Consider the following 115,343-nt stretch of genomic DNA (forward strand, 5'->3'; position numbering starts at 1 on the left):
TTGACCATCCGTGGCCCGTGCGCTGATCGCGGAGACCTCAGCCGGTGACGGGAGGTTCGATCAGGCGGCGGCGTCCGGTGCTAATCTCGCCGGGAACAACGGCAGACAGGATCTGCTCGTTACTCGTGTGAGAGCCCCGCGTGATGTGGGGCTTTTGCAGTTTCCTGGGGAAGCGATGCCGCAAAGGCTGATTCCGGCGGCCCCGTTCATCGGGCCCAGCCGCGACGGAACCGCGATGATCGAAGCCTTCGCGCACTTTAATCTGCGCGCTCAGGACGTCTTGATCTTCCATGTCACACCTCTGCGTCGCTCGACTCTCGAGCGGGCACGGAGACCACCGAGGAACGGAGGACCCCGCCATGAGCAGCAACCCAGAGACGGACCTGCTGATCGGCGGACCGGTCAGCGACGACGAGCAGCGCGTGTACTCCGCCTGGGCGGAGCGGATCGAAGCCGGACGGTACGAGCCCGCCGCTGACGGCGAGGTCTTCGAGGGAGCAGCAGCGGCCGAGAGGGTCCCCCGCGTGCTGTCGTCGTACGGGCCGTGAAACCTCCTCGTCCTGTCGGACCCCTAGGAGGCGAGCTCCTCCACCGCTACGCTCACGACATCCGGGACGGACTCGAGACGGGGTTTCCGATGAGAAGCACGCGGATCGCGCTGGGCATCGCCGGCGTGGTGCTCGCGGCAGGCGTGGTCGCGGCGACGACGACGAGCGTCTCCGCCATGAAAGCCGGCGAAGACGCCGCACGCCGCCCCGAGCAGATCGCCCACCACGACGCCGCGGGCGGCGAGCCCACGATCTCCCCGGAGGAGGCCCTCGCGGAGCGGGTGGCGGACTTCCCCGCTCTGCAGCCGTACGACACGACCGAGCCCCTGGTGCCCGTCTCCGAGCTCGTCGGCTCCCTGCGAGCGGGCAGCGACGACGGCGCCGAGAAGATCCCCGTCTTCGCCGCCGCCCTGGCCTACGGAGATCTGCACAGGATCGCTCCGGGCCTGGGCTCCGACCTGCAGATCGCCGCGGACCGCCCGGTCTGGGTCCTGACGGTGCACGACACCGTCCAGAACTACGGCGCGATCTCCGGCACGGTGGCGAAGACCTGGGACGTGTACACGGTCGTCGTCGACGGCCCCTCGGGCGACACGATCGAGTCCGGGACCGGCCTGGACATCGAAGCGCTCGGCGTCGAGGGGGCGTACGTCGACTAGCCGCCCGGACGATCTCGACGCACTGCTCCCGCGCCCCGCTACCCCTTCGCCTGGAAGTACACGTCCACGAAGTAGTTCGTGGAGTTGTACGACGACGACGGCATGACCCCGCCGGATCCGTAGCGGTAGACGCCGTTGTCGCCGGAGGCCGAGGTCAGCGCGCCGTTCGTGACCGGCGACGCCAGCCCGGCTCCCGTGGCGGCGTAGTAGCCCGCGGGCGCGAGGTACGACACCGTGTAGCGCGCGCCCGGCACGAGCTCGACCGGCGAGGCGAACGCGGCGCTCTGCCAGCCGGTCGCGGTCTCGCCGGTGAAGGTCACCTGCGCGATCCGCGTGCCGGAGGCGTCCCACAGCGAGCCGACGTGGGTGCCGGTGTTGCGGGAGCCCTTGTAGAAGGCGATGCCGGTGGCGCTGCCCGCCGTCGACGCGGTGAAGGACATCCCGACCTCGACCGAGGACGAGTCCTCAGCGGAGGCGGTCGCGGGGGTCGCATCCGCGAAGAGGCGCGTGCCCGACGGGGTGGTCGGCGTCGGGGTCGGAGTGGGCGTGGGCGTCGCCGACGGCGTGAACGAGACGTCGACCAGGTAGTTCGTGGTCGAGCGCTGCCCCGCGAAGCCGCCGGAGTAGGTGTACGCGCCGGAGTCGCTCGCGGTGACGAGCGGGCCGCGCGTGGATCCGGAGCCGAAGCCGTTGATCGTGGCCGAGTAGTTGCCGGTGGTCGTCGTGTAGGCGGCGACGTAGTCGGTGCCGCCGGTCACGGCCACCGGAGTGGCGAACGTCACCTGCTGCCAGCCGGCCGTGCTCTCGGCGGTGAAGGTCGCCCGGCCGATCTCGGCGCCGGTGTCGGCGTTCGAGAGCGTGCCGACGTGGGTACCGGTGTTGCCGGGGCCCTTGTAGAAGCGGAGCGACGTGATCGTGCCGTCGACCAGCGGGGCGAAGCGCGTGCCCAGGGTGACGGGCGTGCCCTCGGCGACCTGCGCGATGCCCGGGGTCGTCGAGTCGTCGAAGAGCCGGCAGGGGCAGGCTCCCGCGACGGTGTCCGGCGCCTGGGTGGTGAAGGTCCAGCTGCCGCCGGCGGTGACGGTGCCGCCGCCGGTCGCGGTGCCGGCGAGCGTCGCGGTGTACCCGGTCGACGCGGCGAGCGGGGCGGTGGGCGTGAACACGGCGGTGCGGGTGGTGGCGTTGTAGGCGGTGCTGCCCGCGACGCCCGCGCCGGCGGCGGTCTTCAGGGTCATCACGACGGTGCTCGCCGTCACCGCCTTCGAGAAGACGGCCGCGACCTTCGTCGACGGTGCGACGCTCGAGGAGCCGGCCAGCGGGGTCTGCGACCCGACGCTCAGCGGCGTGGCGTCGACCGTGCTGTAGACGGCGTCGACGAAGTAGTTGTTCGCGCGGTAGCTGTCGGTCGGGAAGCCGCCGGTGGTGCTGTAGACCCCGGCGGGCGTCGCTCCGAAGCCGCCGGCGACCGTCAGCGGGGCGGCGGCGTAGCCGGTGCTCGACCAGAACCAGTCGGCGGACGAGTAGTGGCCGGTCGTGGTCGTGTACGAGACGACGTAGGTGGTGCCGGCGGTGACGGCGACGGGCGCGCCGAACGTGGCGGTCTGCCAGCCGCTCGCCGACTCGTTCGCGAAGGCGACGGTGGCCAGCTGCCGGCCGTCGACGCTCCAGAGGGTGCCGGTGTGCGGGCCGGTGTTGGCCGCGCTCTTGTAGAAGCGCACGCCCTGGATGAAGCCGTTGGCGCTCGGGGTGAAGCGCAGGCCGAGGGTGGCCGGATCGACGTCGCCGGAGTCGGCGGTCTTCGGCACCTCGGCGCCGAACACGGTGGCCGTGCCGGTGATGGTGACGGCGCGGCTCGTGACGGCGCCGATGTTGGCGCTGTCGTCGACGGCGCGCACCCGGATCGAGACGGTGCCGGCGCCGTGCTGGACGTAGCTGTACGACCAGGACGTCGTGCCTGTCGCCGGGTGCCAGGTGGCGCCGTCGGTCGAGACCTCGACGCCGGCGACCTTGCCCGAGGCGTCGGTCGCGGTGCCCGAGACCGAGACCGTGCTGCCGTTGGCCTTGCTGGTGGCGCCCGAGGGGTTCGAGACCGCGACGGTCGGGCCCGCGGTGTCGGTGCTCTTCGTCGCGGCGACCAGGCCGCTCATCAGCGTGGTGGGCTGCACGCCCATGTCGGCGAAGAGGTTCACCTGCGCCTGCTGCATCCGGACGTCCGCGGCGGCACCGTTGCCGTCGTGCTGCTGGTCGAGGCCCCAGGTCCACTGCACGGAGCCTGCCGAGAAGACGAGCGCGCCGCTCGCCGCCTTGTACAGGGTGAGGTTGTGCCGGGTGGTGCCCGCGGCGACGGTGGTGCCGAAGTCCTGCAGGTACTCGGGGACGGCGCCGGTCGTCGTCGAGAGGCGGATCAGGCCGGGCGGCCGGGCGCCGTTGTCGACGTCCTCGTTGGACTCGTAGCCGATGGTGTGCGGGGCGAGCGCGGCGCTGCTCCCGGTGGCGAGGCCGGTGAGCGAGGTGTTGCGCCAGAGCCGCAGCTTCCCCTCCGCGGCGCTGACGGTCACCGGCAGATCCGAGTAGTTCACCATGTAGAGCGTGCCCGCGAGGCTGTTCTCGGGCCGGCCGCCGCCGTTCGCCACCGAGGCGAAGCGCGGGTCGCGCCAGGTGCCGGTGGACTCGGGCGACGGGTCGGTCTTGGCGTTCGCCCAGGTCTCCTTGTAGGTGACGACGGTCCGGTAGTCCTTGCCGCCCGCGGTCGGCGAGGGCTCGTAGCGGGTGCGCCAGTAGTTCTCGTTGCCGGAGAGGAACTGCAGGTTCACGCCGGCGTCGCGCGCGGCGGTGACGTTCGCGCGCTGGGCGCCGGACCAGTACTCGTCGTGGCCGACGGAGAGGAAGGTGCGGTGCTGCTTCAGCGCCGAGCCGAAGCGGTCGGTGTCGACGCCGCTGAAGTAGCTGACGTCGTAGCCGTTGCGCTCGAGGAAGCGCACCAGCGGGAACTCGTTGGCGAAGTAGAAGTCGCGGCCCTGGTTGTCGCCGCGGGTGGTGACGGGCCGGTTGTAGCTGAGCTTGTAGGCGCGGCCGTTGGCGCCGCCGCTGTAGAAGTTCGAGCCGCCGTAGGTGTTGTAGGCCTGCCAGGTGGGGTCGGAGGTCTGGAAGAGCACGGCCGAGGTGCTGGCGGTGTCGCGCACGACGAAGGTGATCTGGCTCCGGCCGCCCGTGTCGGCGCGGGTGAGCAGGGCGACGTAGACGCCCGAGACGGCGGTGCTCGGCACGTCCCAGCCCGCCGAGACGGCCCAGGTGCCGCAGTCGTAGAGCTCGGTGGTGACGTCGGAGAGGCACTCGGGCTGGATCTGCGGGAGGGCCGCGCTCGGGGTCACCGAGGTGATCAGGCGGGCGCCCTTCCCGGCGTACCAGCCGGTGCGGTACACGTCGATGGAGTAGGCCGCGGCGTCGGTGTCGATCTTGAAGTCGATCCGCTGGCCGACGTTGACGCTGATGTCGGTGGAGTAGCCCTGGATCGACGGGTCGCCGGCTCCGGTGATGTCCCAGACCGACGGGTCGGTACCGGGCTTCGCGTTCTCGCAGACGATGGCGTTCTGCCCCGGCGCGCAGGCGGTGTCGGCGCTCGCGGTCGGCACGACGAGACCGACCACGACGAGGGCTGCGGCGGCGGCGATCGCGAGGAGCGACGCGCGGAGGCGGCCTCGGCGGGTCGGCGGGAGGAGCCGCGGCGTCAGCGGGGTGCGCGGCGCAAGGGAGGTGCGCGGCGTCAGGGGGGTGCGCGGAGCGGGGGCGGGGTCCATCGGGGACGCCTTTCGGGGGTCGTTCCCGCGTCGGGTACGCGGGAGCCGGCGACGGGGCGCGTCCGGGGACGCGCCGAGCCCGGGTCCGCGAAGGTCCTGCAGCTCCCCCGCCAGGATCGGGGAAGAGGGGGACGCCGGGCGGGTGGACCGGGAATGCCGAGCAGAACGACGGTACCGGAAGCAGAACGCGCCAGGGGGTCGATTCGGCAACGATTCGTGGTAATGCGCTGTGCGGCTCCGGACTTCCGATGCCGACGTGACCGGGGCGGGGACGTTCCAGGCCGCTCGTCGCTGATCCGACGCCGGATCGTTACCGAGAGAGCGCTCTCTCAGGACGTACTCTGGGCAGGCGCAGCTGGGGGGCTACTCCCCCTCGTCGCTCCATCACTCAACGAGGAGGAACCATGCGGTCATCCCTGCACCGTCGTCTCACCCTTCCGGTCGCCGTACTCGCGGCCGCCGGGATCGCCCTCGCGGGCTGCTCCAGCAGCAGCGACCCCAACGACCCGAACGCCGGCGGCGGCGCGAGCTCCGGCGGCGCCGCGGGCGACGGCTCCGTCACCGTCTACGGCACCATCAACGGCGACGAGGCGACCCTGCTCGAGCAGTCCTGGGCGGACTGGGAGAAGGAGTCCGGCATCGACATCAAGTACACCGGCGACAAGGGCTTCGAGCAGCAGATCGGCATCAAGGTGCAGGGCGGTGACGTCCCGGATCTCGCGATCTTCCCGCAGCCGGGACTCCTCGCCGACACCGTCGCCTCGGGCAAGGTGAAGGAGCTGCCCGAGGGCGCCCTCGCGAACGTGAAGCAGAACTGGTCCGAGGACTGGCAGAAGTACGGCCAGGTCGACGGCACCCAGTACGGCGCGCCGCTGATGGCGAGCGTGAAGGGCTACGTCTGGTACTCGCCGGCGAAGTTCAAGGAGTGGGGCGTCTCGGTCCCGACGACCTGGGACGAGATGGAGGCGCTGGGGAAGACCATCGCCGAGAAGTCCGGCGGACCGTCCTGGTGTGCGGGCTTCGCCTCCGACGCCGCGTCGGGCTGGCCGGGCACGGACTGGATCGAGGATGCGGTGCTGCGCGAGTCCGGTCCGGACGTCTACGACTCGTGGGTCGCGGGCGACACCCCGTTCACCGACCCGAAGATCAAGGCCGCGTTCGACTCGGTCGGCTCGATCCTGCTCGACCCGACGCTCGTGAACGCGGGCTACGGCGACGTGTCCTCGATCAACTCGACCGCCTTCGGTGACGTCGCGCAGAACATGGCCAACGGCACCTGCGCGCTGACCCACCAGGCGTCCTTCTTCGAGGGCTTCCTCACCGGAGCCGACGCGACCGTGGCCGAGGACGGCGACGTCTGGGCGTTCCTCACCCCGCCGATCAACGCGGACGACGACCAGGCCGTCACCGGCGGCGGCGAGTTCGTCGCCGCCTTCGCGGACGACGCGGACACCGCGAAGGTGCAGGAGTACCTGGCGAGCGCCGACTGGGCGAACAGCCGCGTGAAGCTCGGCGGCGTCATCTCGGCGAACACCGGCCTCGACCCGGCGAACGCGAGCAGCGACCTGCTGCGCAGCTCCATCTCGATCCTGCAGGACCCGGGCACCACGTTCCGCTTCGACGCCTCCGACCTGATGCCCAAGGCCGTCGGCTCCGACAGCTTCTTCAAGGGCATGGTCGACTGGATCGACGGCTCGAGCACCGACCAGGTCCTCGACACCATCCAGGCGGGTTACACGTCGTAGGGCGCTCATGCCGGTCGCGCGTGCAGAGCACATGCTGATCGAGTAGCCCTCGCAGGGGGCGTATCGAGCGGAGGAGGCACCTTCGGCGCCAGCGCGGGGCGGGGAAGAAACCGACGTTCATGCGGTGGTGGGTCTCGATACGCCCCTGCGGGGCTACTCGACCAGCATGTCTGCGGGCGTCTCTTCCAAGTAGATCCACCGTCACCAGCAGGGTGGGTCTCGATACGCCGCCTGCGGCGGCTACTCGACCAGCATGGAACGACACAGATCGAGCCGCCCGCCCAGCTCACGCTGATCGAGCAGCCCGCGGAGAACATGCTGATCGAGTAGCCCGCGCAGCGGGCGTATCGAGATCCACCGCCTCCAGCAGGGTGGGTCTCGATACGCCGCCTCCGGCGGCTACTCGACCAGCATGAACGGCGCCGCCCCTGGCGGCTACTCGACCACCAGGGAAGGTGTCGCGTAGCCCGCGCAGCGGGGCCTCAGCAGGTGGCCGCCGGGTAAGGGGCTCTCGTCGTGGACGTCGCGGGGGCGCCGCCGACCGTGGCGGTGCTGGTCACCGTCGCCGTTCCGGCCGGCATGCTCGTCGCGCGGACGGTGAAGGCGGCGCTGGCACTCGAGCCGGGCGCGACCTTCGGGAACGACTTCGTGCCGTGGCTGGTCGCGACCTGCAGGTCGGCCGGAACCGTCGCGTCGTTGCGGGCGCTGACGGTCAGCACGACCTTGCCGGCGACGCAGCGGCTCGACGCGGTGACGGTCGTCGGCAGCGCGGGCGCGAGCGACACCGTGGTGGGCGTGCCGATGGCGACGGGCGCGATGGTGACCTTGTCGATGTTCGGGGCGTACGCCGTGGCATTGCCCAGGACGATCGGCGCGGTGTCCGTGGTCAGCGTCAGGGGGACGGTGCGCTCCCAGAAGCTGTTCCACGAGATCGTGTAGCGGAAGTAGGCGCTGCCGACGGTGCCGGCGACCCCCTTCTCCGTCACGTCGATCCGGCGGTCGACGACCTGCGGGTTGTAGTCGTGGCGGCCGCTGAGCTCGGCGTTGGAGTAGGTCACCGAGAGGTCGTAGGCGCCGGCGGTGTCGAAGCCCGCGGCCCGCGCGATCTCGAGGGTGTTGGCCGCGCCGTTGCCGACGAAGCCCACGTACTGCCCGCCCGACACGTTGGAGCCGGTGCTCGCGGCGAGCGAGGCGTTCGCCGCCGCACCCGTCTTCGTCGCGTTCTCGGCCTCGATCGTCGTCGCCGCGGAGTCGGAATCGGCGGCGCGGGTCGTCGTCACGGTGCTGAGCAGCACGCCGGCGGCGGAGCGCAGCTCGATCTCGTTGATGCCCTCGACGAGGTGCAGTCGGGTGGTCGAGGACCAGAGTCCGGCCGATCCGGCGCTGACGGTGCTGACCGTGCGGCCGTTCACGGACACGTCGATGCTCGACGCTCCACTCGTGCGGTAGTCGAGCGCGACGTCGTAGTAGCCGGTCTTCCACGCGTTCGCGTAGACGTCGGCGCGCTGCTGGCCGGCGATGCTCGCGAAGCCGCGCGCGCCCGCCGTGTCGTAGACGACCTTCGCGCCGCCCGCGTAGCGCAGGGTCGAGGCCGGGTAGACGGTCTTCTCGCCGTCGGTGACGTCGGTGAGGAGGAATTTGTCGAGGGTGATGTCGGCGTTCGGGAGCAAGGTCGTGCCGTTCTCGCTGGCGCGCAGCGAGAGGGTGTGCTGGCCGGCGGTCAGCTCGACGGTCACCTCGGCGCTGCCGCGGTACTGCCACTTCTGCGTGTTCGTCAGGGCGAGGTCGGCGGTGTACTGCACGAGCCGGTTCTTCGCGCCGTCGACGAAGAGGGCGTGGCGCCCGGGGACGCCGGGCGTCGATCCGATCACCTGGAAGCGGTAGCTGCCGGTGCGCGGGACGGTGACGGTCCAGTCGGCCTTCGAGGAGGCGTTGTTGAACGATCCGACGTCCCGCCCGCCGGAGGCGAGGAACTTCCAGCCGCCGCCGTCGGTCGGGTTCTGCGTGTAGGCCTGGGCGCCGGTGAGCGCCGTGTTCTCGGCCTCGATGCTGGTCTGCCAGCTCGCGGTGGTGCTGACGACGCGGTCCTGGGCGGGAGTGATGACCACCTGGTAGGCCGCGTAGCGGTCGTAGCTCGGGATCGCCAGATCGAGCGAGCCGGCGGCGAGGGCCGCTCCGTCGACGGCGGCGATCACGCGCGGCGTGCCGTGCACGCCCTGGGCGCCGGAGAGGGTCGCCTCGCGGACCTCGACGTCCACGGTCGAGCCGAAGACGGCCGGGTCGAGCCCGTCGAGATCGAGGGCGACGTTCTGCGCGCCCGAGCCGCCGTAGAGGACGGTCGCGCGCTTGTTCACCGGGTCGACCGCGCCGATGCCCTGCAGGGTGTCGGCGGTGTTCAGCTTCGGGGGCGTGACCGCGACGGTCTTCGAGCCGTCGAGGTCGCCGTACCACTTGAACATCCACCAGCCGGCGTTCGCCGCGTTGGGGCGGGCGCTGTTGTCGGAGAGGTTGCCGGCGTAGTTCCAGTAGGCGACCTGCGCGTCGACCTTCTCGTCCTCGAACATCGCGAGCCACTGGATCAGCTGGCCGGGCGTGCCCATGTCGCGCAGCATCCCGTACTCGGTGATGTTGATCGGGATGTCGGCGATCCCGCGGGCGTCCTCGAGGGCGCGGTAGTCCTCCAGGTGCGAGCGGAAGGTGGCGAGATTGTCGATGCCGAGCTCGTGCCAGATCATCACCTGCGGGAGGGTGCCGGTGGACTTCGCGTAGTCGAGGAAGTCCGCGGTGCGATCGGCGTGATAGGAGGCGTCGCCGGGTCCGCCGACGCGCGCGGTGCCCAGGCCGTGGCGGGCGTAGACCTTCTGGATGACGTCGTACGAGGCCTTCCAGTCGGCGAGGAAGGTGTCCTTCAGCGCACCCCAGTCGTTGTACCAGTTGCCGCCGTCCGGCTCGTTGAACGGGATGTGCACGTAGTCCTGCGGGCGATCCGACTTCGTGGCGACCGCCTCGGTGACGAACTCGACGATCTCGAGGTAGTCCCACACTCCGTTCGGCGTGTTCGTGTACGCGCCGGTCGCCTGGTCGTAGGTGCGGGTGTCGCCCGGGCGCTGACCGCCGTTGTAGGCCCAGTCGGGGTAGTAGTCCTGCGTGTAGATGTACATGTCCTCGCCGTGCTTGGCGAAGAAGCCGTCCTCGACCTTGAGGGCGTCGCCGCTCGGGTGCTGGGTGCCGAACGGCGCCTTCTGCGAGGTGTTGGTGATGTGCGCTCCGTCGATGAGCGCCTGCGTGGGCGCTCCTTCGTCGCCGAAGCCGTAGAGGGTGCCGGTGGCACCGCCGCGGAAATCGCCGGTGGACCGCGAGAAGTCCACGGCGAGGGTCTCGGAGCTGCCCGCCGCGCTCGCGGGGGCGGCGACCGCGACGAGGCCGAGTCCGCTGAGGGCGACGCCGATCGCGGCGGCGCAGGCCAGTGCTCTGGAGGCTTTCATCATCGAATGCTCTTCCTGTGGGAGGGGACGGCGAGGCGCCGCTGCCAGCACGATAGCGATTTCAGACCCGGCGGGCCAGAGAATCCTGAAATCGGTATCGCGATTCCGTCGTCCTCAGCGATAACGGTTTCATCTCGCCCTTGCGCTCAACTGAAATCGGTATCAGTATCAGTCGAGCTTCCACCGGGAGCGAGCCCTTCCCACTCCACGACGACGAGGAGCCCCTGTGCCGAACGACCTGACCTGGGGAGACCCCGAGGCCCTGCAGCTGACGTTCGCCTGCGACGCCGATGCTCCGTTCCGGCTGGTCGCGCTGACGGCCCGCGGTGTCGCGCTCCGGGCGACGCACGTCGCTCCGTTCTTCGAGATCACCACCGTCGCCGCCGGTCACGCCCCGGCGAGCAGCCGGCTGACCCACTCGCAGCTCGGCACCGCACTGCGCTACGTCTCGCACCGCGAGAGCGTCGTCGACGGCCTCGACGTGCTGGAGGTCACGGCTGAGGCGCCGGGACTGGTCGCGACCGCCGTGCTCCGGAGGGTGCCCGGCGTCGCCGCCGTCACCTCCGAGGTCGTCGTCCGCGCGGTCGAGCGGCAGGTGCTGCGCTCAGTCGTCTCCTGGAGCTGCGACCCGGGCGCCACCGTGAATGACGCGGCGGTGTCCGGCAAGGAGTCCTTCGCCCGCTGGTCGCTGCTGCGCGGCCGGAACGACTGGCTCGGCGAGGGCCGCTGGAGCAGCACGCCGCTGCGCGAAGCCGGCCTGGTCACCCTCCGCGAGGACATCACCGGGCACGACCCGCGCGGCGCGGTCGGCGCGGTCTCGACCGGCAGCTGGTCCACCGGAGAGCAGCTCCCGGTCGCCGGCCTCCACGCCCCCGACGCCGCCCTCCTCTGGCAGATCGAGCACAACGGCGCCTGGCGCTGGGAGGTCGGCGAGGACATCGACGGCGGCTCGATCGCCCTCTCCGGCCCGACGGACCTCGACCACGGCTGGCTCTGCGTGCTCGAGCCCGGCGAGGAGTTCCGCTCCGTCCCCGTCACGGTCGCCGTCGGCGCCGACACGACGGCCGCCGCGGACGCGCTCACCCTCAGCCGCCGGGCCCGGCGCCGCGCGCACCCGGACAACGCGGGGATGCCCGTCGTCTTCAACGACTACATGAACACCCTCGACGGCGACCCGACCACCGCGAAGCTGCTGCCGCTCATCGACGCGGCGGGCGCGGCGGGCGCCGAGATCTTCTGCATCGACGCCGGCTGGTACGACGACAGCGGGGTCGCCGGCGGCTGGTGGAGCAGCGTCGGCGCCTGGCAGCCCTCCACGGTCCGCTTCCCGGACGGCCTCTGCGAGGTGATCGAGCGGATCCGCGCCCGCGGTCTGGTGCCGGGGCTGTGGCTGGAGCCCGAGGTCATCGGCGTGGACAGCCCCCTCGCCGGCGAGCTGCCGGACGACGCGTTCCTGCAGCGCGCCGGCGCCCGGATCGAGGAGCACGAGCGGTTCCACCTCGACCTGCGCCACCCCGCGGCGCGCGCGCACCTCGACGCGACCGTCGACCGCCTGATCGCCGACTTCGGCATCGGCTTCTTCAAGCTCGACTACAACGTCGACGCCGGCCCCGGCACCGACCGCGGCGCCGACTCGATCGGCGCGGGCCTGCTCGGCCACAACCGTGCCTACCTCGCCTGGCTCGACGGCGTGCTCGACCGGCACCCGACCCTGGTGATCGAGAGCTGCTCCTCGGGCGCGATGCGGCAGGACTGGGCCGTGATGTCCCGCCTGCAGATGCAGTCGACCTCCGACCAGCAGGACTTCCGCCGCTACCCGCCGATCGCGGCCGCCGCGCCGATGATGCTCCTGCCGGAGCAGGCCGCCAGCTGGGCGTACCCGCAGGCCGACATGGACGACGAGGAGATCGCGTTCTGCCTGGTCACCGGGCTCCTCGGCCGGTTCTACCTCTCGGGCTACCTCAACCGGATGTCCGACCCGCAGCTCGCCCTGGTGCATGAGGCGGTCGCCGCGGCGAAGCGACTCCGCGGGCCGATCGCGGCGTCCCTCCCGCGCTGGCCGCTCGGGCTGCCGGGCTGGACGGACGACGCGGTCGCCCTGGCGCTGCGGACCGAGGACGAGCACCTGGTCTCGGTCTGGCGCCGCAGCGGCAGCGACGACGTCGTGCTGCACGTCCCGGACCTGCGCGGTCAGGACGTCGACGTCTCGGTCGTGTTCCCGGTCGCGCTGACGGCCTGGCCCGTCGAGTGGGAGCCCAGCACTGCCCGCCTCATCGTCCGGCCCACCGGCTCCGGTCCCTCCGCCCGCACCTTCCGCCTGTCCCTCCGCACCACCTGACCCCTGCCGGATCCACCCGTCCCGGCACACCCTCTCCCCTCACAGAAAGCTCGAGTATTTCGATGAAGAAGTCACTCCTCAGCGCGGCCGTCCTCACGGCGGCCTCCGCCCTGCTCCTCGCCGGCTGCAGCGACCCCGGGGCCGGCGGCGGCACCGCGGGCGGCGACGCCGCACCCGCCTCCTGGCCCGCCCAGGACGCCGACCTGTCCGGCACCGACCTCACCATCTGGGCCGCGCAGAACTCCAACACCGTCCCGGAGTCGGTCATCGAGGGCTTCGAGGAGCTCACCGGCGCCAGCGTCGACGTCGAGACCATCCCGGACCCCTACGAGCAGGGCGTGCAGACCAAGGTCGCCACCGGCGACAAGCCCGACCTCGCCTTCTGGCAGCCCACCGCCTCGCAGCTCACCGCGCTCAACGCCTCGACGAACCTGCAGAGCCTCGACGGAGCGCCCTGGCTCGAGGACGTCGACCCCTCGCTGAAGGACATCACCGGCCTGCTCGACGACACCCGCTACGCCGCGCTGGTGACCACGCCCGCGGTCGAGGGCGTCTACTACAACAAGAAGGTCTTCGAGGCGAACGGCATCACGGAGACACCGACCGACTGGGACTCGTTCCTCGCGACCGCCCGCCAGCTCAAGACCGCCGGCGAGACGCCGTTCTTCGAGATGGGCGCCGACCGCTGGGCCACTCAGTGGTGGGTGCAGGTGCAGCTCGCCGACGCCGCGAAGGACGGCCTCTGGGACCGCGTGAACTCGGGCGAGGAGAAGTTCACCGACCCGACGATCCAGGGCACGATCGACACCTACAAGGGTCTGATCGACGAGGGCCTGTTCAACGAGGACATCAAGACCGCGACCTTCGAGGACCAGGGCGCTGCCCTGCTCGCCGGCAACGCGGCGATGGTCGTCCAGGTCAACTCGTTCTTCGGCCAGCTGCAGTCGCTGTCCGACACCGCGACGCTGAACGACACCATCGGCTTCTTCCCGATCTCGCCCTCGGGCAACGTCGGCACCTTCATCCCGGACCAGTCGAACGCGCTCGTCGCCTTCGCGACCGGAGACGAGAAGAAGGAGGCGGCCTCGCGCCAGTTCCTCTCCTACTGGCTCGGCGACGGCTACTCGGACTTCGTCACCGCGCAGGACACCATCTCGCTCCAGCCCTCGGTCACCACGCCCGACACCGTGCCCACCGCGCTCGTCTCGGTCAGCGACTCCGTCGGCGACTCGGTCGGCTCGATGCAGGCCCAGGCCATCGCGAACCCCGACCTGTACATCTACCTCGCCGACATGATCCAGGGCACCAAGACCCCGGAGCAGGTCGCGCAGGCGACGCAGGACCAGTTCGCGCAGCTCGCGAAGGCGCAGGGCGCCACCGGCTTCTAGCCGCTCGACACCGGGGCCCGGCTACGACGGCGGGCCCCGGACCCTCCCGCGCACGACCCCCTCTCTCGAAAGGCAGTGCCCCGCGTGTCCACCACCCGAGCCGCCGCGCCACCCCGGGTCCTCGCCCGCGCCGTGAAGACCGGCGGCATGCCGAGCGGACGCCGCTCCGACCACCCGCTGGTCTTCCTCGTGCCGGCCCTCCTGGTCCTGATCGTCTTCTTCTTCGTGCCGACGGTGTTCAACTTCGTCTACGCCTTCACCGACTGGTCCAGCTTCAAGGCCGCCATCGGCTTCGTCGGCGTCGCGAACTTCGTCGACCTCTTCCAGAGCGGCACGCTGATCCAGGCGCTGCGGGTGACGCTGGTCTACGCGGTGCTCGTCGCGGTCTTCCAGAACGTCTTCGGCCTGATCCTCGCGCTGCTGTTGGAGAAGGACACCCGGGTCAACCGCTTCGCCCGGGTGATGTTCTTCATCCCGGTGATCATGTCCGCCCTCGCGGTCGGCTACGTCTTCCAGGCGCTGCTCAAGCCCGACGGCGCGCTGAACGGGATCCTCTCCTTCGTCTCCGGGCAGCCGGTCTCGATCGCCTGGCTCGGCGACACCACCTGGACGATCGTCGTCGTCGCCCTGATCCACTCCTGGAAGTGGATGGGCCTGTCGATGCTCATCTACCTGGCCGGGCTCAAGACGATCTCCGGCGACGTGCTCGAGGCCGCGCGCTTGGACGGCTCCTCCTGGCGGCAGACCTTCCGCGACATCCGCTTCCCGCTGATCGCGCCGGCGCTGACCTTCAACGTCGCCACCGCGCTGCTGGGCTCGATGAACGGCTTCGACATCGTCCAGGCCACCACCGAGGGCGGCCCCGGCGGCACGACCGAGCTGCTCAACATCTTCATCTTCCGCACCTTCGGCCAGGGCCTGTTCGCGCAGGCGACGACGATGAGCCTGATCCTCTTCGTCACCGTCGCCGTCCTCGCCTTCCCCGTCATCCGCACCCTGCGCCGTCGAGAGGACGTCCTGTGAGCACCGTCATCGAGCGACCGGTCACGTCCACTCCCGCCGCCCCGGAGTCGCGGGTCCGCCGCTCCCGCCGCCCGCTGCTGCAGCCGATCGCCGCCCTCGCCAGCGTCGCCCTGCTGCTCGGCGTGCCGTTCTGGCTGATCGTCAGCACCGCGGGCAAGACCCAGGCGGAGGCGCTGAACCCCAACCTCGCCGCCCCCTCGCAGTGGCAGCTGCTCGAGAACTTCGCGACCGTCTTCACCGACGGCCGCATGGTCCCCGCGTTCCTCGGCAGCGTCCTCGTGATGGTGCCCTCGGTGCTCGGTGTGCTCGTGCTCGGCTCGATGGCCGCCTGGATCCTCGGCCGCCGCACCGGTCGCGGGATGGCCGTCGTCTACGCGCTCGCCATCAGCGGCATCGTCCTGCCGCCCGCGGTCGTCACCGTGGTGCTGCTGCTGCGCCAGCTCGGCCTCGCCGGCACCGCCGTCGGCATGGTCGGCGTGTACATGGGGATGTACCTCTCGACCGTGATCTTCTTCGTCACCGGCTTCGTCCGCACCATTCCGGCGGAGCTGGAGGAGGCGGCCCGCGTCGACGGCGCGCGGCCGATCCGGGTGTTCTTCACGATCATCCTGCCGCTGCTGATGCCGGTGCTCGCGACCGCGACGATCCTGATCTGCCTCTACATCTGGAACGACGTCTTCTACGCGCTCTTCGTGGTCGGCGGCCGCCTCGACACCCTGCCGCTGAACCTCTACCAGGTCGCCAGCGCCGGGCTCTACCTGCAGAACTGGCACCTGATCTTCTCCTATATCATCCTGATGAGCCTGCCCCTGCTCCTGGTGTTCGTCTTCGCGCAGCGCAAGATCATCTCCGGCATCACGAGCGGCGCGGTGAAGTGACCACCGCCGGAGCCCGCGGCACCGAGCCGGTCGCCCTCGCTCCGTCGTGGCTCGCCGGGCACTTGCAGGACGGTCGAGGACGGAAGCGGGACGGCGTGACGCGCGACAGGTCGACGAGGGCCCCGGTCATCGCCGACGTCGCCCGCCTCGCCGGCGTCTCGGTCCCGACCGTGTCGCGGGTGCTGACCGGCGCCGCGCGGGTCGCCCCCGACAAGCGCGAGCGGGTGCTCGCCGCCATCGCGGAGCTCAACTACCGGCCCAGCGCCGTCGCCCGGAACCTCGTCACCCGGCGCTCGCGCACCATCGCCGTCGTCGCCGGCAACACCTCGCAGTACGGCTACGCCGAGGCGATCCGCGGCATCGAGGAGGAGGCGCGCGCCGGCGGCTGGACCGTCACCATCACCGTCGTCGAGTCGGCCGACCCGGAGCACGTCGAGCGGGCGCTCTCCTCGGTGCTCGACCAGAGCCCCGACGGGATCGTCGTCCTCAAGTTCGATCCGCCCGGCGTGGCCGTGCTCGCGGCGATCCCGGAGACCGTGCCGGTCGTCGCGCTCTCGGGGGTCCGCGGGCGGCGGCCGCAGGCGGTGCTCGACGAGCTCCGCGCAGCCCAGGCGCTGACGGAGCACCTGCTCGAGCTGGGGCACGCGACGGTGCACCACATCCGCATCCCGCCGTCGCGGCGCGAGGACGGCCGCACGACCGGCTGGCGCCGCGCGCTGAAGGCCGCGGGAGTGGCCACCGCGCCGACCCCGCTCGAGGCGACCTGGGAGCCGGAGTCCGGGCGACTGCTCGCCGCTCGGCTGGTCGAGGACCCCAGCGTCACCGCCGTCTTCTGCGGCAACGACGAGATCGCCATGGGAGTGATCAAGGGCATCACCGAGGCCGGGCTGCGCGTCCCCGAGGACATCAGCGTCGTCGGCTTCGACGACCACCCGCTCGCCCGGATGTGGACGCCCGCCCTGACGACGGTCCGCCAGGACTTCGCCGGCCTCGGCCGCCGCGGCTTCGGCCTGCTCCTGCCCGCGATGGAGGGCCGCACGGGCGCCGCCTTCTCCTCCGAGCTCCCGGAGCTCGTCCTCCGCGAGAGCGCCGCGGCCCCGCGGGCGCGCGCCTGACCGCCGGCTGCTCGAGGACGAGGCACGCCTCCCGGAGGGGTGGGTCTCGATACGCCGCCTGCGGCGGCTACTCGACCAGCATGCACAGCACGCGGACTCCCCTTCCATGCTGACCGGACGGCCCGCGCAGCGGCCCCCACATGCTGATCGAGTAGCCCGCGCAGCGGGCGTATCGAGATCCAACGTCCCCCGGAGCCCGGGTCTCGATACGCCGCCTCCGGCGGCTACTCGACCAGCATGCTCTGCACGCGGGCTCCTCTTTCATGCTGATCGAGTAGCCCGCGCAGCGGGCGTATCGAGATCCACCGTCGCCGGACACGTCGAGCGCCTTGCTCCTGCCGCAGCGTCATGTGGTCTGCTCGAAGCACGTCCCGACCCGACCCGGAAGGCCCGCCATGCTCTCGTTCCCGACCCCGCCCCGTGAGGTCCTGATCGGCGACGCCGCGGCGTTCGTCGGCATCACGCCCCGGACGATCCGGCACTACCACCAGATCGGCCTGCTCCCCGAGCGCGAGCGGGGCGGCGACGGGCGTCGCCGGTACGGGCACGCGGAGATCGTCCGGCTGCTCTGGATCCGCCGCACGGCCGACGCCGGGATCGCCCTCGACGACATCCGCGACGCCTTCGCCGGCGCCGAGCCGGTGGCCGCGGACGACGAGGACGAGGTCGCCGCCGTCCTCGCCCGGCTGGAGGAGACCCTCGCCGCGCAGGAGGCCGAGCTGCAGCGGCAGCGGGCGTCGGTGCAGCGCATGCGCACGCTCGGCAGCCGGCTGGGCCTGCTCGACGACCTCGTCTCCGGCCGCCTGGAGGGCGCGCCCGAGGGCTCGCTGCGCCAGGACGATCTGGACGTCCTGCTGGTCACCGAGCGGGTGTTCGGCCCGCTCGGCGCCGCGATCCAGGCGGGCCGCTTCGCCGCGCTCGCTGCGCATCCCGAGCTGCGCGCCGCGTCCGACCGGGTCGACGCCGCCGAGGAGGCCCTGGACGATTCCGTCGCCGTCGACGACCCCCGCGTCGCGCAGGTGGCGGCCGAGCGGCACGCCTTCGAGACGGAGCTGCTGCGCGTCTGCGTCGAGTCCGGTCAGCTGGAGGAGGACGACGCTCTCGCCGACGCCTGGGACGAGCGGCACCTGCCCGAGGACGCCGAGGCGCCCGCCCCCGCGGCCGATGCGCGCGCCCGGAGCGCGGCGGACGTCATCCGGAGCCTGCCCTACGACTTCTCCCCCGCCCGCGTGCGCTGCATGGAGCTGGCCGTGCAGCTCGGCGTGGAGGAGCCGCCGGCGTCCTGACCGCCCGGGTCAGCCCGCGCGGATGCGGTCGGCGAGCTCCCGCGCGTCCTCGTCGCCGGGGAGGATCTGCACCGAGTCGCCCTCGATCGCCTGCATCACGGCCACGGCCGAGACGACCACGTCGCCGGCCCGCAGCAGCAGGCGCGCGTCCGGGCCGGCGTCCGCCGCCTCCGCCGTCGCGTCCTGGAAGAGCTCGGCGCCGTCCTCGTCGAAGCGCACGTCGACGGTCTGCGCGTCGCCGGTGCCGGACACCTGGACCGAGGCGACACCCGCCCGGGTGAACGCCGCCGGGTCGACGAGCACGTCCTGGCCGCCGACCGCCGTGCACTGCGGATCCGCGCCCGCCTCGCAGACCGCGGACACGGCGAGGTCGAGCCCGCCGCCGGACCCCTCCGGCTCGGGATCCGCGGGCGAGGCGCAGCCGGAGAGCGCGAGCAGAAGGATCCCGACGGCTCCTGCGATGGTGTGCTGACGCCCCACGATGCCCCCCTCGGGTCTCGGAGCGCGCCACGATACCGAACGCTCGCGGGCACCGCACCCGCCGGCCTCATCGACCCCCTGCCGATCGAGCAGCCCCTTCTTGCCGATCGAGCAGCCCGCATCGCGGGCGTATCGAGATCCACCGTCCCCAGCACGCCGGGTCTCGATACGCCGACTGCGGCGTCTACTCGACCAGCATGAGGCGGGCGCGCGAGTGGACCCGGACCGGGCTCCGGCCTGGGCGCAGCGCCCGACGCGCGTCCACTCGCGCGAGCCGGCCCCGCCGAGTGGACGCCTACAGGGGCCTGCTCGGGACTCGAGGCCCGTCGCGGGTCCACTCGAGGATTCGTGCTGATCGAGGAGGCCGCAGACCGGGCGCATCGGGTTCAGGAGGGTGGGTCTCGATACGCCGCCTGCGGCGGCTACTCGACCAGCATGAAAGACACGCCGTCTGCGGGGGCTACTCGACCAGCAGGGAAAGGCTCGTCGCCGGGGGCGGCTAGTCGACCACCATGATCACTCGAAGAGCGAGAGGGTGAGGGTGGAGCTGTAGTCGCCCGCGTCGACGGTGGTCGGGGTCTTGAGGGTCAGGGCCGCGTTGGCGGTCCAGGAGCCCTCCTCGGCGACGCCGGCGGAGTCGTTGGTGATGGCGAGCAGTTCCTGGTCGACGAGGCCGACGCCGTCGGGGCCGCCGTCGAGGGCGGTGTCGACGACGTCGCCCTCGGCGACGAGGCCGGAGTCGCCGCCGTCGATCAGGTTCGGCGCCCAGCCGAGGTTCTCCGCGCCGATGGTGTCGCCGGTCGACGAGGTGAAGTCGCTGGCGGTTCCGAGGACGTACCAGCCGGCGCCGGCCGGGATGTCGGCGGCGTCGCGGGTGTCGGTGACGGTGACGGTGGGCAGGGTGCCGGTGAACTGGCGGACGACGCTGTTCGAGCCGTTCTCGGTCAGGGCGGTGGAGTCGCTCGCGACGGTCATCGAGAGCGAGCCGGGCGTGGTGAGCGGCGCGATCTGCACGTTGACGTCGACGTCGTCGGCGCCCTGCTGCTCGTCGGCGAACGCGGTGCCGGCGACGCCGAGCAGGAGCAGGCCTCCGGCGATGCCGGCGGTTCCGCGGGTGAGAAGGGGACGGATCCGTGTGGGGCGGGTGGTCATGGCGGGGGTTCTCCGTTCTCCGGCCGGCCTCGTCGCCGACTCGTCGTCGCGCGTCCCGCCCCTCCCATTCGATCATTATCGATCATCGAAGGAAGAGCGTTCCGCGCTGCCGAGCAGACTATCCCGTGGTCGCTCCGAGTGGAAAGACCCTGCTCGCGAGCCGCTTCGAGCCGTTGCGCCCGCGAAACCGCTCGGATACGGTGACCACAGCGAGCGCTCTCCTCATGTTCTGAAATGATCGGAGTTGGCGGATCGCTCATCCCATTCGACTCGACGACGAGGCGCACTCATGCTCAACCGCTCTCCCCGGCACGCTCGAGGCTCGCAGCCCGAGCCCCCCTCGCACAGCAGGCCGCACCGCAGGAAGGAGGGGAGGGGACGGACCCTCGTCGCGGCGACCGCGCTCGGCGCCCTGCTCGCCGCGGGGCTCGCCCAGGTGCCGGCCGCCCAGGCCGCACCCTCCGACGTCCAGGCCGTGACGATCACGGCGGCCGACGTCGCCGCCGCGGCGGAGAGCGTCAACGCCCTGACCTTCAAGGGCTTCGGCATCCTCTCCGCGAACTCGACCAGCGCGCTGCTGCTCGACTACAAGTCGCAGCACCCCGAGAAGTACTGGGAGCTGATCGAGACGCTCTTCGGCGGCGAGCACCCGATCATGACCACCATCAAGATCGAGATGGGCAACGACCGCAACACCTCGACCGGGCCGAACGTCGCGACGATGCGCTCGCGCGACGAGTACCCGAACGTGCAGCGCGAGCCCGGCTTCCAGCTGGCGGCGGACGCGCAGAAGGTCGCCGAGGGCGACGTGCACGTCAGCATCCTGCGCTGGAGCCGCCCCACCTGGGTGACCAGCGACGAGGACCAGTACATCTGGTTCAAGAACACCGTCCTGGCGGCGGAGCGCGAGTACGGGATCATGGTCGACTCGATCAACCCGGACACCAACGAGACCACGAGCCCGAACGCCGCGCTCTACAAGAAGTTCTCCACCTGGCTCCGCACCGACAGCAAGGGCTACGAGGGCGCGAGCGCGCAGGACCCGAGCAACGGCTTCGCCTCGGCGGACGAGGGCGAGCGCTACCGCGCGATCCGCACGGTCGCGGCGGACACGGTCGGCACTCCCCCGACCTCCTTCGGCGACCAGCTGAACTCGACCACCGACCCGTCGCTCCGCGACGCCGTCGACGTCGTCGGCTTCCACTACGCCACCTCGGACGACGCGAACGGGAACCTGAAGAGGTTCGCGCAGACCTACGACAAGGAGATCTGGAACTCCGAGGGCCAGGCGACCTTCTCCAACTCCGCCGACCGCCCGAACAACACGAACCCCGACGGCCAGGGCGGCACCGGGACCGAGTTCGGCGGCACCAACAGCGCGCTCGAGATGAGCAACTGGGTCACCTCCGGCTTCGCGAAGTCGCTGCGGACCCTGAACATCTTCCAGCCCGCGATCGGCTCCTTCTACGACGGCTTCCAGTACTCCTCGAAGGAGCTCGTCAGCGCCCGCGACCCGTGGTCGGGCTGGCTCTACTACGACGGCGGCCTGGCCGCGGTCGAGCAGTACACGCAGTTCGCGCAGCTCGGCTGGGAGAACGAGGACAACACCGCGGGCGTCTGGCGCGGCATCCCGCAGGCCTCCGGCAGCGCGCTCGGCGGCGGCAATCCGCCCAGCGGCGCCTCGACCGGCGCGGTGTCGTACACGACGCTCGCCGCGCCGGACGGCTCGGACTTCTCGACCGTGATCGTCAACGACAGTCCGTTCGAGAAGACCTACGCGCTCTCTGCGGAGGACCTCGACCTGGGCGACGACCGCACGATGGAGGTCTGGGAGACCCGCGCGGCCGACGCCGGCGAGGCCTACGACGCGAACTACGTCGTGCCCGTGTCGGAGCTGTCCGCCGTGGACGGCGTGTACACGGTGACCGTGAAGCCCTGGTCGACGGCGACCGCCACCACGCTCGACCACGCGGCGAGCGCCGGCGGTGTCCTCACTCCGCGTGAGGGCTACGGCTCGACCCTGCCGACCTCGCCCGAGTACACCGACGCCGACGGCGGCCGCGACGTGCTCGACACCGACGCGAGCGGCGACGCCAACGGCGTCACCACCGACTCCGTCCTCTACGCGGACGACTTCGACTACGCCGAGGCGGCGGACATCCGCTCCTACGACCCGGCGACCGGGGCGCTGAGCGACTCCGGCGAGTCGTTCCTCGACAGCCGCGGCGCGAAGGCGAAGCCCGCCGGCACCCCCGCGGTGCAGCCGGAGGACGACGGCGCGATCCCGCGCTACACGAACGACACCAACGGCGCCTTCGAGTCCGTGGCGACCGGCGACGCCGCGCGCGACCGCGTGCTGCGCCAGCAGGTCGGCCCGGGCATGAACGGCTCCGCCTGGAACGGCGGCGATCCGAAGACGACGATCGGCGACTACCGCTGGGCGAACTACCGCGCCTCGGTCGACGTGCTCTTCGAGAACGGCGGCACCCCGTACGCGACCCTCGGCGCCCGCGAGCAGGGCGGGACGCCCAACGGGCAGAACGTCTCCGCGGCCGAGCTGCGGGTCGACGCGACGGGCGCCTGGAGCCTGCTGCGCTACGGCACCTCCGTCGCGTCCGGCACCGCCTCCGCCACCCCCGGCACGGCGTTCCGCACCGGCACCGGAGTGTGGAACCGGATCGCCGTGCAGGTGGCGGGCGACAAGTACACCGCCTACCTCAACGGAGTGCAGGTCGCCGCGTACACCGACCCGGCGCCGCAGGCCGCGGGACGCGTGCAGCTCGGCTCGGCCTTCACCTTCACGCAGTTCGACGACCTCGTCGTCGAGCAGGTGCCCGGCTTCACTCCCTACTACTCCACCGTCGTCGACGGCATGCACCAGACCAGCTGGAGCGACGGCTCGACGCCGATCCTCGAGTTCGACGAGCAGTGGACGCACGTCAACGGCCAGGGCATGTTCGAGTGGCAGCGCACGGCGTCGAAGAGCACCGGCAAGGGCGCGGCGCTGAGCTACTCCTTCACCGGGACCGGACTCGACGTCCTCGGCAGCAACACCGGGGCCGCGACGCTGAACGTCACGGTGGACGGCGTCCGGGTGGCGACGAACGCGCCGACCTGGGCGGCGGGCAGCGAGCGCACGGCGTTCCAGCTCCGCGGTCTCGCGGACGGCGCGCACACGGTGGTGCTGGAGACGGCGAACGACGGCGTCCTGAACGTGGATGCGGTCGGCGTGGTCGTCGCGAACGCGGACTCGTCCGCGGTCGACACCACCGCCCTCGCGGCGGCGCTGGCGACGGCCGAGCGCTTCGTCGAGGCGGAGTGGAGCGCCTCCTCCTGGGCTCCGTTCGCGAGCGTCGTGGGTTCCGCCCGATCGGCGCTGGCCGACCCGGCCGGCTACGGCCTCGACGCGGAGGGGGCCGCCGCTCTGGTGGCGCGCCTCAGCCGGACCGCCGCGGAGCTCGTGCCCGAGGGCGTGAGCACCGACGTCCGCGACCTCGGCCTGATCGCCGGGACCACCTCCGCCGGACTGCCGAAGACCCTGACCCTCGAGGGCGCCGACCGCGCCGTGACCTGGGACGCGGGAGCGGCGCAGGCCCTCGCCGGGACGGCCGAGCTCGGCACGGTGCGGCTGACCGGCCGGACCACCGAGAAGGTCGCCTCGACCGGAGTGTTCCAGCGCTTCTCGGTGCCGCTGCTCGTCACTCCCGCCGACCTGCGCTACTTCGTCGACTCGGGTTCGAGCGGCTCGGCGGCCGGATCCGCCTACGCGGCCGTGAAGGCGAGCCAGCCGGGCGTCCTCAACGACGCCGCCGACCGGAAGTGGGACGGGGTGTCCGCGGGGAGCACGTGGGGCTACTCGACCACGTCGACCGGCGCGGTCGTCCCGGGCAACCCCGCGGACTGGAGCTCCTCGTACGTGCCGGCCGACTTCGGCAAGCCCGTCGTGACGCACCTGACGCTGCCCGCCGGGACCTACGACGTCGTCGCCGTGCAGGCGCCGCGGGCCGGATTGACCACCAACGTCGTCTCGACCGTCACCGCGGCCGGCACGACGAAGCGCGCCACCGCGGTCTCGACCGGGGCGGCCACGCCGGTGCGCCAGCAGGTGACCCTCGCGGCGCCGGGCGTCGTCGACGTGTCCTTCGGGACCGACGGGACGAGCGGCTACAACGCGCGGCTCGCGCTGGTCTACGTCCAGAGCGTGACCCGCGACCTCGGCTACCAGGGCGCGCTCACCGCGAGTGCCGCCCTGCCGACCACTGTGACGGTCGACGGCGCCTCCGTCGGCATCACCTGGGACGCGGACTCCGCGGCGCAGACCCGCACCGACTACGCGCCGGTCACCCTGCGCGGGACGCTCGCGAACGGCGCGAAGGTGACCGCGCGCTACGAGATCGTGCCGGAGGGGCTCGTCTACTACATCGACTCCGGCACCGCGGCGACCTCCTCGCCGCAGTACGGCGCGGTGCAGGCGGCCGTCCCGTCGCTGCTCAACGCCGTGTCGGACCGGGCCTCGACCGCCGCCGACCAGTGGGGCTTCGCGCCGGAGGGCATGAAGGTGAAGACCGGGACGGACCTGAACGACAAGTTCTCGACCGGTCTCTACCAGGACACGACGCAGCTGATCTACCGGCTGCCGCTGGCCGCCGGGACGTACACGCTGACGGGCGGGTTCACCGAGTGGTGGAACCTCAGCCGGACGATGAACCACACGGTCTCGGCCGGGGGCGTGGAGCTGGCCAAGGGCAACATCCCGCTGTCGGGCACGAGCACGCCGCTGACCGGGGCGCTGACCTTCACCCTCGCTGCGCCGACCACGGTGGAGTACCGGGTGACGAACGAGGGCGCGGGCGGCGAGAAGCCGGTGATCTCGTGGCTCGGAGTCGCGGCGGTCGCCCCCGCCGCCCCGGCGCTGCCGGACCTGGACGTGACGGTGCAGAGCCGGTGCGTCGCGGGCAAGGTGCAGCTGGGCGTCACCGCGGTCAACACGGCCGACGTGCCGGTGGGGATCACGATGACGACGGCCTACGGCGAGAAGGCGTTCACCGCCGTCGCGCCCGGGAAGAGCGCGTTCCACTCCTTCACCACCCGGGCCAAGACGGTGCCGGCCGACGCGGTCGACCTGACCGTGACGGGCACCGTCGACGGCGAGGACGTGGCGCGCGAGCAGAGCGAGGAGTACCCGGCCGCGAGCTGCTGAGGATCGGTGCGGGAGCCGGCGCCGCCTTCGTGAGGAGGGCGGCGCCGGCTCCAGCGTGTGCGGGGGCTGGAGCCTGGAGTGAGCCTGTGCGAGTTCTCAGTGTCCACTCCACGGAGCTCGGGCGGGCGGCGGTCGCGCCTACGGTCGAGCACGAGCACGACGGCGTGCGGCACTCCCCCTCGAGATCCGCTCCGACCGGAAGGCACGCCATGACCACCACGCTGGACCGCCCGACCACCTCCTCCTCGGCCCGCCGCGGCGCGCTGCCGGGGGCCTCCGCCGGACTGCTCGTCCTCCGCCTCGCGCTGGGCGCCGTGTTCCTCGCGCACGGCTGGCAGAAGATCGCCGTCGACGGCCTCGCCGCGACGACCGAGGGCTTCGGAGCGATGGGGATCCCGTTCGCGGCCGTCCTCGCCCCGGTCGCCGCCTTCACCGAGCTGCTCGGCGGCGCCGCGATCATCGTCGGCCTGCTGACCCGGATCGCCGCCGCCGGCCTCGCGATCACGGCGGTCGTCGCGCTCGTCGTCGTCCACCTGCCGAGCGGCTTCTTCGCCGCTACCGGCGGCATCGAGTTCGTCCTGGTGCTGGCCGCCGGAGCGGTGGCGCTCGTGCTGACCGGCCCCGGCCGCCTCTCGCTCGACGCGCTGCTGCGCCGCCGCCGCTGACCCCGGATCTGCTCGGGAGAGATGCCCGCAGAATGCTGGTCGAGTAGCCCCGCAGGGGCGTATCGAGACCCACCACCGCTGGCACGGTGGTCTGCAGGCTCTCGTCTCGGACCGGGTGGATCTCGATACGCCCGCTGCGCGGGCTACTCGATCAGCATGGGGGGCGCAGTCCGCGGCCAGGGTGCCTGGCCGACCGCCTCATGCCGGTCGCGCAGCCCGCAGGGCACTCCCTGCTGGTCGCGCAAGCCGCTGGTCGATTCATGCTGGTCGAGTAGCCGCCTCCGGCGGCGTATCGAGACCCACCATCACCGAGACATCCGGGAACGAGCCTCCTCCCCAACCCCCGATCCGCCTGCCCTCTCCCCCGATCGGCCCTTGCCCCCGCTTCGATGTCGGTGGTCACTGGTTCAATATACGTATGGCAGAAGATGAGAATGCAGCAGCACTTGCGGAGGTGCGCAACTGCTTCGACGACTCCGCGGCCGCCGAGCGCGCCGCCTCCCCGACGCGCCTGAGGGCGGCCGAGCGGATGCACCGCGGCTACCGCGTCGCGCTCACCGTCCCGGAATCGTTCGCCCGCGGCGCGTCCCGGAGCGAGACCCGCGATCTCGTCGAGCGCTCGATCCGAGCCGAGCTCGCGGTAACGCTCGGCGTGTCCGAGCGGGAGGTCTGCCGACGGCTCGAGACCGCGGAGATGCTGATGGAGCACCTTCCCCTCACCCGCGCCCTGCTCCGCGACGCGCGGATCCTCTGGGAGGCCGGCGAGGCCGTCTGCAGAGCGGCGAGCAGCCTCCCCGAGGCCTCTCGCGCGGCACTCGACGAGCGCGCCGCCGACGCCGCCCTCACGATGACGACGACCCAGCTGCGCCGAGCTCTCAGTCGCTGGCGCGAGGAGCTGCACGAGCAGCCCCTCGCCGAGCGCCACGCCCGCGCCTGCCAGGACCGCGCGGTCTGGGTCACCCCGGACGTCGACGGAATGGCGACCCTCTGCGTCCACGCTCCCGCACCGGCGGTGACGGGCGCCTACGACCGGCCGCGCCGCATCGCCCGCACCCTTCGCGACGACGGCGACCCGCGCACACTCCAGCAGCTCAGCGCCGATGCGGCGGTCGATCTGCTCTGCGACGGCGACATCGCCGGCACCAAGCCGAACGCCGAGCACCGGCCGGACCCGACCTTCGTCCCCGGTGTCCGCGCGGAGGTACGACTGACGCTCGCGGCGTCGACCGCCGTGGGTCTCGACGACGCGCCCGCGGACCTCGACGGCTACGGACCCGTGCCCGCCGACGTCGCCCGCGAGCTGATCCGCACGGCGGCGTCTTTCACCCGGGTCCTGACCGATCCGGACACCGGCGCCGTCACCTCCGTCGGCCGAACTTGGCGCGTCCCACCGCCGCAGATGCGCCTGCACCTGCAGCTCCGCGATCAGACCTGCCGCTTCCCCGGCTGCACTCGGACTGCATCGAGGGCCGAGGCGGACCACTCGATCGAGTGGCGCAACGGCGGGGAGACCTCGCTCGAGAACCTCGTCGTGCTCTGCACGTCCCACCACCACGTCCGGCACGGAGAGCAGTGGAGCTACGACCGGATCGATGACGACGGGACGCTCGAGTGGACGAGCCCGACCGGGCGGCGGATCAGCAACCGGCCACCACCTCTGCCCGGGCGGCCGCCGAATCCTCCGCCGGGGCCTCGCTTCGACACTGTTCCCGCACCGTTCTGACGGTGGTGGATCTCGATACGCCCGCGAAGCGGGCTACTCGATCAGCATGGAGTGGGTGCACAGCGCGTCGGCGTGCCCCGACCCATGCTGGTCGAGTAGCGCGCAGCGCGTATCGAGACCCACCGTGACCAGGCATGCCCCCGAAGCTCTGACGCGCGTGGATCTCGATACGCCCGCGAGGCGGGCTACTCGATCAGCATGCAGTGCGCGCAGTCACATCGGCGTGCGCCACGGACATGCTGGTCGAGGAGCGCGCAGCGCGTATCGAGACGCGGCGGTCAGGGGCGGGCGGCGGCGAGGAGGGCGCCGAGGCGGGCGAGCTGGGCCGGGTCCTCGAGGGCGGAGCCGACGGCGGCGACGCGGACGCCGGCGTCGAGGAAGTCGGAGACGTTGGCGGCGTCGAGGCCGCCGGTCGCGACGAAGCGGATGCCGGGGAAGGGGCCGCGGATGTGCTTGAACCAGCCGGCGCCGAGCCAGGTGGCGGGGAAGGCCTTCAGCCAGGTGAGGCCGAGCGAGGCGGCGAGCTGCACCTCCGACGGCGTCGCGACTCCGGGCAGCAGCGGGAGGTCGACGGCGCCGGCCGCGGCGAGGATGCGCTGGTCGAGGCCCGGCGAGACGAGGTAGCCGGCGCCGGCCTCGCGGGCGAGCGCGACCTGCTCGGGGCGGACGATCGTGCCCGCTCCGACGGTCTTGCCGCGCTCGGCGCCCAGGCGCGCGACCTCGCGGAGGGCGACCTCGTCCTCCGCGGTCTGCAGCGGCACCTCGACCGAGTCGATGCCGAGGTCCCAGGCGGTCGTCGCGAGGGCGATCGAGCGCTCCACGCCCATGCCGCGCAGGATCGCCATCAGCGGGGCGCCTGCGAAGACCTCGTCGAAGGGGCTCGCGGTCGGGCTTGCAGTCGGGGTGGTCGCGGGGGTGGTGGTGAACACAGTCATCGTCGTGCCGTTCTCTCGTCGAGGGAGTCGCCCGCCACGGCGAGGGTGAGGGCGGCGCGGTCGTGGCCGCGGCGCAGGCGTGCTCCGGGGTCGGCGCCCTGGAGCAGGGCGGCCAGGTAGCCGCCGGCGAAGGCGTCGCCCGCGCCGACCGCATCGAGCACCTCCACCTCGTGCGAGGGCTCGAAGACCCCGCCGGCAGCGTCGGCATCGGCGCAGAACGCCGTCGCGCCGATGTGGCCGTCCTTGACGACCAGCTCGGCGACGTCCGGGAACAGCGCCCGGACGTCCTCGGCGGTGCGGGTGCCCCACAGGGTCTCCGCCTCGTCGCGGCCGACGAAGACCACGTCGGCCAGCCGGACCAGCTCGGCGAGGACCGGCGCCGCCCGATCGACGCTCCAGAGCGCGGCGCGGTAGTTGACGTCGAGGCTCACCGGAATGCCGAACTCGCGGGCGCGGAGGGCCGCGCGACGGAGGAACCGGTCGGCCGGCTCCGAGAGCGCCGCGGTGATCCCGGACAGGTGCAGCAGCGCCACGTCGTCGAACGGGGCGGCATCGGCGTCGGCGGTGTCGAGGTACGCGGCGGCCGATCCCGCTCGGTAGTAGGAGACTCCGCGGCCGGGGTCCTTCACGTAGACGCCGGTGGGATGACCGGGGTCGCGGACGACGCGCGAGACGTCGATCCGCCGCGCCGCGAGCTGCCGGAGCACCCGCTCGCCGAGCGCGTCGGCACCGAGCCGGCTGTGCCAGCGCACGGGGACGCCGAGCGCCGCCGCGTGCGCGAGCACGTTCGACTCCGCACCGCCCGCGTCCACCAGGAAGTCGTCCGCGTCGGCGACGGAGCCGCCGCAGGGCACCAGCACGGCCATGGTCTCCCCCATGGCCAGCAGCACGCCGCCGACAGCGGATCCGGACGTCACGCCAGGTCCTTCACCGGCGCCGCATCCATGTCGTCGAACGCCTGGTTCTCGCCCGCCATCGCCCAGACGAAGGAGTACGCGGCGGTGCCGACGCCGGAGTGCAGCGACCAGCTCGGCGAGAGGATCGCCTGGCGGTCGGCCACGACGAGGTGCCGGGTCTCCTGGCGCTCCCCGAGCAGGTGGATCACGCGCGCGTCCTCGGGCAGGTCGAAGTAGAGGTAGCACTCGGTGCGGCGGTCGTGGGTGTGCGCGGGCATGGTGTTCCACATCGAGCCCTCGTGCAGGGTCGTCACGCCCATCACGATCTGGCAGCTGCGCACGCCGTTCTCGTGGATGTACTGGTTGAGCGTGCGGCGGTTGCTCGTCGCCTGCTCGCCGAGCTCGCGGACGGTGCCCTCGCCGGGCGCGACGAGCGCCGAGGGGTAGCTCGTGTGCGCGGGGGCGGAGAAGAGGTAGAACTGCGCGCCGGAGTCAGTCGAGCCGGCGTCGGCGTCCTCGAACGCCACCGCCTCGATCCCGCGCCCCAGGTACAGGCACGCGCCCGGCACCAGCGTGTACGTCTCGCCGTCCGCGGTCACCGTGCCGGTGCCGCCGACGTTGACGATCCCGAGCTCGCGGTGCTCGAGGAACGTCTCGCTGCGGATCTCCTCGTAGCCGGTCAGCTCGAGCCGCTGTCCCGCGGGGACGGCGCCGCCGAGCACGATGCGGTCGTGGTGCGTGTAGACCAGCGTGATCTGGCCGGCGACGAACACCTCCGGGACGAGGTACTCCCGGCGCAGGTCCTCGGTGCTCATGCCGGGGATCTGCGAGGGGTTGGTGGCGTAGCGCTGCTCCATGGGGAGACTCCTGTCGGGTCGGTTCTGGTCGGGTGGGTTCGGGGAGCCGGTCGGCGTCAGCGCACGAGCCAGCCGCCGTCGACGGGGAGGATCGTCCCCGTGACGTAGGCGGCGGCGTCCGACGCGAGGAACACGAAGGCGCCCTGCAGGTCGGCGGGCGTGCCCCAGCGGCCGGCCGGGATGCGCGCGACGATCGACGCCTCGCGGGCCTCGTCGGCGCGGATCTCCGCGGTGTTGTCGGTGGCGAGGTAGCCGGGCGCGATCGCGTTGACGGTCACCCCGGAGGCGGCCCACTCGTTGGCGAACGCCTTGGTCAGCCCCGCGACCGCGTGCTTCGACGCGGTGTAGCCGGGCACGGTGATCCCGCCCTGGAAGGACAGCATCGAGGCGACGGTGATGATCCGCCCCGAGCCCTGCGCGATCATCCGCCGGCCGGCCGCCTGGGTGAGGTGGAAGACCGAGTCGAGGTTCACCTTCAGCACCTCGTCCCAGTCGGCGGCGCTGTGCTCGGCCGCGGGGGTGCGCTTGATCGTGCCGGCGTTGTTGACCAGCACGTCGATCCGGCCGAGCTCGGCGACGACCTCGTCGATCGCGGAGTGCAGCTCCTCGGACGTCGCGGTCGCGAAGTCGCGGCGGATCAGGTGCGCCCGGCGGCCCAGCCCGCGGATCAGCTCGGCGGTCTCGCTCGCGTCGCCCCGGTCGATCAGCGCGATGTCGGCGCCGGCCCCGGCGAGCGCCAGCGCGGCGCCGCGGCCGATGCCCCGGCTGGTCCCGGTGACGGCGGCGACCCGGCCGTCGAGCCGGAAGGCGTCGAGGGTGAAGGCGTCGGCGGTCATGGTCGTCCCTTTCGGAAGGTCGTGGTGAGGGAGCCGATGCCGTCGACGCGGATCGTCACCGCGTCGCCGTCGGCCAGCGGGCGGTGCGCCGCGAGCGCCTCCGGCAGCTTCTGCGGGCTGCCGGTGGCGATCACGTCGCCCGGCTCGAGGGTCATCCCCTCGCTGAGGTGGTGGACGAGCGCCGCCATGCTGAAGACCAGGTCGGCGGTGCTCTGCGAGACGGTGACGACGCCGTCGCGGACCACCTCGACGCGGAGGTCGCCGGTGTCCGCGATCTCGTCCGGCGTCACGAGCCACGGGCCCAGCGGGGCGAAGCCGTCGGAGCACTTGCCGAGCGTCCACTGGCTGGAGCGGCCCTGCCACGTGCGCTCGGAGACGTCGTTGATCACGGTGTACCCGGCGATGTGGCCGGCCGCCTCGTCGAGCGGGATGTCCCGCCCGCCGCGGCCGATCACGAGCGCGATCTCGCCCTCGTAGTCGACGTCGGTCGCCGTCAGCGGCAGGGTCACCGGGTCGCCGGGGGCGCCGAGGGTGTTCGGCGTCTTGACGAACACGTCGGGGGTCGTCGGCACCGGCCGGTCCTCGCCGCCGGCGGGCACGTGCCCGCGGTAGTTGTAGCCGATGCAGAGGATCTTCCCCGGCACGACCGGCGGCAGGAGGCGGAGCGAGTCCAGCGGCACGGTCGCAGTGCCGACCGCCCGGGCCGCGGTCAGCAGCGCGCGGTCGGCGAGCAGCTCCGTGACGGTCGCGGCACCCAGGTCGAGGACCCGGTCGCCGTCACCGTCGCCGTCGAGCACGACCCCGGTCCGAGCGCCCTCGGCGCTCTCGAATCGGACGAGTCTCACCAGTAGGGCCGCCATTCCGGTCGCGAGACGCGCATCAGCGCCTCCAGGTAGAAGTAGTCGCCCCAGAGCGTGCCCTCGTCGACGCCCACGTTCTTCGGCAGGTCGTAGACGCTGTGCAGCAGGACGGTGTCCGCGGCCTCGGGGCTCTCGGGAGCGCACTCCCGGATCAGCGCCGCGAGGATCCGGTGCGCGGCGTCGCGCCAGCGCACGGCGCACTCGGCGTCGGTCTCGACCAGCGCCAGCTCGAGCAGTCCGCAGACCGCGATCGCCGCCGCCGAGCTGTCCCGGGGCGCGTCGCTGCCCTCCGCGTAGACGAGGTCCCAGTAGGGCACGAGGTCGCCCGGCAGGTGCGCGAGGAAGTACTCGGCGCAGGCCCGCGACGCCTCGAGCAGCGCGTCGTCGCCGAGCACGCGGAAGCCCATCGCGAAGCCGTAGACGCCCCAGGCCTGCCCGCGTGCCCAGCAGGAGTCGTCGAACGCGCCCTGCTCGGTGCCGCCGCGCAGCGGCTCGCCGGTCTCGGCGTCCCAGTAGAAGGTGTGGAAGGTCGACGAGTCGGGGCGGAGGATGTTCACCCGCAGCGCCTCGATGTGGCGCGCGACGGCCTCGGCGTAGCGCGGGTCGCCGGTCTGCTCGCCGGCCCAGGTCAGCAGCGGCATGTTCATCAGCGAGTCGATGATCGTGCGGCCGCGCTGCTTCGGGTCGCGGAGGTCGCCCCAGGCCTGGACGATGCCGGCCGTCGGCAGGAACCGCGTCATCAGGTGCTCGGCGGCCTCGAGCGCCGCGGTGCGGCCGAGCTCGTCGCCGAGGAGCCGGAAGGGCGCGACGCAGGAGAGCGTGTAGAGGAAGCCGAGGTCGTGGGTCTCCAGGTCCTCGCCCTCCCGCACGCGGCGGGCGAAGTCCTGCAGGTGGCCGCGGGCGGCGTCGAGGAAGACGTCCTCGCCGGTCGCCTCCCAGGCGATCCACTGCATGCCCGGCCAGAAGCTCGTCGTCCAGCCGCGGTTGGCGCCGGCCGCGAAGCCCTGTGCCGCGGGGCGGATCGGGTAGCGGCCGTCCGTGGTGGTGTCGTCGGGATACGCGGAGCCGAAGGCCCCGATCATCCGGCGGACGACCTCGAGGGCGTCCGCCACGGCCTGCTCGGTGGTCGTCCTCCCCGTGGTGGGTGGAGTGGTCGTCATGGGGAGAGTCCTTCGTGGGAGGTCAGGCCGCGACCGGCTGGTCGGCGGCGAGCGCGGGGCGGAGGGTGAACCGGGCGTTCGCCCAGACCAGGTAGAGGGCGGGAGCGGCCGAGACGCCGAGGGCGAGCGCGGGCGAGGCGGTGAAGAGGTACGCCTGGAACGCGAGCACCAGCAGCGAGACCACCGACAGGTGCCAGCGGCGGGCGGCGAGGAACACCGCCGCCTTCACGGCCTGCCGGAGCGTCGATCCACTCGCCTCCGCGAGGGCGACGAGCGCCACCGGCACGCAGCCGACCACGAGCAGGGCGATGACCGCGAGGAACGGGATGACGACCACGCCGATCTGCGTCGGCGCGAGGAACCGCACGTCGACGAGCACCAGCACGACGACCGCGGTGGCGGCGGTCAGCAACCACACGGGGCGGCGCCAGCTCGCGCGCCACGCCCGCCAGAACGTCCGCACGACCGCGGTCTCGCCGCGCGAGTGCGCCGCGAAGACCGCGGCGGCGCCCATCAGGGCCGGCGCGCAGAGCGGTAGCGCCACCGCGAGGAGCGGCCAGGAGAGCACCGGATCCGTCGTCACCAGCAGCAGCACGAGCGGCAGGCAGGCGACCAGGAGCAGCACGTTCGTCACCAGGATCAGGTAGGCGACACCGAAGAGCGAGGCGTAGAGGCCGTTCGGGATGCGGCGCACGATCAGCCCTTCAGTCCGCTGGTCGCGATGCCCTCGACGAAGTACTTCTGGCCGAGGAGGAAGATCACGGCGATCGGGACCACCGAGATGACCAGGCCCGCGAACAGCAGCGCGTAGTTGGCGTCGTAGAGGGTGCTGACGAAGCTCTGCAGTCCCAGCTGGATCGTCCACAGGTCCGGGTTCCGCAGGTAGATCAGCGGCCCGAGGTAGTCGTTCCAGGTGGCGACGAAGGTCAGCAGCGTGAGGCTCGCGATCGCGGGGATCGACAGCGGCACCATGATCCGCGCCCAGATGCCGTACTCGCTCAGGCCGTCGATCCGCGCGGCCTCGGAGAGCTCCTCCGGGATCGTCTCGTAGAACTGCTTCATCAGGAACACGCCGAAGGCGCCGAAGGCCTGGATCAGGATGATCGCCCAGAGGGTGTTCGAGACCTTGAGGTTCGACAGCAGGATGAACTGCGGGATCATGTACGACTGCCACGGCACCGCGATCGTGCCGATGTAGACCAGGAACAGCACGTCGCGGCCGGGGAAGCGCATCCGCGAGAAGCCGTAGGCCGCGAACGAGCCGGTGACCACCTGCAGGATCGTGACGACGACCGCGAGCAGCAGCGTGTTCCGGATCCAGGTGAGCATGCCCGACTGGGTCCAGATCTGGACGTAGTTGCTCCAGACCCAGGTCTCCGGGAACCACTTCACCGGCACCGAGAAGACCTCGTTCGGCGTCTTCACCGAGCTCGTGATCATCCAGAAGAACGGCAGCAGCAGCGCCGCCGCGGCGATGATCATCACCGCGTAGCCGAGGACGCGGCCCGCCCTGCGCGCCGGGGAGCGGCCGGCCTCCTTGCGGCGCGGCGGCAGCGGCTCGTTCACGCCGACGACGGTGGGAGCGCCGTCGGGGATGAGAAGTCCGGTCATCGGGACTCGCTCCTTCGGTTGAGGAAGAACTGGGCCAGCGTCACGAGGATGCAGAGCAGGAAGAGCACGACCGAGACCGCCGACGCGTAGCCGAACTGGTTCTCCTGGAAGCCCTTCTGGTAGATGAACTGCGAGAGCACGAGGGTCGCCTGGCCCGGGCCGCCCTGCGTCATCACGAGGATCAGGTCGAAGATCTTGAACGAGTTGATGGTGAGCATCACCGTCACGAAGAAGGTGGTCGGCCGCAGGCACGGGATCGTCACGTTGACGAAGCGCTGCCAGACCGAGGCGCCGTCGACGCGGGCGGCCTCGTGCAGCTCGCGCGGCACGGTCTGCAGCCCGGCGAGGAACAGGATCATGTAGTAGCCCATGTCCCGCCAGGTGCTGATGATCACGACCGCGGGCATCGCCCACTCGGACGAGGTCAGCCAGCCGGGCGGGTCGGAGATGCCGATCAGGCCGAGCAGCTGGTTGATCGGGCCGTACTCCGGGCTGAAGAGCAGGTTCCAGACCACGGCGATCGCGACGATCGAGGTGATGTAGGGGAAGAACGCGGCCGTGCGGAAGAACGCGACGCCGCGGAGCTTGTTGTTGAGCAGCAGCGCGAGCCCGAGCGAGACGACGAGTGTCAGCGGGATGTGCAGCGCGGCGTAGTAGAGCGTGTTCAGCAGCGCGATGCGGAAGCTCGCGTCGCCGATCAGGCGCTGGAAGTTCGCGATGCCGACCCAGTTCGCCTGACCGAAGACGTTCCAGTCGGTCATCGACATGTAGAAGAGGGTGATCACCGGCACGAGCGTGAGCGCGGCGAAGCCCAGGAAGTTCGGGAGGATGAAGGTCCAGCCGATCAGCATGTTCCGGACGGCGTACGCGGAGCGTCGTCGTCGGGGCGGCAGGGGCGACGGCGTCGGCGGAGTCGACGGGCCGGCGTCCGCGGCGGCGAGGGTCGTCATGAGACCTCCAGGGTCCGAGGGGGAAGAAGAGGGGGGGGGGGGGGGGGCCGCGCGGGGGGGGCCCCCCCACCGCGGGGAGTCAGTTCGTGCCGACTTCGTTCTTCACGCGGTCCTCGGCGGTCTTCACGGCGTCGTCGAGGCTCGTCGAGCCCGACATGACGGCGGTGTGCAGGTCGAGGAGCACGTTCTGGACGGCGGCCGTCTTGGCCGAGGTCGGGTTCTCCGGCTTCGTGTCGTGCGACGACCAGGCGAACTTCGAGACCTCGTCGGTCGGCGCGCTGTCGACCGCGAAGTAGGTCTCGGCGACCGCGTCGCTGGTCAGGGCCGGGGTGATGCCGAGGGAGGCGACGACCTCCGCGCCCTCCTCGCTCGACGCGAACTCGAGGAACTCCTTGGCCGCGGCCTGCTTGCCCGAGTCGATGCCGGCGTTGATGCCGAAGCCGGTCGGGTCGCCGAAGGTCACGGGGGTCTGGTCCATGCCGGTCGTCGACTCGTCGAACTGCGGGATCGGTGCGAAGCCCCAGTCGAAGGTGTCCGAGTCGCCGGACGCCTGCTGGGCGATCAGCGACGCGACGAACCACGTGCCCATCGGCATCATCGCGGCGTTCTGCTTGCCGAACTCGGCCTGGTAGGTGAGCTTGTTCGCGACGATCGTGTTGTACTCCGCCTGCGCACCCGCGTCCTGGAGCGCGAGGGCGCGCTCGTAGTAGGGCTCGAGGTAGCCGTAATCGGCGTCGAGGATGTCGATGTCCGGGGTCTGCGCGCTCGCGAAGCCCTGCACCGTCGACTGCCAGCTGTGCTCGTAGGTGCCGGCGGCGCTGCTGCCGGCCGCGGCGAGCGCGGTGGTCAGCTGCTCGGCGGTGGCCTCGTAGTCGTCCCAGGTCCAGGAGCCGTCGGGGTAGGCGACGCCGGCCTGGTCGAAGAGGGCCTTGTTGTAGAAGAGGACCCAGGAGTCCTGGCGGTAGGGCGCCGCCCACTGCTTGTCGTCGACCTGGTAGGCCTCCACGCCGCCGAGGTCGTCGGGCAGCTCGATGTCGGAGACGTCGAGGAGCTGGCCGCCGGCCTGGTAGGTGACGACGTTCTTGACGTTCTTCTGCGTGACGATGTCCGGACCGCTGCCGGCCGCGAGGTCCGCGGTCATCAGGGTGTCGTAGTTGGTCGCGTCGTACTCCTTGACCTCGATGGTGACGTCGGGGTCCTTCTCGTGGAACGCGTCGGCGAGCGCCTGGAACTCCGGCGTCGTGCTCAGGCTCCAGCCGGAGAGGCTGAGCGTGATCGGGCCGTCGGCCGCGGGCGCGTCACCGCCGCCCCCCGCCGAGCAGGCGGTGAGGGACAGGGCGGCGACCAGGGCCACTCCGGCTGCGGCGAATCTTCTCTTCATGCGTGCTGCTCCTTTGCATCTGCGTCCGGGACTCCACCTCGGGTCCTCGGGTACCGGAGCTGCCGAGCGGCGCGTCCGGAATCTGGGAGTCGGTGCTCGGTGACGAGGCCGTCGGGCCAGGTCGCCGTCACGGACAGGGCGTCGCCGTCGAGGGCGATATCGACGGCGGCGACGTCGACGGCGGCGGGGCCCGCGACGGGGGCCTCCGAGCCGGCTGCTTCGTCACCGGTGAGGCCGACCAGCGCGACGACGAGCGCGTCGACCTCCGCCGGGAGGGTGAGCGTCGGCACGCCGACCGCGGGGCCGAGCGGGCTCGCGCCGTCGCGGGCGACGACCTCGGGGGCGGCGCCGGGGGTGAGGGAGGTCAGGGTGCTCGTGAGGACCCCGGCGGTCGCTCGAGCCGTCGCGCCGTCCGCGGTCGCGTCGATCCGCTCGCCGGCGATCGCCCAGCCGCCGATGCGCAAGGCGACCTCCTCCGGCCGCACGCCCTCGGCGAGCTCGTCGATCCGGACGAGGCGCAGCTCCCACGGACCGCGGACCAGCGAGTGCGCGCTGATCCGGCCGGCGGCGCGGACGGCTCCGCGCAGGCCCTCGCCGTGGCGGTGGCTGCTGCGCTCCGGGGTGATCCAGTGCGCGTCCCAGCTCGAGCCGGCGACGCCGACCCGGCCGTCCGCGTCCAGGCGGACCTCGGTCAGCATCATGCCGGTGCGGTGGGTCGCGTCGCCCACAGCGTCGACCAGCGCGACGCTCTGCTCGAGCGCCTCCGTCCAGCCGCGCTCGTCGAGCAGCGGCGCAGTGGCGGTGGAGTAGCCCAGGCGGGCGTAGAGCGGGGAGTCGCCGGTCGTCGCGCCGGGCAGCGCCTTGTCGGTGCCGTGGTTGACGACGCGGACGATGCCGTCGGCCTGCGTGCCCGAGACGATCCAGCCGGGCGAGACGATCGCGCGGAGGTCGTCGCCCTGCTCGATCGGGAGCGGCTCGGAAGCCGCGGACCAGACCGGGTGCTCGGCCGGGAGCAGGATGCCGAGCATGCCCTTGACCGCCCAGTACGGCGAGCCGGGGCCGGAGTAGGACTGCGCGAGCTCGCGCCACGGGTCGTGCCAGCCCATCGAGAGCAGGCCGTCCTCACCGGGCGCGCCGTTCTCGGCGAAGTGTCCGACGATCGCGCTCGCGGCGCGGCGGAGCCGGCCCGGGGCGTGCGAGGGCACCTCGGCGATCACGCCGGCCCAGAACGGCGCGGCGGCGGCGAAGCGGTAGATCAGGCTGCGGCCCTGCAGCAGCGGCGAGCCGTCGCCGCCGACCAGCGCGAGGGCGTCGTCGAGGTAGCGGTCGAGCCGGGCGACGTCGGCGGCGGCCCGCGGGGCGGCCAGCTCGGCCGCGCCGGACATCCGCGCCCAGAGCACCGGGTACACGTGCAGGGCCCAGCCGACGTAGTGGTCGTAGGCGCGCTCCGCGCCGTCGGCGAGCCAGCCGTCCTCGCGGACGAAGGAGTCGTGCCGGGCGAGGTCCGCGGCGACGTCCTGCGCGGACCACGGGCCGCCGACCGAGCGGAGGAAGGTCTCGACGACCAGGCGGAACCAGACCCAGTTGGTCTGCGGGTAGCTGTCGTCGCCGACGACGGGGGCGAGGTAGTCGACGACGCGCTGCTGGGTCCGCGCGTCGAGGCGGTCCCAGATCCACGGCCGCGTGAGGTCGAGCACCAGCGCGATCGACGCCGCCTCGACCTTGGCCTGGGCGTGCTCGTCGATCCGGACCCAGCGGTCCTCCGCGTCGGGGTCGACGCCGGTCTCGACGCCGCGGCGGTAGAAGTCGATCAGCTCGTCGACACCCTCGCCGCGCGCTCCGGCGATGCGGAAGCCGGCGAGCAGGAAGGTGCGGGCGAAGCCCTCGAGGCCGTCGACCGCGCGGCCGTAGCCGCCCTCGGCGCCGGGGAGGGTGATCCGGCCGTGGCCGGCGCTGGCGTGGGGGGCCACCGCGGCGAGGAGCGCGTCCGCGACGGCGAGCCAGTGCTCGCGCGTCCAGTCGGCGCGGAGGTTCCCCTCGTCCACGGCGGTTCTCCTTTGAATCGTGATGTCCACGCTCTCTCCCACGTGACGTGAGCGGCACTGAACAGAACAGGACTATACATACGGAAATCGATCACCTCAATGTTTTGGTTGAAGCAAAATGATTGATTATGATCAGTTGCATGCCCCAGCACCCCGCCCCGGCACTGTCGCCGGGCGTGATCGAGTCCTTCCGCGGCCCGCTCGCGGCCGCGTTCTCGCCCGACCGTCCGCTCTCGGCGCGCGGGGTGCTCCTCTCCCCCGAGCAGTCGCTGCCGGTGCCGACCGCCGCCGACCGGGACGCCTGGGCCGCGGCCGATGCTCCGACCCTCGCCGCGGTCGCCGAGCGCGCCGCCGCCGATCTGCTCGCGCCGTGGCCGCAGCCGCTCGCGAGCCAGGCCGTGCGCGTGCACCGCGACGGGAACCGGGACGGCTGGGAGCAGCGGGCGTTCGAGCGGCAGCGTCGGCTGAGCCGCGCGGTGCTGCTGGCCGCGAGCACGAGCGGCGGCACATCAGACGGCTCAGCAGACTTCTGGCTCGATCAGGTCGCCGACGGCGTGCAGCTGCTCTGCGAGCAGAGCTCCTGGTGCTGGCCGGCCCACGACGACGCGCTGCGCCGCCACGGCTCGGTGCTCGCGGACGTCGCCGAACCCTTCCTCGACCTCGGCGCCGGCGAGGTCGCCGGCCAGCTCGCCTGGCTCGACCACGTCCTCGGCGAGCGCCTCGACGACCGCTATCCCGGGCTGCGCCGCAGGATCCGCCGCGAGACCCGCGAGCGCGTGCTCGCTCCGTTCCTCGCCCGCGACGACTGGCACTGGCTGGGCCTGGACGGCGACGTGCACAACTGGAATCCCTGGATCACCGGCAACGTGCTGGTCGCCGCGTTGCGCCTGCTCGACGCGCCGGGCGAGGAGGACGAGCGCGCCGCCGTCGTCACCCGCGCCGTCGCCGCCCTGGACCGCTACGTCGCCGTGCTCCCCGAGGACGGCGCGATCGACGAGGGCTACGCCTACTGGTGGAACGGTGCCTGCCGCGCCCTCGAGGCGCTCGACGTCCTCGCGCACGCGACCGGCGGCGCCTGGGACGCCTCGGCCGTGCCCGCCCTGCGCGCGACCGTCGCCTTCCCGCACCGCTCGCACCTCGGCGGCGACTGGTACGTCGCGCACGCCGACGGCCAAGCGCTGCAGTCGCGCGACCAGCCCTGGCACGCGGTGCACCGGGCCGGCCGCCGGGTCGGCGACACCGCCGCGATGGCGCACGCCGCCGCGCAGCGCTCCCCCGGCGAGCCCGCCGCCTCCGAGAAGGAGGGGCTCGGCCGCCTGCTGCGCGGAGCGACCGACCCGCTCTGGACCGCGGCGCCCGCCGCCCGGCCGCCCCTCCCCCGCGAGGTCTGGCTCGAGTCCGTCCAGGTGCTCCTGGCCCGCACGACCGCAGGGTCGGCCGAGGGCCTGACCCTCGTCGCCAAGGGCGGCCACAACGCGGAGCACCACAACCACAACGACGTCGGCGCGTTCCAGGTGGCGAGCGACGGCGTGCCCGTCGTCGTCGACGCCGGCCGCCCCACCTACACCGCCGCCACCTTCGGCCCGGAGCGCTACGGCATCTGGACGATGCGCAGCGAGTGGCACAACCTGCCCGTCGTCCGCGGGCTCGGGCAGCCGCCCGGGCGGGAGGCGGCCGCGGCGGACGTCTCGGTCGCGCTGAGCGACGCGTCCGCCGCGTTCTCCGCGGAGCTCGCCGCCGCCTACCCCGGGACGGGCCTGCGCTCCTGGCGCCGCACCGTCTCCCTCGACCGCCCGTCCGCAAGGGTCGTGCTCGAGGACCGCTGGGACCTCGCCCCGTGGGACGATCAGGACGATGAGCCCGGCACCGCGATCCGACTGCTCCTCGCGGGAGACGTCGTGACCGAGCGCGGAGCCGCCCGGGTCCGCCCGCTCGGCGGCGCTCGGCCGCTCCGGATCGCCTGGGATCCGTCCTGCGAGCACCGCACCGTCGTCCGGGAGCTGGACGATCCGATGCTCACGAGCGTTTGGGGCGAGCGGCTGACGCTGCTGGAGATCGACGCCACCGCGCGCAGGGAGCTGCGGATCGCGATAGACCTGGACCCACCGATCGGAGAGCAACGATGAGCGACCAGACCCAGTCCCCACCCCTCGCTGCCGAGCGACGGGCGCACATCCTCGCGGCCCTCGACGTCGACGGCGCCGTCCGCATCTCCCAGCTCACCGAGGCGCTCGGCGTGGCGACGGTCACGCTCCGCCGCGACCTGGTGCAGATGGAGCGCGAGGGCCTGCTGAGCCGCGTGCACGGCGGCGCGGTCGTCCTCTCCGGCTCGGCCGGTCACACGGCGCCCGCCCCGGAGCCGGAGGAGGTCAAGCTCGGCTCGATCGCCGTCCTGGTCCCCTCGCTCAACTACTACTGGCCCGGCGTGCTGCACGCGATGGAGGCGACCGGCCGCAGCCTCGGCTACGACGTCGTCCTGCGCGGCGCCTCCTACGAGCTGCAGGACGAGCGCCCCGTGCTCGAGCGCCTGCTGCGCTCCGGCGACGTGCGCGGGCTGATCGTCGCCCCCAACACCGACACGGAGCACTCGGGCGACGTCCTCCGCTGGCTCGCCGACTGCGGTGTCCCGTCGGTCCTGGTCGAGCGCGACGCGGTCCTCGAGCCCGAGGGCACGCCCGCCGAGTCGGTCACCACCGACCACGCGCTCGGCGCCGTGCTCGCCGCCCGGCACCTCGCCGAGCTCGGCCACCGCAAGGTCGGCCTGATCCTGTCGCGGAACTCGCCCACCTCGCGCAAGATCGCCGCGGGCTGGCTCTCGGCCTGCGAGGCGCTCGGCCTCACCCCCGCCGACCACTTCGAGGAGACGCTGCCCGACCGCGGCAGCGCCGACTTCTCCGAGGTGGTCAACGCGGCCCTGGAGACGGCCCTCGAGACCGGCGTCACCGCGCTGCTCGTCCACTCCGACCCGGAGGCGATGGCCTTCGTCGACCTCGCGCTCAACCGCGGCATCTCGGTGCCCGGCGACCTCTCGGTGATCGCCTACGACGACGAGGTCGCCCAGCTGTTCACGCCCGCGCTGACCGCGGTGAGTCCGCCGCGCGCCGGCGTCGGTGAGGCCGCGGTCCGACTGCTCGTCCAGCGGATCGAGGACCCGGAGCGGCCGGTGCACCGCGTGCAGCTCAACCCGAGCCTGATCGTCCGGGCCTCGACGGCGGCGCCCGGGCGCCCGGCGGACGGGCAGCCGGACGGCGCGCGGTGATCGACCGCCACGAGCACTCGCCGTGGTCGTTCTGGGCGGAGGCCTCGCCGGAGCAGCGGTCCCGCCAGCTCGAGCTGCAGCGCGAGCTCCTGGCTGCGCACCCCGGCTGGACGATCGGCGTCGACTGCTTCGTCGCGGAGTCGGCCGCGGTCGACCCCGAGCACCTCGTGCTGGGCGACCGCTCGTACCTCGCCGCCGGCGCGTACCTGACGGGCGACGTCGAGATCGGCGCCGACTGCTCGCTCAACCCCTACACGGTGGTGCGCGGGAGCGTCGTCCTCGGCTCGGCCGTCCGGGTCGGCGCGCACACGTCGATCCTCGGCTTCAACCACTCGATGACGCCCGGCACCGAGGTGTTCCGCCAGCCGCTGAGCTCGCGCGGCATCCGCATCGGCGACGACGTCTGGATCGGCTCGCACGTGGTCGTGCTCGACGGCGTGACGGTGGGCGACCACGCGGTGCTCGCCGCCGGCGCGGTCGTGACGAAGGACGTGGCGGCCGGTGCGGTCGTCGGCGGCAACCCTGCGCGGCGGCTGCGCTGGCGGGTCGCGCCCGTCACCGCGGAGGTCGCGGACGCCGCGCGCCTGGCGGACCGGGCGCGCGAGGAGATCGAGGGGATCCTGCGCGGTGCGCTCGTCGACGGCGGGCCGGCGCCTCAGGACGGACCTGCACTCCACGACGGACCTGCACTCCACGACGGGCCCGCCTTCCGCGACCGGCCGGGCGCCGCCCCGACCGACCGCGCGCTCGGCGACGCGGTCGAGCTCGCCGACCTCCTGCTCGGCTCGCCTCCTCCCGGCGTCGATCCCGCCGCGGTCATCGCGCGGCTCCGCGGGCTGCCGGTCCCGGGGGCCGACCTGTGGACCGATCCGGAGGCCGCGTACCGCGTGCTGAGCGCGGGCTACGCGCTCGACCTGCTCGGGTCGGAGTTCGCCCGGCCGCTGACCGCCGTGACCGAGGAGACCCCGGAGGGCCTCGTCGCGCGGCTCGACGGGCGGCGCTGGCGCGACGACCCGTGGAACGCCGGCCACCACGTCGACGCGCTCGGCACCGCGCTGCACTGGACGCGCCGCCGCGGCGATCCCGTCCCGGTCGGCCTCGAGGAGGCGCTCTACGGCTGGCTGCTCACCCGCGCCGATCCCCGCAGCGGCATGTGGGGCGAGGCGTCGGCCGACCGCGGACTGCTCCTGCTCGTGAACGGCGCGTACCGCGCGACCCGCGGCACCTTCGTGCAGGACGGCCGCCCGCTCCCCTACCCGGACGCCGTCCGCGACACCGTCCTCCGGCACGCCCGCGACGACCGCTGGTTCCGGCCCGAGCGCGTCGACGCCTGCGCCGCCCTCGACCTCGTCCACCCGCTCTGGCTCACCCGCGGCAGCACCTACCGCGCCGCCGAGGTGGAACCGCTGGCGCGGACCCTGCTCGCGGACGTCCTCGGCCGGTGGCGCCCCGGCCGCGGCTTCGCCTTCCGCCTGCACGCCGACGACGCCGGCCTCCAGGGCACCGAGATGTGGCTCGCCGTCCTCTGGTACCTCGCCGACCTCCTCGGCGCCTCCGACGCCCTCGGCTACCGCCCCCGAGGCGTCCACCGCCCGGAGCCGGCCCCGCCCCGCCCCATGCTGATCGAGTAGCCCGCGCAGCGGGCGTATCGAGATCCCCCACCCCCAGCACGCCGGGTCTCGATACGCCGCCTCCGGCGCCTACTCGACCAGCATGGGTCGGCCCACGAGTGGACCCGAATCGGGGCCCGACACAGGGCCACACCCCGATACGCGTCCCCTCGCGCGCCTCACCGCCTCCGACTGGACGCGCACCGGGGCCTGCTCGGGGCGCGAGGCCCCTCACGGGTCCGTTCGAGGACTCCTGCTGATCGAGTAGCCCGCGCAGCGGGCGTATCGAGATCCCCCCTGACCAGCACGCCGACTCCCAGCGCGCCGCCTCCGGCGGCCGCGCTCCACCCGCGCCGCTCAGGGGATCAGCCGCCGGTCGCGGAGGTCCTGGAAGAGGCGCAGGAACATCGCCTCGGTGTCGATGTACTCGTGGAAGCCCGCCCGCCGGGACTTCGAGCTGTCGGCGATGACGTCGTAGTCCCAGCCGAAGACGAAGTCGCCGAACCGCCAGGACGACACGTCCTCGTACGGGGTGGGCACGAGGCCGTGGCGCTCGATCATCGCCTGCCACAGCGCGCCCTTGTCGGCCATCACCTCGGTGAGGCTCATCGGCAGCGGCGGGGCGACCTCGAGGTCGAAGAAGGCGGCGATCCTCGGCCACATCGACGACCAGCGGAACAGATCGCCGTTGGTGATGTTGTAGGCCTGATCGCGGCTGCCGGGGTCGGTCGCCGCCCAGACGGTGGCCTTCGCGAGGAGATCCGCGTCGGTCATCTCGATCAGGCTCGTGTACGCGCCGGGCGCTCCGGGGAAGCGCAGCGGGATCCCGAGCTCCCGGCTCATCGAGGCGTACACCGCGATCACCATCGCGAGGTTCATCGGGTTGCCGAGGCCGACGCCGGCGACCACCGAGGGACGCAGCGCGGACCACGACCACCGGGCGCCCGCCCGCCGCCGCTCGAGGAACCGCTGCTGATCGACGTTGAACTCCGGCGGCATGTGCGGCGGGTCGTCCTCCCGCGCGGGCGTGGCGAACGGGCCGAGGTGCGCGCCGTAGACCTTGTAGCCCTGCATGAGCGAGATGTGCTCGAGACCCGGGGCGACGGGCTCGATCGCGTCGACGACGTGGGTGAGCATCGCCAGGTTCGGCGCGACGAGCTCCGCCCAGGTCGCCGGTCCTGGTACGCGGCGTAGAAGACGTGCGTGACCGCCGCCTCCTCCGCGAGGGCCGCGGCCGTCGCCTCCCGGTCGAGCAGGTCGACCGCGATCTGCCGGACGCGGGCGGTGTCCGCACCGCCGCGCCGCGAGACGCCGACGACGTCCCAGCCGCCCTCCTGCTCGAGATGCCGGATCAGGTTCCCCCCGATCACCCCTCGCGCTCCGACCACCAGTGCTGTCCTGTTCATGCGGCTCTCTCCTCACATCGCGTTTTCACGATGCCCTGTCTAGCAGACATCGGGATATCGCGATGTGACGATAAGCTGGGGCCATGACGGAGCTGAGCGACGAGGAACTGGTGACGGCCTTCAAGGCGCTCGGGCATCCGACGCGTCTGGCGATCCTCGGCTGGCTGAAGGAGCCCGCGTCCTTCCCCGCGCAGGACCGGCCCGCCGAGGAGGTCGGCGTATGCCTCAAGCACATCCAGGCCCGCGCCGAGGTGTCGCAGTCCACGGCGTCGCAGTTCATGGCGACCCTGCAGCGCGCGGGCCTGGTCACCTGCACCCGGATCGGCCCGTGGTCGCACTACCGGCGCAACGAGGAGACCCTCGCCGCCCTCGGCCTGGCCGTGCTCGACGGCGTTCAGACCCCCTGAGGCCGCTCCGGCCGCGTCGCCAGGGCGGCGGCGGCCGCCACGCCGACGGTGTCGACCGGCTCCCGGCCGAGGAGTGCGGCCAGGTCGCCGCTCGGCTCCCCGAGGAAGCCGTGGCGCACCGCCGAGTGGATCGACATCAGCATCGCGGGCTGGAACGGCTTCAGTCCCGCTGCCCCGTACGACGCCCGGCGCTCCGCGAGATCGAGGTCGTCGAGCGGGACGCCCAGCCGCTCCGCCACGTCGCCCGCCGTGATCGCCGGTCCGACCAGGTCGTAGGCGCGGCCCTCGTGCTCCCCCGGCGCCGCGGCCACCGTCGCGGCGACGTCCGCCAGGTCCTCGCGGGCGACGGCGGCCAGCGCTCCCTCGCCGAACGCCGAGACGAGCCGCCGCCCGGACCAGGTGAGGAGGGAGCCGAAGAGGTCGGCGTAGAGGCCGTTGCGGAGGACCGTCCAGCGGACGGCTCCGCGGGCGAGACGGCGCTCGGTCCAGCGGTGCGCGAGGGCGAAGGCGAGGTGGTCGCCGGCCGCGGTGACGCTCGTGTAGACGACGTGCCCGACGCCGTCGCGCTCCGCCGCGGCGAGCGCCGTCTCGTGCCGCGCGACGACGACGTCGTCCTCCGCCTCCCCCGCCGACACGAGGACGAGGGTGTCCACGCCCGCGAAGGAGACGGTCGACGGATCGTCGAGGTCGATCCTCCGCAGGCCCGGCCGCTCCTGGCGGCTGCTGCCGATCGCGGGGACGCCGCGCCGGAGGAGGGTCTCGAGGATCGCGGAGCCGAGCTGCCCGGTCGCGCCGGTGACGAGGATCACGGTCTCACCTTTCGTGGTTCTTCGGGATGACTACGCTCTGATCGTGCTGCGCCCCGTCAGCCCCGACAAGGAGGCACTCTCGTGTCACTCACGCACACCGGAGTAACCGCGGACCTCGAGCCCTGCGGTCGGGAGGATCATCCCGACTGCGGCATCAGGGACGTCCTGACGCGGGTCGGCGACACCTGGTCGGTGCTCGTGATCGTCGAGCTCGCGAGCGGCGACCGGCGGTTCCGCGAGCTCCAGCGCGCGATCGACGGGATCTCGCAGCGCATGCTGACGCTGACCCTGCGCCGCCTCGAGCGCGACGGCCTGGTCGAGCGGACCGTCTTCCCGACCGTGCCGGCCCAGGTCTCCTATGCCCTCACCGCCTCCGGCAGCAGCCTCACCCACCTCGTGAAGGCCCTCGCCGACTGGTCGCTCGAGCAGCGGCCGGCGATCGCCGCGGCCCGCGACCGCTACGACGAGCGGAACCCGGGCCACGCCATCCGCTGACGCCCGGCCCGGGGAGGAGAATGGCCCGGTGGACATGCGGACCGTCGAGGTGCTGAAGGCGCTGGGCAACCCCACCCGCCTGCAGATCATGGAGTGGCTGCGGACGCCCGAGGCCTCCTTCAGCGAGTACGAGCCCATCGCCGACCGCGCGGAGTTCGGCGTGTGCGTCACCCATCTCGCCGCGAAGACCGGCCTCGCGCAGTCCACCATCTCCTCCTACATGGGGTCGCTGGAGCGCGCCGGCCTCGTGCGCTCGACGCGGGTGGGGAAGTACACGCACTACCGCCGGAACGCTGCGGACGTCGACGACCTTCTGCACCGCCTCGAGGACACCCTCTAGCGCTCGGGACGTAGCGACGTTTCGAGGATCGTCGATACGATGGCGGCATGAGCACCTCGTCGACGGCCGCCCCGGTGCGCCGCGCCCTCCTCGTCCAGGCCCATCCGGAACCGGGCTCGTTCTCCTCCGCCCAGGCCGACGCGGTGGCCGAGCAGCTGCGCGCGGACGGGATCGAGGTGCGACGGATCGACCTCTACGCGGACGGCTGGGACCCCGTCCTGCACCGCGACCAGTTCGCGAGCGCGGCCGGACACTTCAAGCCGCAGGCCGAGCAGAGCGCCGCCGTCGCCGCGGGCACGCTCGGAGACCCGGTGCAGTCGCACCTCGACGCACTGCGGGAGGCTGACCTCCTGGTGCTCTCGTTCCCGCTCTGGTGGTTCTCGATGCCGGCGATCCTCAAGGGCTGGATCGACCGGGTCTTCGTGATGGGCGCCGCGTTCGGCGGCGAGCACGGCGTCTTCGCCGAGGGCGGGCTGCGCGGACGGCGGGCCGTCCTGCTCCTGACCACCGGCGGCGGGGAGCCGGCGTTCGCGCCCGGCGCGGCCGACGGCTACGGCGAGCTGGACGTCTTCCTCGCGCACATCCACCGCGGCATGCTCGAGTTCGTCGGCTACGAGGTCCTGCCGCCCGTCGTCACCTACGCACCCGCCCGCCTCGACGCCGACGAGCGCGCGGAGGCACTGCGGAGCGCCCGCGCCCGGATCGCGGACCCCTTCATGCTGATCGAGTAGCCCGCATCGCGGGGCCTCATGCCGATCCAGCAGCCCGCATCGCGGGCCCCTTTCATGCTGATCGAGTAGCCCGCGCAGCGGGCGTATCGAGATCCACCGTCTCCAGCACGCCGGGTCTCGATACGCCGCCGGAGGCGGCTACTCGACCAGCATGGAAGGCACCGCCGGAGGAGCCTGCTCGACCAGCATGCGGGGCACCGCCTGAGGCTGCTACTCCGCAGGCGTCGTGGGCAGCAGCTCGGCCACCAGCGCCTGCACGCGGGCGCGGATGTCGTCGCGGATCGGGCGGACCTCCTCGAGGGGGCGGCCCTTCGGGTCGGCGAGGTCCCAGTCCTCGTAGCGCTTGCCGGGGAAGACCGGGCAGACGTCGCCGCAGCCCATCGTGATCACGACGTCCGAGGCCTGCACCTGCTCGGTCGTCATCAGCTGCGGCACGGCCCGCGAGATGTCGATGCCCTCCTCCGCCATCGCCGCGACCGCGACCGGGTTGATGCTCTCGCCCGGCTCGGAGCCGCCGGAGCGCACCTGCACGGCACCGCCCGAGAGCTCGCGCAGGTAGCCGGCGGCCATCTGCGAGCGGCCGGCGTTGTGGATGCAGACGAAGAGGACGGTCGGGGCGGTCATACGGCCGAATCTACCGACAGAGTCCACCGCGAGCACGCCCCTCGGGCGCCGCCGTGGACCAGCGCCCGCCCGCGCTTCTGGAGTCGCGGGCGCCCGCCCGCTCGACGCACACTGGCCGGGCCCTCTCCCGCGACTACCCCTCGGACGGATCACCGTGCTCACCGGACTCAGCGCCTTCCCGCTCACCCCGCTCCGCGACGACGCCGTCGACGAGCCGGCCTTCGCCGCCCTCGTCGAGCGCCTCGCCGCGGCCGGTGTCGACTCGATCGGGGCGCTCGGCTCGACCGGCTCCGCCGCCTACCTCGACCGCGAGGAGCGGCGCCGGATCGCCTCGCTCGCCGTGCGGCACGCGGGCCAGGTGCCGGTCGTCGTCGGGATCAGCGCACTGCGGACCTCGCAGGTGCTCGCCCTCGCGGAGGACGCGCAGGAGGCGGGCGCCGCGGCGGTGCTCCTCGCTCCGGTCAGCTACCAGCCGCTGACGGACGACGACGTCCTCGGCCTCTACGAGGACGTCACCGCGCAGCTCTCCGTGCCGCTGGTCGTCTACGACAACCCCGGCACCACGCACGTCACGATGACCGACGAGCTGTACGGCGCGATCGCCCGGCTGCCCCGCGTCGCCTCGATCAAGATCCCCGGCGTCCCCGCCGATCCGGCCGCCGCGGCCGACCGGGTGGCCGCGATCCGAGCGCAGGTGCCCGCGGGCGTCACGATCGGCGTCTCCGGCGACGCGTCCGCCGCCCGCGGCCTGCTCGCCGGCTGCGACGCCTGGTACTCGGTGATCGGCGGCACGCTCCCCGGCCCCGCGCTGACGATCGCGCGCGCCGCGCAGTCCGGCGACCGCGCCGCCGCCGAGGCCGAGTCCTCCCGGCTGCAGCCGCTCTGGGACCTCTTCGCCGAGCACGGCGGCAGCTACCGGGTGATCGCCGCGATCGCCGAGCAGCTCGGCCTCGCCGCCCCGGACTGCCTGCCCCGCCCCATCCGCGGCCTCGACGCACCGGCGCGTTCCCGGGTCGCCGAGGTCGTCGCCGCCCTCGACCTCGGCACCCCCACCGGCTGAGCTCACGGCGCGTCCACCGACCCCGGCGCGTCCAGCACCACCCGCCCGTCCAGCTCGAGCCGGTCGAGGAACGCGTCGTCGTGGCTGACGACGAGCAGTCCGCCGCGCCAGGCCCGCAGCACCTCGACCAGGTGGTCGGCCGTCGCCAGATCGAGGTCGTTCGTCGGCTCGTCGAGCACGAGCAGCTGCGGCACCGGACGCGCGAGGATCACGCCGGCGAGCGCCACCCGGAAGCGCTCCCCGCCCGAGAGGGTCGACGCGGGCCGGTCGACGATCGCGCCGCGCAGCAGCAGCCGCGCGAGGGCGTCGCGCAGGGCCGGGATCGGCAGGTCCGGCGCGGCCCGGGCGACGTGCTCGAGCACGGTGCGGTCGTCGTCGAGCATGTCCTCGCGGTGCTGGGCGAGGTAGCCGATGCGGTCGGTGAGCGCCCGCGCGTCCGTGCCGGGCACGGGATGCGGGCGGTCCGGCTCCGCGCCGACGAGCCGCTCGAGCAGCAGCGTCTTCCCGGTGCCGTTGGCGCCGATCAGGCCGAGGCGCTCGGGGCCCCGGAGCACCGTGGTCCGGCCGCGGACGGTCAGCTCGGCGAGCCGCCGGGTCGCGGGCACAACCGGGTCGGGCAGGTCGAGCCGCACCGCGTCGTCGTCGCGGCGCCGCCCGGACGCCTCGTCGACCCGGTCCTTCGCGCGCGCCTCGGCCTCGGCATGACCGGAGCGGAGTCGTCCCGCGGTCCCCTCCGCGCGGCCGCGGCGGAAGTCGGAGGCGCCCTTCGGCATCGACCGCCCCGACTTCTCGCCCGCCTTCGCGCGGCGGGCGATCGTGGTCTGCGCCTCGATCCGCTGGCGCTTCTCGGCGCGCAGCACCTGCTCGGCGACGCGGACGTCGCGCTCGACGGCCGCGCGCTCGACGGCGAGCCGCTCCTCGAAGTCGGAGAACGTGCCCGCCGAGGTGCGCAGCTCGCCGTCGCGCAGCTCCGCGATCTCGTCGACGTGCTCGAGCAGCTCCCGGTCGTGGCTGACGACGACGAGGGTGCCGCGCCAGCCGTCGACGAGCGCGAGCAGCAGCTGCCGGGAGCGGCGGTCCAGGTCGTTCGTGGGCTCGTCGAGGACCGCGATCGGCCGGCCGCGCAGCGCCACCCCTGTCACGGCCGCGAGGACCGCCTGCCCGCCGGAGAGCATCGAGACGGGGCGGAGCAGATCGGCGGCGTCGAGGTCGAGTCCGGCAGTGCCCAGCGCGGCGACGGCCCGGGCCTCGATGTCCCAGTCGTCGGCGAGCGCCTCGAACCGGTCCGCCCCGGCGTCGCCGGCCAGGATCGCGTGCAGTGCGTCGAGCCGGCCGCGGATCCCGAGCAGATCGGCGACGGTGTCGTCGGCGCCGCGCGGCAGGCGCTGCGGCAGCAGGTCGACCGCGCCGGTCGCGGTGACGGTCCCTCCCGTCGGCACGAGGTCGCCGGCGACGAGCCGCACGAGCGTGGACTTGCCGGCGCCGTTCGCTCCGACGAGGGCGGTGCGGCCGCGGCCGAACGCGGCGGTCACGTGGTCGAGGACGACCGAGCCGTCCGGCCAGGCGAACGAGCAGTCGGTGAGGACGAGGGACGGAGGGGTCGGTGAAGAGAAGGGCACGGTGCTCCCGGTGGTCGCGTCGGCGCACGACGACCACCGCCCTCCGCCGGGGCGGGAGCGCGCGTCCGCCCGGTTCAGCGGGCGGGAGCAGGGGTCGTCAGTGCGAGGGCAGCTGCTGCGTCGTGGACGCAGTACCGGTGCTGATGCGCACGAGACCGTCTTTCCTGCGGGGAGCCCCCGTGTCCGCGAGCCGATCGGCCGGCCGGTGAGGTGGCCGCCCCGACGTCGCGGCTCGCGACGAGGTACGCGACGACGGTACGCGCGGAGCGGGGGCGGCCGCAAGGGCGGGGTGTCTCTTCGCTACTGCACCAGCGCCAGCAGCGCGCGGATGTCGGCGGCGAGCAGGTCCGGCTCCTCGTGCGGCGCGAAGTGGCCGCCGCGGGGCATCGGCGTGTACCGGACGACGTCGTAGCTGCGCTCGGCCCAGCTGCGCGGCGGGTGCGTGAGGTCGAAGGGGAAGACGGCGAGCGCGGTCGGCACCTCGACCCGGCCGACCCGCGCCGTCCGCCCGGTCGCGTACTCCCAGTAGGGCCGGAGCGACGTGGCGATCGAGTCGGTGAACCAGTAGAGCGAGGCGAGGGTGAGCAGGTAGTCGTCGTCGAAGCGGGTCGCGAGGTCACCGCTGCAGTCGCTCCAGGCCCGGTGCTTCTCCAGGATCCAGGCGAGCAGGCCGACCGGCGAGTCCGACAGCGCGGGCGCGAGGGTGAGCGGCCGGGTCTGCTGCTGGTGCTCGTAGGCGCCCTCGTCCGCGAACCAGGTGCGCTGCTCCTCGAGGTGCTCGCGCTCCTCGGCGGTGAGCGAGTCGTCCTCGACGTGCTGCGGCGAGGCGACGGCGAGCAGATGGATCCCCGCCACCGCCTCCGGGTGGCTCTCGGCCAGCCGCGAGGTGATGCCCGCCCCCAGGTCGCCGCCGTGCGCGGCGTAGCGGGTGAACCCGAGCTCCTCGGTCATCAGCCGGTGCCAGAGCTCGTGCGTCTGCTCGTCCAGCCCCGGCCGCTGCGGCGAGAACGGGAAGCCCGGAAGCGCGGGCACGACGACGGTGGCCGCCTCCGCCGGGTCGCCGCCGAACCGCGACGGCGAGGCGAGCCGCTCGGCGAGCGCCACCAGCTCGAGCGCGGTGCTGGGCCAGCCGTTCGTCAGGACGATCGGCAGGCGGCCGGGCGTCTCGGCCTCGAAGCGGAGATAGGCCATCGGCGTCCCGTCGAGGTCGGCCTGCGCCCACGGCAGCTCGCGCATCCGCCGCTCCTGTCCCGGCCAGTCGAACTCCTCCGCCCAGCGCCGGGCCAGCCGCCGCAGCTCGGCCTGGTCGGTCCCCGCCGACCAGCCCTCGACCGGCCACTCCGGCGACCAGCGGGTCCGGCGGACGCGCTCGCGGAGCTCGGCCCACTCCTCGGCGGAGACAGCGGGAACCGGAGAGTCGGAGCGAGACCAGGTCATCGCTCGACCGTAGCGGCGGTGGCCGACATCAGAACAGGTCGGGGCTCTCCTGCTCCCGCGCCGTCGACGACTCGACGTCGGCGACCTCGTGGCGCAGCGACGCGGTGACGTCGCGGGCGCCGGCGACGGACTCGACCCGCACCGTCACGCGCTCGACGGGGACGACGGTCCGGGTGAGGGCGATCCGCTCCTCGTGCAGGACCACGACGATCGGCTCCTGCGGGGCCGCCGCGATCGCGTCGGGCAGCGGCGGGCCGTCGGCGATCGGCTCGCGGGTGACGCGCAGCTCCTCGCGGCGGACCTCGACCGTGATCGTGCGCTGCTCGGTCACGACGACCCGCCTGACCCGGACGCGCTCGGTGGCGTGCCTGCGCGTGCCGACGAGGAGGCGCTCCTCGTGCAGGACCACCTCGGCGGTCGGCGCCGGCTCGGACGCGGTCGGCTCGGTCGGTGTCGGCTCGGTCGGTGTCGGCTCGGTCGACGTCGGCTCGGTCGAGGTCGGCTCGGTCGAGGTCGGCTCGGTCGGTGTCGCGCTCATGCGGTCCCCTCGATCTGCTGCGGACGCGGCCGGCCCTGCTCGGAGCGAGCGGAGCCGGCCGCGGGTGGTGCGGGTGGTGCGGTCGTGCGCCTAGCGGGGGCGGCGCGCGGTGGTCGCCGGGGCGGCCTGCTTCGCCTGGTCGGCGGCGCGCTTCGCCTGCTCGGTGACGGACGGGGCGTTCTGCGCCTCCTGCTGGATCTTCGGCGCCTCCTCCTCGGCCTTCGTGAGGATCGCCTCCCAGCGCTGCTGCATCGGCTTGATCAGGCCGCCGCCCGCGCCGACGATGATCACGCCCGCGATGATCGCGAGGACGGCGATGAGGATCGGCGTGGTGACCGTCGTCGCGACCTCGATCTGGTTCAGGGCCGCGGTGACCCCGAGGAAGAGGATGAACACCGCGACGATGTTGCCGAGGGCCTTGCCGTAGGAGAGGCCGCCCAGGGTGTTCTGGATCAGGCCCTTGGCACCCGCGGCGATCGCGGCGGCGAGGACGACGATGATGATCGCCACGATGATCTTCGGCAGGAAGCCGATGATGCCCTGCAGCAGGTCGCTGACCGGGTTGGGGCCGAAGACCCCGAAGGCGAACTGCAGGACGAAGAGCACGAGCGTGTAGTAGATGATCTTCGACACGATGTCGGAGGCGTCCAGCGTCGAGTTCGCGAGCGCCTTCTTGATGCCGCCGCGCTCGACGGCGCGGTCGAAGCCGACCTTGGTGAGCAGGCGCGAGAGGCCCTTCTCGATGAGCTTGGCGACGATCAGGCCGACGATGAGGATGAGCAGGAACAGCAGCGCGAGCGGGACGAACGCGATGACCGCGGCCAGTCCGTTCTGCAGAGCGGCGGGGAGATCCATGGGGAGCCTTTCGGGCACGGTCCGGAGCAGGACAGGTGAGGGTGGTGCATGGGGTCGTGCGGAGTGGAGCGGGTGCGGCGGCCGGTGGGCGGTGCTGCTCGCCGGCCGCCGCGGGGATCGCTAGGAGCGCGCGTCGCGGTCCGCGACGGTCTCCTCGGCGGAGGTGCGGGTGCCGGTGCGGACGGCCTCGGGCTCGACGAGCTCGATCTCCTCGTGCGAGACGTCCGCGTCGACGGTGCGCTGCTCAGTGACGGTCTCGGTGCCGAGCGACACGCGCTCGACGGGGACCGTCTCCTTCGCGGTGACGACGCGCTCCTCGGTGAGGATCACCTCGTGCTCCTCCTCGCTGAGGTCGGGACCGGCGAGCGCGTCGCCGGCGTTCGCCTCGGTGATCGGCTCGCGGGTGAGGGTGACCTCGTCGTGGCTGACCGGGACCGTCTTCGAGACCTGCTCGGTGACGATGTGCTTGCGCAGGCGGGCGCGGCCGGCCTCGACCCGCTCGGTGCCGACGCGCAGGCGCTCCTCGGAGCGGGTCATCGCGTCGTCGGTCGTCGGGCCCGAGGTGTCGTGGCCCTCGGTGCCGCGGTCGCGGTCGGCGGCGCTGTCGGCAGTGCGGTCGACGCCGCTGTCCGTGCCGGCGCCGCGGTCGGCGTCCTGGTCGTAGAGGGGCGCCTCGGTCGGCGCCGCATCGGTGCCGCCGAGCCCGTAGTACGAGTAGAGGGCCTGCTCCTCGTCGGCGGAGAGCTGTCCGTCGTCCTCGATGCGCGGGGCGTCCTTGACGAAGGCCTTCTCGTAGCCGACGCGGAGGACGCCGCCCTCGTAGCTCGCGTCCGCGAGGGGCGCGAACGACTCCGAGGAGCCGAACAGGCCGGTGCGGACGGTGACCCAGGTCGGGGTCTGCGTGCTGTCCTCGACGTAGACCTGGCCGACGGTGCCGATCTTGGCGTCGTCGCTGCCGTGCACGTCGGCGCCGATCAGGCTGTCGATGCTGCTGCTGTCGATCATGGTGCTCTCTCTTCTCTCCCGGGACGGTGCCGCGGGGTCGCTGGTGCGGGGCGGAGGCGAAACGGGGCGCGGCCACCGGCGCAGCGGGTTCTGCGGGGTGGTGCGCGCTCCTCGGGGAGGCGGACCGGCGCGGGGATCGCAGGGAGCACGGTCCGGCAGCGGCACACTTACAGCGTAAGCCTGGTCGGAGCTTACGGTGTAAGCGTTGTTACGGTGGAGGTGCTTGCCTTCGCGGCACCGCACCTGGTATCCGGGCGGGCGGGCACTGCAGGAAGGCGCGGTGCATGACCGACAGCGAGAAGCCGAAGCGGAGCGGCTCCCCCGCCCGCAAGCTCAGCCGGGACCTCATCGTGGAGACCGCGCTCGCGATGATCGACCGCACCGGCCCCGAGGCGCTCTCCATGCGCACCCTCGCGCAGGAGCTGGGCGTCGAGGCGATGTCGCTCTACCGCTACGTGCACGGCAAGGAGGACCTCCTCGAGGGCGTCATCGCGCTGCTGATGCGCGAGCTCACCGTGCGGCTGGACGAGGCCGAGAGCCGGCACTGGCAGGAGTTCCTGCAGACGGCCGCCCACGAGGTCCGGCGCATCGCGACCGACCACCCGAGGGCCTTCCCGCTGGTCGCGACCCGGCACCCCGCGGCCCCCTGGCTCCGGCCGCCGCTGCGCAGCATCGAGGCCGTGAACACCTTCCTCCGCTCGCTGACCGGCAGCGGGCTCACCGACGCGCAGGCCGTCGGCGCCTACCGCTCGTTCAGCAGCTTCCTGCTCGGCCAGCTGCTGCTGCAGGCCGTGGTGCAGGGCGCCGAGACCTCGCCGACCGACCTCCCGCTCGACGAGGGCGACGCGACGATCCCGCAGGGCGACGGGAACGTCTCCCTCGACGTCGCGCCCGAGGTGAGGCGGCTCCGCGGCCTGCTCAGCGAGGACCACAGCGACGAGGAGTTCGAGATCTCCCTCGAGGTGCTCCTCGACCGGCTCGACCGGGAGCTCTCGCAGTAGCCCTCGCTGCTCCGCGGGGCGCGGCGACCCCCAAAGACCCGTTTGACGGTTCGTAAGGCCGGGCGTGACGATGGCCGCATGTCCACTCTCGAGGAGCTGCGCGCCACCGCCCACCCGATCCGGCTCCGGCTGCTGTCCCTGGTGACCGGCGCCGCGGCGAGCGCCGCCGAGGCCGCGCGCGAGCTGGGCCTCTCGCAGGCGACCGCGAGCTACCACTTCCGCGTGCTCGAGCGGGCCGGGCTGGTGCGGGTGGTCGAGACGGTGCGGCTGCGCGGCGGCGAGGCGAAGCGCTACCGGCACGAGTCCTCCGGACGGCCGTTCGACGTGACCGCGACCGTCGAGGCCGGGCCGGCGGAGGACCGGCAGCTGTACCTGGAGGCGCTGATCGAGGAGCTGCGGCGGCGGTCCGCGGCCCGCGCCGACGGCCCGCAGCTCTCGACGGACGCCGAGCTCTGGGTCGACCAGGAGACCTGGCGGCGGGTCGTCCGGCACGTCGGCGAGGCGTCGGCTCTGCTGCACGCGGCGGCCCGGCCGCCCCGGAGCCCGGGCACGGTGCCGGTGTCGATGACGACCGCGCTGTTCCCGCTGCGGCGGCCGTGACCCCGCCGCCCGGGAGCCGGGCACGCGGCCCCCTCGCGCACCGCCCGTTCCGCCGGCTGCTCGCCGCCCGGACGACCGCCGTGCTCGGCAACGCCGTCGCGCCGATCGCCCTCGCCTTCGCGGTCCTCGACCTGACCGGCTCGGCGACCGACCTCGGCCTGGTCGTCGCCGCGCGCTCGCTCGCCAACGTCGCCGTGCTGCTGCTCGGCGGGGTCCTCGCCGACCGGCTGCCGCGCTCCGTGATCCTGGTCGGCACCTCGCTCGCCGCCGCCGGCACCCAGGCGGTCGTCGCCGCCCTGGTGATCAGCGGGACCGCGAGCATCCCCGCCCTCGTCGTGCTCGGCGTGCTGAACGGCGCCGTCGCGGCGGTGAGCCTGCCTGCCGCGTCTGCCCTCGTCCCGGAGACGGTCCCCGTGGGCGAGCTGCGCCCCGCGAACGCGCTGCTCCGCCTCGGTCTCACCGCCGGGACGATCGTGGGCGCGTCGGGCGGGGCGGCCGTCGTCGCGCTCGTCGGACCGGGGTGGGGGCTCGCGATCGATGCGGCCGGGTTCGCGCTCGCCGCTCTCCTCTACTCCGGGCTGCGGCTGCCCGCCTCGACCCGCGCGGTCGCCGGCGGCTCGGTGCTCGCCGACCTCCGCGAGGGCTGGCGGAAGTTCTCCGGCCGGCGCTGGGTCTGGATCGTCGTGGCCCAGTTCACGGTGCTGAACGCGGCCTTCGTCGGCGCGACCACGGTGCTCGGGCCGGTGATCGCCGACGAGTCCTTCGGCCGCGCGGCCTGGGGGCTGGTGATCGCCGCCCAGACCGTCGGCCTGGCGATCGGCGCCGTCATCGCGCTGCGCTGGCGACCGCGGCGGGCGCTGGCCATCGGCGTCGCCCTGATGGCGGTCACCGCCGTCCCGGTCGCGGTCCTCGGCGTCGTCCCCGCGCTCCCCGCCCTGATCGTCGCCTTCGCGCTCGGCGGCGTCGCGCTGGAGGTGTTCGCCATCGCCTGGGACCAGTCGCTGCAGACCCACGTGCCGCGCGAGGCGCTCGCCCGGGTCTACTCCTACGACATGGTCGGCTCGTTCCTCGCTGTTCCGCTCGGCGAGGCGCTCGTCGGGCCGCTCGCGGACCTCGTCGGCACGCGGGCCGTTCTGCTCGGCTGCGCGGCGGTGATCGTCGCGGCGTCGCTGCTCGCCTTCGCCAGCAGGAGCGTCCGCGGCGTGGGCAGCGCGCCGGCGGGCACAATGGCGGGCATGGACCCCGAGAACAGCCCGGCCGCGACCGAGACCAGCCCGCCCGACGCCGCCCCGGCCGCGACCGGCCGCTACGCGCACGGCCACCACGAGAGCGTCCTGCGCTCGCACCGCTGGCGCACCGTCGAGAACTCCGCGGCCTACCTGCTGCCGCACCTCGCGCCCGGCGTCTCGATCCTCGACGTGGGCTGCGGCCCGGGGACGATCACGGTCGACCTCGCCGAGCGGGTCGCCCCCGGCCGGGTGCTCGGGGTGGACGCCTCGGCCGAGGTGATCGCGCAGGCCGCGGCCCTCGACTCCGCGGCGGAGTTCGAGGTGGCGGACGCCTACGCGCTGCCGTTCGCGGACGACTCCTTCGACGTCGTGCACGCGCACCAGGTCCTGCAGCACCTCACCCGTCCGGTCGACGCGCTGCGCGAGTGGGGCCGGGTCGGCCGCCTCGTCGCCGCGCGCGACGTCGACTACGCCGGCGTGCTGATCCACCCGTTCACGGAGGGCCTGCAGGCCTGGGCCGCGCTCTACCAGCGGGTGCACCGCGCCTCGGCCGGCGAGCCCGACGCGGGCCGGCGCCTCAAGGCCTGGGCGCGGGAGGCCGGCTTCGAGAGCGTCGAGGTCACCGCCTCGCTCTGGGTGTTCGAGAACGCGGAGGACCGCGCCTGGTGGGGCGGCATGTGGGCGGACCGGGCGGTCTCCTCCTCCTTCGCCACCGTCGCCCTCGAGCGCGGCCTCGCCACGCAGGCCGAGCTCGAGGCGATCAGCGACGCCTGGCGCGCCTGGTCCCGCGACGAGGACGGCTGGCTCTCGATGCCCCACGGCGAGCTCCTCGCGCGCTGAGCGTCGCCGCGGCAGAGGTGCCTTCAGCGTCTGGACTCGTCCGACGTCTTCCGCGGCGCTACGAGCTGGCTCATCCGCTGCGGGGTGATCTGGAGCACTCGTGCCGCCTCCGCTTGCGTCAGCCGGTGATCGGCGAGCAGGGACCGGGCGGCCTCCCGGCGGAGGCGTGCGCTGCGGGCCATCGACGCCCGCCCTTCGCGCTCCGCCGACTCGGCCTCGGAGAGCAGCACGGACACCTCGGCCGGCAGTTCGATCACGACGTCGACCCCGCCGTCCCAGCTCTCGAGATCCAGCCAGAGCGCGGCGACGTCGCGCACGTCCTCGTCGAGATCCTTGAGTGAGCGCGACTGTCCCATCGCGACGATCTCCGCTCCAGTCGGACCGGCGCTCGTCAGCGCGGGGATCGTGAACACCCACCAGCGGCCCTCCCGGTGTGCGTGGGCAGCGATCGTCTCCTCGGTCATGCCGACCGACCTCCTCGTTCTCGTGTCATCGCCAGCTCGGCGGCGTCGCGGGGAAGACGGCGACGATCTGCCGGACCACTCCCGCCGACACCTCGCCGTGCGCTGGAATGCTGATCCGGCCCTTCCCGTCCGGGTCTCCCCACCATTCGTGGGACCCCTTCGCATCGCGGAGCCGTTCCCAGCCCTGCGAGCGGAGGAACTTCGCCACGTCGCGATACTTCTGCGGCTTGGTCATGGAATCTACCCCCGCTTGTCAACGGCATCAAGTGGCGCTGAATTCGATGGCACGACTTCGCACCTCGGATCGGCGCTCTCGGGAGAGAATCCTGACGACGGGAGAGAGGTACCGGCTCATCTGGCGCAGAACGTCGCGCTGCTGGATGAACGGGGAGGCAGAGGGATGACGTTCGCGCTGCTCGTGTGCTGAACCGTTCCGCTGCCGGCGGACACGGCTACGGAGCGGAGCGGTGATCCGGTTCAGTGGGGGCATGCGCAGAGTCCTGATCCTGGGTGGCAGCGGATGGCTGGGGCGCCGGCTCGCGGAGCGGGCGGTCGCGGCGGGGGACGAGGTCACCTGCGTGGCCCGCGGCGAGGCGGGAGCGGTTCCGGGCGGCGCGCGGCATCTGCGCGTCGACCGGCGCGACCCGGGCGCCTACGACGGTCTGCGCGGCGAGTGGGACGAGGTCGTCGAGCTCGCCCACGCTCCCGAGCTCGTCGGGCCGGCCCTCGACCGCCTCGCGCCGGCCGCCGCGCACTGGACTCTGGTCTCCTCCGTCTCCGTGTACGCCGACGTGGAGCGGCCCGACGCCGACGAGTCCGCCGCCCTGGTCGAGCCGGCCGACCCCGGGCAGTACGCGGACGCGAAGGTCCTGGCCGAGCGCGCCGCCGCCGACGCCCTCGGCGGCCGGCTGCTGATCGCGCGCCCCGGCCTGATCGCCGGGCCCGGCGACCCGAGCGACCGGCTGGGCTACTGGCCGGCCCGCCTCGCCCGCGGCGGGACGGTCCTGACGCCCGAGACGGACGGCCGGTTCGCGCAGGCGATCGACGTCGACGACCTCGCCGACTGGCTGCACGCGGCGGGCTCGGCGGGAGTGACCGGAGCCGTCGACGCCGTCGGCCCGGCCGTGCCCCTGGGCGACCTCCTCGCGACCGCCGCCGAGCTCGCCGCCTTCCGCGGCGACGTCGTGCCCGCCGACGACGAGACCCTGCTCGCGCACGGCGTCGGCTACTGGGCCGGCCCGCGGTCGCTCCCGCTGTGGCTGCCCGCCGAGGCGGTCGGCTTCAGCCGGCGCAGCACCGCCTCGTACTTCCGCGCCGGCGGCCGCCACCGTCCGCCCGTGGAGACGCTGCGCCGCGTCCTCGACGACGAGCGCGCCCGCGGACTGGACCGGCCCCGCCGGTCCGGCCTGGAGCCTCGGGACGAGCGGACCGTCCTCGACGCACTGCGCTGACCGGCGCCCTCGGCGAGCCCGCCCACGCGCCGCCGCCGCACAACATCAGCTGAGACGGGTGGGCCTCGCCCCACAGAGGAGGCTTCCCCTTCTCAGCTGATGTTCTGCGCGAGTCCGCCCCGCTCCGCCCCCTCGTTCGCCGACACCCGTCGGTGAAGAGCCGCGGATCGGCGCCGATCGGGCGCCGCGAGCGCCTTCTGTTACGGCGAGCGTCGGCCGCCGTCGCGCCCGCCCGCCGCACCGCGCCATCATCATCAGCACACCGACGCGGACAACGTCTCCGAGCACCCCGCGCCCCCTCTCCCACCCCGCACCGGGCGCTCTCCTGCGCGCCCGCGCACCCTCCCGGAAGGACCGACGCCATGATCCGCCTCGAGCAGCTCACCAAGGTCTACGGGCAGGGCGCCGACGCCGTGACCGTGCTCGACCGCCTCGACTTCTCGGTCGGCACCGGCGAGATCTACGCCGTCGTCGGGCCGAGCGGCGCCGGCAAGAGCACCCTCGCCGCCTGCGTCAACCTGCTCGAGCGGTCCACCTCCGGCACCGTCGTCGTCAACGGCGACGCCCTCTCGCAGCTGTCCGAGGCGGAGCTGCGGGTCGCCCGCCGCCGCATCGGCACCGTCTTCCAGTCCGACGGCCTCTTCAGCCGCCGGACCGCGGAGCAGAACGTCGCCCTCCCGCTCGACTACCTGGGCGTCACCGCAGCCGAGACGAAGCGCCGCGTCGCCGAGCTGCTCGAGCGCGTGGGCCTCGGCGACCGCGCCCGGTACTACCCGCACCAGCTCTCCGGCGGCCAGCGCCAGCGGGTCGGCATCGCCCGCGCCCTCGCCCTGCGCCCCTCCGTCCTGCTCTCCGACGAGGCGACCTCCGGACTCGACCCCGCCTCGACCACCGCGATCACGACGCTCCTCAAGGAGCTGCGCGACGACCTCGGCCTGTCGATCCTCTTCATCACCCACGAGATGGAGACGGTGCGTCAGGTCGCGGACTCCGTCGCGCGCCTCGATCACGGCCGCATCGTGGAGTCGGGGCGCCTCGTCGACCTGCTGCGCGACGCGTCCTCGCCGCTCGGCCTCGCGCTCAACCCGGTGCGCCCCTCAGTGCTGCCGGGCGCGGGGCTCGACGAGTGGGTCGTCGGCTACGCCCGCGACGGAGTGCCGGCCGACTGGGTGACGCGGCTGTCCGACGCGGTCGGGCCGGTCGCGCTGCTCGGCGCGGCGATCGAGACGGTCGACGGACGCGCCGTCGGGCACGCGACGATCGGCCTCGGGCCGGTCGAGGAGCGCCGGCTCGCGCACGCCGCCGACGCTCTCGGGCTGTCGGTGCGGCGGGGCGCGGTCCGGTCGGACGCCCTCGTCGAGGAGGCGGCGGCATGAGCGCGCTCGTCTCCTCGGCGGCCCTCGGTGCGCTGCACCTCGACACTGTGCACGCCCTCGGTGCGCTGCACCTCGACAACAAGGTCCCCCTCACCGACATCCCCGCGCTCGTGCTGCCCGCGCTCGGCGAGACGCTGATCATGGTCGGCATCGTGATGCTGATCGTCGTGCTCGTCGGCGTCCCTCTCGGCGCCGCCGTGCACAACCTCGCTCCGGGCGGTCTGTTCGAGAACCGCGCCGCGCACCAGATCCTCAGCTGGATCATCAGCATCGGCCGGTCGCTGCCGTTCCTCATCCTGATGGCCTCGATCATGCCGTTCACCCGGCTGATCACCGGCACCAACATCGGCATCGCGGCGGCCGTCGTGCCGATGTCGATCGCCGGCATCGCCTTCTTCACCCGCATCGTCGAGAACGCGCTGCGCAGCGTGCCGCTCGCGCTGACCCGGGTGGCCCGCGCCTCCGGAGCGTCGCGGCTGCAGGTGATCCGCTCGGCGCAGCTCAGCGAGGCGGTGCCGCAGATCCTCGGCGGCCTCACCATCAACACCATCGCGATGATCGAGTACTCCGCCATCGCCGGCACGATCGGCGCGGGCGGCATCGGCTACGTCGCCGTCACCTACGGCTACCAGCGCTTCGACACCACCGTGATGCTCGCGACCATCGTCATCCTCGTCGCGACCGTCGCCGTCGTGCAGCTCACCGGCGACGCACTGGTCCGCGCGACCACGCCGAGCGCCTCCCGGTCCCGGCGCACTCCGCGCGTCGCGGTCACCGTCTAGCCGCATCTCCCCCCCCCCGATCCCGCCCCGGGCCCTCCGCCCGGGCGTCCCTCCCGCGCGCCGCCGTCCGGCCGCGACCGCTCGAAAGGCACTGCCATGTCCACTGAGAACCCCCGACCCGAGAAGTCCCTTCCTGAGAATCCCGGCACCGAGAATTCCGGCCCCGAGGACCTCGGCTTCGAGCTGAAGAAGAAGCGCCGCTGGCCCTGGATCGCCGGTGCCGCCGTCGTCGTGGTCGGCGTCGGCGCGCTCGTCGCCGTGCCGCTGCTGTCGCCCGCCGTCTCGGCGAACGAGCAGGAGGGCGCGACCCTCTACGTCGCGACCGCCGAGGGCAACGCGTCGGAGCAGGCGCTCGTGAACTTCGTGGCGGAGGAGGTGGCGCCGCGCTACGGCATCACGGTCGCCTTCAAGGGCCTCTCGGACAGCAACACGATCAACCGCGCCGTCAGCGAGGGCGAGGTCGCCGCGACGGTCTACCAGCACAAGCTCTGGCTCGGCCAGGTGCTCGAGGCCAACCCCGACTTCGAGGAGGAGGCGGCCACGCCCGTCTTCCGCTGGGGCTTCGGCCTCTGGAGCGACAAGTACGGCGACGTCTTCGAGATCCCCGACGGCGGCACGATCTCGCTCTACTCCGACCCGGCGAACGAGGCCCAGGGCCTCTGGCTGCTGCAGTCGGCCGGCCTGATCACGCTGAAGGAGGGCACGGAGCCCGGCACCGCGACCCAGGACGACATCGCCTCGAACCCGAAGAACCTGCAGTTCACGCTGCTCGACTTCGCCGCCCAGTCCCGCGCCCTGCCCGACCTCGACGCGGCCGTCGGCTACACCGAGTACTACCTCGCCGCCGACATCCCGATCGAGAAGCAGATCTTCGCGCCCCAGGCCCCCGACGACTTCGCCGGTCAGCTCACCATCGGCTCGAAGTACAGGGACACCGCCAACATCGAGAAGCTCGTCGCCGCCTTCCAGGACCCGGCCGTGCAGGAGTTCCTCGCCACCGACGAGACGGTGAAGGGCATCCTGCTGCCGATCGAGGGCTGACCGGGCGGATCCGCGAGGGGGTGCGGCCGCGGTCCTCCGCACGACATCAGCTGAGAGCCGGTCTCATCGCTGAGGGGAGATGAGACCGTCGCCCAGCTGATGTTCTGCGCGAGCCCCGCGCCGCCGCCCCTGCCGCCTCCGCGCCTTCGGCACGTGGAACCACCCCCGGCACGCCGAAACCTGCAGATCCCGCGAGCCGGAGCAGGAATCGCGAGCCGAAGGTCGACCCACCGGCCACACCCCGAACCTCCGGCACGCGAAACCACCTCCGGCACGCTCGAAACCGCAGATCCCGCGAGCCCGAGTCGAAACCACGAGCCGACGGTCGCCCGACGGCCACTCCGGCACGTCCGGCACGCGAATCCACCTTCGGCACGCCAGAACCGGCTGATCCTGCGAGCCCGAGCCGGATCCACGAGCCGGACGCGACTCCCCGGGCAACCGACCGCCCGATACCGCCGCCGCGGGAACACGGAGGCCGCCGCCCGCGTTGGCTCTCTCATGACCGTTCCCCTCTCGATCCTCGACCTCGCCCCCATCGCGCCCGGAGAGACCGCGCGCGACAGCTTCGCCGCCTCCGTCGCTCTGGCGCAGCAGGCCGAGCGGAGCGGATACCGGCGGGTCTGGTACGCCGAGCACCACAACATGGCCTCGATCGCGTCGAGCGCCACCTCGGTGCTGATCGCTCACGTCGCCTCGCAGACCTCGACCATCCGCCTCGGCTCCGGCGGCGTCATGCTGCCCAACCACTCCCCGCTGACCATCGCGGAGCAGTTCGGCACCCTCGAGACCCTGCACCCGGGCCGCATCGATCTCGGCCTCGGCCGCGCCCCCGGCAGCGACCAGGCCACCTTCCGCGCCCTGCGCCGCGAGCACGACTCCTCGGAGCGCTTCCCGCAGGACGTCCTCGAGCTGCAGGGCTTCCTCGCCGGCGAGTCCCGCATCCCCGGCGTCAGCGCGACGCCCGGCGCCGGCACCCGCGTCCCCCTCTACATCCTCGGCTCGTCGCTCTTCGGCGCCCAGCTGGCCGCCGCCCTCGGCCTGCCGTACGCCTTCGCCTCGCACTTCGCGCCGGACGCGCTGCACCAGGCCGTCGCCGAGTACCGCCGCGGCTTCCGCCCCTCGGAGCAGCTCGACGCCCCCTACGTGATCGCCGGAGTGAACGCCATCGCCGCCGACAGCGAGGAGGACGCCCAGGAGCAGTTCGCGCAGATGAAGCGCGCGCGCCTGATGATGCTCCTGCGCCAGAGCGGCCAGATCCCCGTCGACCAGCAGTTCTCCGAGGAGGAGCTCGACCACCTGCTGACCGCCCCCGTCGGCGCGCACGTCGCGAGCATGACCCACTACACCGGCGTCGGCACCGGCGAGCAGGTCGCCGACTACGTGGCCGAGTTCGCGCGCTCGGCGGAGGCCGACGAGGTCATCGTCGCCCACGCCTCGCTCGCGACGCCCGCCCGCCTGCGCTCGGTCGCGCTGCTCGCGGCGCACTCGCTCGTCGCCGCGTAGCCCGCGGAGGTCCTGCCGACCCGCGTCCGATCTGCAGGCGATCCTGCCGACTACGCGCTGACGCCCACCCGGCAGCCGCTCCCGATGCCGGATCGCCTGCACACAGACCGCCACCCACCCGACGAGCAGCCCCTAGGTCCGATCTGCAGGTGATCCCGCCCACAACGCGCTGACGCCCACCCGGCAGCCGCTCCCGGTACAAGATCACCTGCACAACGGACCACAGCGCGCACGGCGGGCGGGACCCGGTCCGATCTGCAGGTGATCGCGCGTGGAACGTGTTGAAGCCCGCTCGGCACGCGCGCCCCGTGCCGGATCGCCTGCACAGCGGACGTCACCCTGCACAGCGGACGTCACGCCTGCACAACGGACGTCACCCTGCACAGCGGACCGGCGGCCGTCGAATCGGCGCCACGCGGAATGACCGTGCCCCGCCGGAGGTTGCACGGGTGGGCTCCGACACGCCCGATGGAGGCTCCCGTGCAGATCGTGGACTGGCTGTTCGACGCGCAGATCGTGATCGGCGACCAGACGGTGCTCTGGCGCGAGGTCATCGGCAACGTCTTCGGCCTGCTGAGCGCCCTCGGCGGCATGCGGCGCAAGGTCTGGGCGTGGCCCGTCGGCCTCGTCGGCAACGCGCTGCTCTTCACCGTCTTCATGGGCGCGCTGTTCGACACCCCGAACCCGGTGAACCTGCTCGGCCAGGCCGGCCGCCAGATCATGTTCATCATCGTCAGCATCTACGGCTGGTACCGCTGGACGCACCGCCCCAGCGACGCGACGACGCTGATCTCGCCGCGCTGGGCCTCCTGGCGCACGCGCGGGCTGCTGGTGCTCGGCATGGTCGGCGGCACCGCGATCCTCACCCCGGTCTTCCGCGCGCTCGGCTCCTACGAGCCGGTCTGGAGCGACGCCTGGATCTTCGTCGGCTCGCTGCTCGCCACCTACGGCATGGCCAAGGGCTGGGTCGAGTTCTGGCTGATCTGGGTCGCCGTCGACATCGTCGGCGTCCCGCTGCTCTTCTCGGCCGGCTACTACGCCTCCGGCCTGATGTACGTCTTCTACGGCGCGTTCACCCTGCTCGGCTTCTTCGTCTGGATGAAGGAGGGGCGCCGCCCCTCGGCCGCCCCGGTCACCGTCGGCTGACCCGCCGCCTCGCCGCCGCGATCCGTCACGAACGGCCGCCCGACTCGCGGCGGATACCGCCGTTCCTGACGGATCGATGGCGCCCGGCGTCGCGAATCCAAGACGGAGGGAGTTGGATCGACGGATGAGGACGACGATGACTCCCCCGACCGCCTTCGTCCTCGCCGCGCTGTGGGCGGCCCTCGCCGCCTGGGGCGCCGCGATCGGCAGCACCCCCTTCCTGATCGGCGGCCTCGTCATGGCCGTCGCCTTCGCCGCGCTCGGCGTCGTCCTGCGCCGCCGGGCCCGCCGCTGACCGCGGAAGCACATGCTGGTCGAGTAGCCGCGGAACGCGGCGTATCGAGACCCGCCGTTCTCACCAGGGCGGGTCTGCAGACTCACCTGCTGACGGCGTCGGATCTCGATACGCCCGCTCCGCGGGCTACTCGATCAACATGGGAGGGCCGCTCGGTCAGCAGGCGAGCGACCGCGCTCAGCCATGCTGGTCGAGTAGCCGCGGAACGCGGCGTATCGAGACCCACACCGTTCGGACGGCGGATCTCGATACGCCCGCTCCGCCGGCTGCTCGATCAGCATGCGGCCGCGAGCACCGCATCAGTGGCCGCGCGCGATCCACGCCTCGCGGTCGGGCTTCTCGGTGCCGATCGTCGTCGTCGGGCCGTGCCCCGTGCGGACGACCGTGTCGTCCGGCAGGGTCAGCAGCCGATCGGTGATCGAGTCGATGATGGTCGGGAAGGAGCTGTAGGAGCGGCCGGTCGCGCCCGGTCCGCCCTGGAAGAGCGTGTCGCCGGTGAAGACCGTGCCCAGCTCGGCGGCGACGAAGCAGACGGCGCCGGGCGTGTGCCCCGGCGTGTGCCGCACCTCCAGCTCGGTGCCGCCGACGCTGATCCGCTGGCCGTCCTCGAGCACGCCACTGGGCGCGGAGTCGGGGTAGTACGCGTCCCAGAGCACGCGGTCGCCCTCGTGCAGCAGCACCGGCACGTCGACGGACTCCAGCAGCGCGGCAACCGCGTCGATGTGGTCGGTGTGCGCGTGCGTGAGCAGCACCGCGCGCAGCGTGCGGTCGCCGACGGCCGCGAGGATGGCCTCCGCGTCGTGGGCCGCGTCGATGACGACGCACTCGGAGTCGTCGCCGACGATCCAGACGTTGTTGTCCACGTCCCAGGTCCCGCCGTCGAGGGCGAAGGTGCCACTGGTGACGAGGTGGTCGATGCGGGCGCCCATCAGAGCACCACCACCGAGCGGAGCACGTCGCCGCCGGCCATCGTGGTGAAGGCCTGCTCGATGTCGCGGATGCCGATCCGCTCGGTCACGAACTCGTCCAGCGGCAGCCGGCCCTGCAGGTACAGGTCGGTCAGCATCGGGAAGTCGCGCTCGGGCAGGCAGTCGCCGTACCAGCTCGACTTGAGCGAGCCGCCGCGGCCGAAGACGTCGAGCAGCGGGATCTCGAGGGTCATCTCGGGCGTGGGCACGCCGACCAGCACGACGGTGCCGGCCAGGTCGCGGGCGTAGAACGCCTGGCGCCAGGTCTCGGGGCGGCCGACGGCGTCGATCACGACGTCGGCGCCGAAGCCGTCGGTCAGCGCCTGCACGGCGGCGACCACTCCGGCCTCGTCGAGTCCGCTGGAGTCGATCGCGTGGGTGGCGCCGAGCTCCTCGGCCTTGATCAGCTTCTTCGGGTCGCGGTCGATCGCGATGATCGTGCTCGCGCCGGCCAGCTTCGCGCCGACGACCGCCGCGGTGCCGACTCCGCCGCAGCCGATGACGGCCACGGAGTCGCCGCGGGTGACGTTGCCGGTGTTCATCGCGGCACCGAGGCCCGCCATGATGCCGCAGCCGAGCAGGCCGACGGCGGCGGGGTCGGCGTCCGGGTCGACCTTCGTGCACTGCTTGGCGTGCACGAGCGTCTTCTCGGCGAAGGCGCCGATGCCCAGCGCGGGGCTGAGCTCGGTGCCGTCCGTGAGGGTCATCTTCTGCGTCGCGTTGAAGGTGTTGAAGCAGTACCAGGGCTCCGCGCGGACGCAGGCGCGGCACTCGCCGCAGACGGCCCGCCAGTTGAGCACGACGAAGTCGCCGACCGCGACGTGGGTGACGCCCTCGCCGATCGCGCTGACCCGCCCCGCGGCCTCGTGGCCGAGCAGGAACGGGAAGTCGTCGCTGATCCCGCCCTCGCGGTAGTGGTAGTCGGTGTGGCAGACACCGCAGGTCTCGATGTCGACGACGGCCTCGCCGGGTCCGGGATCGGGGACGACGATGTCGACGAGCTCGACGGGAGCCCCCTTCGACCGGGCGATGACGCCGCTCACAGTGGTGGGCATGGGGGCTCCTTCGGGCGGGGGCGGGTGGTGCGGGGATCCGCTCCACAGTACCGAGCGGCGCCTGCGCGGGGGCCGTCGGCGGGGTGCGGGCGGACGCGCGGATCCGGCGCCGACGTCCCACCTCCAAAAGTTGTCGTACTCGACCGCCCGGTACGACAACTCCTGCGCAGTGGATCGCGCGGATATCATTAGTAATCGATGTAAGGGTTGACGAAGCCGCACGGAGGGCTCAGGGTGACCGTGCGGGCGCTCACCGACGAGGGTCCGCGGAGAGGACCACCATGACTCGACGGGGAGTCACCACCCGCGCATCCCGCGCCCGCCGCAGCCCGCTGCGCCGCACCCTCCTGGCCGCCGCCCTCGGGGCCGCGCTGCTCGCACCGCTGGTCACGCCGTCGCCCGACGCGGCGCAGGCGTTCCCGGCGACGTCGAAGGCCGCCGTCCTGCAGTACCTGCAGTCGATCACCGGGACGAGCATCGTCTCGGGCCAGCACAACAAGGAGCCGGCGAGCTCCCCCGCGCAGTACACGCAGCAGGTGAAGGACATCACCGGGCAGTACCCGGGCCTGTGGGGCGGCGATCTGTTCTTCACCGCCGCCGACGCCGCGAACCGCCAGCGCGTCGTCGACCAGGCGAAGACGGAGTGGGCCAACGGCTCGCTGGTCACCCTCGCCTGGCACGCGTGCCCGCCGACCGGGCCGAGCACCTGCGCGTTCGACGGCGGCGTGAAGAGCCGCATCAGCGATGCGCAGTTCCAGCAGATCGTCACCGGCGGCACGGCGCTCAACACGACCTGGAAGCAGCGGATGAGCGAGGTCGTCCCGTACCTGCGGCAGCTGAAGGACGCCGGCGTTCCCGTGCTGTTCCGGCCGTTCCACGAGATGAACGAGACCTGGAACTGGTGGGGCGGCCGCTCCGGCGCGAACGGCGGCGCGAAGATCTACCAGCAGATGCGCGACTACTTCGACTCGCAGGGCCTGACCAACCTGATCTGGGTCTGGAACGTGCAGGACAACCCCGCGGGCGGCTGGGCGGGCTACTACCCGGGCGCGGACTACGTCGACGTCGTGTCGCTGGACGTCTGGTACAAGGGCTTCCCGAGCTCCGGCGACTACCAGCAGCTGCAGTCGATCGCCGGCTCGAAGCCGATCGCGATCGCCGAGATGGGGAAGGTGCCGGACGCGTCGCTGCTGCAGAGCCAGACGCGCTGGTCGTACTTCATGATCTGGTCGGAGCAGCTGCGCGGCAGCAACACGAACGCCGCCATCCAGAGCGCCTACTTCCACCCCCGCGTCCTCAACCAGGGCGAGCTGACGCTCCCCTGACCCTGCGGCTTCGGCGATCCGTCAGGAACGGCCGCCTCCCGCGCGAAGCGGGAGCCGTCCGTGACGGATCGCCGGGGCCGGGGCCGGGGCCGGGGCCGGGGCCGGGGCCGGGGCCGGGAGTAGGGTCCTGCGCATGAGTGCTGCGGACGAGAGCGGGCCGTTCTTCCACGGGACGAAGGCGGATCTGCGGGTCGGCGATCGGCTGGTGGCGGGGCGGCGCTCGAACTACCGGCCCGAGGTCGTGATGAACCACGTGTACTTCACGGCGCTGCCGGACGGCGCGGGGCTCGCGGCCGAGCTCGCGCCCGGCGACGCGGAGCCACGGGTCTACGAGGTGGAGCCGACCGGGCCGTTCGAGGACGACCCGAACGTGACGGACAAGAAGTTCCCGGGGAATCCGACGCGCTCGTACCGCAGCGTCGAGCCGCTCCGCGTCGTCCGCGAGGTGCACGACTGGACGCGGCTGACTCCGGAGGCGCTGCAGGCCTGGCGCACGCGCCTCGCCGAGCTCCGCGACGACCCGCGCGGCGAGATCCTGAACTGAGCGGCCCGCTCCGCGGTCGCCAGGGACCGCGGCGCGGGCCGACCGGTCGGTGCATTCATGCTGGTCGAGTAGCCGGCCGGAGGCCGGCGTATCGAGACCCACCCCCGTCAGCAGATGGGTCTGCAGACCATGGTCCTGACAACGGTGGATCTCGATACGCCCGCTCCGCGTGCTACTCGATCAGCATGAGTGGCCCGCTCCACGGGCTACTCGATCAGCATGAGGGGCCCGCGGCGCGGGATCGGCAGTCAGCAAGCACCCCGGCGCGGGCCGACCGGTCGGGCGGGCGTTCATGCTGGTCGAGTAGCCGGCCGAAGGCCGGCGTATCGAGACCCACCCCGTCAGCAGGTGGGTCTGCAGGCGCTGGTCCTGACGCCCGTGGATCTCGATACGCCCGCTCCGCGGGCTACTCGATCAGCATGAGGGGCCCGCGGTGCGGGCTGCTCGGTCAGCAGGTCGGCGGCAGCTCCGCGGCTGCTCGATCAGCGGGGGCGCGGGCCGTCAGGACGCCGCCGTCATGCGGGCGTAGCGGCCGCCGGCGGCCAGCAGCTCCTCGTGGGTGCCCTGCTCGAGGATGCGGCCGGCGTCGAGGACGACGATGCGGTCGGCCGAGCGGACGGTGCTCAGGCGGTGCGCGACGATCAGGGTCGTCCGGCCGGCGCGCAGCCGCTCGAGGGCGCCGCGCACCTCGGCCTCGGCGCGCGGGTCGAGGGCGGCGGTCGCCTCGTCGAGGATCAGCAGCCGCGGGTCGCGGATCAGCGCGCGGGCGATGGCGAGCCGCTGGCGCTGGCCGCCGGAGAGCTGCGCGCCGCGCTCGCCGACCGTCGTGTCCCAGCCGTCGGGGAGCTCCAGGACGAAGCCGGCGTTCGCCGCCCGCAGCGCCGCCTCGAGCCGGTCGTCGCCCGACTCCCCGGGGGCGGGCTCCGCGACGCCGTAGAGGATGTTGTCGCGGATGCTCCCGCGGAACAGCACCGACTCCTGCGGCACCACCGAGACGAAGCGCCGCACCGTGCGCATGTCGAGGGTCGCGATGTCGCGGCCGTCGAGCAGGACCCGGCCCGCCGAGGGGCGCAGGAAGCCGAGCGCGAGCCGGGTCAGCGTCGACTTCCCCGAGCCGGAGGCGCCGACGAGCGCCACCGTCTCGCCGGCGGCGACGTGCAGGCTCACGTCCAAGAGCACCGGCCGCTCGCCGTAGGAGAAGGAGACGTCCTCGAAGGCGAGGCTCCCCTCCAGCGCGTCGACGACGGCGCGGCCCTCGTTCCACTCCACGTCGGGGTCGGTGAGGACGCCGGCGATGGAGCGCTGCGAGGCGAGGCCGCGGGTGATCAGGGGCGCGGTCTGGAAGGCGCCGGTGATCGCCCCGGTCAGCAGGGCGAAGTACGAGCTGAGCAGCACCACCTCGCCGACGGTGATCGGGAGGGCGCCGGTCGCGCTCGCCCACGCCGCGGCGAAGAGCGAGCCCAGGGTGATCACCTGGTAGCTGCTCCAAGACAGCGCGCCGAAGCGCCCGTTCAGCCGGTCGAGCCGGGTGCCCGCCCGCTCGACCCGGTGCGCGGCCTCGACGACCCGCCGCACGGAGACCTGCTCCAGTCCGTGCGCACGGGTGACCTCCTGGAGCGAGGACATCTCGCCGACGGCCGAGGACATGGTCTCGACGTCGAGGCGGAAGGTCTCGTTGCTCGCGGCGGTGCGCGAGCGCAGCCAGAGGATCAGCCCGGCGGCGAGCGGCAGGGTCAGCGCCAGCACGGGCAGGAACTGGGGCACCCGCACCGCCGTCGCGACGCCGGCGCCGACGAGGATCACCAGCGCGTTGAGCAGCGGGCCGAACGCCTGCTGCAGCATCAGCTCCAGGTTCTCCACGTCGCGCACGATCTTGGTCTGGACCACCGACGCGCTGCCGCGGGAGTGGTAGCCGAACGACAGCAGCTGCAGCCGCACCGCCAGCGCCTCGCGCAGCCGGGCGCCCATCGAGCGCACGGAGGAGGAGAACAGCCGCACGAAGACGCCGTTCGCGGCGATGTTGACGACGATCGTCGCTGCGCCCGCGGCGGCGGGAGCGAGGAGCGCCTCGGGCGGGTCGCCGGCGACCAGGGCGTCGACGACGGCCGCGGTCACGAGCGGGAGGATCCACAGCGGGCTGTCCTTGACCGCGAACGCGAGCGCGGCGACGACCAGGCGGCCGCGCGAGGGGCGGAGGGCCGAGCGGAGCGGGTGCTCGGCGTCGATCGCCGGTGCGGCGGTCACCGGGAGCCGGGCCGGGAGTGCGTGCGGGCGGATCTCGAGACGCCGGCTGCGCCGGCTGCTCGATCAGCATGAAGTGGGCGCTCATCGGCGGCATGGAGCGGGCGCTCAGCGGCAGCCGTCTCTGCGGGGGTGGATCTCGAGACGCCGGCTGCGCCGGCTACTCGATCAGCATGGAGCTCGCTGGCGTGCGCTGCATGCTGGTCGAGTAGGCCGCCGGAGGCGGGCGTATCGAGACCCTCACCCCCGCCCGGCGCCGACCCGTCGAGACCCGCCCGCTCAGCGGAGCCGCCGAGCAGGCCCGGCAGGTGCACCAGGGCCGCCGCGCCGATCAGCGGGCCGGCGCCGCCGAGGCCGGAGGCGCGGATCGACAGGCCGCGGGCGTAGTCGAAGACCGCGCGCTCGCAGGCCGCCTCGCGCACCAGGTCGAGGTACGACGCCGTGACCGCCGAGAAGCCGCCGCCGACGGCGAAGTCGCGGACGTCGAGCAGCGTCGCCACGTCGGCGATCGCCGTGCCGACCGCCGCCGCCGAGCGCGCCACCGCGGCGAGCGCCGCCGGATCGCCGGCCGCGGCCGCCCGCGCCAGGTCCTCGCCGGTCGTCCCCGCGAAGCCGCGGCGCCGCGCCCAGGCGACGCTGCTGGGTCCGGAGGCGATGCTCTCCAGCGTCCCGTCGCTCCCCTCCTCCGGGTCCGCGTCGCCGACGTGGATCTGCCCGATGTGCCCGGCGTTCCCGGAGCGGCCCGCGACCGCGCGGCCGTCGAGCACGACGCCGCCGCCGACTCCCGTCGACACCACCAGGCTCACCGAGGACGCGGCGCCGCGGTTGGCGCCCACCCAGTGCTCGGCGAGCGCGATGCAGGTGCCGTCGAGCCGCAGGGCGACAGGCCGGCCGGGCAGCAGCCGCTCGACGACCGCGCGCAGGGCGAACCCGTGCAGCAGCGGCAGGTTCTTCGGCCGGATGCGCCCCTCGGCGAGGTCGAGCGGGCCGGCGGATCCGACCCCCGCGCCGACGACCGAGCCCGCACCCGCAGCGGCGAGCGCCTCCACGACGCACCCCTCCACGGCCGCGCCGAACTCCGCCGGGGTCAGCGCCGGCCCGGTCGGCCGCCGGCTGCGCGAGCCCGGCACGAGCACTCCGTCGGCGCGCACGAGCGCCGCCTCGATCTTGGTGCCGCCGACGTCGACGGCGAGCGCGAGCTGCGGGGTCATCTCTTCCTCCGGAAGGGTGTGGGCGATGCGGGTCGTGGGCGGCGCGGGTCGCGAACGGCGCGGAGGAGCCGACCGGGAGGCGTGCGCCGGTCCCGGTCGGCTCCGTCGATCACCGCGGAGCGCGCCGCGGAGAGCGGCTCGTCAGCCCCAGTCGGCGACGAGCTGGTTGGCGGTGCGCAGCACGCTCGGCGAGACGAGCGCGGCAGGATCGAGCCCGTCCCCGCTCACCCGGAACGTCACCGACTCCCCCGGCAGCAGCGTGACCAGCTGGTCGTCGACGACCGCGGCCGGGTCGACCTTGTCGACGAGCAGCGTCAGGTCGCGCACGAGGTTCTCCGCGGTGACGGTCACCTCCGCCCCGCCGTCGACGGCGCGCACGGAGGTCGTCAGCCGCGCCGCCTCGAGCGCCGACTCCCGGTACTCCGCGAAGAACCAGAACGCGCGCTCCCCCGCGAGCTCGGCGACGAGCAGCTCGCCCGCGACGTCGTCCGCGGCACCCACTCCGACCGGCACGGTGACCACCGACCGCGCGTCCAGCGACACCGCCTGCCGCTCCTCCGCGAGCACCGTGCCGTCGAAGCGCACCCGGTGCACGACCACCTCGCCCGCCCACTCCTGAGCACTGTCGTTCACCGCGACGACCGCGAGCCCCTCGCCGCGCGGCTGCACGGTCAGCAGCCGGTCCGCGTAGACGTGCTTGAGCGCGTAGAGCAGCGGCTTCGCCGTCCCGTCGCCGTCGACCGCCGCCCACGAGGTGACGGGCCAGCAGTCGTTCAGCTGCCAGACCACCGAGCCCATGCAGCGCGGGCTCTCGGAGCGCTGGTGCTCGATCGCCAGGGTGACGGCGAGCGCCTGGTTGAGCGACATCGCCCAGTGCCAGTCCTCGGTGTCGTCGGGCAGCGGGAGGTGCGCGACCAGTCCGTCGGTCAGCTTGTCGTTGCCGTCGGTCGCCTTCTGGTGGTGGATCATCCCGGGCGACTCGGGGGTCAGCGGCGAGTCCGAGATCGAGCGCTGGATCGTCGACCAGGAGGCCGGGCCCTGCCAGCCGAACTCCGCGACGAAGCGGGCGTGCACGTCGCGGTAGGCGGGGTAGTCGACCCGGTTCCACAGCTCCCACAGGTGCACGGAGCCGTGGTCGACGTCGTTCGCGAAGATCGCGGTGTCGCCGGACCAGGGACTGCCCGGCGTGTAGGAGCGCTCGGGGTCGAGCTCGGCGACCAGGCGCGGCAGCAGGTCGAGGTAGTAGCCCAGGCCCCAGGTGCGGCCCTGCAGGCGCTTCTCCCAGCCCCACTCCTCGTAGCCCCAGATGTTCTCGTTGTTGCCGTTCCAGAGCGCGAGGCTCGGGTGCGGCATGATCCGCGTCACGTTGTCGCGGACCTCCGCCTCGACCTCGCTCCAGAGCGGCTCCTCCTCGGCGTAGGAGGCGCAGGCGAAGAGGAAGTCCTGCCAGACGAGGATCCCGCGCTCGTCGCAGAGCTCGTAGAAGTCGTCCGACTCGAAGTAGCCGCCGCCCCAGATCCGCAGCAGGTTCATGTTCGCGAACTCGGCCTGGTCCATCCGGCGGGCGAGGCGGGCGCGGTCGACGCGGGTGATGAAGGCGTCGTCGGGGATCCAGTTGGCGCCGCGGATCCAGACCGGCTCGCCGTTGACGACGAAGCGGAACGAGGTGCCCTCCTCGTCGCGGTCCAGCTGCACCTCGATCGTGCGGAAGCCGATCCGCAGCGTCCGGCCGTCGACGACGGCGCCGCCGACGCTCGCCTCGACGTCGAGCAGCGACAGCGGCTGCTCACCGAAGCCGCGCGGCCACCACAGGGCCGCATCCTCCACGGAGAGCTCGAGCACCGCCGAGCGCTCGCCGGCCGGCACGGTGACGGAGGCGGTCACGCCGTCGACGCTCGCCGTCAGCTCCACCTCGTCCTCCGTCGTCCGCTCCAGGTCGACGTGCACGGCGACCCGGCCGGTCGTCCCGTCGACCGTCACGACCGGGCGGACCGCGGCGAGCCGCACCTCGCTCCAGGCGTGCAGCGAGACCGGCTTCCACAGCCCGACCGAGGCCGCGTCGAGGCCCCAGTCCCAGCCGAAGTTGCAGGCCGCCTTCCGCAGCGCGTTGAAGGGGTGCGAGTAGGTGTGCGGGCGGTAGCCGATCTCGAGGCTGGCCCGGTCGGCCTCCGCGACCGGCGAGGCGAAGCGGACGACGAGCGCGTTGTCGCCCTCCACCAGCAGCCCGTCGACAGCGAAGCGGTACGTGCGGTGCTGGTTGCGGGTGCTCGCGACGACGGTCCCGTTCAATGTGATCGTCGCGACCGTGTCCAGGCCCTCGAAGACCAGCTCGTGCCGGTCGTGCCCGTCGGGCGACCAGGCGAAGACCGACGCGTACTCCCAGTCGGTCTCGCCGATCCAGGTGACCTTCTTCTCGTTCTGGTCGAGATACGGGTCGGGGATGAGGCCGGCGGCGAGGAGGTCGGTGTGCACGAGTCCGGGGACGGTCGCCGGGACCGTCGCGCCCGCGATCTCCGCGGGGATCGGGCCGCGGAGCGCGCGCACGCTCCAGCCGTCGTGCAGGGGGCGGAGGATGGCCGAGAGTCGCTCGGTGCTGAGGTGGGTCACTTGGTGGCTCCTGAGGTCAGTCCGTTGTAGATGAAGCGCTGGAGGAAGAGGAAGGCGATGAGCGTCGGGACGATGACGAGGATCGTGCCGGCGGCGATGACCTCCCACTGTGCTCCGAAGGGGCCCATGAAGCGGAAGAGCGAGGTCGAGATGACCCCGAGATCCTGCGAGGGCATGTAGAGGAAGGGGATGTAGAACTCGTTGTAGACCGCGATCCCCTTGATGATCACGACCGTGGCGATCGCCGGCTTCAGCAGCGGCAGCACGATCCGCCAGTAGACGGTGAAGCGGCTGGCGCCGTCGAGCATCGCCGCCTCGTCGAGCGAGACCGGGATCGACTGCATGAACTGCAGGAAGATGTAGATCGCGACGATGTCGGTGCCGGTGAAGAGCAGGATCGCCGACCAGCGGGTGTTGAAGAGGTCGAGGGCGTTGATCACCTGGAAGGTCGCCACCTGGGTCGTCACCGACGGCACGAGGGTCGCCAGGAGGAACAGCCCCGTCACGAGCCGGCGCCCGCGGAAGCGGAAGCGGTCGATCGCGTAGGCGGCCATGGTGCCGATCAGGATCGTGCCCGCCACCGACACCAGCAGGATGATGCCGGTGTTGAGGAACCCGGTCACCATCCCGCCCTGGCTGAAGGCGATCGCGAAGTTCTCGAAGTTGAACCAGTTGCTCGGCGGGACCAGCGGACCGGTGCTGCGGTACTCCGTCGACGTCTTGAAGGCGAGCATGAAGATCGTCACGATCGGCACCAGCGCGAACAGGCAGGCGACGATCAGCGAGGTGTACTTGCCGATCGCACCGAGCATCGAGCCGCGCCGGGGCCGGCGGGAGCCTCGCGGGGCGGGAGTCACGGGCAGGCCGGTGACGGCCTCCGTGCGGGGCTGCGTGGTGGTCATTCCTGGCCCGCCTTCTCGTCGGGGAACACGCGGCGCTGCACCGCGGTGATGATCAGCACGATCGCGAGCAGGACGACGGCCATCGCCGAGGCGAGGCCGACCTTCGAGTAGCGGAACGCGGTGTCGACGGTCTGGATCACGAAGGTCTCCGACCCGTTGGCCCCGCCGGTCATGATGTACGGCATCTCGAACGCCGACAGGGCGCCCGCGATCGCGAGGATGAAGGACAGCCCGAGGATCCGCCGGATGCTCGGCACGATGATGTAGCGGAACTTGTCGAACGACGTCGCGCCGTCGATGTCCGCGGCCTCGTACTGCTCCTCCGGCACCGACTGGATCGCGCCGAGGAACAGCACGAAGTTCAGCCCCATGTAGCGCCAGACCGAGGTCGCCGCGAGCGAGACGTTGACGACCGACGGGTCGCCGAGCCACTGCGGGGTGTCCTGCACGCCGAAGGCGCCGAGCACCGCGTCCAACGTGCCGTCGGGGCGGAAGAAGTAGAGGAACATCAGCCCGATCGCGACCCCGTTGATCAGGTACGGGAAGAAGATGACGCCCTTGAAGAAGTTGCGGAACCGGGTCTGGAAGCTCAGCAGCGTCGCGAAGAACAGCGCGAGCCCGAGCTGCGCGACCGCGCCGGCCAGGTAGAAGAGGCTGACGAAGAAGACCTGGAAGATCTCGGGCCGGGTGAAGATCTCGACGTAGTTCTCCAGGCCGACGAACGTCTTGTCCGGGTCGAGGCCGTCCCAGTCGGTGACGCTGTACCAGAACATGTTCGCGACCGGGATGTAGGTCAGGACGACGAGGAACGCCAGCGGCACGGCGAGGAACAGCCAGGGCGTGCTGCGGCGCCCGGTCAGCCGCTGGCGGCGGCCGGAGGGCCTGTCGCCGCGACGGCCGCCGCCGGCCCGCTTGCTCGCTCCGACCTCGAGGGGCGGAGCGTCGGTGATCGCCATGTCGATCCTTTCGGCATCCCGGGGAATGCGGTCGTGAGGGGGTGGGGAGGGGGGCGACCCGCGAGTGGCGGGTCGCCCCCGAGGGGCGGCTGCTACTCCGCGACGTCCGCGCGGGCCGCGGCCCAGCGCGAGTTGAGGTCGTCGAAGAGCGACTGCTTGTCGCCGTCGCCGGCGCCGCGGGCCGCGTCGATCAGCTTCTGGCGGTAGGAGTTGCCGAAGAGGTCGATCTCGGCCTCGTTGGCGATGTCGTTGATGACGGCCTCCTTGCCGACCGGGTCCGGAGCGAGCTCGAGGTAGGTCACGCCGAGCGCGTCGAAGTCGGCGAGGGTGTCGGGCGCCGGGTCCGAGATCACCGGGCTGATCGCGCCCTGGCTGGCGGCGAAGCCGGAGTCCTCGGTGAACCAGTCGATCCAGGCCCGGGCGGTCGCCTTGTTGTCGGAGTTCTTGTTGATCGCGAGGAACTTGTCCGAGGCGGTCACCGAGGTGAACGCGCCGTCCTGCGCCCACGGCATCGGCCAGAAGCCGATGGTGTCGCGCGGCTTGCCGGCCTTCTCGGCGGCGTCCTGCATCTGCGAGACGGCCCAGGAGCCGAGGACCATCGAGCCGATCTCGCCCTGGGCGAGGAGGTCCTTCGACTCCTCCCAGTTCGTGGTGGTCGGGTCGTCCTCGCTGAGGCCGGCGGCGACCGTGTCGTAGAGCAGACCGTCGATGTTGTACTGGTCGTTGCCCTCGGTCCAGGGCGCGTCGTCGGCGATCATCTCGGTGCGGACGTCCTCGCCCTGCACCGTGCCGAGGTTGCCCTCGATGGTCGCGAGCGGCCAGCCGTCCTTGTAGTTCGTGTAATAGGGAGTGACGCCGGTCGCCTTGATCGCCTCGAGGTCGGCCAGGTACTCCTCCTCCGTCTGCGGCGGGTCGGTGACACCGGCCGCGGTCCAGACGTCGCGGTTGAAGACGTAGCCCATCGCGGAGCCGAAGGTCGAGATGCCGTAGGCGGTGCCGTCGAACGAGCCCTCGTTGGTGAAGCGGTACTTCTCGGACAGCTCGTCGGTCGAGCCGAGCGGCTCGAAGTAGTCCGCGTAGTCGTCCTTCGTGACGTTCGAGCTCGGGATGAGCAGCACGTCGCCGTAATCCTTCGAGTTCAGGCGGATCTTGGTGTCGCCCTCGTAGTCGGTGAGCGCCTCGAACTTCACGGTGGTGCCGGGGTACTGCTCCTCGAAGGTGGAGGCGTAGTCGGCGAACGTGGTGTCGACCAGGTCGGTGCGGTTGGTCAGCACGGTGATCTCGCCGGCGGGCTCGCCGGAGTCGTTGCTCGCGCCGGCGGAGCAGCCGGACAGCACGAGCGAGGCCGAGGCGGCGACGGCGGCGAGGCCGATCAGCGTGCTGCGGCGGGCGGGCGTCGGGCGGCGGGTGGTGGGTCGGTGCACTGGGTCTCTCCTCGGTGGGCCGTCGCCGCCTTCGGCGACGGGAGGTGGTGAGTGGTGAAGGGAACGGATGGAGGGTGCGGGGGGTGCTGCGGCTCGCGGCTAGTGGCGGCCGAGCCACCACTGCCAGAGGTTCGGCAGGTACTTCTTCACCAGCGACTCGAGCCACGAGGGCACGGAGGGCGCGGGGGTCGGAGTGGGCGACGGGGTCGCGGTGGGCGGGGTGGTGGGCGTGGCCGTCGGTGTCGGGGTGGGGGTCGCGGTCGGCGTGGCCGTCGGCGTCGCGGTCGGGGTCGCGGTGGGCGAGGCCGTCGGCGTCGCGGTCGGCGTCGGCGTCGCGGTGGGCGGAGCGGTCGGAGTGGGCGTGGGCGTCGGCGTGCTCGGCTCCGCCACGACGGTCTCCACGTCGTCGAGCACCAGCGAGCCCGCGCCCGAGCCGTTCACGTACAGCGCGTACTGCGTGACCGAGGTGAGGTCGAGGTCGGCCTGCGGCGCCCAGGCGGGCGGCGCGAACTCCTCGAACGGGATCTCGATCCGCTGCACGCCGTCGGCGGACGGGGTGACCGTCGCCTCCCAGTACGCGCCGTTCGCGACGAACTGCACCGCGAGCGGCACCGCCCGGTCGGCGTCGACCGTGAGCGACAGGCCGGAGTAGCCCCACCAGTTCTGCGCGGCCGCGAAGGTCCGCACCGTGCCGGCGTAACCGGCCGTGCCGGTGTCGTAGTCGAAGCGAGCGGCGCTCGTGTCGTTCACGGGGCTCGGCACCAGCGTCGGCGTGAGGGACCCGCCGCCGGTGTTCCGGACGTAGGCGGCCTGCAGCGCGGCGTCGTCGGCGTAGCCGTCGAAGTCCTCGATCACGACCGGCTCGGTCGGCAGCGCCGCCGTGCTGAAGGTGCGCGTCGCCGACGCCGTGGCGCCGAGCCCGTTCACCGCGGAGACCTGCCAGTAGTACGTCGTCTCCGGATCGAGCTCCACCGGGGGCCGGTAGCTCGTGGCCGAGAGCCCGGTGGCGGAGACCAGCGGATCCGCGAGGTCGCTCGAGGTGGAGAGGACGAAGCGGTAGTACGCGGCGTCCGCGGCCGGCTCCCAGGAGAAGGTCGGCGTCGCGGTGACGTCCGCCGTGCCGTCCACGGGCGCGCCGAGCGCGGGGGCCGCGGGCAGGCCGAACGGCGCGGCGTTCGGCGAGTACAGGCTGACCGCGCCGATCTGCGGCGTCCAGACCTCGCCCGCGCCCTGCGGCCAGGAGATCCGGAGCCGGTTCACGCCGGTCAGGTCGCGGACCGAGTAGGTGTACTCGCGCCAGTTCCCGGCGCCGCCGCGCGTCTCGACGGCGAGCGGCGTCCAGGTCGCGCCGTCCGCCGATCCCTCGACCGTGAGCGGGACGACCGGCTGGTCGGGCCAGTACCAGGCGGTGATGTCGGCGCCGCTGATGTCGTCGAAGGCGTACTCGAGGCTCGCCGGGTCGGCGCTGTCGCGCTTGACCCGGGAGGCGTCGCCGCCGAAGAGCCCGGGATTGCCGGTGTCGAAGGAGAGGCTGCCGGAGTGGGCCGCCGTCCGGGAGAAGTCGTCCAGCGGATCGACGAGCGCGACCTGCGCGGCGGCGCTCGTGATCATCGCCCGCTGCAGCACGCCGGTGCTCCAGCTCACCCGCACCCGGTCGCCGGAGAGGCCGGTCGCGGCGACGACGCTCGCGCCGTCGCGCTCGGTGGTCGTGGTGGCGGCGTCGGTCCAGGTCCGCCCGTCGCTGCTCGTCGCCACGGTGATCGCGGACGGGTCCGAGACGACGAACTCCGCCGCGCCGATCCCGTCGCGCTGCCAGGTGACGCTCGCGGCGCCGGTCGCCCGGACGACGCCGCCCGCGGGAGTCGGCGCGATCTCCGCGTTCTCGTGGCCGGCGGTCAGCAGCCAGCTCTGCAGCGGGTCCACCAGCACGGCACCGCCGGCGGCGGCGGCGACCGCGTCGGAGGCGGGACCGCGCTGGTCGTCGTCGCCCACCGGGACGACGCGGTAGCGCGCGCCGGCCGGGGAGTCGTAGTCGGTGACGGGCGAGGCCGAGGCCGAGACGGCTCCGTCCGTCACGTCGCTCCACTCGCCGCCGGTCGAGCGCTGCACCAGGTAGCCGGTGGCGCCCGCGGTGCCGCGCCAGGAGACCTCGTTGATCCCGTAGTCCTGCTCGATCGCGGTGATCAGCGGGGCGCCGAGCGCGAGCTCGCCGGGCGTGCTGCCCGTGGCGGTGCCGTACTGCTCGATCGCGTCGACGCTCTCCTTCTCGCGCGGGGTCTCGCCCCGGTAGTGCAGGGTGAAGCCGTCGTCGTGCGGCACGAAGCCGCCGCGGTCGTTGTTGCCGAACAGCGACCAGAAGAAGGTCCCCGAGACGTTCGGGTCGGCCGCGGCCGCGCCAAGCAGGTCCTCGCTCGCGGCCGTCGAGGCGTACTCGCCGGCGATGTAGACCTTGTCCGCGCCGGCGACCGTCGCGGCGTCGGCCGACACACGCTCGGCGGTCGGCGGGTAGTAGTGCACGTCGACGATGTCGAGGTCGGGCGCCGCGAGGGTGTCCGGGTCGATGTCGAAGCGGCGGCCGGCGGCGACGAGCTGCTCGGGCGCCTGCTCCTTGATGTGGGCGACCTGCGCGTCGATCCAGTCGAGGGTCATCCCCTCGAGCTCGTTGCCCAGCTCCCAGGCCATGATCGTCGGGTCGTCGACGAAGCGCGTCCCGGTGATCGTGTTGGTGTGGCCGAGGATCACGTCGACGTAGTCCTGGTACGCGGCGATCGCGGCCGGGTCGGAGTAGAAGTCGTCCGACTCCAGCCCGAGCGGGGTCGTGAAGTCGCGGTGACCGCCGTGGTAGTACGCCCACTCGTCGGTGAGGGGCAGCACCAGGCGGATGCCGAGGGTGCCCGCGTAGGCGACGGCGAAGTCGATGGTGCGGAACGCCTCCTCGTTGTACTCGCCGAGGCGCGGCATCAGGGCCAGCGGGTCCTCGTCGTTCTGCCCGGTCGAGGTCATCATGTGCGAGCGGACGACGGTGACGCCCATCTGCGCGGCGGTGTCGAGGGCGTCCTTGATCCGGAAGTAGGTGGGGTAGTCGACGCCGCCGACGTTCTCGTCGAGGCCGAGCCAGTAGATGTTGGTGCCGCTCGCGCGGAACCGCTCGCCGTCGAGGGTCAGGGCGCTGCCGTCGCGCTGCACGAAGGCGGTGTTCTCGCTCGTCCAGTCGACGGCGGTCGCCGCTGCCGAGGCGGTCGGCGCCGAGGCCGGCGCGAGGACGACCAGCGAGCCGGCCGTGACGGCCAGCAGCGCGGCTCCGGCGAGGGAGCGGCGCAGGGGGACCCGCGAGAACGCGGAGGGGGTGCGGTGGGCACGTGTCATGGGTTAGCCAGGCTCCTTCGACCGGTGACGTGTCTCGGCGCCGCAGCTGATCGGGAGTCGATCACCGCGGCGACGTGCCCAGAGTCGCTGATGCTCCTGCCCCGCGTCAAGTACAAAGATTAATAATTTATGTAAAGATCGGGCATGGCGAAACAGCGTCGACGCGACCGTCCCGGGGGCTCAGGCTCCGCGGGGCCCGGGCTGCGCGGGTGCGCTCGTCGTGCCGCGCGCCACCACCACGACCGGCGGGCTGGCGATCGATCCGCTCGCCGACTCGGCGATCTCGCTCAGCAGCTCCTGGCCGGTCAGCATGCCGATCACCTGCACGTCGTGCGAGACCGCCGAGAGCGGCGGCTCGCTCAGCTGGCACTGCGCGGAGTCGTCCCAGGCCAGCAGCGACATCGCCCCCGGCACGTCGAGCCCGAGCTCCCGCGCCGCGTCGAGCGCGCCGATCGCCATCAGGTCGCTGTCCAGGATCACCGCGGTCGCCCGCTCCGGCTCCTCCGTCAGCGAGCGCAGCGCCCGCCCGCCGGACTCGCGCGAGTAGTCGCCCGAGCGCTCGACCGCCTCGATCCCCCGGTCGGCGCACTCCTTGAGGAAGCACTCGCGCCGGATCCGGGTGTGCAGCAGCTCCTCCGGACCGCCGACGTGCGCGATCCGCTCGTGGCCGAGGTCGGCGAGGAACTGCACGGCGTCGCGCATCGCGTCGTCGTCGTTCGTCCAGACCGCGCGCAGCTCGCGCGCCGCGGAGGGCGGGCCGACGATCACCGCGGGCAGCCCGAGCTCGCGCACCAGCGCCGGCCGCGGGTCGTCCACCTCCAGGTCGACGAGCACGACGCCGTCGACCTCGCCGTCGCGGGCCCAGCGCCGGTAGGTCTCGATCTCCGCGTCGCGGTCGGGCAGCACGTTCAGCAGCACCGAGTGCCCGGCCGGGCGGACCGCGTGCTCCACCCCCGCGATGAACTCGTGGAAGTACGGCTCGGCGCCCATGATCTCGGTGGCGCGGACGAGGGCGAGCCCGAGGGGCCGCGGCGGTCTCGGATCGGTCATGGCGGCTCTCTCTCGGACGGGCGGTACCAGCGTAGGCGCGGGCGCGGGCCGCGGCGCCCGGTCCCGTACGCTGGCGGTCGAGCGGTGAGGAGCAGGCATGGCGCGTCGTGAGGCGACCCCCGCGGCCCCGGGCAGCCGCGCCCTCGTCGTCGACCTGATCCGCTCCTCCGGACCGATCAGCCGCGTCGAGCTCACCTCGGCGACCGGCCTGACCCAGCCGTCGATCTCGCTGATCGTGCGCAAGCTGCTGACCGACGGCATCGTCCGCGAGACCGGATCCACGGCCAGCGGCGGCAAGCCGCGGCAGATGCTCGAGATCAACACCCGGGCGCGGATCGGCGTCGGTGTCCAGCTCGGCTTCGAATCGATCACCTTCGTGGCGACCGACGCCGGCGGCGGAGTGCTCGCGCGCCAGCAGATCCGCGGGGCGGCGCTCGCGGCCCCGGAGGAGGTCACGCGGCGGATCGTCGACGGCTACGCCGCGTTCGTCCGCGGCACCGGCCTCGACCGCCGCACCATCGCCGGCGTCGCGGTCGTCGCGCCCGGGCCGATCGACCAGGCCGCCGGCCGGATCCTCGGCCCGCCCACCCTGCAGGGCTGGCGCGACTTCCCCCTGCGCGAGGAGCTCGGTGCCGGCTTCGGCATCCCGATCCTGCTCGACAACGACGCGGCGGCCGCCGCCATCGGCGAGTTCTGGAGCCGCGGCGTCTCGCGGCACGAGACCTTCGGCAGCATCTACGTCGGCACCGGGATCGGCGCCGGCATCGTGCTCGACGGCGCGCTCTTCCGCGGAGCCAGCTCCAACGCCGCCGAGATCGGCCACATCACCATCGCCCCGGGCGGCCGCGAGTGCTTCTGCGGCAACATCGGCTGCCTCGAGCGCTACGCCGCGCCTTCCGTCGTCGTCGAGGACGCGAGCGTCGACCGGGCCGCCTTCGCCGACCTCGACCTCACCTTCGAGGTGGAGCAGAACGCCCGCGACTTCGACGTGCTGAGCCTCGCCGCGATCAACGGCCACCCCGCCGCGGAGGCGCTGCTGCAGCGATCCGCCGGGCACCTCGCCGACGGCGCCGTCACCCTCGCCAACCTGTTCGACCTCGACGCGCTCGTCCTCACCGGCCCCGGAGTCGCGATCGCCGGCTCGATCTATACGCGGGCGCTGCGCTCCCGGCTCGAGGGCCGCCGGTTCGCCCGCCGCGCGCACCCGATCAGCGTCGAGCTGTCGGCGAATCCGCGCGACGCCGCGGCGATCGGCGCCTCCTCCCTCGTGCTGCAGAGCACGCTCTCGCCCGGCCACGGGCCCGTGCTGCACCAGCCCGCATGACCGAGGTCGTGACTCCGGGGGGCATCGTGCGCGGCCGGGTGCTGGAGACGCCGGACGGCGCGGTGCACGCCTTCCTCGGCGTGCCGTACCTGCGGGTGGCCGAGCGCTTCCGGCCCGGCGCGGCGGTGGAGCCGTGGACGGGGGTGCGCCCGGCGATCTCGCGCGGGCCTGTCGCGCCGCAGCCGTTCGCCGACGCGCCCGTCTCCGAGCGGGACTCCCTGCACCTGAACATCTGGACGCCCGATCCCGCCGCCCGCGACCTGCCCGTGCTCGTCTGGGTGCACGGCGGCCTGCACCTCGTCGGATCGAACGCGGAGCCGCTCTCCGACGGCGCGCGCCTCGCCGCCGCGGGCCGCAGGGTCGTCGTCTCCGTCAACCACCGCCTCGGCGCCCTCGGCTTCCTGACGCTCGAGCACCTGCTCGGCGCGGAGTACGCCGACTCCGCGAACCTCGCCTTGCTGGACGTCATCGCCGCGCTCCGCTGGCTGCGCTCGGGCATCGCCGCGTTCGGCGGGGACGCGTCGCGGGTGACCCTCGCCGGGCAGTCCGCGGGAGCGGTGCTCGTCTCGGCGCTGCTCGCCGCGCCCGCTGCCGCCGGGCTCTTCCAGCGGGCCGTGCTGCAGAGCGGCAACCCGGAGCGGATCGGCACGCGGGCCTTCGGCGAGGGCGTCACCGCTGAGCTGCTCGCGCTCCTGGGCCTGGCGGACGACCCGTCGCGGCTGCTCGCGCTGCCGTGGGAGGACGTGGTCGCCGCCCAGCAGCGGCTGATCGAGCGCCGCTCGGCCGGCCACCCGAACCCGGCGCCCGCCTTCCGGCCGAGCCTCGACGGCCGCGTGCTGCCCGCGGCGCCGGTGGACGCGGTCGCCGCCGGGGCGTCCTCGACGGTGGATCTGATCGTCGGCACGAACGTGAACGAGGGCTCCGGCTTCGTCGATCCCGGCGGCCCGGACCCGTCCCCGGAGCTCCTCGAGCGCGAGCTGACGCTGCTCCTGCCGCACTGGCCCGCGTCGCGCGGCAGCCGGACGGAGGCGTTCGCCGCAGCCCTCCGCGCCGACCTCGGCCGCGAGGTGTCCGGTGCCGAGCTCCTCGAGGCCTGCCTCACCGAGACGATCTACCGGCAGCCCAGCCAGCGCCTCCTCGACGCCCGCGCCGGCGCCACCGGCTCGACCCGCGCCTACCTCTTCACCTGGGAGCAGCCCGCCTCCGCCGGACCGCGCCGCGCCGGCCACTCCCTCGAGCTGCCGTTCCTCTTCCGCCACCTCGACGACTCGGACGTCGCCCGCACCGAGGTCGGCGACACCGCCCCCACGTCCCTCCGCGACACCCTCACCCGCCACTGGTCCGCCTTCGCCGCCACCGGCGCCCCGGGCCCCGACTGGCCCGAGTACGGCGCCACCCGCGCGACCCTCCTCCTCGCGGAGCCGCCCCGCGTCACCCACGCCCCCCGCGACGCCGTCCGCCGCCTGGCCGCGTCGTCCTGTCCGCCGACCCCCTGACCTCGCCCGCCGGACCCCCTCCCTCTCCGAAAGTTGTCGTACCCGAGCACCCACTACGACAACTTCTGCGCACCCGAGGCGTCCGCCTGCCGCTACTCCACTGTGTCGATCACGTCGATCCGCCAGCGGCCGTCGAAGACCAGGCCGATCCGCACGCGGTGGATCAGGTCCTTCTCCTCGGTGCTGCGGAACGTCTCCTTGCCGTTGGCGAGGACGCGGATGCCCGTCGTGTCCAGGAGCGCCCCGACGACGGCGTCGGAGCTCGAGTACGACAGCAGCTCGACCTCGGAGACGACCATGCTCCCGACCTGCCTCACCTTGCCCCGCGAGTACCAGCGAGCATCCGAGTCGAGGCCCGGAAGCCCCTTCTCGGTCACCGCCTCCACCAGCTCCTCCGGAATGCTCGGCGTGTAGCCCCGCTGGGCCCATTCGTCGTAGGCGTTCACGAAGGCCCACACGGCCTCGACCGGTCCGACATCCTCGACACACACAGCTCCGTCCCTCCTCTTCTCCTCCTCGACGAGGAGACGTGACGAGGGTGCCGGAATCGCCGCACGAGCTGCCGACCCAGGCGCGGAATCCTCGCCGAGGGCTCCGAGCAGAGATCACCTCGTGAGCGGGGAACTCCATGCTGACCAGGAAAGGCCACCTCGTCAGTGCGGGGAACTCCATGCTGATCGAGTAGCCCGCACAGCGGGCGTATCGAGATCCACCACCGTCAGAAGGACGAGTCTGCAGACCCGCCCTTCTGGTGACGGTGGGTCTCGATACGCCGCTGCGCGGCTACTCGACCAGCATGAGGCGGGCGGCTGACGGAAGGGCGACGTAGCCTCCGGCTGCTCCCCCTCTCATGTTGATCGAGTAGCCCTCGCAGAGGGCGTATCGAGATCCACCCGCGCCAGAAGAGGAGTCCGAGATCGCCGCCGACGCCCTCGCGACCACGCGCAGCCCGCTCACCGACCGCGAGCTCGACGTCCTGAGCGCCGGCTCCCGCGGCGAGACCACCGGCGAGATCGGCAGGGCGCTGCACCTCTCCGCGGGCACCGTGCGCAACCACGTCTCGTCGATCCTGCGCAAGCTCGACGTCGACACCCGCCAGCGCGCCGTCATCGAGGCCCGCGAGAACGGCTGGATCTGACGCCTGAGCCCGGCACTACCCCGTCCGATCTGCAGGCGATCCGCCCCTCCCGCCTCCCGCCCTCGCGCCGGTGAGCGGCTTCCGCGCCGAATCACCTGCACAACGCGCGGGCACCTGCACGACGGAGGAGCACCTGCACACCGGCCCGGCACCCTTCCGGAGGGGTTCTGTCCGATGTGCAGGCGATCACACCGGCACGAGACGCACGGGCGCGGCGGAAACCGCGTTCCCGCGCGGATCGCCTGCAGATCGAACCGGCACCGCCGGGCTCAGAGCGCGATGACCACGCTCTTCAGCTCGCAGAACGAGCGCAGCGCCTCCTCGCCCAGGTCGCGCCCCATCCCGGACTCCCCCACGCCGCCGAACGACAGCGCCGGGTCGAACAGGTTGTACGTGTTGACCCACACCGTCCCCGCGCGCAGTCGCCGCCCCATCCGGTGCGCCCGCGCCAGGTCGTTCGTCCACACGCCGGCGGCGAGGCCGTAGGTCTGGTCGTTGGCGAGGGACACCGCCTCGTCCTCGTCCTCGAACGGGATGATGCCGACGACCGGTCCGAAGATCTCCTCGCGCGCGATGGTCATCGTGTTCGTGACGCCCGTGAACAGCGTCGGCTCGACGTAGTAGCCCGGCCGGTCCGGCACGCCGCCGCCCACCGCGACGACCGCGCCCTCCGCCTCGCCCTGCGCGATGTAGCCGAGCACCTGCTGCCGCTGCTCCTCCGACACGAGCGGCCCGACGGTCACGCCGCCGGCCAGCCCGTCGCCGAGCGCGACCCTCCGCACCGCCGCGGTCAGCCGCTCCGTCGTCTCCTCGAGGATCGAGCGCTGCACCAGCAGCCGGCTGCCCGCCGTGCACATCTGGCCGGAGTGGCCGAACGACGCCCGCATCGCGGTCAGCACGACGGCGTCCAGGTCCGCGTCCTCGAACACGATGTTCGGGCTCTTGCCGCCCAGTTCCAGAGTCAAGCGGGTGAAGTCCTCGCTCGCGGCGCGCATCACCTTGCGGCCGACCTCGGTGCTGCCGGTGAAGGAGACCTTGCTGACCAGCGGGTGCTCGGTGAGCGCCGCGCCGACCCGGCCGTCGCCGGTCAGCACGTTGACGACTCCCGCGGGGACGCCCGCCTCCTCGCAGAGGGCCGCGAGGCGCAGCATCGTCAGCGGAGTCTGCTCCGCCGGCTTCACGACCACGGTGCAGCCCGCGGCGAGCGCCGGCGCCAGCTTGAAGCTCGCCGTCATGATCGGGAAGTTCCACGGCAGGATCAGCGCCGCGACTCCGACCGGCTCGAGCGTCGTGTAGACGTGGTGCTGCGCGTCGACGGGCACGACGGTGCCGGTCAGCCGCGAGGGGGCGCCGGCGTAGTAGCGGAAGACGCGGGCCGAGGTCGCGGTGTCGGCGCGCGAGCGCTCGATCGGCTTGCCGTTGTCGCGGGTCTCGAGCACCGCGAGCTCCTCGAGGCGCTCCTCGATCAGGTCGGCGATGCGGTTCAGGATGCGGCTGCGGTCGTGCGGGCTCATCCCGCTCCAGCGCGCGTCGTCGTGCGCGCGGCGGGCGGCGGTGACGGCCGCCTCGATCTCGGCGGGGCCGGCCTGCGGGACGCGGGTGAGCAGCTCCTCCGTGGCGGGATCGACGACGTCGAGCAGCTCCGCGCCCTCGGGAGCGAGCCACGCGCCGTCGACGAGGTAGGGCTCGATCGGCGCGAGCGGGGCGAGGGTGTCTCTCATGGGGTCTGCGTCTCTCTCATCGGGGGCCGGGGTCGGGGCCGGAGTCGTCGGGGCCGAGGGGGCGGGGCGGTCGGTCAGGGCCGGTCGGTCACGGCCGGTCGAGCAGCCGGGCGGGCTCCTCGACGCTCATCCGCCGCAGCACGTCGTCCTCGACGCCGAGCGCGCGGAGCCCCGGCAGGACGCGCGCGCCGAGGTGGTCGAAGCCGTGCCCGCCGAAGCGGCGCAGCTGGCCCTTCGTCCAGGTGCTGTGGCCGAGCACCCAGCGGATGCCGGGGTCGGTGCCGAGCAGCTCCAGCAGCGCGTCCAGGCGCTGCGGGTCGCTCGCGTTGCGGATCCGGCCGACGTGCGCGCCCTCGTTGCCGAAGCAGAGCTCCAGCACGGCGCCCGCCGCACCGAGGTCGCGGAGGTAGGGCAGGTCGAGGAACTCGTCGACCGTGCTGAACACGACGCGGGAGGGATCCACTCCCTCGGCGACGACGTGCGCGAGCACCTCGAGCCCGTTGCGGGCGTCCGCGGCGAGCCGCACGGTGATCGCCGAGCCGGTCGCGGCGGCCGCGCGGGCCGCGGCGGTGAGGCTGATCCGCTCCTGCTCGCCCTCGGGAGTCGCGAAGGCGCCGGTCGTGCCCATCAGGCCGAGCAGTCCGGCGCGGTAGGTCGTGCCGGGGATCGCCTCCGTCAGCGCCCGGGTGAAGAGTTCGGTGCGTCCGTCGAGGTCGAGCGCGAGGTACCACTCGGGCAGCAGGCGCGGGAGGTAGGCGCCGTAGCCGGCGACGATCGCGACGCCCGCCTGGCCGGACAGGGCGGGCAGGCGCGCATGGTCGGGTCCGAAGCCGAGCGAGCTGAGGTCGACGGCCGCAGTGAGACCGGCCGACGCTCCCATGCGGAGTTCGTCGGCGAGCAGCTCGACGTCGTCGAGGCGGAGGTTGTCGGCCAGCGCGAGCTGGCTCCAGCGCAGGGCGGCCGCGAGCTCGGCGGTGACCGGGGCGTCGGGATCGAGAGCCTCGACGCCGGGCCGCTGCAGCGCGCTCGCGTCGGTCAGCAGATGCTCGTGCATCGACACGACGCCGAGCTCCGCCGCCTCGATCGGGCCGAGGACCGTCTGGATGGCCATGCGCCGCCTCTCGCGCGACACGCTGCCGCTGGATCCAATATAGAGCCGGATGGATCCAGAAGCGACGTGTCGGTACTCTCCCAGCCTCGCGATCGCGCTACCTGAGTAGAATCGCAGACAGCAAGGGGAGTACTCCCGACTGCGGTGAGCCCGTCATGACGGATGCGAAGGAGCGTCCCGGGCCATCGGCTCCGCCACCACCTCCGAGAGGTCGCGGCCGGAGCGGAGGAGACCTTGGTCCCTCATCGACCGACCCTCTTGGAGCACCCCCGTGCAGATCACACCCGTCATCTGGCTGATCACCATCGCCGTGACGATCGCCTTCTTCGTCTACGAGTTCTTCGCGCACGTGCGGAAGCCGCACGAGCCGACCATCGGCGAGTCCGCCCGCTGGTCGGCCTTCTACATCGGCCTCGCGCTGCTGTTCGGCGTCGGGATCGGCTTCGTCGCCGACTGGCGCTACGGCGGCGAGTACTTCGCCGGCTATCTCACCGAGAAGGCGCTGTCGCTCGACAACCTCTTCCTCTTCCTCATCATCATGACCGGGTTCGCGGTGCCGAAGATCTACCAGCAGAAGGTGCTGATGATCGGCATCGTCATCGCGCTGATCATGCGCGGCGGCTTCATCGCGGTCGGCGCGGCCCTGATCGAGAACTTCTCCTGGGTGTTCTACCTCTTCGGCGCCCTGCTCTTCGTGCTGGCCTACCAGCAGATCAAGGGCGACCACGGCGACCCCTCGAACAACGCCTTCATGCGCCTGGTGCGCCGCGTCCTCCCCGTCACCGACGAGTACCACGGCGACAAGCTGACGGTGAAGAAGGACGGCCGCCGCTTCGTCACCCCGATGCTGCTGACCATCGTCGCCATCGGCTTCATCGACCTCGTCTTCGCGCTCGACTCGATCCCCGCCATCTACGGCCTGACCAACGAGGCCTACATCGTCTTCACCGCGAACGCCTTCGCGCTGATGGGCCTGCGCCAGCTGTTCTTCCTGATCGGCGGACTGCTCGAGCGCCTCGTCTACCTCAGCCAGGGCCTTGCCGTCATCCTCGGCTTCATCGCCGTGAAGCTCGTCTTCCACGCCCTGCACGTCAACGAGTTCCCCTTCATCAACGGCGGCGAGCCGCTGCTCTGGGTCCCCGAGATCCCGATCTGGTTCTCGCTCACCTTCATCGGCTCGACGATCGCCGTCGCCACGATCGCCAGCCTCCTGAAGACCCGCGGCGACCGCTCCAAGTCCGACCGCGCCACCGTCCAGGACGCCCCCCTGGAGACCCCGGCCGACGTCCCCTCCCGCCGCGAGCACTGACCCCCTCCGCGAGATGCCACTTGTGCACCCGACACGCCGTCAAAGGCGTGCACAAGTGGCATCTCGCAGCAGCGCGCCGCGCCGATCGAGCAGCGCCCCCTCTTTGCTGATCGAGTAGCCCGCGCAGCGGGCGTATCGAGATCCCCCACCTTCAGCAGACAGGTCTGCAGACCCGCCCTCCCGGGGACGCCGGGTCTCGATACGCCCCTCCGGGGCTACTCGACCAGCATGAATCGCGAACTCCCGGGGCTTGCACGCTCGCGCGTTCGAGGACGCTCCCTCCGGCGGCGAGATGCCACTTGTGCCCGCGACACGCCGTGAAAGGCGTGCACAAGTGGCATCTCGCGAGAGGCGCGTCAGAGGGTGGGCGTCCAGATGCGCATCGTGGAGGGGCCGCGGTTCGCCCAGCGGTAGTAGGGGTGGAACTCCGCGGTGAAGCGCTCGCCGAGCTCCGCCGGCACGGAGTAGGGCCACGCGGACGCCGGGGCGTCGCGGCACACGAGCGCCACCCGGGCGCCGTCGCCGACAGCGACCGGCGAGACCTCGGCGTCCACCGCCACGTGCTCCGTGTCGAGGCCGTCCGGCAGCTCGAGCGACTCCAGCGCCAGCACGAACGGCCCGCGCTCCACCGCGACCTGCCCGCGCACCGCGTCGATCCGCGGGTGCGGCGTCACGAAGCGCGCCGGCATCGGCAGCGACAGCCGCACCACGTCGCCGGCCGCGAACGCCCGCCGCACCGTCACCGTCGACAGCCCCGCGTCCACCGCCTGCCCGTCCAGCAGCGCCGTCCCGCGCGCGAACGGCGGGATCCGCAGCGTCAGCGCGAACTCCGCGTCCGCGAGGACCCGCACCGCGATCTCGCCGTCCTCCGGATACGCGGTCTCCACCTCGAGCGACACGTCGCCCGTCGTCACCCGGTACGCCCCGTACTGGTGCAGCTGCACCCCGTCGTCCGTCGCGGTCGCGAAGCTCAGCTCGACGCTCGCGAGGGTCCGCGCCGTGTTCGTCGGACAGCAGGACACCCAGAACCACGGCGCCCGCAGGCTCGACTGCGCCCGGTCGGTCTCGACGCTCTCGTCCGGCGCCACCCCGTCCACCCGCTGCTGCAGCGTGTTCGTGTAGAAGAAGGCGCGCCCGTCCTCGCGAGTCGCGGGCAGCACGGCGTTCAGCAGCGTCCGCTCCATCAGATCCGCATAGACCGCGTCGTCCGAGCGCAGCAGCAGCCGCCACGACAGCATGTTCGACGCGATCGCCGCGCAGGTCTCGGCGTAGGCGCGGTCCGGCGGCAGCTCGAAGTCGGCGCCGAACGCCTCGTCCTGGTGGTGCGAGCCCATCCCGCCGGTCAGATAGGTCCGGCGCGCGACCGTCGCCGCCCACTGCCTCCCCACCGCGGCCTCGAGCTCCGCGTCGCCCGTCTCCACGGCGACGTCGAGCGCCCCCGCGGAGAGGTACAGCGCCCGCACCGCGTGCCCGCGCAGCACCTCGGCCGAGCGCACCGGCACGTCGTCCTGGAAGTACTCCGGCCCGAAGGCGATCGGACCGAGCGTCCCAGTGCCCCGCCGCTCGACGAACAGCCGCGCCTGCTCCAGGTACCGACCGTCGCCGGTGGCCCGCGCCAGCTCGGCGAGCGCCGGCTCGATCTCGGGATGCCCGCAGACCGCGACGCGCCCCTCCGCCCCGAACACCTCGATCACGTGATCGGCGAGACGCCGCGCGACGGCCGGCAGCAGGTCGTCGTACCCGGTGCGCAGCCGCGCCACGGCGGCCTGGATCAGGTGGCCGAAGCAGTACAGCTCGTGGCCCCACTCCAGATCGGAGTAGCGCGCGCGCTGCCCCGGCCGGCCGAAGCTCGTGTGCAGGTAGCCGTCCTCGTCCTGGGCCCCCGCGACCCGCAGCACCAGCGCCTCGTACTGCGCAGCGAGCGCCGGATCGTCGGAGCGGCCCAGCTCCCACGCCATCGCCTCGAGCAGCTTGTAGACCTCCGAGTCGACGAACTCGATGCCCGCGTGGAGGTCGCCGCCGGCCGCCGAGGAGATCGCGCCGTTCGCCGCGCGGTCGAAGTTGCCGGCCCAGCCGACCCGCTCGATCCAGCTCAGGCAGTGGCCGATCACGGCGTCCGCGCCGAGCCGCTGGTAGTGCTGCCAGAAGCCGCCGGTCAGCCGGATCTCGTCCTGGCGCAGCGGCCGGAGCGCGCCCGCAGTCGGGGCGACGGGGCCGCCGAGGGCGACGGTGGTGGTCAGGGTCACGAGGATCTCCTAGGAGGAAGAGGGTCAGTCCTTGACGGCACCGGCGGTGACACCCGCCGAGACGTACCGCTGGGCGACGACGAGGAGGAGGGCGGCCGGGAGCGAGGCGACCACGGCGGTCGCCATGATCGAGTTCCACTCCTGGTTGTTGTTGCCGATGTACTTGTAGATGCCGAGCGTGATCGGCTGGAGCTTCCCGCCGCTGTCGAGGGTCGACGCGAAGATGAAGTCCGACCAGGCCCAGAGGAACGCGAAGAGCGACACCGTGACGACGGAGTTGCGGCTGATCGGCATGATCACCGAGGTGAAGGTGCGCCAGGCGCTCGCGCCGTCCATCCGCGCGGCCTGGGTCAGCTCGTCGGGGATGCCGGACATGAACGCGGTGAAGATCAGCACGCCGAACGGCACCGCGATGGTCGAGTCGGCCACGATCAGCCCGGGGATCGAGTTCAGCAGCCCGAGGTTGAGGTAGATGGCGTAGAAGCCCATCGCCATGATGATCGCCGGGATCATCTGCGCGATCAGGAGGACGAAGGAGAGCCCCTGCCCGCCGCGCGGCCGCAGCTTCGCGAGCGAGTACGCGGCCGGAGCGGCGATCGCCACGGTCAGCAGCACCGTGCCGAGCCCGACGATCAGGCTGGTGCCGAGGTACGGCAGCTGCTCGCTCAGCACGGCCTGGTAGCCCGAGAAGGTGGGCGCGAACGGGAACCAGTCCGGCGGATCCTTCCGCATCGATCCGGTCTGCGTCAGTGAGACGTTGATCATCCAGTAGACCGGGAACAGCATGATCGCGGTGAGCAGCACGCCCACGAGGGTGAGCCACCAGGGGCGCCGGGCGCTCATGCGTCGGCCTGCTTCCGCTGGACGCGGATGTAGATCAGGCCGAAGACCAGGGCGAGGATGATCAGGAGGTTGCCGACCGCCGCCGCGGGGCCGAAGTCGGGCAGCATCGAGCCGAAGCCGAGCTGGTAGGTCCAGGTCGCCAGGGTCGTCGACGAGTCCGCCGGACCGCCCTTGGTCATGATCCAGATGATGTCGAACACCTTCAGCGTGTAGACGAGGCCGAGCAGGATCGTGATCGCCGACACCGGGCGCAGCAGCGGCAGCGTGATCCGCCAGAACTGCTGGGCGCCGGTCGCGCCGTCGAGCGAGGCCGCCTCGTAGAGGTCCTGCGGGATGTTCTGCAGCCCGGAGTAGAGGATCACCAGGTTGAACGGGATGCCGATCCAGATGTTGGCGATCAGCACCGCGATCAGCGAGGTCGACGGCGAGGTCAGCCAGTTGATCTGCCCGATCCCGAACGACTCGAGGAACGCGTTGACGATCCCGGAGTCGCTGTTCAGCATCCACGACCAGGTCGACGCCGAGACGATCAGCGGCAGCAGCCACGGCACGAGGAACAGCGCCCGGAGCGTGCTCGCGAGCGGGAAGCGCCGGTAGAAGAAGACCGCGAGCGCCAGCCCCAGCGTGAACTGGAAGATCAGCGAGACTCCCGTGAACACCGCGGTGTGCAGCAGCGCGGGGCCGAAGGTCGGGTCGCGGAAGACCTGCACGTAGTTGTCGAACCAGACGAACGGGGCGTTGCCCTGGACGAAGGAGCGGACCGTGTAGTCCTTCAGGCTCAGCTCGAGGTTGCGGTAGAGCGGGAAGGCGTAGAACACGAGCAGGTAGACGACGAGCGGGGCGAGGAACGCCCACGCCGCGAGCTGCCCGCCCGGCCGCCGCCGCCTGGGCGCCGGGGCCGCGACGGCCGCGACCCCGGGCTCGGCCTCGCGGCGCAGCAGCCGCCCCGTCTCAGTGGCCGTCGTCATCGTTCCTCCCGAATGCTGGTCGAGCAGCCCCGCAGCGCGCCCCGCATGCTGGTCGAGTAGCCCCGCAGGGGCGTATCGAGACCCACCACCGCAAGAACCTCCGGCCCGCAGACCACCCCTCCGACGCCGGCAGATCCCGAGACGCCCGCAGAGCGGACTGCTCGATCGGCAAGGGGCTCCACACCGCTCATCACTGCGTCGCGGACTCGGCCGCCGACTGCGCCGCCTTCAGCGCGTCGGCCGGCGACTGCGAGCCGCTCAGCGCGGTCTGCACCGCGGACCAGAGCTGCTCGGAGATCTTCGGGTACTTCGTCCCGAGGTCGTCCGAGGTGCGGCCCTTCGCGGCCTGGACGGCCTCGACCCAGGGCTCGAGGTCGGCGTTCCCGGCGACCTGCGCCTCCTGCGCGGCGGCCGTCGGGGCGATGTACGACAGCGTGTCATCGGTCGTCACCAGGTTGTCCGTCGAGGTGAGGCACTCGGCGATCGCGGTCGACGTCTCGTAGCGCGCCTCGTCCTTCTGCACGGGCAGGGTGAGGAACTCGCCGCCGGTCGGCGCGGGGGCCGAGCCGCCGTCCTTCGCGGGGATGGTGAGGATGCCGTAGTCGATGCCGGAGGCCTTGGCGTTCGCGAGCTGCCAGGTGCCGTTCTCGCCGAAGGCGTACTCGCCGGTCTCGAACTCCTGCCAGCTGGTGGTCTGGGTGTTGCCGATCACGGAGTTGGGCGCGTAGCCCTTCTCCAGCCAGTCGGTCCAGAGCGAGACCGCGTCCACGGCGGCGTCCGAGTCGAGCTCGGTCAGCTCGGCGCCGGAGCCCCAGAACCAGGGCAGGAACTGGAAGGTGCCCTCCTCGGTGCCGATGCCCGAGAACGTGATGCCCTTGCCGCCCGAGGCGGTGACCTTCTCGAGCGCGGCGGTGAGGCTCGCCCAGTCGGTGATCGAGGAGACGTCGACGCCGGCCGTGGCCAGCACGGTCTTGTTGTAGTACAGCGCCAGCGTGTTCGCGCCGATCGGGACGCCGAAGGTGTCGCCGCCGACCTCGCCCGCGGCCAGGATGTTGGCGTCGATGTCGCCGGTCTCGAGGCCGTTCTCGGCGGTGGTGGTCAGGATGCCCGACTCGGCGAGCGTGGAGACGACCGGGTTGTCGACGAGCAGGATGTCCGGCGAGCTGCCCTGCTGCCCGGCGAGGAGCGCCTTGTTGGTCAGGTCGGTGGTGTCGTAGCCGGTCCGCTCGACGGTGACGCCGGCCTCGGTGCCGCACGAGTCGATGAGCTGCGCCCAGTCGGACGACTCGTCGAACTGGGGGTACGGGTCCCAGAAGGTGTAGGTGCCGCCGGCGGCGGAGGAGTCGCCTCCCGAGCCTCCCGCGCAGCCGGTCAGTGCTGCGGCTGCGGTCCCGAGCAGGACGGCGGCGGCGAGGCCCCGAGTGTGCTTCCTCTTCATCGCGGATGTTCCCTTCGTCGTTGACGGGTGGTGCTGGCCGGTCTCGGCGACCGCCGGACCGAAACTACTTTCTGCGGGTTCAAAGTAGACAGGGCGGGAAGGTCGAGTCAAGAGTTGTCGCGTTTTCGGTGTTTTCGGTTCGCGGGATCCTGTGCGAGGATCGTCCAGGGCGCACCGGCGTCCCGCGGAAGGAGGACGTCATCGCGCCGCGCAAGCCCACGGGCACCATCACGCTGACCGACGTCGCCCGCGAGGCCGGCGTCTCGATCGCCACCGCGTCGAAGGCACTGAACGGCCGCGACCAGGTCCGCGCCGAGACCCGCCAGAAGGTGCTCGACGCCGCCGCCGCGCTCTCCTTCACCCCGAACCCGTTCGCGCAGGCCCTCAACTCGCGCCGCACCGGCACGATCGGGATGCTCACCAACGACCTCGACAACCGCTTCGTGCTGCCCGTGCTGCTGGGCGCCGAGGACGCGTTCGGCGCCGGCTCCACCTCGGTGTTCCTCTGCGACGCCCGCGGCGACTCGATCCGCGAGCAGCACCACATCAAGAACCTGCTGGCCAAGCGCGTCGACGGGATCGTCGTGCTCGGCCGGACGACCAACCCGCGGCCGTCGATCACCGCGACGATCCCCGTCCCGGTCGTCTACGCCTACGCACCCTCCGAGGACGAGCGCGACTCCTCCTTCACGCCCGACAACACGCTCGCCGGCGTGCTCGCGGCCCGCCACCTGATCGAGCGCGGGCGCACGCGCATCGCGCTGATCAACGGGGAGCCCAGCTACACCGCCGCGCACGACCGCGCCCGCGGCGTCGAGCGCGCGCTGACGGAGGCGGGCCTCCCGCTGGTCGGCGGCGACGTGCTCTACGGCCAGTGGTCGGAGAGCTGGGGCCGCCAGTGCGCCGAGTCGCTGCTCGCCGCGCACCCCGATCTCGACGCCATCATCTGCGCGAGCGACCAGATCGCCCGCGGCGCCCTCGACCACCTGCGCGAGAGCGGGCACCCCGTGCCGCGCGACGTCGCCGTCGTCGGCTTCGACAACTGGGACCTCCTCGTCGAGGCCGCCCGCCCCCCGCTCACCAGTATCGACATGCAGCTCGAGGCCCTCGGCCGCGCCGCCGCCGAGGAGCTCTCCCACGCCATCCACGGACGCGCGACGCCCGGCGTCCGCTCCATGCCCGTGCGCCTCGTCCCCCGCGAGTCCTCCGGCTGACGCCAGGGCACTTAGTCGGTCCTCCCATAGCTACACGCCGGTATCGATCAACGCCCAAAGGCACTATCTAGAGTAGTTAGGCCACTCATCTCGACCAGTATGCGAGATAATAGCGCAGTTCGGCTCAAAGCCACTTGTCAAAGGCTTACGCTTTAGAGCACAATGAAACTGCGTGATTGCCGCCGATTGTCAGGTGAGGAAGCGGTCTAATTTCCCTGTATCGAGGTCCACGTGCGGATGTCGTCTTTGAGGATGCTGTCGAGTTCATCTAGTGCTTCTTTAGAATCAACAGCCTCGGTGCGACGCTTGTACCACGGCCGCGCCGATCGTGCCGCAAACCGCCGTCGCACAGAGTTTACGTCTGCAAGCACCGCTGACCGCTGAATCCACAGCTCGCGGTGATGAAAATGCTCGTTCCAAGCTAATAAAACGGCGATAGTCGCAGACGATAGGGTCGTTCCAACCGCAACTCCGCCACTTATCCAATCGGTCGCTAAAACTGCACTGATGCAACCGAGCACTGCTACGAGACCGGTCAAAACAGACGCAGCGATCGTGACGGCGGACGATCTCCTTTTAACGGTCCTCCGGGCCTTCTTGAACTCGGCCTCGTAGCCCGATAGGTAGTGCTCTACAGTTTCCGCCGGAGTCGACCCTGCCGGCGGCGGTCCAACCGAGTCGATACCACTGGGTTCCGATTGGTCGCTCATCTCCGAATACCTTCTTTATTCCTACCTTCGAGATTGTGCACGCATCGCCTCCACCGCGACTGAAAGAGAATCAACCTCGGCTTCTAAGGTGTTCCAGTCAGTCCAGAAATTCTTCGTGGCACTTGTCGGTTTTACTTTGGGAGGGTCGAGCCGAATTCTTGTCGGCAGGATAATAGCGTCGCCCAATATGAGGGCCTCACCAACATCTAGCAACGGTAACGCCGAGGTAAGGGCTTCCATACTGTCCGGCATGAGTCGTTTTACGACCGCCTGATCCTGGTCGTTGGTCAAGCGAAGGGCGATGAAGTTATTGCACTGCGACAGCACGGTTCGGCTCACGTCGGATGGACGCTGACTCACAACAAGCAGCGATATACCGTACTTACGTCCCTCCTTCGCGATTCGCTCGAAGACATCAAGCGCACGCTGGTCGGCGGCGCCAGCCTGCCCAGCAGGCAGATAAAGATGCGCCTCATCACACACCAAAGTGATTGGTGTCCGCTTCTCTTCCGCCGTCCAAAAGTGAATTTCGTAGAGCACCCGAGCTAGGACTCCGACCACTATTGGCAGGATATCGCTCGGCACCTCGCTGAAGTCTATTATTTTGATTCCTGGCTCGGTTCCCAACAAGTGCGCTGCGAAAGCGTGCAACCAATCGTATTCCTGATGAGCAACCGGCGGATCAAACATAAAGCCATAGCGGCGGTCGCTGACCTTCGCTTTCATCCGGCTCACGAGTCGAGTGAGACGCCCGTAGAACGGACCCTGCTTTTCCCGCCCAGCTGATGCGCCCGGGACCATCTCAGTATCATCAGCAGCAAGGCGGTCTATGAGTTTATTAAGCTCGTAGGCGACCGGGCTGTCAACGGTGAATTTGGCTGCTAAGTCAGACCGCCCTTCTTCGAGTAAGCGCTCCTGCTTCAAGGCCTTCACGTGGTGCGCAAGCCTAGCAGCCTGGTTCGGAGCATTCTCCTCAGAGCGGTCCAGCAACAGAGCCTGCATTTCCTCCTGATTTAAAAGCCACCATGGAAGATAAAGCGCCAATTCGTCTTCGTGATCTTGTCCAGGTCCCGCAATATGAAAAGCGCGGCCAATCGCGTTTTCGCCATCTGTTAACGGTGCATACTCGCCGTGCATATCGAACACAACAAGATTTGGATGAGCAAGAGCTCTTGCGCGCTCAAGGATAAGTGCGACGGCCCAACTCTTTCCTGAGCCCGTACTACCGAGTAACGCTGCATGCCGCTGAAAGAGGCGATCACCGTCTGCTATCGCTTGTGCAGTCGGATCGGCAACGAATGTGCCGAGCCGCAGCCTTTTTTCGGGATCTAACTGACTTGCAAGAAGCCCCATAAGACGCTGAAGATTTTGCCCTTCTAGAACCCAGCAATTGGACTCGACGAGCGGGTAACTATCGGCACCACGCTTGAATGTATCGACCTTGATTCCGTCGACACGGCGATAGGTACCTAATAGAACAACTCGGAGCAGATCCCTTTGGCGTATTTCTAGCGGGACCTCGCCCTCCACTCCTACATCCTCTAGCAGAGAATCCTCCTGAAGGTCCCGCGTGACGCGGTCGAGCATTCCTATTAAGTATTCCGATGCACTGGACCCTTGAAACGCGATCAGGCTGCCCACGCTGATCCTTGTGAGGCGGTCATGATCGACAGCCTCAGCCCAAACGCTTGACGTGTCTACCCGAAACGTGCGCCCTAGGATTGCTTCATCCGGGAAGTCAAGACTTCGTTCACTCATATACTAAGCACTTCCCTTGCAAGGTGGTTAAGATCCCATAACGGGAGATCAATTTCCAAACTATCGTCAGCAGCACTTACTACACACCTCGACCCATCGCCGAGTGCTTCAATTCCGATTGCTCTTGAGCTAGATTGCAGGTAGGCCCTAGCGTTCTCAGTAAGTGTTCGACTTATCACAACTGCCGGAACTTGTGAGAATTTTCTCTCTAAGTGAGTTTGGAGATGTTCATCATTGAATCCGTAACCCACGGTCAGTAGTGAAGCCGCCGCATCGATTGCCTGATTTGCTCGCTGTCTTTGCTGGTCAAATGGCACCTCATATCCGAGCCGATACTTATTGCCTCCGGGCGCAATGATCTGACGTGAACCGGGTATTGCAAGGTCGGTTCGAAAGTAATCCCCTCCCTGTTCGAACCAGTCAAGGCTTCCATGGGGCTTTGATAAGCGAATATGAGGTCGAGGTCGTAATAGGACAGTGCGTGAGCTTCTCACAATCGAGGTGCCTGTCATCAAAAGCTCGTCCCGACTGAGCTCTGCATTGAGACGGCCGACGGTGTGTCCGTAGTACATCGAGTCCACACGTATCCCTGCCCGCGCAGCTTGAACCTCGATTAGGCGATCGTAGTTTGTCGTCACCACGTCAACAATCTGCGCAGAGCGCAAGATATGTCCAAAAAGTCGACCAAAAGGAGAAATTTCGCTCCCGAAAATGTTTGCAATCGCGGCACCTTCCGACCGAGCCACTCGGATGCCGACCTCAGTCATAAGCAAATCTACGAGGGCGTCGGGCAACGGATTTACCCCGAGCGCTGTCTCGAGTGCGCTTTGATCAGCCAAGGCCGAGGCAATACGTGTCCACTCAAGCTCAGATTGCTGGTCTTCACTCGGGAGTTTTCCCGGGATCGTCTCCAAAAGGTGTTGCGCCAAATCGGACATACTCGGCAACCCGTAAGCGCAAGACGCGCCGGAGCCTATGATGATTACAGTGCCGCGTTGAAACAAGTCCTGGATATGCCTGTATACGCCGTCCATCGAGATACTCACTGCCACCCCCACCTGCAGACTTCCATGAAATCACGACGAGCGCAATCCCGGTTCTCCAAATTCGCATCCATCTTGCCCAGTGCTTTCGCCCTTGACGACTAGTACCTCATGAGAATAGTGGCTCGTCATCCTGAAGGAACAGGCACCCAATCACTATCCGCAGCCATCCGTGTCTACTTCGGCGCTAAGAAATCGGTAAGGTCAGCCATCCGAAGTCAGGAAGCTCCGCGATGTGGGTCTTTTGCCCGCAACAGCGCCAGCTAACGAACGTCAGTCGCCACCGACCGCGTGGACCGACAGCTTGGAGGAACGGAGCCAATTTTGACTGTATCGGGTTTATGTAGCTGAGCGAGGGCCCGTTTTGATGCCTCCCTTAGGGGGGCGCTCGACCATAGGGAGGGTGAGCGAACGGCTGAGCGACTCCCTCGTGTGAGCCGCCTCGCGCAACTACGATCAACGAAGGACAAGGAGACAGCGATGACGAACAGCAGCAGCAACTCGTTCCAGAGCCTCGGCAACGGCGGCTTCCGAGTCAGCGGCGCGCGGATCAGCCCGACCACTGGCCGGTACGTCACCCGCAGCAGTGCTTCCGTCGGGAAGTCGGCTGCGTCTCCCGCCCAGCCGAAGACGCAGCCGACTCCGAAGTAGCAGGGTCGGCCGTCCGCGGACGCGCGGGCACAGCCCGGCACGAACGCGACCGTCGAGCGGTCGCCGACGAAGGCCCGGAGCCCGTCAGCGCTGCGACACCGGCGAGATCACCATCTCGTCGATGCGGACGTGGGCCGGCGAGTCGAGGACGAACTCGACCGCGCGGGCGACGTCGTCCGGCGCGAGCATCCGGGCGCGGGCCTCATCATCCGGGACCTGCGGCCGGTGGCGGAGGAAGTCCGTCGCGACGTCGCCGGGGCAGAGGTGGCAGGCGCGGATCCCGGAGGCGGCCTCCTGCGCGTTCAGCGTGCGGGCGATCTCGGCCAGCGCCTTCTTGCTCGCGCTGTAGCCGACCCCCGCGATCGGGGCGAACGCCCAGGCCGAGTACGAGGAGACCAGCACGACCGCGCCGGCGTGCGCCCTCAGCTCGGGCAGCGCCGCGTCGATGACGCCCACCGGCCCCAGCAGGTTGGTGCGCACGATCTCCTCGAGCTCGCTCAGCCGCTGGTCCCCCCAGGTCCGCCGCGGGGAGTTCAGCCCGGCCGCGAGGACCAGCGCGTCGATCCGGCCGGTCGCTGCCAGCACCGCGTCCCTGGCGGCGGGCACCGCCTCCCCGTCGCTCACGTCGAGGGGGACGACGAGGGCGTCCCCGCCGGCACTGCCGATCCGCTCGGCGACGGCGTCGAGGTGCTCGCGGGACCTGCCGCTGAGCGCCACCGTCCAGCCCGACGCCGCCAGGCGCTCGGCCGACGCGGCCCCGATCCCGGAGCCGGCTCCCGTGATCCAGGCGACTCTGCGAGCGACTTCGGTGTCCATGGGGCAGCCCTTCGATGCTACGGTGACGATCGATTAATCATACTAATAGGAGGCTGCCGTGCTCATCGATCTCACCGGTCTGGTCGTCGTGGTCACCGGAGGCGGGCGCGGCATCGGCCGCGCGATCGTCGACCGCTTCCTGGCGGAGGGCGCGCGGGTCGCCGCCCTCGACCTGGCCTTCCCCTCCCCCTCGGGCGACGCGCAGCAGATCGTCTGCGACGTCACGGACCCGGCGTCGGTGCGGGCGGCGATCGACGCGGTGGTCGAGCGGTTCGGCCACGTCGACGTCCTGGTGAACAACGCCGGCATCAACGTCGAGGGCACCGTCGAGTCCCTCGATCCGTCGCGCTGGGACGCCGCGTTCGACGTGAATGTCCGCGGCACCTTCCTCGTCTCGCAGGCCGTCATCCCCGTGATGAAGGCGCGCGGTGGCGGCCGCATCATCAACGCCGCCTCGTTCGCCGCGATCGTCCCGAGCATCGGCGCCGCCGCCTACGGAGCCTCGAAGGCGGCCGTCGTGCAGTTCACCCGGGTCCTCGCCGGCGAGCTCGGGCCGTGGGGCATCACCGTCAACGCCTACGCGCCGGGCATGATCCCCACCGCGATGAACGGCTTCGCGGACATGCCGGAGGCGGCGAAGGCGCGGCTCCTCGACACGCTGAGCCTGCGCCGCTGGGGCACACCCGACGACATCGCCGACCTGCTCTGCTTCCTCTCCAGCGACGCCGCGAGCTACATCACCGGCACGCTCGTCGACGTCAGCGGCGGCAAGCTCGCCACGCAGATCCCCAGCCGCGCGTACGAGGGCCTCGCACCCGCGGAGTGATCCCGCCGGCGCCCGAGGGCACCCCTGCCCGCCTCGGCTCAGGCCGTCCCTCGGCTGCTCGCGGTCGCCCGGATCTCCTCGGCGGTGTCGCGGACGAGCGTGCGCGCCGCGTTCTCCGCGAGATCGGCGTCCCCCGCCGCGATCGCCTCCGCCAGCCGCCGATGCTGGTCGACCGCTCGATCGGTGGCGGCGGTGAAGGTCGGAACGCCGCTGCCGTACCTGCTGTCCAGCGCGGCGGCGAGGGTGCCGAGCAGCTGGGCGAGCACCGCGTTGCCCGACCCCTCGACCAGGATCCGGTGGAAGCTCTGGTCCGCGCTCGTGAACCGGGGCAGCGATCGCGCCTCGGCCGCGAGGGCGAGCTCCGCCGCCGCGGCCGACAGCTCCTGCTGCCCAGCGGTCCGGCCGCTCGTCGCGAAGAGCCGGGCCGCGGCGGGCTCGACCGCCTCGCGCAGCAGGAGGAGCTCCTGCAGCTGCGTCTCGCTCGCCGGCCCGGCCGCCCGCCACTGGATCACATCCGGATCGAGGAGGTTCCACGAGCTCTCCGGCTGGACCTGCGTCCCCGCGCGCGGCCTGGCCCGGATCATCCCCCGCGCCTCGAGAGCACGGAAGGCCTCGCGCACCACCGTGCGCGATACGTCGTACCGGCGGCCGATCTCCTCGGGCACGATCTGCGAGTCCGCCGCCCGGACCCCCGACGCGATCTCCCGCCCGAGCCCCTCGGCGACCCGGCGCTGCAGGCGTCTGCCGGAGCCGGAGGCCTCGAGGGCGGAGTCGACGGGCATGATGCGGCTCACGATACCCGCCCGGTCCGCGCACCCCTGCCGGTCGACCAGCCGCGGAACGCGCGCTTCCTGCCCGCCGACCAGCCGCAACCCGCACGCTCCATGCCGGTTGACCGGCCGCAGCCCGCGCGCTCCATGCCGGCCGACCGGCCACAGGCCGCGAACCTCATGCTGGTCGAGTAGCCGCGGAACGCGGCGTATCGAGACCCACCCTCCAGGCCACGGTGGATCTCGATACGCCCGCTGCGCGGGCTACTCGATCAGCATGCAGAGGCCCGCCCCACGGCCTGCTCGGCACCTCTACGAGCAGGCGATCATCGGCAGCGTGATGCGGATGTCGTCGTTCGCGTCGGTCCTCACTCCTTTTCGTCCGGGAACGATGAAGTGCCACATGAGCTGAACCGATCCCGTGGTGGTCGCCGTCCACCGGGTGGAGTAGTCGACGAACGAGAAGTCCTTCGTCAGCTGCACGTCGCCGTACTGACTCGTGTCGGTGCTGTAGTTCGGCGAGATGGGCACGTCGTCGATCTCGAGCCGGGCGTACTGCGGACCGCGAGTCCTGTCGTTGCCGGTCTGTGCGTACGAGCCACCGGCCCGGTAGAGGAAGGTGTAGGTGGTCCGGGCGACGACCGGCAGCCTGGCCCCCCACCAGACCTCCAGGTTGAACCCCTCGGCGGAGCCCGAATCGTCCGCCTGCTGGTAGAAGAAGACGGCGCCGTTCTTCTCCTCGATGCCGGACACCCCGTGATAGCCGTAGCCGTTGTCGTAGCGTCGCCACTGAGCAGAATCGGTGACCGACGGGCAGGGCGCAGGAGACGCCGATGCGGCCGGAGCCGCCGTCGCCAGGGCGATGACGGGCACCGTCCAGACCCCTCCGGCGACGAGCGTCCGCCGGTGCACCGCGCTTCGACCGTCGGAGGTCGTCGGCCGATCGTCGTCGTGCGCCAGGAGTGCGTCTCCCGTGGTGTCGAGGTACGACCGCTGTCGCGGTTGGCAGCGGCGTACCTGCATACCAGGATGGTACCCTCTTACCGTGCCGGGGAAATTCGGGGCGCTTGAAGCACAACGATGACGCGTTCACGTCACTGCTGACGGAATCGATGCCTCCCGACATCTCGAGCAGTCCAGCCGCCGCTACTCACGATTTTCATGCTGGTCGAGTAGCCCCGCAGGGGCGTATCGAGACCCGCTGTTGATCAGCAGGGCGGGTCTGCAGAGTCGCCTTCTGACGCTGGTGGATCTCGATACGCCCGCTGCGCGGCCTACTCGATCAGCATGCAATGGCACCCTCTGGGCAAGCCGTCCGCAGCACATGCTGGTCTGGCAGCCCGCGCAGCGGGTCCTCCCCTGCTGGCCGAGCAGCCCGCGCAGTGGCCCCCTCCGTGCTGGTCGAGTAGCCCAGCAGGGGCGTATCGAGACCCGAGCATGCAGCAGCGGCGTCTCGAGACCCCGCCCGCCGCTACTCCGGCATCGAGAAGTCCGCGAAGTCGAAGCCCGGCGACACCAGGCAGCTCACCAGCGCGTCCTCCGCCGACGGCAGCGTCCGCTGCCAGACGTCGGCCGGCACCAGCGCCTGCACCGGCAGCCCCTCGAACGCCGAGCCGAGCACGACCGTCTCGCCGTCCTCCGGCTCCTCGCCGAGCCCGCCGTACTGCAGCGCCACCCGGCCGGACCCGTTCCAGATCCAGGTCTCCGCCGAGGACACCCGGTGCCAGGCCGACGCCTCGCCCGCCGGCAGCAGGAAGACGATCAGCGTCGCCGCCGGCCGCTCCCGCACCGAGCCGTCCGCACTGACGAGCGTCAGCCGCTCCGGCGACTCCCACGTCCGCCGGTACCAGCCGCCCTCGGGATGCGGCTCGAGCCCCATCGTCTCGGCGAGCGCCGGCCGCCGCACCCGCTCGAGCACCCGCCCGTCGACGCTCAGCCGGTCGACGAACCCGCTCACCTCCGCGCCTGCCATCGGACCTCCCCGGAGATGATCGTGGCGAGGGCGGTCCCCTCACCGGCTTCGACGACGGCGGCGAGCACGTCGTCGGAAGAAGAGCCCGACACGCCCAGCACCGCGAGGTCGGCGAGCGCCCCCGGCACCAGCGTGCCGAACGACTCCGCCGCCCCCATCGCGAGCGCGCCGCCGAGCGTCGCCGCCGCGAGCAGCCGCGCGTGCAGATCGCGCCCCGCGTACCCCTGCACCCGCGCGATCCGGCACAGCTCAGCCACGTCCCCGAGCAGGTCGAGCGACGGCGTCGACGACAGCGAGTCCGTCCCGACCGCGATCGCGTTCCCCTCGCGCAGGTAGTCCGCGACCGGCGCCTCGTCGAGCCCGATCACCGCGTTCGAGCGCGGACACAGCGCGACGGAGGTGCCGGTGCGCCGCAGCGTCGCGCGATCGTCCGCGTCCACGTAGATCCCGTGCGCGATGTGCACGTCGTCGCCGAGCGCCCCGATCGTCTCCGCGTACGCCACCGGCCGCAGCGCGCTGCCGCCGTTGCGCAGCAGGTGGAAGCCGTCGTAGCCCCAGCGGCGCCACTGCTCCGCCAGGTCGCCGCGGCCGTGCATCGTGTACTCCGCCTCCCACGCCGACTCGGCCAGGTGCAGGTGCCGGCGCACGCCGAGCTCCTGCGAGAGCCCGGTCAGGTCGCTCAGCACCGGGGTGTCCAGGGAGTACGGCGCGTGCGGCGAGAGCCCGATCCGGGTCACGCCGGAGGTGCGCACCAGCTCGGCGGTGATCGCGCGCCCGCTGCCGCGCCAGTCGTCCTCGAGGAGGCTCATCAGCTCCCAGTAGGCGATGCCGTGTACGCGGCCGTCCTCGAGCACGCGCAGTGCGTCGAGGTCGGTGACGATGTCGGCGATCGCCGTCGTCCCGGTCGCGACCGCGATCTCCAGCCCGGCGGCCGCCGAGGCGCCCCAGTCGTGCGGCTGCTCGTAGACCTCCTGGAAGGCGCGCGACCAGTCCTCGAAGCCGGCGTACCGGCCCCGGCCGACCGCGGACATGCAGGTGTACTGCAGGTGCGAGTGCGCGTTGACGAGGCCCGGGACGATCGCGCCCGGCCACTCCCGCACCGCGGGCGACTCGTCGCGGAGCCCCTCCAGCACCTCGTCCCGCGCCCCGACCGCGACGATCCGCTCGCCGCGCACGGCGACCGCCCCGTCGCGCACCAGCTCACCCGCCACCGGCAGCACCCACGGCGCGCTGTGCACGGTGAGCACCGACGTCGAGCTCCCGGCGCTCTCGCGCCCGAGCGACACCGCGCCGCTCACGGGATCCACGCCGACGGCATCAGTCCCGAGAGGCTCGCCGTGCTCGCCGCGACCGCCAGCAGCACCGCCGCGCCCGTCACAGTCCAGTCGACCGGCGTGTACCGGATCTCCCGCAGCCAGGTGCGCTTGCGCGTCCCGAAGCCGCGCAGATCGAGGGCGTCCACCGTGTCCTCCGCGTCCACGAACGACGTGATGGTGACCGGCACCATCAGCGGTGCGACCTCGCGCAGGCGCCGGATCGGATTGCGGGTCTGCGTCCGCTCGTAGCCGCGCAGCCGCTGGGCCGCGGCCGTCTCCTGCAGGTTCGAGGCCGCGCTGGGCAGGAACTTGAAGGTCAGGTCGATGCCGTAGGCGAAGCGGGCCGGCACGCCGAGCCGCGCGAACGCGACCGCGAGGTCTCCCGGGCGGATGGCGAACGCGAGCGGGAACCCGACCGCGACCAGCGTGAGGAAGCGCAGCAGCAGGTTGACCGCGTACGACACCGCCCCCTCCGTGATCGCCAGCCCGACGACCGGCACCGTGAACAGCGTCGCGCCGGCCTCCGGCTCGCCGCTGCCGGTCGCGCCGACGATGAGCCCGTTGATCCCCGCGAAGACCAGCACGAACACGGCCACGACGGCCCAGTTCGAGCGGACCTCGCGGAACGGGATCCGCGCGCTGAGGTAGTACGCGAAGGCGACCACGGCGAGCGCCGCCATCCAGCGCAGATCGCGCACCTGGCTGGCCGTGACGACGAACATCACCGGCACCAGGATCAGCACACGCGGATCCCGGCGGCCGAGGAAGGAGTCACCGCCGAGGTATCGAGGCGAGACCTCCATCCCGGGCGCCCGTCAGCGTCCGGCGAGGTTCTGCAGCGGCTTCCAGACCCGGTCGAGCACGGGCACCAGGATCACCGCGGTGATGCCGGTGGCGAGGATCGCCAGGAGGTAGGAGCCGAAGAACCAGTACTGGAAGGTCTGGCCGAGGAACAGGAAGTCGGTGGCGGTGAAGAGCAGTCCGACGACGACCGCGGCGACCGCGATGGCGGCGGCCCAGACGAGCTGGCGGCCGGTGGTGCGCGGCTCCTTCGCGTAGTAGCCGATCAGTCCGGCGAGCAGGCCGACGAGGCCGTTCGCGATGCTCCAGTTCCAGTAGGTGAGGAAGCCGTAGCCCATGATCTGGTCGACGATCGCGTTGCCGACGGCGCCGGTGAAGAAGCCGGCGACCGGTCCGAAGCGCAGGCCCACGAAGGGGATGATCGCGATCGCGGGGCGGATCGAGATCATCGTCCCGGGGATCACGAAGCTCAGGGCGCCGAGCGCGCCGTAGAGGGCGGCGCCGACGGCGCCGAAGACGATCGTGCGGGAGGAGACGGCCCAGGGGCCGGTCTTCGCGGCGGTGGAGGTGGTGGCGGTCACGGGTGTGTCCTTTCGAGGGAGGGAGAGGAGCTGCGGGGATCGGCGGTGCGTCCGGCGTCGGGGGTGCTGCCGGGGCCTTGCTGCGCACGGCGGAGGCGCCGGGCGAGGTCGAGCGGGCGCGGGAGGCGGCCGCTCGCGGGTCCGTGGCGCCGGGCGGCGCGCACGAAGTCGGTCTCGCGCAGCACCGCGCGGGAGTGGCCGGGGTCGACGCCCGGGCCGTGCCAGAGCGCCGTGTCGTGCACGACCTCGGCGGGACTGGCGTCGGCGACGATCCCGCCGCCGTCGACGACCACCACGCGGTCGGCTCGGGCGAGCGCCATGTCGACGTCGTGGGTGATGAAGTACACGCTGTCGATCCCGTCGATCGCCCAGACCGCGTCGAGGAAGTGGCGGGAGGAGCGCTCGTCCTGCCCCGCCGTCGGCTCGTCGAGGATCAGCGTCCGCGGCCGCAGCGTGAGGGCGAGCGCGACGGCGAGCCGGCGCTGCTGCCCGAAGGAGAGCGTGCGCGGCGGCCGCTGCAGGATCCCCGGCACGTCGTCGAGCGACACGGCGCGCAGCGCGGCGTCGGCGATCGCGGGGATCTCCTCCGCCGGCACTCCGAGATTGCGCGGCCCGAAGGCCAGTTCCGCCTCGACCGTCTCGCTGAAGAGCGCCTGGCCGGGGTTCTGGAAGAGGTAGCCGCAGGTCGAGACGAGCTCGGCCGCGGTCAGCTCGTGCACCGGCCGCTCGTCCAGCAGGACCCGGCCGCGGGTCGGCGCGACGAGGCCGACGGCCGCGCGCATCAGCGTCGACTTGCCGGCGCCGTTCCGGCCGAGGATCGCCACCCGCTCGCCCGCGTGGAAGCGGCGGTCCACGGCGGCCACGATCGTCCGCGCGCCGTAGCCGAGCTCGGCGCCGTCGAAGTGCAGGCGGGCGGCACCGGCCGGGGCCGGACGCGCCTCCTCCTCGGGCGACTCCTCCCCCGCGGCGCCGGCGAGCAGCGCCTCGAACGGCAGCTTCACCGACTCCGGCGACGCGACCTCGAGGAAGCCGGCGACACCGCCCGAGTAGACGACCCGCCCCTCCTCCAGGTACACGACGCGGTCCGGCTCGAGCGCGAGCACCTCGTCGACGCGGTGCTCGACGATCACGGCCGCCCCGCCGCCGTCGACGTAGGCGCGCACCGCCCGCAGCAGCACGTCGGCCGCGTCGGGATCGAGGTTCGCCAGCGGCTCGTCGATGACGATGACCCGCGGATCGAGCACGAGGATCCCCGCGAAGGCGACGAGCTGCAGCTGCCCGCCGGAGAGCTCGTGCGGCGGCGTCGCCAGCAGCGCGGTCAGCCCGAGCCGCTCGGCGACCCGGTGCGCGCGCTCGCGGATCTCGGTGGGAGGCGTCCCGCGGTTCTCCAGCCCGAAGGCGATCTCGGCGAGCACGCTGTGCCCGACGACCTGCTTGCCCGGATCCTGCAGCAGCGTGCCGACGACCTCCGAGATGTCGCGCAGGGCGAGCGGAGTCGCGTCCCGCCCCTCGACCTCGATCCGCCCGGTCACCTCGGCGCGGTACGAGCGCGGCACCAGTCCGTTCAGCACCCGCAGCAGCGTGCTCTTGCCGCAGCCGGACGGACCCGCGACCAGCACGACCTCCCCGCTCGACACCGAGAAGCTCGCGTCGACCAGCGACGGCTGCTCGGCGTTGCGGTAGGTCACTCCGACGCCGTCCAGGCGCAGCAGCTCGGTCACGAGCGCGCTCCGTCCCGCTGCGGCGCGGCCCGGCGGCCGGTCGAGGTCCAGCTGCCGAGGAAGTCGCGCTGGGCGCTGCTCGGCGCGTCGATCCGCAGACCGAGCGCGTCGAGCTTGGCGCGGGCGACCCGGTCGTCGACCTCGGGCGGGAGCAGGTGCACGGCCGGAGCGAGGCTCCCCGCCTCCCGCGCGAGCAGGTCGACGGCGGCCACCTGGACGCCGAAGGACAGGTCCATGATCTCGATCGGGTTCCCCTCACCGGCGGTGCAGTTGATGCAGCCGCCGTCGTCGAGCACGACGATCGAACGGCCGTTGGGCAGCGTGAAGCTCTCCAGCGCGTGGCCGATGCTCTGCCGGGTCGCGCCCGCGGCGAGCGCCGCGTCGATCGCGATCTCCTGCGCGACGCCGCCCGAGACGGCCACGGCCGCCCCCTCCGGCAGGGCGAGCAGGTGCTCCACATCGACGGTGTGCGCGATGCCCGTCGCCGAGATCAGCAGGTCGGCGCTGCGGGCCGCCGACTCCAGCGCGTCGACGTCGTAGCCGGCGAAGACCGCCTCGAGTGCGCGGACCGGGTCGACCTCCGCGATCGTCACGCGGGCGCCGAGCGCGCGGGCGTGCTGGGCGACCCCGCGGCCGACAGGTCCGAAGCCCGCGACGACGACGTGCGCTCTGTCGAGCGGAGTCGCGAGCAGGTCGAGCATGGTCAGGAGCGTCGACTGCCCGGTGCCGTGCCGGTTGTCGAAGAGCGTCTTGCAGCGCGCGTCGTTGACCGCGAGCACCGGGATCCGCAGCGCGCCCTCGCGCTCCATCACCCGGAGCGGGCGCAGGCCGCTCGTGGTCTCCTCCGTCGCGCCGCGCAGGGTCTCGAAGACCGCGGGCCGGTCGGTGTGCGCGAGCCGGGTCACCGACGAGCCGTCGTCGACCAGGATGTCCGGGCGCCGGTCGAGCAGCCCGAGCGCGAACGCCCGGTCGTCGGCGGCGCTCGCGTCCGAGCGGGCGAAGACCGCGATCCCCGCGTGCTGCAGGGCGGCCGCGGTGTCGTCGTGGGTGTTGGAGGCGCCGCACATCACGCTGACGTCCGCGCCGGCCGCCGCCAGCTCGAGCGCGAGGGTCGCCGTCTTGGGCTCGAGCACGAGCACCAGCCCGATCCGCAGGCCCCGCACGGTGCCGCTCTCGCGGAGCTGTCCGGCGATCCCGCGGGTCACCGGCATGAAGCGCGCGGCCCAGTCGATCTTGTCCTGGCCCTGCCGCCAGAGCGAGGGGTCCCGGATCGGCGCGGTCATCGGAGCAGCTCCAGCGCGAGGGCACGGTCGGCGCGCTCGTGCAGATCGTGGGGCGAGGGATCCTGCTCCCGGGCGGCCTCGACAGCGGCCGCGAAGCGCGCGGACAGCTGCTCCCGAGTGCGGCGGGCCGAGCCGTCGGCGACGTCGCGCGCCACGAGGAGGAAGAGCTCGCGCTCGGCGTCCGCGATCCGGTCGATCCCGGGGCGGCCGGAGGAGGGGTCGGTGGCCGCGGCGACCGCCGGGTGCTCCTCCGCCGCGTCGACCAGGAGAAGCGGACCGCCGGTGCCGAGCAGCGCCGCGGTGACCGGGCTCGTCAGCTCTCCCGTCGCGAAGGCGATCGTCGCATCCCGCAGGTCCGCCGAGTGCGCCGCCTGCACCGTCAGCCCGAGCTGGGCGATCTCGACCAGCGCGAGCGGGTCGTCGCCGACGACGATCACGCGAGCGCCCGTCGCGGCGGTCCTGGTCGCCAGCTCGACGGCGAGCGGCCCGGTCCCGAGCACGGCGACGCGGGTGTGCGCGAAGGAGAGGTTGGAGGCCGCGGCGACCGCGCGGAGCACGGCCTGCGCCCACGCGGTGCGGGTCAGCGCTCGGACGACCCGGGAGTCACCGGACGCGTCGGCCGCCGTCGCGGGCAGCGCGGCGCGGCGCAACGGGGTGAGGGTGGCGTGCATGACGCTCCAGGGGAGTCGGCGGTTCTAAGCGGTTAGCGTGACCATAGTCGCGCCCTGTTTCCCCCACCCGCCCGTTTATTACGCCCGTGTGAAACATTCGCCGCCTGGACCGATCACGCCGACCGAGCATCCCGCGCCGATCATGCTGATCGCACATCCCGAGCATCCCGCGCACATCATGCTGATCGAGTAGCCCGCGCAGCGGGCGTATCGAGATCCCCCCTCCCATAAGCTGACCGGATGTCAGCCCGCCCCCGGCGCCCCACCCTCGCCGATGTGGCCCGCTCGGCCGGCACCTCCGCCACCGTCGTCAGCTACGTCGTCAACAACGGCCCGCGCCCCGTCTCCCCCGAGCTCCGCGCCCGCGTCGAGACCGCCATCACCGAGCTCGGCTTCCGCCGCAACACCCTCGCCGAGGCGCTCAGCGTCGGCCGCTCGAACCTCGTCGGCCTGCTCGTCCCCGACTCCTCCAACGCCTTCTTCGGCGAGCTGGCGCGCGAGATCGAGCACGAGGCCCGCCGCCGCTCGCTGCTGACCCTCCTCGGCAACACCGAGTACGACCCGGAGGTGGAGCGCGGCTACGAGCGCACCTTCGCCGACCTCCGCACCGCCGGCATCCTCCTGATCACCATCGATCCCGCCAGCACCGCTGACACCGCCCCGCGCGTCTTCCTGCACTCCGCGGCTCCCACCGACACCGAGCCGAGCGTCGTCTTCGACGACGAGCAGGGCGTGCGAGCCGCGGTCGAGCACCTGCTCTCCCACGGCCACGAGGACGTGCACTGCGTCACCGGCCCCGACGACTTCGGCCCCTCGGGCCTCCGCGCCCGCTTCTGGGCGGAGGCGATGGAAGGCGCCGGAGGCCGCCTGCACCGCGTACCGATGGATCGCGTCTCGGCCGAGGCCGCCCTCCGCACGATCCTGCGCACCGAGCGCCCGCGGGCTGTCTTCGCCACCACCGACGAGCACGCCCTCGCCCTCCTCCGCGCCGCCTCCCAGGAGGGGATCCGCGTCCCGGCCGAGCTCGC

Annotated in this window: 97 protein-coding genes and 2 pseudogenes (1 of these 99 only partly in view); 42 read left to right on the forward strand and 57 right to left on the reverse strand. The window is 72.1% G+C overall.

Annotation, left to right across the window (positions count from 1 at the left end):
* Positions 1-37 precede the first annotated feature (37 nt).
* The gene (locus tag MT353_RS14030; protein ID WP_243615773.1) at positions 38-292 is read right to left on the reverse strand and encodes a hypothetical protein; all 255 of its coding nucleotides are present in this window, start codon (positions 290-292) and stop codon (positions 38-40) included.
* A 67-nt stretch (positions 293-359) separates the two neighbouring features.
* Between MT353_RS14030 and MT353_RS14035 the strand changes: the two genes are divergently transcribed.
* Both MT353_RS14035 and MT353_RS14040 read left to right on the forward strand, forming a co-directional pair.
* Positions 360-548: a hypothetical protein gene (locus tag MT353_RS14035; protein WP_243615774.1), complete on the forward strand. Its 189-nt coding sequence runs from the start codon at positions 360-362 to the stop codon at positions 546-548.
* Between the two features lie 89 nt (positions 549-637).
* Complete coding sequence (locus MT353_RS14040) at positions 638-1,207, forward strand: hypothetical protein (RefSeq protein WP_243624881.1); 570 nt, start codon at positions 638-640, stop codon at positions 1,205-1,207.
* A gap of 38 nt (positions 1,208-1,245) precedes the next feature.
* On the opposite strand, the gene MT353_RS14045 is transcribed toward MT353_RS14040, so the two are convergent.
* Positions 1,246-5,004, reverse strand: coding sequence for a DUF4082 domain-containing protein (locus MT353_RS14045; protein ID WP_243624882.1), 3,759 nt, complete (start codon positions 5,002-5,004; stop codon positions 1,246-1,248).
* Between the two features lie 404 nt (positions 5,005-5,408).
* On the opposite strand from MT353_RS14045, the gene MT353_RS14050 reads away from it, so the two are divergent.
* Entirely contained in the window at positions 5,409-6,749 is a 1,341-nt protein-coding gene (locus MT353_RS14050; protein ID WP_243624883.1) for an ABC transporter substrate-binding protein, read from the forward strand.
* Between the two features lie 482 nt (positions 6,750-7,231).
* Here MT353_RS14050 and MT353_RS14055 read toward each other — a convergent pair whose 3' ends face one another.
* Complete coding sequence (locus tag MT353_RS14055) at positions 7,232-10,234, reverse strand: CBM35 domain-containing protein (protein ID WP_243624884.1); 3,003 nt, start codon at positions 10,232-10,234, stop codon at positions 7,232-7,234.
* A gap of 226 nt (positions 10,235-10,460) precedes the next feature.
* Between MT353_RS14055 and MT353_RS14060 the strand changes: the two genes are divergently transcribed.
* From MT353_RS14060 to MT353_RS14085, 6 genes are all read left to right on the forward strand, one after another.
* Entirely contained in the window at positions 10,461-12,572 is a 2,112-nt protein-coding gene (locus tag MT353_RS14060; protein WP_243624885.1) for a glycoside hydrolase family 36 protein, read from the forward strand.
* A gap of 62 nt (positions 12,573-12,634) precedes the next feature.
* A complete protein-coding gene (locus MT353_RS14065) occupies positions 12,635-13,960 on the forward strand; it encodes an ABC transporter substrate-binding protein (RefSeq protein WP_243624886.1) in 1,326 nt (441 codons plus the stop codon).
* Between the two features lie 84 nt (positions 13,961-14,044).
* On the forward strand, positions 14,045-14,983 hold the full coding sequence (locus MT353_RS14070) for a carbohydrate ABC transporter permease (RefSeq protein WP_243624887.1): 939 nt from the start codon (positions 14,045-14,047) through the stop codon (positions 14,981-14,983).
* Positions 14,980-15,861 (forward strand): carbohydrate ABC transporter permease, encoded by an 882-nt coding sequence (locus tag MT353_RS14075; RefSeq protein ID WP_243624888.1) that lies wholly within the window; start codon positions 14,980-14,982, stop codon positions 15,859-15,861. The genes MT353_RS14070 and MT353_RS14075 overlap by 4 nt, the downstream gene beginning before the upstream one ends.
* A gap of 95 nt (positions 15,862-15,956) precedes the next feature.
* Complete coding sequence (locus tag MT353_RS14080) at positions 15,957-16,976, forward strand: LacI family DNA-binding transcriptional regulator (RefSeq protein ID WP_243624889.1); 1,020 nt, start codon at positions 15,957-15,959, stop codon at positions 16,974-16,976.
* Positions 16,977-17,371: 395 nt separating this feature from the next.
* Complete coding sequence (locus tag MT353_RS14085) at positions 17,372-18,262, forward strand: MerR family transcriptional regulator (protein WP_243624890.1); 891 nt, start codon at positions 17,372-17,374, stop codon at positions 18,260-18,262.
* Between the two features lie 9 nt (positions 18,263-18,271).
* On the opposite strand, the gene MT353_RS14090 is transcribed toward MT353_RS14085, so the two are convergent.
* A complete protein-coding gene (locus tag MT353_RS14090) occupies positions 18,272-18,742 on the reverse strand; it encodes a hypothetical protein (RefSeq protein WP_243624891.1) in 471 nt (156 codons plus the stop codon).
* Between the two features lie 516 nt (positions 18,743-19,258).
* On the reverse strand, positions 19,259-19,894 hold the full coding sequence (locus tag MT353_RS14095; protein WP_243624892.1) for a hypothetical protein: 636 nt from the start codon (positions 19,892-19,894) through the stop codon (positions 19,259-19,261).
* A 289-nt stretch (positions 19,895-20,183) separates the two neighbouring features.
* Here MT353_RS14095 and MT353_RS14100 point away from each other — a divergent pair, with 289 nt between their 5' ends.
* From MT353_RS14100 to MT353_RS14110, 3 genes are all read left to right on the forward strand, one after another.
* On the forward strand, positions 20,184-25,094 hold the full coding sequence (locus MT353_RS14100; protein WP_243624893.1) for a hypothetical protein: 4,911 nt from the start codon (positions 20,184-20,186) through the stop codon (positions 25,092-25,094).
* Positions 25,095-25,303: 209 nt separating this feature from the next.
* Positions 25,304-25,759, forward strand: coding sequence for a DoxX family protein (locus MT353_RS14105; protein ID WP_243615787.1), 456 nt, complete (start codon positions 25,304-25,306; stop codon positions 25,757-25,759).
* 418 nt (positions 25,760-26,177) lie between these two features.
* Positions 26,178-27,482, forward strand: a complete 1,305-nt coding sequence (locus tag MT353_RS14110) for an HNH endonuclease signature motif containing protein (RefSeq protein ID WP_243624894.1) — start codon at positions 26,178-26,180, stop codon at positions 27,480-27,482.
* A gap of 278 nt (positions 27,483-27,760) precedes the next feature.
* Here MT353_RS14110 and MT353_RS14115 read toward each other — a convergent pair whose 3' ends face one another.
* The 11 genes from MT353_RS14115 to MT353_RS14165 all read right to left on the reverse strand — a co-directional run bounded on the left by MT353_RS14115 (position 27,761) and on the right by MT353_RS14165 (position 39,013).
* A complete protein-coding gene (locus MT353_RS14115) occupies positions 27,761-28,417 on the reverse strand; it encodes a bifunctional 4-hydroxy-2-oxoglutarate aldolase/2-dehydro-3-deoxy-phosphogluconate aldolase (RefSeq protein WP_243599484.1) in 657 nt (218 codons plus the stop codon).
* The gene (locus MT353_RS14120) at positions 28,414-29,334 is read right to left on the reverse strand and encodes a sugar kinase (RefSeq protein WP_243624895.1); all 921 of its coding nucleotides are present in this window, start codon (positions 29,332-29,334) and stop codon (positions 28,414-28,416) included. Before MT353_RS14120 ends, MT353_RS14115 begins: the two co-directional genes overlap by 4 nt.
* The gene (gene kduI / locus MT353_RS14125; protein WP_243624896.1) at positions 29,331-30,170 is read right to left on the reverse strand and encodes a 5-dehydro-4-deoxy-D-glucuronate isomerase; all 840 of its coding nucleotides are present in this window, start codon (positions 30,168-30,170) and stop codon (positions 29,331-29,333) included. The genes MT353_RS14120 and kduI overlap by 4 nt, the downstream gene beginning before the upstream one ends.
* 56 nt (positions 30,171-30,226) lie before the next feature.
* Positions 30,227-31,006 (reverse strand): 2-dehydro-3-deoxy-D-gluconate 5-dehydrogenase KduD, encoded by a 780-nt coding sequence (kduD, locus tag MT353_RS14130; RefSeq protein ID WP_243624897.1) that lies wholly within the window; start codon positions 31,004-31,006, stop codon positions 30,227-30,229.
* On the reverse strand, positions 31,003-31,851 hold the full coding sequence (locus MT353_RS14135; RefSeq protein WP_243599480.1) for a fumarylacetoacetate hydrolase family protein: 849 nt from the start codon (positions 31,849-31,851) through the stop codon (positions 31,003-31,005). The genes kduD and MT353_RS14135 overlap by 4 nt, the downstream gene beginning before the upstream one ends.
* Positions 31,848-33,026, reverse strand: a complete 1,179-nt coding sequence (locus tag MT353_RS14140; protein WP_243624898.1) for a glycoside hydrolase family 88 protein — start codon at positions 33,024-33,026, stop codon at positions 31,848-31,850. Before MT353_RS14140 ends, MT353_RS14135 begins: the two co-directional genes overlap by 4 nt.
* A gap of 22 nt (positions 33,027-33,048) precedes the next feature.
* A complete protein-coding gene (locus MT353_RS14145; protein WP_243624899.1) occupies positions 33,049-33,720 on the reverse strand; it encodes a ferredoxin-NADPH reductase in 672 nt (223 codons plus the stop codon).
* A 2-nt stretch (positions 33,721-33,722) separates the two neighbouring features.
* Positions 33,723-34,637, reverse strand: a complete 915-nt coding sequence (locus tag MT353_RS14150) for a carbohydrate ABC transporter permease (RefSeq protein WP_123736087.1) — start codon at positions 34,635-34,637, stop codon at positions 33,723-33,725.
* Entirely contained in the window at positions 34,634-35,587 is a 954-nt protein-coding gene (locus MT353_RS14155) for a carbohydrate ABC transporter permease (RefSeq protein ID WP_123447343.1), read from the reverse strand. The genes MT353_RS14150 and MT353_RS14155 overlap by 4 nt, the downstream gene beginning before the upstream one ends.
* Before the next feature lie 79 nt (positions 35,588-35,666).
* Complete coding sequence (locus tag MT353_RS14160; protein ID WP_132435616.1) at positions 35,667-36,968, reverse strand: extracellular solute-binding protein; 1,302 nt, start codon at positions 36,966-36,968, stop codon at positions 35,667-35,669.
* Positions 36,965-39,013 carry a DUF2264 domain-containing protein gene (locus MT353_RS14165; RefSeq protein WP_243624900.1) on the reverse strand — a complete coding sequence of 683 codons (2,049 nt, stop codon included), beginning with the start codon at positions 39,011-39,013 and terminating at the stop codon, positions 36,965-36,967. The genes MT353_RS14160 and MT353_RS14165 overlap by 4 nt, the downstream gene beginning before the upstream one ends.
* Before the next feature lie 140 nt (positions 39,014-39,153).
* Here MT353_RS14165 and MT353_RS14170 point away from each other — a divergent pair, with 140 nt between their 5' ends.
* The 3 genes from MT353_RS14170 to MT353_RS21650 are packed head-to-tail and all read left to right on the forward strand — an operon-like array spanning position 39,154 to position 43,903.
* Complete coding sequence (locus MT353_RS14170) at positions 39,154-41,139, forward strand: heparinase II/III family protein (protein WP_243624901.1); 1,986 nt, start codon at positions 39,154-39,156, stop codon at positions 41,137-41,139.
* A complete protein-coding gene (locus MT353_RS14175; RefSeq protein ID WP_243624902.1) occupies positions 41,136-42,272 on the forward strand; it encodes a substrate-binding domain-containing protein in 1,137 nt (378 codons plus the stop codon). Before MT353_RS14170 ends, MT353_RS14175 begins: the two co-directional genes overlap by 4 nt.
* Positions 42,269-43,903: an acyltransferase gene (locus MT353_RS21650; protein ID WP_308197527.1), complete on the forward strand. Its 1,635-nt coding sequence runs from the start codon at positions 42,269-42,271 to the stop codon at positions 43,901-43,903. The genes MT353_RS14175 and MT353_RS21650 overlap by 4 nt, the downstream gene beginning before the upstream one ends.
* A 336-nt stretch (positions 43,904-44,239) precedes the next feature.
* Here the strand turns inward: MT353_RS21650 and MT353_RS14190 are convergent, their stop codons facing one another.
* The gene (locus tag MT353_RS14190) at positions 44,240-45,019 is read right to left on the reverse strand and encodes an SDR family oxidoreductase (RefSeq protein WP_243624903.1); all 780 of its coding nucleotides are present in this window, start codon (positions 45,017-45,019) and stop codon (positions 44,240-44,242) included.
* A 74-nt stretch (positions 45,020-45,093) separates the two neighbouring features.
* Positions 45,094-45,288, reverse strand: a pseudogene (locus MT353_RS22130) (NAD-dependent epimerase/dehydratase family protein); the annotation flags it as partial.
* Positions 45,289-45,371: 83 nt separating this feature from the next.
* Between MT353_RS22130 and MT353_RS14195 the strand changes: the two are divergent.
* The gene (locus tag MT353_RS14195) at positions 45,372-45,695 is read left to right on the forward strand and encodes a helix-turn-helix transcriptional regulator (protein ID WP_243624904.1); all 324 of its coding nucleotides are present in this window, start codon (positions 45,372-45,374) and stop codon (positions 45,693-45,695) included.
* Here MT353_RS14195 and MT353_RS14200 read toward each other — a convergent pair.
* Positions 45,683-46,504, reverse strand: coding sequence for an NAD(P)H-binding protein (locus tag MT353_RS14200; RefSeq protein ID WP_243624905.1), 822 nt, complete (start codon positions 46,502-46,504; stop codon positions 45,683-45,685). The two genes, MT353_RS14195 and MT353_RS14200, sit on opposite strands and share 13 nt — an antisense overlap.
* A gap of 81 nt (positions 46,505-46,585) precedes the next feature.
* Here MT353_RS14200 and MT353_RS14205 point away from each other — a divergent pair, with 81 nt between their 5' ends.
* The 3 genes from MT353_RS14205 to MT353_RS14215 are packed head-to-tail and all read left to right on the forward strand — an operon-like array spanning position 46,586 to position 48,070.
* On the forward strand, positions 46,586-46,999 hold the full coding sequence (locus tag MT353_RS14205; RefSeq protein WP_243585752.1) for a helix-turn-helix domain-containing protein: 414 nt from the start codon (positions 46,586-46,588) through the stop codon (positions 46,997-46,999).
* A 34-nt stretch (positions 47,000-47,033) separates the two neighbouring features.
* Positions 47,034-47,339, forward strand: coding sequence for a helix-turn-helix transcriptional regulator (locus tag MT353_RS14210; protein ID WP_243599793.1), 306 nt, complete (start codon positions 47,034-47,036; stop codon positions 47,337-47,339).
* Positions 47,340-47,386: 47 nt separating this feature from the next.
* A complete protein-coding gene (locus MT353_RS14215; protein WP_243624906.1) occupies positions 47,387-48,070 on the forward strand; it encodes an NAD(P)H-dependent oxidoreductase in 684 nt (227 codons plus the stop codon).
* Positions 48,071-48,280: 210 nt separating this feature from the next.
* Here the strand turns inward: MT353_RS14215 and MT353_RS14220 are convergent, their stop codons facing one another.
* Positions 48,281-48,694, reverse strand: a complete 414-nt coding sequence (locus MT353_RS14220) for an arsenate reductase ArsC (RefSeq protein WP_243624907.1) — start codon at positions 48,692-48,694, stop codon at positions 48,281-48,283.
* 154 nt (positions 48,695-48,848) lie between these two features.
* Here MT353_RS14220 and MT353_RS14225 point away from each other — a divergent pair, with 154 nt between their 5' ends.
* Positions 48,849-49,754: a dihydrodipicolinate synthase family protein gene (locus MT353_RS14225; protein WP_243624908.1), complete on the forward strand. Its 906-nt coding sequence runs from the start codon at positions 48,849-48,851 to the stop codon at positions 49,752-49,754.
* Positions 49,755-49,756: 2 nt separating this feature from the next.
* Here MT353_RS14225 and MT353_RS14230 read toward each other — a convergent pair whose 3' ends face one another.
* The 5 genes from MT353_RS14230 to MT353_RS14250 form a co-directional block, all read right to left on the reverse strand.
* Positions 49,757-51,373: an ATP-binding cassette domain-containing protein gene (locus tag MT353_RS14230; protein ID WP_243624909.1), complete on the reverse strand. Its 1,617-nt coding sequence runs from the start codon at positions 51,371-51,373 to the stop codon at positions 49,757-49,759.
* Positions 51,374-51,673: 300 nt separating this feature from the next.
* On the reverse strand, positions 51,674-52,810 hold the full coding sequence (locus MT353_RS14235) for an epoxide hydrolase family protein (RefSeq protein WP_243624910.1): 1,137 nt from the start codon (positions 52,808-52,810) through the stop codon (positions 51,674-51,676).
* Between the two features lie 28 nt (positions 52,811-52,838).
* Complete coding sequence (locus MT353_RS14240; RefSeq protein WP_243624911.1) at positions 52,839-53,348, reverse strand: YsnF/AvaK domain-containing protein; 510 nt, start codon at positions 53,346-53,348, stop codon at positions 52,839-52,841.
* 90 nt (positions 53,349-53,438) lie between these two features.
* Positions 53,439-54,203, reverse strand: a complete 765-nt coding sequence (locus MT353_RS14245; RefSeq protein WP_123447332.1) for a hypothetical protein — start codon at positions 54,201-54,203, stop codon at positions 53,439-53,441.
* Positions 54,204-54,323: 120 nt separating this feature from the next.
* Positions 54,324-55,208, reverse strand: coding sequence for a DUF2382 domain-containing protein (locus MT353_RS14250; RefSeq protein ID WP_243624912.1), 885 nt, complete (start codon positions 55,206-55,208; stop codon positions 54,324-54,326).
* Positions 55,209-55,492: 284 nt separating this feature from the next.
* Between MT353_RS14250 and MT353_RS14255 the strand changes: the two genes are divergently transcribed.
* The 4 genes and pseudogenes from MT353_RS14255 to MT353_RS14270 all read left to right on the forward strand — a co-directional run bounded on the left by MT353_RS14255 (position 55,493) and on the right by MT353_RS14270 (position 58,878).
* A complete protein-coding gene (locus tag MT353_RS14255; protein WP_123706181.1) occupies positions 55,493-56,209 on the forward strand; it encodes a TetR/AcrR family transcriptional regulator C-terminal domain-containing protein in 717 nt (238 codons plus the stop codon).
* Between the two features lie 78 nt (positions 56,210-56,287).
* Entirely contained in the window at positions 56,288-56,809 is a 522-nt protein-coding gene (locus tag MT353_RS14260) for a helix-turn-helix domain-containing protein (RefSeq protein ID WP_243599464.1), read from the forward strand.
* Positions 56,806-57,984 (forward strand): annotated as a pseudogene (locus MT353_RS14265) (MFS transporter); the annotation flags it as partial. The gene MT353_RS14260 and the pseudogene MT353_RS14265, both read left to right, overlap by 4 nt.
* Positions 57,985-58,044: 60 nt before the next feature.
* Positions 58,045-58,878 carry a methyltransferase domain-containing protein gene (locus tag MT353_RS14270; RefSeq protein WP_374204712.1) on the forward strand — a complete coding sequence of 278 codons (834 nt, stop codon included), beginning with the start codon at positions 58,045-58,047 and terminating at the stop codon, positions 58,876-58,878.
* Between the two features lie 23 nt (positions 58,879-58,901).
* Here the strand turns inward: MT353_RS14270 and MT353_RS14275 are convergent, their stop codons facing one another.
* A complete protein-coding gene (locus MT353_RS14275; protein ID WP_132437269.1) occupies positions 58,902-59,342 on the reverse strand; it encodes a hypothetical protein in 441 nt (146 codons plus the stop codon).
* Between the two features lie 25 nt (positions 59,343-59,367).
* Complete coding sequence (locus MT353_RS14280) at positions 59,368-59,577, reverse strand: type II toxin-antitoxin system HicA family toxin (protein WP_123736102.1); 210 nt, start codon at positions 59,575-59,577, stop codon at positions 59,368-59,370.
* A gap of 253 nt (positions 59,578-59,830) precedes the next feature.
* Here MT353_RS14280 and MT353_RS14285 point away from each other — a divergent pair, with 253 nt between their 5' ends.
* The 7 genes from MT353_RS14285 (at position 59,831) to MT353_RS14315 (ending at position 66,939) form a co-directional block, all read left to right on the forward strand.
* The gene (locus MT353_RS14285; protein WP_243624913.1) at positions 59,831-60,793 is read left to right on the forward strand and encodes a reductase; all 963 of its coding nucleotides are present in this window, start codon (positions 59,831-59,833) and stop codon (positions 60,791-60,793) included.
* Positions 60,794-61,155: 362 nt separating this feature from the next.
* Positions 61,156-62,169: a methionine ABC transporter ATP-binding protein gene (locus MT353_RS14290; protein WP_243624914.1), complete on the forward strand. Its 1,014-nt coding sequence runs from the start codon at positions 61,156-61,158 to the stop codon at positions 62,167-62,169.
* Positions 62,166-62,951 (forward strand): methionine ABC transporter permease, encoded by a 786-nt coding sequence (locus MT353_RS14295; RefSeq protein WP_243624918.1) that lies wholly within the window; start codon positions 62,166-62,168, stop codon positions 62,949-62,951. The genes MT353_RS14290 and MT353_RS14295 overlap by 4 nt, the downstream gene beginning before the upstream one ends.
* Before the next feature lie 96 nt (positions 62,952-63,047).
* Positions 63,048-63,992, forward strand: coding sequence for a MetQ/NlpA family ABC transporter substrate-binding protein (locus MT353_RS14300; protein WP_243624920.1), 945 nt, complete (start codon positions 63,048-63,050; stop codon positions 63,990-63,992).
* Positions 63,993-64,493: 501 nt separating this feature from the next.
* Positions 64,494-65,498 (forward strand): LLM class flavin-dependent oxidoreductase, encoded by a 1,005-nt coding sequence (locus MT353_RS14305; protein ID WP_123706173.1) that lies wholly within the window; start codon positions 64,494-64,496, stop codon positions 65,496-65,498.
* Between the two features lie 480 nt (positions 65,499-65,978).
* Positions 65,979-66,644, forward strand: a complete 666-nt coding sequence (gene pnuC, locus MT353_RS14310) for a nicotinamide riboside transporter PnuC (RefSeq protein ID WP_127887959.1) — start codon at positions 65,979-65,981, stop codon at positions 66,642-66,644.
* 136 nt (positions 66,645-66,780) lie between these two features.
* A complete protein-coding gene (locus MT353_RS14315) occupies positions 66,781-66,939 on the forward strand; it encodes a hypothetical protein (protein ID WP_165909111.1) in 159 nt (52 codons plus the stop codon).
* Between the two features lie 299 nt (positions 66,940-67,238).
* On the opposite strand, the gene MT353_RS14320 is transcribed toward MT353_RS14315, so the two are convergent.
* Entirely contained in the window at positions 67,239-67,868 is a 630-nt protein-coding gene (locus MT353_RS14320; RefSeq protein ID WP_243624922.1) for an MBL fold metallo-hydrolase, read from the reverse strand.
* Positions 67,868-68,962, reverse strand: a complete 1,095-nt coding sequence (locus tag MT353_RS14325) for an S-(hydroxymethyl)mycothiol dehydrogenase (protein ID WP_243624923.1) — start codon at positions 68,960-68,962, stop codon at positions 67,868-67,870. Before MT353_RS14325 ends, MT353_RS14320 begins: the two co-directional genes overlap by 1 nt.
* 281 nt (positions 68,963-69,243) lie before the next feature.
* On the opposite strand from MT353_RS14325, the gene MT353_RS14330 reads away from it, so the two are divergent.
* Together MT353_RS14330 and arr are read left to right on the forward strand one after the other, a co-directional pair.
* A complete protein-coding gene (locus tag MT353_RS14330; protein WP_243624924.1) occupies positions 69,244-70,287 on the forward strand; it encodes a glycoside hydrolase family 26 protein in 1,044 nt (347 codons plus the stop codon).
* A 133-nt stretch (positions 70,288-70,420) separates the two neighbouring features.
* Complete coding sequence (arr, locus tag MT353_RS14335; protein WP_243624925.1) at positions 70,421-70,831, forward strand: NAD(+)--rifampin ADP-ribosyltransferase; 411 nt, start codon at positions 70,421-70,423, stop codon at positions 70,829-70,831.
* Positions 70,832-71,332: 501 nt separating this feature from the next.
* Here arr and MT353_RS14340 read toward each other — a convergent pair.
* From MT353_RS14340 to MT353_RS14375, 8 genes are all read right to left on the reverse strand, one after another.
* The gene (locus tag MT353_RS14340; RefSeq protein ID WP_243624926.1) at positions 71,333-73,075 is read right to left on the reverse strand and encodes an ABC transporter ATP-binding protein; all 1,743 of its coding nucleotides are present in this window, start codon (positions 73,073-73,075) and stop codon (positions 71,333-71,335) included.
* Complete coding sequence (locus MT353_RS14345) at positions 73,072-74,283, reverse strand: ROK family protein (protein ID WP_243624927.1); 1,212 nt, start codon at positions 74,281-74,283, stop codon at positions 73,072-73,074. Before MT353_RS14345 ends, MT353_RS14340 begins: the two co-directional genes overlap by 4 nt.
* 141 nt (positions 74,284-74,424) lie before the next feature.
* Positions 74,425-76,890, reverse strand: a complete 2,466-nt coding sequence (locus MT353_RS14350; protein WP_243624928.1) for a glycoside hydrolase family 2 protein — start codon at positions 76,888-76,890, stop codon at positions 74,425-74,427.
* On the reverse strand, positions 76,887-77,792 hold the full coding sequence (locus MT353_RS14355; RefSeq protein ID WP_160086231.1) for a carbohydrate ABC transporter permease: 906 nt from the start codon (positions 77,790-77,792) through the stop codon (positions 76,887-76,889). The genes MT353_RS14350 and MT353_RS14355 overlap by 4 nt, the downstream gene beginning before the upstream one ends.
* Complete coding sequence (locus tag MT353_RS14360; RefSeq protein WP_123731482.1) at positions 77,789-78,748, reverse strand: carbohydrate ABC transporter permease; 960 nt, start codon at positions 78,746-78,748, stop codon at positions 77,789-77,791. The genes MT353_RS14355 and MT353_RS14360 overlap by 4 nt, the downstream gene beginning before the upstream one ends.
* A 92-nt stretch (positions 78,749-78,840) precedes the next feature.
* On the reverse strand, positions 78,841-80,172 hold the full coding sequence (locus tag MT353_RS14365) for an ABC transporter substrate-binding protein (RefSeq protein ID WP_243624929.1): 1,332 nt from the start codon (positions 80,170-80,172) through the stop codon (positions 78,841-78,843).
* A gap of 99 nt (positions 80,173-80,271) precedes the next feature.
* A complete protein-coding gene (locus MT353_RS14370; protein ID WP_243624931.1) occupies positions 80,272-83,538 on the reverse strand; it encodes a carbohydrate binding domain-containing protein in 3,267 nt (1,088 codons plus the stop codon).
* A gap of 180 nt (positions 83,539-83,718) precedes the next feature.
* Positions 83,719-84,588 (reverse strand): LacI family DNA-binding transcriptional regulator, encoded by an 870-nt coding sequence (locus MT353_RS14375; RefSeq protein WP_243615811.1) that lies wholly within the window; start codon positions 84,586-84,588, stop codon positions 83,719-83,721.
* 97 nt (positions 84,589-84,685) lie between these two features.
* Here MT353_RS14375 and MT353_RS14380 point away from each other — a divergent pair, with 97 nt between their 5' ends.
* Both MT353_RS14380 and MT353_RS14385 read left to right on the forward strand, forming a co-directional pair.
* Positions 84,686-85,912: an ROK family transcriptional regulator gene (locus MT353_RS14380; RefSeq protein ID WP_243615812.1), complete on the forward strand. Its 1,227-nt coding sequence runs from the start codon at positions 84,686-84,688 to the stop codon at positions 85,910-85,912.
* Complete coding sequence (locus tag MT353_RS14385) at positions 85,909-87,408, forward strand: carboxylesterase family protein (protein ID WP_243624932.1); 1,500 nt, start codon at positions 85,909-85,911, stop codon at positions 87,406-87,408. The genes MT353_RS14380 and MT353_RS14385 overlap by 4 nt, the downstream gene beginning before the upstream one ends.
* Before the next feature lie 92 nt (positions 87,409-87,500).
* Here MT353_RS14385 and MT353_RS14390 read toward each other — a convergent pair whose 3' ends face one another.
* Positions 87,501-87,899, reverse strand: a complete 399-nt coding sequence (locus MT353_RS14390) for a hypothetical protein (RefSeq protein WP_243624934.1) — start codon at positions 87,897-87,899, stop codon at positions 87,501-87,503.
* Positions 87,900-88,324: 425 nt separating this feature from the next.
* Here MT353_RS14390 and MT353_RS14395 point away from each other — a divergent pair, with 425 nt between their 5' ends.
* Positions 88,325-88,546, forward strand: coding sequence for a LuxR C-terminal-related transcriptional regulator (locus MT353_RS14395; protein ID WP_308197531.1), 222 nt, complete (start codon positions 88,325-88,327; stop codon positions 88,544-88,546).
* A 269-nt stretch (positions 88,547-88,815) separates the two neighbouring features.
* Here MT353_RS14395 and MT353_RS14400 read toward each other — a convergent pair whose 3' ends face one another.
* The gene (locus tag MT353_RS14400; RefSeq protein WP_243624936.1) at positions 88,816-90,267 is read right to left on the reverse strand and encodes an aldehyde dehydrogenase; all 1,452 of its coding nucleotides are present in this window, start codon (positions 90,265-90,267) and stop codon (positions 88,816-88,818) included.
* Between the two features lie 88 nt (positions 90,268-90,355).
* Complete coding sequence (locus MT353_RS14405; protein ID WP_243624937.1) at positions 90,356-91,378, reverse strand: hypothetical protein; 1,023 nt, start codon at positions 91,376-91,378, stop codon at positions 90,356-90,358.
* Between the two features lie 271 nt (positions 91,379-91,649).
* On the opposite strand from MT353_RS14405, the gene MT353_RS14410 reads away from it, so the two are divergent.
* Positions 91,650-92,687 (forward strand): TerC family protein, encoded by a 1,038-nt coding sequence (locus tag MT353_RS14410; protein WP_243624939.1) that lies wholly within the window; start codon positions 91,650-91,652, stop codon positions 92,685-92,687.
* A 356-nt stretch (positions 92,688-93,043) separates the two neighbouring features.
* Here MT353_RS14410 and MT353_RS14415 read toward each other — a convergent pair whose 3' ends face one another.
* From MT353_RS14415 to MT353_RS14430, 4 genes are all read right to left on the reverse strand, one after another.
* The gene (locus MT353_RS14415) at positions 93,044-94,933 is read right to left on the reverse strand and encodes a beta-L-arabinofuranosidase domain-containing protein (protein WP_243624940.1); all 1,890 of its coding nucleotides are present in this window, start codon (positions 94,931-94,933) and stop codon (positions 93,044-93,046) included.
* Between the two features lie 24 nt (positions 94,934-94,957).
* On the reverse strand, positions 94,958-95,776 hold the full coding sequence (locus MT353_RS14420) for a carbohydrate ABC transporter permease (protein WP_159423915.1): 819 nt from the start codon (positions 95,774-95,776) through the stop codon (positions 94,958-94,960).
* The gene (locus tag MT353_RS14425; RefSeq protein ID WP_243624941.1) at positions 95,773-96,744 is read right to left on the reverse strand and encodes a carbohydrate ABC transporter permease; all 972 of its coding nucleotides are present in this window, start codon (positions 96,742-96,744) and stop codon (positions 95,773-95,775) included. The genes MT353_RS14420 and MT353_RS14425 overlap by 4 nt, the downstream gene beginning before the upstream one ends.
* Before the next feature lie 190 nt (positions 96,745-96,934).
* Positions 96,935-98,182, reverse strand: coding sequence for an extracellular solute-binding protein (locus MT353_RS14430; RefSeq protein WP_243624942.1), 1,248 nt, complete (start codon positions 98,180-98,182; stop codon positions 96,935-96,937).
* A gap of 128 nt (positions 98,183-98,310) precedes the next feature.
* On the opposite strand from MT353_RS14430, the gene MT353_RS14435 reads away from it, so the two are divergent.
* Positions 98,311-99,396: a LacI family DNA-binding transcriptional regulator gene (locus MT353_RS14435; protein WP_308197347.1), complete on the forward strand. Its 1,086-nt coding sequence runs from the start codon at positions 98,311-98,313 to the stop codon at positions 99,394-99,396.
* A gap of 206 nt (positions 99,397-99,602) precedes the next feature.
* Here the strand turns inward: MT353_RS14435 and MT353_RS22135 are convergent, their stop codons facing one another.
* The 3 genes from MT353_RS22135 to MT353_RS22140 all read right to left on the reverse strand — a co-directional run bounded on the left by MT353_RS22135 (position 99,603) and on the right by MT353_RS22140 (position 102,898).
* Positions 99,603-100,106, reverse strand: coding sequence for an SLATT domain-containing protein (locus tag MT353_RS22135; protein ID WP_159423919.1), 504 nt, complete (start codon positions 100,104-100,106; stop codon positions 99,603-99,605).
* A 21-nt stretch (positions 100,107-100,127) separates the two neighbouring features.
* On the reverse strand, positions 100,128-101,636 hold the full coding sequence (locus tag MT353_RS14440; protein ID WP_243624944.1) for an ATP-binding protein: 1,509 nt from the start codon (positions 101,634-101,636) through the stop codon (positions 100,128-100,130).
* Between the two features lie 224 nt (positions 101,637-101,860).
* A complete protein-coding gene (locus tag MT353_RS22140) occupies positions 101,861-102,898 on the reverse strand; it encodes an SIR2 family protein (RefSeq protein ID WP_374204713.1) in 1,038 nt (345 codons plus the stop codon).
* Positions 102,899-103,387: 489 nt separating this feature from the next.
* On the opposite strand from MT353_RS22140, the gene MT353_RS14445 reads away from it, so the two are divergent.
* Positions 103,388-103,558, forward strand: coding sequence for a hypothetical protein (locus MT353_RS14445; protein WP_159423922.1), 171 nt, complete (start codon positions 103,388-103,390; stop codon positions 103,556-103,558).
* A gap of 84 nt (positions 103,559-103,642) precedes the next feature.
* Here MT353_RS14445 and MT353_RS14450 read toward each other — a convergent pair whose 3' ends face one another.
* Positions 103,643-104,374: an SDR family oxidoreductase gene (locus tag MT353_RS14450; protein ID WP_243624945.1), complete on the reverse strand. Its 732-nt coding sequence runs from the start codon at positions 104,372-104,374 to the stop codon at positions 103,643-103,645.
* A 58-nt stretch (positions 104,375-104,432) separates the two neighbouring features.
* Between MT353_RS14450 and MT353_RS14455 the strand changes: the two genes are divergently transcribed.
* A complete protein-coding gene (locus MT353_RS14455; protein ID WP_243624947.1) occupies positions 104,433-105,200 on the forward strand; it encodes an SDR family NAD(P)-dependent oxidoreductase in 768 nt (255 codons plus the stop codon).
* Positions 105,201-105,238: 38 nt separating this feature from the next.
* Here MT353_RS14455 and MT353_RS14460 read toward each other — a convergent pair whose 3' ends face one another.
* The 9 genes from MT353_RS14460 to MT353_RS14500 form a co-directional block, all read right to left on the reverse strand.
* Positions 105,239-105,982: a FadR/GntR family transcriptional regulator gene (locus tag MT353_RS14460; protein WP_243624948.1), complete on the reverse strand. Its 744-nt coding sequence runs from the start codon at positions 105,980-105,982 to the stop codon at positions 105,239-105,241.
* Positions 105,983-106,282: 300 nt separating this feature from the next.
* The gene (locus MT353_RS14465; RefSeq protein WP_243624950.1) at positions 106,283-106,993 is read right to left on the reverse strand and encodes a hypothetical protein; all 711 of its coding nucleotides are present in this window, start codon (positions 106,991-106,993) and stop codon (positions 106,283-106,285) included.
* Positions 106,994-107,441: 448 nt separating this feature from the next.
* Complete coding sequence (locus MT353_RS14470; RefSeq protein WP_243624951.1) at positions 107,442-107,927, reverse strand: cupin domain-containing protein; 486 nt, start codon at positions 107,925-107,927, stop codon at positions 107,442-107,444.
* Positions 107,924-109,249, reverse strand: a complete 1,326-nt coding sequence (locus tag MT353_RS14475; protein WP_308197528.1) for an amidohydrolase family protein — start codon at positions 109,247-109,249, stop codon at positions 107,924-107,926. The genes MT353_RS14470 and MT353_RS14475 overlap by 4 nt, the downstream gene beginning before the upstream one ends.
* A complete protein-coding gene (locus tag MT353_RS14480; RefSeq protein WP_123706136.1) occupies positions 109,237-110,061 on the reverse strand; it encodes an energy-coupling factor transporter transmembrane protein EcfT in 825 nt (274 codons plus the stop codon). The genes MT353_RS14475 and MT353_RS14480 overlap by 13 nt, the downstream gene beginning before the upstream one ends.
* A gap of 12 nt (positions 110,062-110,073) precedes the next feature.
* Positions 110,074-110,640, reverse strand: a complete 567-nt coding sequence (locus tag MT353_RS14485) for an ECF transporter S component (RefSeq protein WP_123447291.1) — start codon at positions 110,638-110,640, stop codon at positions 110,074-110,076.
* A complete protein-coding gene (locus MT353_RS14490) occupies positions 110,637-112,361 on the reverse strand; it encodes an ABC transporter ATP-binding protein (RefSeq protein ID WP_243624955.1) in 1,725 nt (574 codons plus the stop codon). The genes MT353_RS14485 and MT353_RS14490 overlap by 4 nt, the downstream gene beginning before the upstream one ends.
* Positions 112,358-113,644, reverse strand: a complete 1,287-nt coding sequence (locus MT353_RS14495) for an adenosylhomocysteinase (protein ID WP_243624956.1) — start codon at positions 113,642-113,644, stop codon at positions 112,358-112,360. The genes MT353_RS14490 and MT353_RS14495 overlap by 4 nt, the downstream gene beginning before the upstream one ends.
* Positions 113,641-114,315, reverse strand: coding sequence for a hypothetical protein (locus MT353_RS14500; RefSeq protein ID WP_243624958.1), 675 nt, complete (start codon positions 114,313-114,315; stop codon positions 113,641-113,643). The genes MT353_RS14495 and MT353_RS14500 overlap by 4 nt, the downstream gene beginning before the upstream one ends.
* A gap of 37 nt (positions 114,316-114,352) precedes the next feature.
* On the opposite strand from MT353_RS14500, the gene MT353_RS14505 reads away from it, so the two are divergent.
* A complete protein-coding gene (locus MT353_RS14505; protein WP_243624960.1) occupies positions 114,353-114,508 on the forward strand; it encodes a hypothetical protein in 156 nt (51 codons plus the stop codon).
* A gap of 47 nt (positions 114,509-114,555) precedes the next feature.
* Positions 114,556-115,343 carry the 5' portion of a LacI family DNA-binding transcriptional regulator gene (locus MT353_RS14510; protein ID WP_243624961.1) on the forward strand. The gene runs 199 nt beyond the window's last position, so the window shows 788 of its 987 coding nt (coding positions 1-788); the start codon lies at positions 114,556-114,558; its stop codon lies off the right edge, out of view.

Origin of the sequence: Rathayibacter sp. VKM Ac-2927 (assembly GCF_022815525.1) — a bacterium.
GTDB classification, from domain to species: domain Bacteria; phylum Actinomycetota; class Actinomycetes; order Actinomycetales; family Microbacteriaceae; genus Rathayibacter; species Rathayibacter festucae.

Excerpts from the sequence above, each read along its gene's own strand:
- MT353_RS14375 (WP_243615811.1), bottom strand. The coding sequence starts at position 84,588 with ATGACCGATCCGAGACCGCCGCGGCCCCTCGGGCTCGCCCTCGTCCGC.
- MT353_RS14320 (WP_243624922.1), bottom strand. The coding sequence starts at position 67,868 with ATGGGCGCCCGCATCGACCACCTCGTCACCAGTGGCACCTTCGCCCTC.
- MT353_RS14465 (WP_243624950.1), bottom strand. The coding sequence starts at position 106,993 with ATGCAGGTACGCCGCTGCCAACCGCGACAGCGGTCGTACCTCGACACC.
- MT353_RS14495 (WP_243624956.1), bottom strand. The coding sequence starts at position 113,644 with ATGACCGCGCCGATCCGGGACCCCTCGCTCTGGCGGCAGGGCCAGGAC.
- MT353_RS14045 (WP_243624882.1), bottom strand. The coding sequence starts at position 5,004 with ATGGACCCCGCCCCCGCTCCGCGCACCCCCCTGACGCCGCGCACCTCC.
- MT353_RS14345 (WP_243624927.1), bottom strand. The coding sequence starts at position 74,283 with ATGACCCCGCAGCTCGCGCTCGCCGTCGACGTCGGCGGCACCAAGATC.
- MT353_RS14460 (WP_243624948.1), bottom strand. The coding sequence starts at position 105,982 with ATGCCCGTCGACTCCGCCCTCGAGGCCTCCGGCTCCGGCAGACGCCTG.
- MT353_RS14500 (WP_243624958.1), bottom strand. The coding sequence starts at position 114,315 with ATGCACGCCACCCTCACCCCGTTGCGCCGCGCCGCGCTGCCCGCGACG.
- MT353_RS14360 (WP_123731482.1), bottom strand. The coding sequence starts at position 78,748 with ATGGCGATCACCGACGCTCCGCCCCTCGAGGTCGGAGCGAGCAAGCGG.
- MT353_RS14270 (WP_374204712.1), top strand. The coding sequence starts at position 58,045 with ATGGACCCCGAGAACAGCCCGGCCGCGACCGAGACCAGCCCGCCCGAC.
- MT353_RS14275 (WP_132437269.1), bottom strand. The coding sequence starts at position 59,342 with ATGACCGAGGAGACGATCGCTGCCCACGCACACCGGGAGGGCCGCTGG.
- MT353_RS14050 (WP_243624883.1), top strand. The coding sequence starts at position 5,409 with ATGCGGTCATCCCTGCACCGTCGTCTCACCCTTCCGGTCGCCGTACTC.
- MT353_RS14235 (WP_243624910.1), bottom strand. The coding sequence starts at position 52,810 with ATGACCTGGTCTCGCTCCGACTCTCCGGTTCCCGCTGTCTCCGCCGAG.
- MT353_RS14085 (WP_243624890.1), top strand. The coding sequence starts at position 17,372 with ATGCTCTCGTTCCCGACCCCGCCCCGTGAGGTCCTGATCGGCGACGCC.
- MT353_RS14450 (WP_243624945.1), bottom strand. The coding sequence starts at position 104,374 with ATGGACACCGAAGTCGCTCGCAGAGTCGCCTGGATCACGGGAGCCGGC.
- MT353_RS14190 (WP_243624903.1), bottom strand. The coding sequence starts at position 45,019 with ATGCTCACCCACGTCGTCGACGCGATCGAGCCCGTCGCCCCGGGTCTC.
- MT353_RS14100 (WP_243624893.1), top strand. The coding sequence starts at position 20,184 with ATGCTCAACCGCTCTCCCCGGCACGCTCGAGGCTCGCAGCCCGAGCCC.
- MT353_RS14215 (WP_243624906.1), top strand. The coding sequence starts at position 47,387 with ATGAGCACCTCGTCGACGGCCGCCCCGGTGCGCCGCGCCCTCCTCGTC.
- MT353_RS14370 (WP_243624931.1), bottom strand. The coding sequence starts at position 83,538 with ATGACACGTGCCCACCGCACCCCCTCCGCGTTCTCGCGGGTCCCCCTG.
- MT353_RS14210 (WP_243599793.1), top strand. The coding sequence starts at position 47,034 with ATGCGGACCGTCGAGGTGCTGAAGGCGCTGGGCAACCCCACCCGCCTG.
- MT353_RS14445 (WP_159423922.1), top strand. The coding sequence starts at position 103,388 with ATGACGAACAGCAGCAGCAACTCGTTCCAGAGCCTCGGCAACGGCGGC.
- MT353_RS14140 (WP_243624898.1), bottom strand. The coding sequence starts at position 33,026 with ATGACGACCACTCCACCCACCACGGGGAGGACGACCACCGAGCAGGCC.
- MT353_RS14160 (WP_132435616.1), bottom strand. The coding sequence starts at position 36,968 with ATGAAGAGAAGATTCGCCGCAGCCGGAGTGGCCCTGGTCGCCGCCCTG.
- MT353_RS14220 (WP_243624907.1), bottom strand. The coding sequence starts at position 48,694 with ATGACCGCCCCGACCGTCCTCTTCGTCTGCATCCACAACGCCGGCCGC.
- MT353_RS14385 (WP_243624932.1), top strand. The coding sequence starts at position 85,909 with ATGACCGAGGTCGTGACTCCGGGGGGCATCGTGCGCGGCCGGGTGCTG.
- MT353_RS22140 (WP_374204713.1), bottom strand. The coding sequence starts at position 102,898 with ATGGACGGCGTATACAGGCATATCCAGGACTTGTTTCAACGCGGCACT.
- MT353_RS14240 (WP_243624911.1), bottom strand. The coding sequence starts at position 53,348 with ATGAGCGCGACACCGACCGAGCCGACCTCGACCGAGCCGACCTCGACC.
- MT353_RS14290 (WP_243624914.1), top strand. The coding sequence starts at position 61,156 with ATGATCCGCCTCGAGCAGCTCACCAAGGTCTACGGGCAGGGCGCCGAC.
- MT353_RS14425 (WP_243624941.1), bottom strand. The coding sequence starts at position 96,744 with ATGACGACGGCCACTGAGACGGGGCGGCTGCTGCGCCGCGAGGCCGAG.
- MT353_RS14400 (WP_243624936.1), bottom strand. The coding sequence starts at position 90,267 with ATGAGAGACACCCTCGCCCCGCTCGCGCCGATCGAGCCCTACCTCGTC.
- MT353_RS14175 (WP_243624902.1), top strand. The coding sequence starts at position 41,136 with ATGAGCGACCAGACCCAGTCCCCACCCCTCGCTGCCGAGCGACGGGCG.
- MT353_RS14355 (WP_160086231.1), bottom strand. The coding sequence starts at position 77,792 with ATGACCACCACGCAGCCCCGCACGGAGGCCGTCACCGGCCTGCCCGTG.
- MT353_RS14030 (WP_243615773.1), bottom strand. The coding sequence starts at position 292 with ATGGAAGATCAAGACGTCCTGAGCGCGCAGATTAAAGTGCGCGAAGGC.
- MT353_RS14245 (WP_123447332.1), bottom strand. The coding sequence starts at position 54,203 with ATGGATCTCCCCGCCGCTCTGCAGAACGGACTGGCCGCGGTCATCGCG.
- MT353_RS14380 (WP_243615812.1), top strand. The coding sequence starts at position 84,686 with ATGGCGCGTCGTGAGGCGACCCCCGCGGCCCCGGGCAGCCGCGCCCTC.
- MT353_RS14420 (WP_159423915.1), bottom strand. The coding sequence starts at position 95,776 with ATGAGCGCCCGGCGCCCCTGGTGGCTCACCCTCGTGGGCGTGCTGCTC.
- MT353_RS14325 (WP_243624923.1), bottom strand. The coding sequence starts at position 68,962 with ATGCCCACCACTGTGAGCGGCGTCATCGCCCGGTCGAAGGGGGCTCCC.
- MT353_RS14035 (WP_243615774.1), top strand. The coding sequence starts at position 360 with ATGAGCAGCAACCCAGAGACGGACCTGCTGATCGGCGGACCGGTCAGC.
- MT353_RS14280 (WP_123736102.1), bottom strand. The coding sequence starts at position 59,577 with ATGACCAAGCCGCAGAAGTATCGCGACGTGGCGAAGTTCCTCCGCTCG.
- MT353_RS14480 (WP_123706136.1), bottom strand. The coding sequence starts at position 110,061 with ATGGAGGTCTCGCCTCGATACCTCGGCGGTGACTCCTTCCTCGGCCGC.
- MT353_RS14295 (WP_243624918.1), top strand. The coding sequence starts at position 62,166 with ATGAGCGCGCTCGTCTCCTCGGCGGCCCTCGGTGCGCTGCACCTCGAC.
- kduD (WP_243624897.1), bottom strand. The coding sequence starts at position 31,006 with ATGACCGCCGACGCCTTCACCCTCGACGCCTTCCGGCTCGACGGCCGG.
- MT353_RS14115 (WP_243599484.1), bottom strand. The coding sequence starts at position 28,417 with ATGACTGTGTTCACCACCACCCCCGCGACCACCCCGACTGCAAGCCCG.
- MT353_RS14300 (WP_243624920.1), top strand. The coding sequence starts at position 63,048 with ATGTCCACTGAGAACCCCCGACCCGAGAAGTCCCTTCCTGAGAATCCC.
- MT353_RS14405 (WP_243624937.1), bottom strand. The coding sequence starts at position 91,378 with ATGGCCATCCAGACGGTCCTCGGCCCGATCGAGGCGGCGGAGCTCGGC.
- MT353_RS14110 (WP_243624894.1), top strand. The coding sequence starts at position 26,178 with ATGGCAGAAGATGAGAATGCAGCAGCACTTGCGGAGGTGCGCAACTGC.
- MT353_RS22135 (WP_159423919.1), bottom strand. The coding sequence starts at position 100,106 with ATGAGCGACCAATCGGAACCCAGTGGTATCGACTCGGTTGGACCGCCG.
- MT353_RS14430 (WP_243624942.1), bottom strand. The coding sequence starts at position 98,182 with ATGAAGAGGAAGCACACTCGGGGCCTCGCCGCCGCCGTCCTGCTCGGG.
- MT353_RS14065 (WP_243624886.1), top strand. The coding sequence starts at position 12,635 with ATGAAGAAGTCACTCCTCAGCGCGGCCGTCCTCACGGCGGCCTCCGCC.
- MT353_RS14315 (WP_165909111.1), top strand. The coding sequence starts at position 66,781 with ATGACTCCCCCGACCGCCTTCGTCCTCGCCGCGCTGTGGGCGGCCCTC.
- MT353_RS14305 (WP_123706173.1), top strand. The coding sequence starts at position 64,494 with ATGACCGTTCCCCTCTCGATCCTCGACCTCGCCCCCATCGCGCCCGGA.
- MT353_RS14095 (WP_243624892.1), bottom strand. The coding sequence starts at position 19,894 with ATGACCACCCGCCCCACACGGATCCGTCCCCTTCTCACCCGCGGAACC.
- MT353_RS14105 (WP_243615787.1), top strand. The coding sequence starts at position 25,304 with ATGACCACCACGCTGGACCGCCCGACCACCTCCTCCTCGGCCCGCCGC.
- MT353_RS14255 (WP_123706181.1), top strand. The coding sequence starts at position 55,493 with ATGACCGACAGCGAGAAGCCGAAGCGGAGCGGCTCCCCCGCCCGCAAG.
- MT353_RS14250 (WP_243624912.1), bottom strand. The coding sequence starts at position 55,208 with ATGATCGACAGCAGCAGCATCGACAGCCTGATCGGCGCCGACGTGCAC.
- MT353_RS14285 (WP_243624913.1), top strand. The coding sequence starts at position 59,831 with ATGCGCAGAGTCCTGATCCTGGGTGGCAGCGGATGGCTGGGGCGCCGG.
- MT353_RS14055 (WP_243624884.1), bottom strand. The coding sequence starts at position 10,234 with ATGAAAGCCTCCAGAGCACTGGCCTGCGCCGCCGCGATCGGCGTCGCC.
- MT353_RS14170 (WP_243624901.1), top strand. The coding sequence starts at position 39,154 with ATGCCCCAGCACCCCGCCCCGGCACTGTCGCCGGGCGTGATCGAGTCC.
- MT353_RS14150 (WP_123736087.1), bottom strand. The coding sequence starts at position 34,637 with ATGACCGGACTTCTCATCCCCGACGGCGCTCCCACCGTCGTCGGCGTG.
- MT353_RS14155 (WP_123447343.1), bottom strand. The coding sequence starts at position 35,587 with ATGACGACCCTCGCCGCCGCGGACGCCGGCCCGTCGACTCCGCCGACG.
- MT353_RS14260 (WP_243599464.1), top strand. The coding sequence starts at position 56,288 with ATGTCCACTCTCGAGGAGCTGCGCGCCACCGCCCACCCGATCCGGCTC.
- arr (WP_243624925.1), top strand. The coding sequence starts at position 70,421 with ATGAGTGCTGCGGACGAGAGCGGGCCGTTCTTCCACGGGACGAAGGCG.
- MT353_RS14195 (WP_243624904.1), top strand. The coding sequence starts at position 45,372 with ATGACGGAGCTGAGCGACGAGGAACTGGTGACGGCCTTCAAGGCGCTC.
- kduI (WP_243624896.1), bottom strand. The coding sequence starts at position 30,170 with ATGGAGCAGCGCTACGCCACCAACCCCTCGCAGATCCCCGGCATGAGC.
- MT353_RS14330 (WP_243624924.1), top strand. The coding sequence starts at position 69,244 with ATGACTCGACGGGGAGTCACCACCCGCGCATCCCGCGCCCGCCGCAGC.
- MT353_RS14040 (WP_243624881.1), top strand. The coding sequence starts at position 638 with ATGAGAAGCACGCGGATCGCGCTGGGCATCGCCGGCGTGGTGCTCGCG.